This is a genomic window from Bradyrhizobium sp. USDA 4354 (genome assembly GCF_054060315.1).
In genome coordinates this window covers 7,823,890-7,936,901 of record NZ_JBSSDC010000001.1, presented here as the reverse complement: position 1 = coordinate 7,936,901, position 113,012 = coordinate 7,823,890, and the positions used below count along the sequence as shown (strand labels likewise).

Below are 113,012 nucleotides of genomic sequence, written 5' to 3'. Positions count from 1 at the left end.
CCGCGGTCTTCGCAGCATCGCTCGCCGCCTGCGCGCAATCGCCGGTCGGGCGCCAGAAGGCCGATCTCGCCGGTACCAGTCGGCAGGCCGCGGTGGAGCGCCCGCACAGGGTGGCGGCGCTGCATCCACGCCCGATCAGCCGGGCGCGCGCCCCGGACCGTGACGCAAAGCAGACGGCTTCGCATGGCGTCGCCAGCTTCTATTCGGATACGGAGACCGCGAGCGGCGAGAAGTTCGACAAGAACGAGTTGACGGCGGCGCATCCCACCCTGCCGTTCGGCACCAAGCTGCGCGTCACCGATACCTCCTCCGGCCGCTTCGTCACCGTCAGGGTCAACGATCGCGGGCCCTTTGTTCGCGGACGCGTGGTCGATATCACGCCTTCCGCGGCCGAGGCGCTCGGCATGGTCGACAAGGGCATCACCAATGTCAGGCTCGAGGTCGTGCAATAGGGCGCGACTCGTCGCGCCGATGCGGTGCGCTTAACCGGCTGTTAGCGGCTTCTCAAGCACCATAGCTGCCCACACAATTCCGGGCTTTCGGGGGAGGCGGCGCTTGAACACGATCCAGTATCTCGAAGATCAGGCCGCGCGCGCCGAGCGGCTCGCCAAACGGATCACGGATACGCTGACGATCGAGAAGCTCCTGACCTTCGCGGGCGAACGCCGCCGCGAGATCGAGGTCATCGCCGGCAAGCACCGCCGCGCTTAGCTCTGGCGAACCCTGCGGCAAGCGCATCCGAGCTTGCTTTCCTGTCTGCGCAATTGAAACCACGCCCGCTCAGCTGTGGCTCTCGACGAAGTCGCTGAGATAATCGGGGAGTTCTATGCCGTAGATGTCGCAGCGCGCCTTTATCTCACCGACGACGTCGGTCGAGATGTCCTTCATCCAGTGCTCGAGCGTGTTGAATGAGATCACCTTGATGGGATCATTGAAGCAGCCGGCGACGAACTCGCCGATGGTGGCTTCAAGATCGCTGCGCTCGATAGGGATTTCGGTCGCCTCGTCGCGGCGATCGATCACCACGAAGAGAGTCTGGTCTGCGCCGTAGGGCACGACGGGAGATGATACGCCAGCTTCAATCATGTGAGGTGCTCACGTCTGGCTTCCGATCCCTGACAACGGGAAGAACCGGAAGAATGTTCCTACGCGCGATTGTGAAGCGCCGTCAGAGGAATTCACGTAAGCGCGAGAGCTCGATGACGTGTTCGGGCGAGAGGACCTCCGTGACCAGCGGCGGCTGCGCCGCCGTGCGAATCTCGTAGAGGTGCCGGGTTGCCGCCGGCTTCTCCATGAACGCCGAGATGCACTCGTCGAGCGTGCCTTCACTCACCTGATAGGACTCTCTGTCCGGCCTTCGCTGGTTTGCAAGCGACGGCCATTTATGCAGCACCGCGAGCGCGCCGAAATCGACCTTTGAATCCCCGACCACGTCCCCCATCGCCCGCCTCACGCAGAAGACGGCCCCAGCACACGGATTCGCGTGCCGGGGCCTACACACCTATCGCTGCATCTCAATGCCACGACCACCCAACGCGGTAGCCGGGAAAAGGTTCCCGGCCGTCTCGACGCTCCTCAGCTCGCGGCGGCCGCGATCCTGTGCCCCGGGCTGGCGTGGCCCTGGCTGCTCTCGTCGCCGCGGCTGATCTCCGGCGGCAGTCCCGCGAAGCGCCGCAAGGCGCCGGCCATCTGCACCCGGCCCGACACGCCGGTGATCACCACGTCGACCATGGTGAAGGAGGAGTGGAAATGGCCGTGCGCCTTAAGCTGTTCGACCGGGACACCTGCGGCTTGCATCGCCTCGGCATAGGCGACGCCCTCGTCCCGCAACGGATCGAACTCGCAGGTGACGACGAAGGCCGGCGGCAGCCTTTCGACCTTGCCACGCAGCGGCGAGACGCGCGGGTCGGTGCGGTCGGCCGGCGAGCAATAGAGGTCCCAGAACCAGTACATCAGCGAGCGCGTCAGGAAATAGGCGGTCCCATTGTCGTTGTAGGAGGGCCGATCGAAGCTGCAGTCGGTGACCGGACAGATCAGAAGCTGGCCGGCGATTTCAGGACCGCCACGGTCGCGCGCGAGCTGGCAGGTGACCGCAGCGATGTTGCCGCCGGCGCTCCAGCCTGCCACCAGCACCGGGCCTGCCTTGCCGCCGAGCTCGGCGGCGTGCTCGGCGATCCAGCGCGTCGCTGCATAGCCGTCTTCCGCCGCGGTCGGGAAGCGATGCTCCGGCGCGTGGCGATAGCCGACGCTGACGAACATCATGCCGGTCCTGCGTACCATGTCGCGGCAGAATGGCTCGTCCGACTGCTCGTCGCCGAGCACCCAGCCGCCGCCGTGGAAATAGACCACGACCGGATGTGGTCCCGGCGTTGCCGGCTTGTAGACACGGTAGGGCAGCGGCCCGCCGGCGCCGGGCAGGGTGCCGTCGACGATCTCGCCGATCGGCCGTCCTGCCGGCCGGCTCTTGTTGAACTCGTTGACGAAGGCGCGCGCGCCTTCCGCGCCCATCGACTCGATCGGGGGCAGGTTGAGCGAGGCGAGCAGGTTGAGCACCAGCCGCACATCGGGCTGCAGGCGCACCACCTCGCCGTCATTGCATTGCGCAGCGCCATTGGGGCCGGTGAGCCTGAAGCCGAGCATGCCGCGGCTGACCACCTCGTCGCAGATGCTGCGATAGGGGCCGACGCCGCCGGTATAGGGCATCAGCCCCTGCACCTTGCCGGGCACGTTGGCGCCCGTGTACCAGGTGTTGGCGAGCCGGTGCAGCGTCAGCATCGAGCAGTCGGCCATGTGCCGGCCCCATCCGGCCTGCGCCGTCTCGGTCGGCTCCATCGCGGTGAAGCCGGCATCGCGCAGCGCGGCAAGGCGATCGACCACCCAGTCGACATGCTGCTCGATCGACACCGCCATGTTGGACAGCACCGACGGGCTGCCGGGGCCGGTGATCATGAAGAAGTTCGGGAAGCCGGCGACCGTGAGGCCGAGATAGGTCTGCGGCCCCTGCGCCCAGACATCGCTGAGCGACCTGCCGCCGCGCCCGGTGATCGGATGCACGGCCCGGATCGCGCCGGTCATCGCATCGAAGCCGGTCGCGAACACGATGACGTCGAGGTCGAAGCTGCGGCCGTTCGTGGAGATGCCGCTCGCCGTGATCGCCTTGATCGGCTCCTGGCGCAGATTGACCAGCGTGACGTTCGGCCGGTTGTAGGTGGCGTAATAATTGGTGTCGAGGCAGGGACGCTTGGCGCCGAAGGGATGGTCATGCGGCGTGAGTGCCGCGGCGGTCTCGGGATCCTTGACGGCGGCGCGGATCTTCTCGCGGATCAGGTCCTGGACGATCTTGTTGCCGTCGACGTCCACGGCCTGGTCGGCCCAGAGCTGCGTCAGGATGTGGACGAGGTCGCCGGCCGCCCAGGCCCGTTCGAACCGCTCGCGGCGCTCGGCATCGCTCAATTGCCAGCTCACGACCGTCTGCTGCGGATAGGGCACCCCGGCCATCGACTGGCGCGCCTGCTCCCGATATGCCGCGCGGTCGCCTTGCAGCAGGCTCATGCGGTCGGAGGGAGCGGGGCCATTATGCGCGGGCAGCGCGAAATTCGGGGTGCGCTGGAACACGGTGAGATGTGTGGCCTGTTCGGCGATCAGCGGGATCGACTGGATCGCTGACGAGCCCGTGCCGATCACGGCGACGCGTTTTCCCGCGAGATCGACACCGTCATGCGGCCAGCGGCCGGTGAAATAGACCTCGCCCTTGAAGTCCTTGACGCCGTCGATCTCCGGCGGCTTGGGCGCGGAGAGGCAACCGGTGGCCATGATGTAATGGCGGCAGGAGACGGGTAGCCCATTGTCGGTGGTGATGAGCCAGCGCTCGGACGCTTCGTCCCATCTGGCTTCGGTGACCTTGGTCTTGAAGCGAATGTCGCGGCGCAAACCGTAGCGGTCGGCGACGAAGCCGAGATAGCGCAAGATCTCGGGCTGGGTCGCGTATTTCTCCGACCATGTCCAGGCCGTCTCGAGCTCCGGATCGAAGGTGTAGCTGTAGTCGATGGTCTGGATGTCGCAGCGCGCGCCCGGATAGCGGTTCCAGTACCAGGTGCCGCCGACATCGTCGGCCTCTTCGAGGCCGACCGCCGAGAGCCCTGCCTTGCGCAGGCGATGGAGAAGATAGAGGCCGGCAAATCCGGCGCCGACCACGGCGACATCGACCTGCTGAGCGGTTCCGCGCTCATCGGAGGCACGTGTGGCAACCATCGCGTCAGACATGGCATTCCTCCCGTGTGTTTTGTTTTGCCGGCAAGCTATCGCCGCAGGTTCAGCTTGTCATTACAGCAAGTGCAATCCCCGGTGGTCGTTTGCGGCGGCATCGTGACCGCGCGAATGTTGCGGCACCACACGCACCGCGATGCACAATGGCCGTGATAGCCCGGGGTAATCAGACCGCATCCTTCTGTGTATGCTTGCGCTTACAAGCCACGCGTACCCTGGGCGTCATGACAGAGTTGAGTGAGCGCACCAAAGCGAACATGGACGTCGTCCTCGAGGAGACGTGCCGGCAACTGCCGTATGGCGGCGATCACGACAGCCGCAGGTTCATCGCCGAGCGCCTCATCGAGGCGGCGCAGTCCGGCCACTCCACCCTCGGCGAGCTCGGCATCGTTGCCCGCCGCGCGCTCGCGGAGCTGATGGGCAAAGGCAGCTAGGCGCGGGCGCGAGGCTTGCCTCGCCGGCGGCTCTGGACATAACCTGCCGGAATCCTTCATCGAGATCGTTCGAAGATGCGGGCCTTGCTTGCACTTGTTGCGGCTTCCGCAGTCCTGTGTTGCGCACGATCGGCCGTGGCTCAGCCGGTCGGACAATTTCCATTCGCGCTGACGCGCGAGGGACAGATGCTCGGCGCCGTCGAAGGCGAGGTCGCATCCTTCAAGGGACTGGCTTACGCGGCCCCGCCGGTCGGCGCGCTGCGCTGGCACCCGCCGCAACCGACGGCCGAAAGTTCGGAGATGCGCACCGCCTACCACTACGGCGCCCCGTGCCTTCAACCGTCGCTGCCGGAAGCGAGCGAGGATTGCCTGACGCTGAACGTGTTTCGTCCTTTCGGGGTCGACGGCCCATTGCCGGTGATGGTGTTCATCCATGGCGGCGCGTTCATCTCGGGCACCGCGAACGATCCACTGTTCGATGGTGCCAAGCTGGCGCAGGCGGGGCTCATCGTGGTCACCGTGAATTATCGCCTCGGCGCGCTCGGCTGGCTCACGCACCCGGCGCTGTCGGACGACGGCTCCGGCAATTTCGGCCTGATGGACCAGATCGCCGCGCTGCACTGGGTGCACGACAATATCGCGGCCTTCGGCGGCGATCGTGATAACGTCACGTTGTTTGGCAGCGATGCAGGCGCGACATCGATCGCGCTCCTGATGCTGTCTGCGCAAGCGCGCGATCTCTTTCAGAAGGCCATCCTGCAATCGGTGCCCGGCCGCGCGCGCCTGCGGCCGGCGCAAGAGGCGGAGGCCGTGGGCCGGCAGTTCGTGGCCGCGCTTGGGCCGAAGACCGATTTGCGTTCAGCCGAGCCGCGGCGCCTGCTGGCCGCCGAAAAACAATTGCTGGCGAAATCGCCACGCAGCTTCGCGCCGATGATGGACGGACGTCTGGTGACCGAGGACCTTGCCGCAGGCTTTGCGGCCGGACATCAAAGCGGCATTCCGCTGATCATCGGCTCGAACGACGACGAGACGGGTTTTGACAATGAGTCCGATATCAAGGAGGAACTTGCATCGTCCGGCATTGCCGGTAGTGAGCTGCGTCAGCTCTATCCCGGTCTCGCCAGGCCTTCGGATCTCGCGGCAAGGTTTTACACTGACAAGGTCTTCTCGGAGCCGGTGCGGCTGCTGGCCCGCCTGCACGCGGCAAGCGGCGCGCCGACCTTTCGCTACCGTTTCGCCCATGTGCCGGAGGCGAGGGGCGCGAATCCGGAAGTCGGCCACGGACGGGAGTTGCAGTTCATCTTCGGTGCGGAAGGCGTGCCCGGTGCAGGCATCTTGTCGCGACGCGATCGCGCGGTCGCAAGCCGCATGCGCGCCTACTGGATCAATTTCGCCAGAAGCGGCGATCCCAATGGTCCCGACCTGCCGCGCTGGGACGCGGCGGATGGCGATCGCCTGCTGCTGATCACGAACGATCGCATCGCGAGCGGAGACGATCCCCTCGCGGAGCGTCTCGATCGGCTCGCAGGTGAGGGCAGGAGATGAGCTGGATCTAAGCCGCGAGCTCGACGCGCGGCGCCGGGCTCAGCCGGTCTTCCTCCAGATAATCTATCGCGCCGTCCTTCTCGACGGCATAGAACTGCTGGCCTTCCCTGGACTTGAAGGCCGCGCGGACGACACCGCGGCGGCCCTTGTCACTGTTGACGACGTCCCCCAGCGCAAACTTCCTCATCTCACGTCTCACTCGTCTTCAGGCCGACTGCTTCGGCCACACCGGGGATTCTGAGCGGCAAATCGTTAACGACTTGCTAACCATGCTGCTTTGCCTATGCTCACCGCAGATCGTGCGGACAGCTCGCACGCGCCTGTTGTCAACGAGACGAGCCTCATGACGCGATTTCCGACCCTCTTCCTGTCGCATGGCGGCGGCCCCTGGCCCTTCATGGAGGACAGGCGGGTGCAATATGCCAAGACCGCCGAGGCGTTCGGCCGTCTGCCGCAGCTTCTGCCCGAGAGACCGAAGGCCGTGCTCGTCATCACCGGCCATTGGGAGGCCGACGCCTTTACCGTGTCGACCTCGCCGCATCCGCCGATGGTCTACGACTATTACGGTTTCCCCGAGCATACCTACCACCTCAAATATCCGGCGCCGGGCAAGCCCGAGCTCGCCGCGCAAGTGAAGGCGCTGCTCACGCATGCCGGCCTCGATTGCCGCGAAGATTCCAACCAGGGCTTTGACCATGGCACGTTCGTGCCGCTCGGCCTGATGTATCCGAACGCCGACATGCCGATCGTGCTGCTCTCGTTGAAGTCGAGCTATGACGCGGCCGAGCACGTCAAGGTGGGACAGGCGATCGCACCCTTGCGCGACGAAGGCATTCTGATCGTCGGCAGCGGGCTGACCTATCACAACATGCGTGGCTTCAACCGGCCGGAGTCGAAGCCGGTCTCGTATGATTTCGAGGCCTATCTGAACGAGGCGATCAGCAGCCCGGATGCGGCGCGCCGCAATGCGATGCTGGTCGACTGGGAGAACGCGCCCAGCGCGCGCCTTGCGCATCCGCGCGAGGACCATCTGCTGCCGCTGATGGTGGCGGCCGGTGCCGCCGGCAGCGACGTCGGACGCCGCGTCTTCGTCGACGAGGTCGCGAATGTGGCGATGGCGTCGTATGTGTTTGGATAACTTCTCTCCCTCTCCCCGCTCGCGGTGAGAGGTGAAGAAAAGCTCACCCGTACCGCAGCTTCATCACCAGGATGCCGCCGGCGAGCACCATCGTGATGGCGTTGGCGGCGACGAGCGGCGCATCGCCGGAGAGCAGGCCGTAGGCGAGCCAGAGCGCCAGGCCCAGCACCATGACCAGGAACATGCCGAGCGAGATGTCGCCGGTGGAGCGGGTCTTCCATACCTTGATGGCCTGCGGCGCGTAGGCCACGGTGGTGCAGGTGGCGGCGGCAAAGCCGATGAGCTTGATCACGAGGGGTTCCATGCCGGTTCTATAACATGGATTCGGCCATGCCTGGAGCTTCGTTCCGATTTCATCGGAGCGAAGCTCCAATTCTTGTTTTGACGCGTTTTCTTGACGCGAACCGGTGCCCACTTCGCTCGAAAACGCTACGTCCCGCGGGCCGCCATCAGCCCGCGATAGAGCGCGGCATAGTCGCCGGCGCGGTTGCGCCAGGAGACGTCGGTCGCAAGGCCGCTTCGTTGCAGCCGGCGCCAGGTCAGCTTGTCGTGGAAGACGGTGTTGGCCTTGCGCAGCGTGCCGGCGAGGGCATCGGCCGTCACGGGGCCGAACTTGAATCCGGTGGCATCGTGGCCGGACGGATCGGCCTCGCCGATATCGACGATGGTGTCTTCGAGGCCGCCGACGCGGGAGACGATCGGCACGGCGCCATAGCGCAGCGCGCAGAGCTGGGTCAGGCCGCACGGCTCGAACCGCGAAGGCACGATCAACGCGTCCGAACCGGCCTGGATCAGATGCGCCAGAATCTCGTCATAGCCGACCACGACGCCGATCCGGCCGGGGTTGGCGCGGGCCGCAGCCTGGTAGCGATCCTGCAGATCGCGGTCGCCGCTGCCGAGCAGTGCGAGCTGCATGCCTTCGCGCAAGATGGTCGGAATGGCCTCGAGCAGGAGATCGAGCCCCTTCTGCCACGATAGCCGGCTGATGACGCCGAGCAGCGGCGCTTCGTCCAAGGAATCGAGGTTGAACTGCTGCTGCAGCACCGCCTTGTTCGCGGCGCGGAACGTCAGGTCCTCGGCGCCGAAGCGGTAGGCGATGTGCGGATCCTCCTGCGGATTCCACACCGATATGTCGATGCCATTGAGAATGCCGCTCAGCACGCCCGAGCGTTCACGAAGCAGACCGCCGAGCCCCATGCCGCCTTCGTCGCTCTGGATTTCCTTCGCGTAGGTCGGCGATACCGTGGTGATGCGATCGGCGAAGCGCAGGCCGGCCTTCAAGAAGCTGATGCCGCCGAAATATTCCAGCGCCTGAACGTTGAGCGAGTCCCAGGGCAGGCCGATTGATCCGATCAACTCGGAAGCGAACTTGCCCTGATAGGCCATGTTGTGAATGGTCATCACGGTGCCCGGCCGCGGTCGGTTGTCGTAGTGCAGATAAGCCGGCGCGAGCCCCGCCTGCCAGTCATGGGCGTGCACGATGTCGGGCACGAAGGCCGGCACGAGGCCGTGGCCGATATCCGCGGCCACGCGCGACAGCGCCGCGAAGCGCACGCCGTTGTCCGGCCAGTCGATGCCCTCGGCGGTGACATAGGGGTTGCCCGGCCGCGCGTAGAGATGCGGCACGTCCAGCACGAACAGATCGAGCCCGTCATACGAGCCCGCCAGCAGCCGCCCGGGGCCGCCGAAATAATCCGGCCAGCGCCGGAGTTCCTCTGCGTCTGACACAAGGCGCATCACGTCGGGATAGCCGGGCATCAAGGTGCGCATCTCGACGCCATGCGCCTTCAGCGCAGCCGGCAGCGCACCGGCGACATCCGCAAGGCCGCCGGTCTTGACGAGGGGATAGACTTCAGAGGCGACCGCAAGGACGCGAACAGGCGTCATGTATTGAGCCTGTCGATCATCGGCTGGGTGATCAGCGAGATGCCCTGCTCGGTGGTGCGGAAGCGCTTCCCGTCGAACTCGGGATCCTCGCCGACGACGAGCCCCTCCGGAATCTCGACGCCGCGGTCGATCACGACGTTCGCCAAGCGAGCACCGCGGCCGACATTCACATAGGGCATGATCACGGCGTTCTCGACATTGGCGTAGGAGTTGATGCGCACGCCCGTGAACAACAACGAGCGGCGCAGCGAGGCGCCTGAGATGATGCAGCCGCCGGAGACCAGCGAGCTCACCGCCTGACCGCGCCGGCTCTCCTCGTCGTGGACGAATTTCGCCGGTGGCGTGATCTCCGCGTAGGACCAGATCGGCCAGGCGCGATCGAACAGGTCGAGCTCGGGCACGACGTCGGTGAGGTCGATATTGGCGGCCCAATAGGCGTCGACAGTGCCGACGTCGCGCCAATAGGCGCGGGGATCGCTCCCGGAGCGGACGCAGGAGGTCGAGTACTGGTGCGCCATCGCGCGGCCGTTCTTGACGATATAGGGGATGATGTCCTTGCCGAAATCGTGGTTGGAGTTCGGGTCTTCGGCGTCGCGCTTGAGCTGGTCGAACAGGAATTTCGCGTCGAACACGTAGATGCCCATGCTGGCGAGCGAGACGTCCGGCTTGCCGGGCATCGGCGGCGGATCTTTCGGCTTCTCCAGGAACGACTGGATCCAGCCGTTCTCGTCGATATGCATGATGCCGAAGCCCGAGGATTCCGCCCGCGGCATCTCGAGGCAGCCGACGGTAACGTCGGCGCCGCTCTCGACGTGCTGGCGCAGCATCACCTCGTAGTCCATTTTATAGATGTGGTCGCCGGCCAGCACCACGATGAAGCGGCAGGCGTGGGACTCGATGATGTCGATGTTCTGGTACACCGCGTCCGCCGTGCCGACATACCACATGGTCTCGGACACGCGCTGGCTGGCGGGGAGGATGTCAAAACTCTCGTTGCGTTCGGGGCGGAAGAAATTCCACCCCATCTGGAGATGCCGGATCAGGCTGTGCGCCTTGTACTGGGTTGCGACCGCGATACGGCGGATACCCGAGTTCACCGCATTCGACAGCGCGAAATCGATGATCCGGGATTTGCCGCCGAAATAGACTGCCGGCTTGGCGCGCCGGTCGGTCAGCTCCAGGAGCCGGCTGCCGCGTCCTCCGGCCAGGACGAACGCCAGAGCTTGGCGGGCAAGCGGCTCGGGTCTCGCGGCACTCATGTCATCCTCCCACAACTCCGGCGCTCGCGAGAAGCCTCCCGGCCGCGCACATTGGAACCGATACTAATGGCACGAATAGTAAATCGTGAAGGTGGTTGTTGGTTGCGAATGCACGGGAAGCTTAATGCTTTGCCCGGGTGATCGGGCCTCAGGCGCCGTCGTGAGGGTGTCACAGGCGGCGAGGTCGTCAACCCTCGCCGGGCACCGGTTGATCAATCGGAGGCATGCGTCTTGTGCGGTGCACGCAAATTCCAGGCTTTGACTTGGCGCAAGGATGCACGATCATGACGCTGCGATCCTTTTCCAAGCGAAAGGTCAGACAGGGAGTAAGACGATGAGGATCTGGAAAACGGCAATTGCCTGTTCGCTGGCCGGCGTGGTGATCGCCGGCCACATCGAGCAGGCGGCGGCAGCCCCGCTGCCGACCAACGTCGCGACGATGAAGGCTGCGGCCGGCGACAACGTCGCGCAGGTGCATTGGCGCGGCGGCGGATGGGGTTGGGGTCTTGGCGGTCTCGCGGCCGGCGCGATCATCGGCGGCGCCCTCGCGGCCGGCGCCCCTTACGGCTATTATGGCGGACCGTATTACGGCGGCTACGGCTACGGATATCCGGGCTACGGCTATGGTTATGCCCCCGCCTATTACGGCGGCTACGGCTACGCACCGGCCTATCCGCGATATTATCGACCCTATCGTCCGTACTACAGCTATGGCTACTACCGGCCGTATCGCGTCTATCACCGTCACTATTACCGCAGATATTGGTGAGGCCGCGCGGCTAGAACGAGAGCCACACGATCAGGCTCATGCATGCCAAATGCATGAGCACGATCGCGGCGAGATGCAGTGGGCCGGGGTTGAGGCGAAGCCTGCGCATCCCGCTGTCGTCGCCTAGTTCGATCCCGCGGCTGCAGCCGTGAAGCTGCGGTCGACGGCTTTGCTGACGTCGAGCTTCTTCGGCAGGATGCCGTAACGCGTCGAGCGGTTGGAGGCTTGCTGCACCTCCTTGATCACGGTCTCGTCGATCACGATCGGGCTGGTGCGCTGCGCGGCGTAGGCTGACAGCAGCACGTCTTCGGGCAGCTTCGTCAGCTCCGCCGTGTTCTTGGCATATTCGGGAAGGTGATCCAGCGACCACAGCCGCGCCTTGTTCAGCCGCTGCACCAGATCCTGCACCGCCGCGCGTTTGGTGGCGATGGCGTTGTCGGAGGCGACGATGAAGGTGATGGTCGGCGTCAGCCCTTCGCCGTCGGCGATTACACGGGCCTTGTCCTTCAACGTCGCGAACGAGACATAGGGCTCCCACACCGCCCAGGCGTCGATCGAGCCGGCGAGCAGGGCGATCTTGGCATCGACCGGGCCGAGCGGCGCGAAGGTCGCATCCTCCAGCTTGATCTGCGCCTTCTCCAGCGTGGCGTCGATCAGGAATTGGCCCCAGCCGCCGCGCGTGCCGGCAAGCCGTTTGCCCTTGAGGTCTGCAGCCGATTTGATCGGCGAATCCTGGCGCACCAGGATGGCCTGCGTCTTCGCGTCCGACCTCGTGCCGCCGATCGCCTTGATCGGCGCGCCCGCTGCATAGACCGAGAGGAACGAGAGATCGCCGGTGTAGCCGACGTCGAGCGCGCCGGCGTTGAGTGCCTCCAGGATCGGTGCGGCCGCAGGGAATTCCGACCATTCGATCTTGTAGGGCAGGTCCTTCGCATAGCCGGAGATCTCGAGCAGCGATCGGTTGCCGCCCTTCTGGTCGCCGACGCGCAGCACGACCGTATCCGCGGCAAACGCTGCGGCCGTCGTCGACAAGGTGACGGCGGCGGCGAACAGCGACAATGCGAGCCGGCGTGTGATGGAATGATCGGGGGAGTTGATGTTCATATGATTTGTCTTGCTTCTGTCTTGTTGCTTTGCTCACGACGCGCGGGTGAGCGATGCGTCGAGACGATGAAGTCTATGACCGTGCAACACGCAGTCAATGAAATGGCCATTCGTATTGCAGATGCGTCAGGCAATGACGTTTCAGCGAACCGCCGCTTTCGAGAACGTGCGGCGTGTACAGCCGAAGATGCGCAAAAATGGAGCAGGAGAGCAGAGTCGCATTGGCCTCCGCCACCGATGCATCGCCGAAAATCCTTTCATCGTCGCTGCGCGCGGCGATGGAGAGAATGACTTCTCTGCGCGCAACATTCGAAATTCCATTTCATTGACGATGCGGCGAGTGAGCCGCATCATTCGCCCATCGCATCAGCGCGGCGCACCGGGCGCCGCCGGAAGGATTTCTCTCAACGCAGCTCCGCACGGAACTTGCGCAACGCGAACCGTTGCGCACATGGCGGAGCCGTGCCAGCGCAGGAGTGGGGACGGATGAACAACGACGACAAGCATGGCGGATCGAGGCTCGACCGGCGCCATCTGCTCCAGGCGGGATTGGCTGCGGCCTTCGCGGCGCCGCTCGGCGCGCTGGGTGCGCAGGCCTTTGCGCCGCGCGGGATCGCGCCCGGGATCGATTTCTCCGAGTTTCCGCTGTGCCGCACGGCCTCGGATGCACCTGCGCTCACCGGCGCGCCGCGCAAGCTGAAGCTCTCGTGGAACGCCGGCGCCGTCTGTCTCGCGCCGGTGCCGGTCGCGATCGAGCACGGTTTCTTCCAGAAGCACAATCTCGACGTCGAGCTCGTCAACTATTCCGGCTCGACCGACCAACTGCTCGAGGCGATCGCGACGGGCAAGAGCGATGCCGGTCTCGGCATGGCGCTGCGCTGGCTGAAGCCGCTGGAGCAAGGCTTTGACGTCAAGATCGCCGCCGGCACCCATGGCGGCTGCATGCGCGTGCTGTCGCGCACCGATTCCGGCGTTGCCAAGCTCGCCGATCTCAAGGGCAAGATCGTCGCGGTCGGCGATCTCGCCGGTCCCGACAAGAACTTCTTCTCGATCCAGCTCGCCAAGCTCGGCATCGATCCGGTCAAGGACGTCGACTGGCGCGCCTATCCCGGCAATCTGCTCAACGTCGCCGTCGAGAAGGGCGAGGTGCAGGCGTTCCTCTCGTCAGACCCGCTCGCTTATCTCTGGCTGAAGGACACGCAATACAAGGAGGTCGCCTCCAATCTCGACGGCGAATACCGCGAGAAGAGCTGCTGCATCCTGGGTCTGCGCGGCAGCCTGGTGCGCGAAGAGCCGCAGGTCGCGCGCGCCATCACCCAAGCGCTGCTCGATGCAGCGATGTTCACCTCGCAGAACTCTACGGTCGCGGCAAAATCGTTCCAGCCTTACGCGCCGAAGGCGGCGACGCTCGCCGATATCGAGGGCATGGTGCGCTACCACACCCACCACCATCATCCCGTCGGCGATGTGCTCAAGCGCGAGCTCAAGGCCTATGCCGACGATCTGAAGAGCGTGCAGGTGTTCAAGCAGAGCACCGACACCGCCAAGTTCGCGGAGCGCATCTATGTCGACGTATTCGCTGTCTGACGGCCTCGCCTCCGGCGCGCCGCGCAGCTCGCGCGCGCCGCTGCTCGCGACCTGGATTCGGGAATCCGGCGTCGGCGTTCTCGCGAGCGTCGCCTGGATCGCCTTCGGCCTGTCCTGCCTGTGGTGGGCGGACGTCGGCGACTGGTCGCGCACGCATTCGCTCGGCATTGCTGCTTTCGTCATCGCGGCCGTGGCGCTGTTCGGGACCGTCGGGGTCGACTATCTCGGCTCGGCGGGGAAGGCGTTGCACAAGCGTGCGCCCTGGCTGGTCGCGCTCGGCGCCTTCCTGACCGTATGGGAGGTCGCGACCGCAAAATTCGCCTGGCTGCCGCTGCCGTTCTTTCCACCGCCGCAGGCGATCATCGAGGTCTATACCGACGATCTGCCGAAGCTGCTCGACAGCGTCTTCGCCTCGGTCAAGCTGCAACTTGGCGGCTATCTGATCGGCGCCACGATCGGCTTCCTGACCGGCGTCTCGATCGGCTGGTCGCGCGCGGTCGGCTATTGGGTGCATCCGGTGCTGCGCTTCATCGGTCCGCTGCCGGCGACCGCCTGGCTGCCGATCGCCTTCTTCACCTTCCCGTCGAGCTGGAGCGCCTCGACCTTCCTGATCGCGCTGGCGACCGGCTTCCCAGTCACCGTGCTGACCTGGTCGGGCGTCGCGAGCGTCAGCAACGCCTATTACGACGTTGCGCGCACGCTCGGTGCCAAGCCTTCGTTCTTGGTGCTGAAGGTCGCGATCCCCGCCGCATTGCCGCACGTCTTCGTCGGCCTGTTCATGGGGCTCGGCTCGTCCTTCGCCGTGCTCGTCGTCGCCGAGATGATCGGTGTCAAGGCGGGACTCGGCTGGTACCTGCAATGGGCGCAGAGCTGGGCCGCCTACGCCAACATGTACGCGGCGCTGATCGTGATGTCGCTGCTCTGCTCCGGCGCGATCACGCTGCTGTTTGCGATCCGCGACCGCCTGCTGGTCTGGCAGAAGGGGACCGTCAAATGGTAGCCGCAGCTCTTGCCGATGCGGTCACGTATCCGGCCGCGGGCGCCGCGCTCGATATCGAGCAGGTCAGCCACGCCTTCGACATCGACGGCACTGAGCTGCCGGTGCTGAGCGACGTCAGCATTTCGGTCGAGCCCGGCGAGTTCGTCGCGCTGCTCGGTCCGTCCGGCTGCGGCAAGTCGACCCTGCTGCGGCTCGTTGCCGGCCTCGACAAGCCGAAGGCGGGGAGGCTGCGGGAGGACGAAGAGCGCATCAGGAGCCCGCATCCCTCGCGCGTTGTCGTGTTCCAGGATCCGACCCTGTTTCCCTGGCGGTCGGTCTGGGACAACGTCGCCCTGGGCCTCGAGGCCCAGGGCATCCTCAAGAGCCAGCGTCATCGCGTCGATGCCGCGCTCGATCTCGTCGGGCTGTCGTCCTTCCGCAATGCCTATCCGCATCAGCTTTCCGGCGGCATGGCGCAGCGCGTCGCACTCGCCCGCGCGCTGGTCAACGATCCCAAGATCCTGATCCTCGACGAGCCCCTGGGGAAGCTGGACTCGCTGACCCGCATCACCATGCAGGCCGAGCTCGTCTCACTCTGGCAGCGCAAGGGCTTTACCACGCTGCTGGTGACGCATGATGCCGAGGAGGCGCTGGTGCTCGCCAACCGCGTCATCGTCTTCAGCGATCGTCCTGCGCGCGTGAAGGCCGACATTCGCGTCGACCGTCCGTATCCGCGCCATCGCGGCGATCCGTATCTGGCCGACCTGCGCCGCCAGATCCTTGGCCTGTTGGGGTTGGATGCGACATGGTGACTTCCGTAGCCCAGGGCCGCACAGCTCGCAGCGAGCCGGACTACATCGCCCGCGCCGAGACGCTTGCGACAAGCTTTGCCACGCGTGCGGCCGAGCACGACCGCGCCGGCAGCTTTCCTTTCGAGAATTTTCGTGAGCTGTCCGAGGCGGGCCTGCTATCGCTGACGGTGCCGGCGGCTCATGGCGGTGGCGGAGCGGGCGCGCGATACGCAGCGCGCGTCGTTGGCATCATCGGCAAGGCCGATCCGTCGACCGCGCTGGTGCTGTCGATGCATTACATCAATCATCTCGTCATGGCGCGCAGCCCGACCTGGCCGGCGCGGCTGTCGCGCAAGCTCGCGCGCGAGAGCGTCGAAGGCCTTGCGCTCATCAACGCGCTGCGCGTTGAACCCGAGCTCGGCTCGCCGGCGCGCGGCGGCCTGCCGGCGACGATCGCGCGGCGTACCGAGACCGGCTGGCGCCTCTCCGGCCACAAGATCTATTCGACGGGCTCGCCGATCCTGAAATGGTACCTGGTCTGGGCGCGCACCGACGAATCCGAGCCGCGCGTCGGCCAGTTCCTGGTGCCGGCAGGTCTGCCGGGCACCCGCATCGTCGAGACCTGGGATCATCATGGCCTGCGCGCCAGCGGCAGCCATGACGTCATCTTCGACGATGTCGTGATCCCGCTGGATGCGGAGGTCGATGTGCGCAAGCCGGCGGACTGGCGCACGCTCGACGTCACGCAGGCGACCGTCCACACCGTTTTCGTCGCCGCGATCTATGACGGCGTTGCCCGCGCGGCGCGCGACTGGCTGATCGCGTTCCTGAAGCAGCGCGTGCCCGCCAGCCTCGGTGCGCCGCTCGCGACCTTGGCCCGTGCGCAGGAGATCCTCGGCGCCATCGAGGCGCGGCTTGCGGTCAATGCGCGGCTGATCGACGCGTTCGCCCGCGACTTCGACGATGGCGTCGATCTCTCCGCCGGTGAGTCCAACGTCATCAAGCTGACGGTCACCAACAACGCCGTCGCCATCGTTGAGGATGCGCTGTCGCTGACGGGCAACCACGGGCTCAGCCGCACCAATCCGCTGGAGCGGCATTATCGCGACGTGCTGTGCGGCCGCGTGCACACGCCGCAGGACGATTCCACCCGCATCGGCCTCGGCCGCGCCGCGCTCGGCCTCTAGAGATCAACAGGGAGACGATCATGTCGATCGAGTTCATCGGCTTCATCAGCAACAACAATTCGTCCGAGGCCATCGTCCGCGAGGGGCCGGTCCTCAATCCCACCCACATCGAGACGGTGGCGAAGGCGCATGAGAATGCCGGCTTCGATCGGGCGCTGCTGGCGTTCCATTCGACGTCGCCGGATGCGCTCCAGGTCGCCCAGCACGTGCTCAACCATACTGAGCGCCTCAACGTGCTGATTGCGCAGCGGCCCGGCTTCACCGCGCCGACGCTGCTGGCGCGGCAGTTCGCCGTGCTCGACCAGTTGTCCGGCGGCCGCGTCGCGCTCCATGTCATCACCGGCGGCAACGCCACCGAGCTCCGGCAGGACGGCAACACGCTCGACGACAAGGACGAGCGCTATGCCCGCACCTCCGAGTTCCTCGATGTGCTCAAGCTGGAATGGACCAGCGACAAGCCGTTTAGCTACAAGGGCAGGTACTACCAGGTCGAGAACGCCTTCTCGCAGGTGAAGCCGTATCGTCCCGAAGGCATCCGGATCTATTTCGGCGGCGCCTCGGACGCGGCGATCGACGTCGCCGGCAAGCACGCCGACACCTTTGCGCTGTGGGGCGAATCCTATGCGCAGGTGCGCGATGTCACCTCGCGCGTCCATAACGCTGCGGTAAGGCAGGGGCGGCCGACGCCGCGCTTCAGTCTCTCGGTGCGGCCGATCATTGCGGCCACAGAGAAGCAGGCCTGGGAGAAAGCAGAGGAGATCCTTGCGCGTGCCACTGCGCTGCAGGACAAGACGGGGTATCGCAAGCCGGCCGACGGCCATGCCACGGCCGGCGCGCGGCGCCTGCTCGCGCTCGCCGACCAGGGCAGCCGCATCGACAAGCGGCTCTGGACCGAGATCGCAAAACTCACCGGCGCCAACAGCAACACCACGGCGCTGGTCGGAACGCCCGAGCAGGTGGCGGAGGTCTTCGGCGATTATTACGACCTCGGCATCAGCCATTTCCTCATCCGCGGCTTCGATCCGCTGATCGACGCGATCGAATACGGTCGCGAGCTGATCCCGCTGACGCGCGAGCTGGTTGCCAAGCGCCAGGCCGTTCGCGGCGAGGCCGCGGAATGATCCGCCTCATGCTGGCCGGCGCGCTGCTGTAGCAAGCTATACTCCCGTGTCCCGGACGCGCTGCAACGCGTTTGCGTTGCTGCGCAGAGCCGGGACCCACGCCGCACGAACTGCACCTTCGGATACATGGGCCCCGGACGCAGCGCACCGCTGAAGAAGCGCTGCGCTGCGTCCGGGGCACGAGATTTCGCGAAATCTTCAAGCATCCGTGATTCAGGAAGAGCGCTTTCAGCCCAATCGCCTTTTGCAAACATTCCTTCTGCATTTTCTGCGCTCGACAACACCTTCATTGCTATTTGCATCCCCTCCCTTGCGGCCGCACACCTGCCGTCAAAAATCAATCCGACGACCACATCGGGAGACCGGCCATGGGCCTGCAAGAAACAAAAATCGAATCGCTTCCCTTCGTCACCGCTGAACTCAACTATCTCGCACCGACATCAGGCAAGCCGCGCACCTACGCCTTCGATCCGCCGCCGGGCGAGCCGAAAAGCACGTCGCTGCCCGAGCCGCATCAGGTCCCGATCTTCGATGCGCGGCTGATCGCGCAGAATTTCTCGCTCGATCGCGAGGGCTTTGCGCTGGTGCGTCATCCGACCCAGGTGAAGGACTTCTACAATGACGAGGAGGTGAGGACGGTCTACTATCCCGCCGTGGAGGCTTTCCTGCGCGCGACGCTGAAGGCCGACCGGGTCTTCATCTTCGACCACACCGTGCGCAAGCGTGTCGAGGGTGCGCCTGATATCCGCGACGGCGGCCCGCGTCAGCCGGCGACGCGCGTTCATGTCGATCAGACCGCGGTCTCCGGCGCCAACCGCGTGCGTGAGCATCTGCCTGACCAGGCCGAGGAGCTGCTGAAGGGCCGTGTGCAGGTGATCAATCTGTGGCGGCCGATCCGCGGGCCGTTGCGCGATTCACCGCTCGCAATGGCGGACGGCACGACGGTGGCGCCCGATGATCTCGTCGCCTCCGACCTGATCTATCCCAACCGCCGCGGCGAGACCTATTCGGTGAAATACAATCCGAACCACCGCTGGTTCTATTTCCCCGAGATGACGCCGGACGAGGCGCTGCTGCTGAAGTGCTACGATTCCGCAACCGACGGCCGCACCCGCTTCGGGCCGCATACCGCGTTCGTCGATCCGACCACGCCGGCCGACGCGGCGCCCCGCGAAAGCATCGAGGTTCGCACGCTGGTGTTCCACAGACAGTAACAAAGTGTGATGACCCTGCCGGGCACTGCCGCGTCAATGATCGCGGTCCTTTCATCCGCGGCCGCATCGTCGATCTCTCGGTGCCCGCCGCCCGCGCGCCTGGCATGATGAGCGCAGACGTGGTGCGGGTCTCGGTGGATTAGGCCTCTGAGCGCGCTATAGTGCCGTCCAAAGCAAGGGGGCGCTATGGCTGGGATCAGGGTTGGACTCGTCGGCTGCGGCTTCGTGTCGGAGCTGCACATGTATGCGTTCCGGCGCGTCTATGGGGTGGACGTCGAGGTCGCGGCGGTCGCCGCGCGCGGCGACCACGTCGTTGAATTCGCTGATCGACATAGCATCCCGCGCGTCTATCGCGGCTTCGCCGATCTGATCGCGGACGCCGATCTCGACGTCATCGACATCTGCACCCCGCCCAATCTTCATGCCGGAATGATCGTCGGCGCGATGCAGGCCGGCAAGCACGTCATCTGCGAAAAGCCGTTCGCCGGCTATTTCGGCCGGGAAGGTGACACCCAGCCGATCGGCAAGCACGTGCCGAAGGCGCTGATGTATGAGCGCGTGATCGAAGAGATGGACGCGACGCGCGCCGCGATCGAGCGCACCGGAAAACTCTTCATGTACGCCGAGGACTGGATCTACGCGCCGGCGGTGACCAAGACCGAGGAGATCATCAGGGCGACGAAAGACAAGATCCTGTTCATGAAGGGTGAGGAGAGCCATTCCGGCTCGCACGCCGCGCATGCCGCGCAATGGGCGATGACCGGCGGCGGCTCGCTGATCAGGATGGGATGCCATCCGCTTTCGGCCGTGCTGTATCTGAAGCAGGTCGAAGCCAAGGCGCGCGGCGAGACCATCCGCGTCGCCAGCGTCACTTGTGACGTCGGCAATGTTACCGCTGGACTGAAGCCTGAAGAGCGCGCCTACATCAAGGCCAACCCCGTCGACGTCGAGGACTGGGGCACGCTGACGGCGACGTTCTCGGACGGCACCAAGGCCACCGTGTTCTCCGGCGACATGATCATGGGCGGCGTGCGCAATTCGATCGAGACCTATACGAGCGGCGGCTCGCTGCTCGCCAACATCACGCCGAACACGCATCTGACGAGCTATCAGACCAGCGAGGAGAAGCTCGCGAGCGTCTACATCACGGAGAAAGTCGACCGCAAGACCGGCTGGCAATATGTCTGCCTCGAGGAGGAATGGACGCGCGGCTACTTGCAGGAGATCCAGGACTTCATGGAATGCGTCGCAACCGGGCGCCAGCCGCTGTCGGACCTCTCGCTGGCCTATGAGACGATCAAGGTGAACTACGCGGGGTACTGGGCGGCGGAGGAGGGACGAAGGGTGGTGTTGTAATATCACCGCTTGCACGCTGCGAACCCTTCTCCCCTTGTGGGAGAAGGTGGCATAGGCGGCCTTCGGTCGCCGTTCCTAAGTACGCCGAAGCGTAGCTTCGGCTATGGCGCCGGATGAGGGGTTTCTCTCCGCGGGTTCAAATGTGAGAGAACGCTCGCCGAGAGAAACCCCTCACCCGTCTCGCCGCTACGCGGCGAGCCACCCTCTCCCACAAGGGGAGAGGGTGCACCGCTCGTGTAGCATGACTTGCCCCTCACGCCCCGTAGGTCGAGCCCTTCGGCAGCGGGAACACCGGGTCCTGCGTGCGGATGTTGGTCGGCCACACCACCGAGATGTGCTCGCCGGCGTTCTGCATCACCACCGGCGTCGAGCGTTCGTTCTGGCCGGAGAGCGGGGTGCCCGGCGGGAAGAATTTCACGCCATAGCCCTGGATGGTGCCGCCGGCGGGGATGTCGACGTCGAGCGCCGCCTTGCGAATGGCTTCGGGCTCGAAGCTGCCGTACTTCTCCTTGGCGACCGGCAGCACGTTGTTGAGCAGCACCCAGGTCTGGTTGAAGCCCATCGAGCAGTGCGGCGGCACGTCGGTGGCGCCGGTCTTGGCCTGGTAACGCGCGACCATGGTCTTGATCAGCTCGCCCATGCCGGGCGCGAGCTTGGCGGGATCGAGCAACTGCGCCGGCACCGGGTCGATGTTGCAGAAATTGTCGATATCGGCACCGAAAGTCGCACGCAGCTTGTCGAGCTGACTGTAGCCGGCGCCGGCCCCGAACAGCATCTTGAAGCGCAGGCCGCTCTCGCGCGCCTGGCGCAGGAACAAGGTGATATCAGGGTTGTAACCGGCATGCGAGATCACGTCGGCCTTGGCGCGCTTGATCTTGGTCACGAGCACCGACAGGTCCGGCGCCGAGGCCGAATAGCCCTCGCGCAGCACGACCTGGATGCCGGCCTGCTTGGCATAGGCCTCGTCGGCAGCGGCAACGCCGACGCCATAGGGGCCGTCCTCGTGGATCAACGCGACCTTGACCTCCTTCGGGTCCATGCCGAGCTTGGCTTTCGCATGCTCGGTGATGAAGCTCGCAAAGGCCTGCCCGTATTGATCCGAATGGATCTGCGCGCGAAACACGTATTGCAGGTTCTTGTCCTTGAACACCGCGGTCGAGACCGCGGTCGTGATCCAGAGGATCTTCTTCTGCTGCTCGACCTTGGCCGCGAGCGGAACCGCATGCGAGCTCGCATAGACGCCGTTGAGGATGTCGATCTTCTCCTGGCTGATCAGGCGTTCGGCCTCGTTGATCGCAACGTCGGGCTTGCTCTGGGAATCCGCGGCGACTGGAGCAACCTTGGTCTTGCCGCCGATGCCGCCTTTCTCGTTGACGAGATCGATCGCGATCTGCGCGCCGATTGACGAGGCGACCGAGCCGCCAGCGGCGAAGGGGCCGGTGAGGTCGTAGATCAGGCCGATGCGCAATGTCTCGGCTTGCGCCTGGGCCCGTGTCCAATCGAGACTGAGTGCGGCGGCGGCAGCCGCCGATGTCTTCAGCAGCTGCCTGCGTGAAGTCGGCATCCTATCCTCCCTCAAAACCGTCTTATGATTGGTTGCTGTTGTGCTTTTTCGGGAAGTATTGGGAGCGGCAAGTGGAAAGTCAACATCGCCAAGGTCTACGAGGTGCGCCGGCCCAGAACGAATCCCGCGAAAGACAGCCTATGCCCATCACTCCGCACGGGAGCGATGGGCATGGACGCGTTGCGCCGGCTCAGCCGGGCCCTGCGCCTTGCGTTGCCGTGTACACCGCGTAGAGCGACTGGCTCGCCGCCATGAACAGGCGGTTGCGCTTGGGGCCGCCGAAGCAGACGTTGCCGCACACTTCCGGCAGGCGGATGCGGCCGAGCAGCTTGCCCTCCGGCGACCACACCGTCACGCCGCTGTAGCCGACCGCGCGGCCGGCATTGCTGGAGGCCCAGAGATTGCCGTTGACGTCGCAGCGCAGTCCATCCGGTCCGCACTTCACGCCGTCGATCACGCAATCGCTGAACTTCTTGAGGTTCGAGAGCTTGTTGTCGCTGCCGACGTCGAACACGAAGATCTCGCCCTTGCCGCCGGGACCGGTATCGCCCGGCCCTTTGCCGGTGGAGGCGATGTAGAGCTTCTTGTAGTCCGGCGAGAAGCATAGCCCGTTCGGGTCGGGCACCTGATCCTCGGTGACGACAAGGTCGAGGCGGCCCGAGGGATCGATGCGATAGCAGTTGGTCGGCAGCTCGCGCTTGCCCGGCACGAAGCCGGCCGGCTGTCCGATCCGCGGATTGAGCTTCCCGCCCGCATTGCTCGGACCGCCCGAGCCGTCGGGCTCGCCCTCGTAGAGCTGGCCGCCATAGGGCGGATCGGTGAACCAGTAGCTGCCGTCGGGATGCGCGGCGATGTCGTTCGGTGAGTTCAGCCGCTTGCCCTGATAGGAGTCCGCCAGCACGGTGGCGGTGCCGTCATGCTCGTAGCGCGTCACCCGCCGCGTCAAATGTTCGCAGGAGAGCTGGCGGCCCTGGAAGTCGAACGAGTTGCCGTTGGAATTGTTGGACGGCGTGCGGAACACGCTGACGCGGCCGTCGTCCTCGGTCCAGCGCATCTGCCGGTTGTTGGGAATGTCGCTCCAGAGCAGATAGCGGCCTTGCGCGCTCCACGCCGGACCTTCCGCCCATAGCAGTCCGGTGTATAGCCGCTTGATCGCGGTGTTGGGCTGCGCGAGATCGTTGAAGGATGGATCGACCGCAATGATGTCGGGGTCCCAGAAGTAGGTGGTCGGCGCACCATGGGGACCGAAATCGCGCGGTGGGGTGGTGATCGTCGTCGGCGGTGCGGCGGGTCCGGTCTGGGCCAGCGCGGAGCCGGCTCCCGCTATGGTGGCGCCGGCGGCTGCGGCCAGGCCCTTGACCAGTGTTCGTCGTGAGAGTGTCGCGTCAGAGTCGCGATGTTCCTCGCTCATCGTCGTAGCCTCCCAATGTGCTGCCGGCCGGTTGATCCCAGCTCGGCAACCTTAAGGCTATTCCGGTCCGCGGCGAGTTGCGAGGGGGCGGGCGAATTCTTCGCGCGGCACAAGGCGTGCCGCAGTGCCACACTTTTGATACAATTGCCGCCGGACGCGTGGTCCACCATCCTGGAGGTGTGAGCGCAGGCCCATTCTGCCCTTGCTTCGATCACGGACAGATCAGTTCAACTTCACCAACCCCTGTTCCACCAATTTCTTGAGAATAGGGGCGGCACCGCAGGATCTTGCAATCGCGTCAGGAGCGAAAACGTGGTCACCCACGAACTTTCCTTTGGTGTAGTGATTCGTACATGCCCAGAGAAATGGTGAATTGATTTTACGTTTGCGGTAGCCGAGACCGTTGCTTTTTTCCAACTGATACAGCATTTCGCCTAACCCCCAGTTCGACGACTTCGTGAATCCGTAGAGCTCAAGAGAGTCGGCAGCACTTTCTTCCCAGGAAAAAGGCGGATTGCCGCTGCGCGGGCGGCCTGCGGGAACATGTACCGTTCTCGCAGTCAATGGATCGCCATTGTGCAGATGTCTTGTGAAATCGAAGTCGGTCTCAACACCATGTAGAATTCCGATGAAATACCACGGTACGTTCGTCTTGTTGCTAAGATCTTCATATCGCTTGCGCCCAGCCAATAGCTTTTGAGTTACGCTTTCGACCTGAGCCTCCATATTCGGCGGAATTGAGCTGGTCACGAAGAGCTGAAGCATTTCGAGCAGCACGGCATTTTGTGCGGCGAGCCGCTCCGCGATGATCCTTTGCTGGTCCGCGAGTGCCTTTTGCTTCTCCGCGTCAGCCCTGGCATTTTCCGCGAGGGTCCGCTGTGCATTGGCTTCGCGTTGCTGGACATAGGCATACATCCAGCCTCCGCCGACGACGAGCACAAGAAGCGCTGCGACCGCCAAAGCAATTCCCTGCCGGCGCAGTCGTGTGCGCGCCTGCGCCTTCTCGAGCTGGTCTTCCTGATCTTTACGTTCTCGCTCGGCCTGCGCAGCCAATTGTCTTTCGGACTCGGCGATACTGTCGGCAATGAATGCTCGCTCCGGTGCCGGCAAATTGGCGTCTGGACGCGCTTGCAGCCATTCCCGGGCTCGCTGAAGTTCACGGCCGACCAACAGGCCCCTCTCATTGGCTGTGAATAGTTCGAACATCCGACCTAGCCGCTGCCGCCAGATCATGAACTCTCGGTCTTCTGCCAGCAATTTACTGAGCGGCGGCTGTCGCAGGAGCGCTTCATGTGCGACCTCGATCACTTCGACCTCGGCTCCCGCATCAGTCCGTCGATCCCTGATCAACAAGCGGCGTTCTGCAAACCGATCGATGAGCGGCAACGTCCTGGGCGGAAGATCGTCACGTTTGGCCACGCGCCGGATGAACTGCCCCGCGTCGTTGACCTGCACCAGATGAGGTATGAAGGCCTCCCGCCACAGTACCAATTGATCGTTCTCGTCCTTCGGTAGTTCACCCCTTGCGACGCCGTCGGCGAAGGCTCCCTTCACGACTGTTTCTATGACGCCCTTGAGGTGGCCGAGCCTTTCGTAATCGGCAAGATTGAGTTCGTTGTCGGCGCTGTAATTCTCGTAAAGGTGCGCAAGCGTGAAGGCGAGAAGCGGCAGCGCATCCTGGCCGGAGACGTCCCTCAGCAATTCATCGGTCAGCCTCGGATCTAGCTTGAGGGGCTTGGGCTTGAGCAGCCGTGCTGGCCCTTCAATCACCGCGCGGTATGAGCTCTCCAACATGGCTTCCAGAGGAAAAGTGTCCTTCGGAAACTCGGCGAACTTCGCCTCTGCCTGCAGGCGGGGGAGCGCGTCCGAACGCATGGCGACCAGCGTCAACGCATTTGCGGAATCAGCCTTCAGCGTCCGGGTCAGGATATCGATGAAGTGCTTGGCTTCCGCGCGGCCATCCTCCCCGAACAGCTCCTCACCTTGGTCAATGGCGAGAATGATGGTCGGTGGCAACGCGTTCGCGCCATGCAAATCAGTTTGGTGCGCGATGTCCCGCAGCGCGTCAAAAAGCTTGAGAAGACCGGCTTCGTCCGACTCGATGAATTCCTGAATAGCGGCGCGGCTGCGCGGCAGGCCACGCTTGCGGAATTCTCCGGCAAATCGTTCCTCGCTGATCTTGCTCAGGAGGGCCTGTGCCAGCCCGAAGTCGCCCGAAATAGCGGCGCGTTCCGGCCGGATCGCAGGAAGCGGCAACCAGGTCCGGTCGTCTCGATTGAGGCGCGGCAGAAGTCCAGCACGCAGAAACGAGGACTTTCCCGATCCCGATGCTCCGAGAATGACGAGCATGCGATCGACACCGACCCGCGCGATGACGCGGATTCTGTCGAGCGCGCGCACGATCTGCCCGTCTCGCCCGAAGAAGATCGCTGCATCCTGCTCATCGAAATACGCAAACCCGGGATAAGGGGGGCGTCCAGGCTGAAGTTCGAAAGTCGATGGATCGAGCCCGGCGAGCCTTAGCCCTAACGCCAGGCGCTTATATTCATGAGCACCAGCATTAAGATCGACCCATTGCTCGTCGGTCAGGTCGAGCGGCACGTCGGACTTGTCGGCCCCGATCAGAGCAATGATGATCTTCTTGCCCATCAGGCGGGCGGTGTCGATCTCCGCCCGGCACCAACGTGAGGCAAGCCATTCGTTGGAGATAAGCGCAAGCACCACCTCGCATCTCTGCGCAGCCTTTTGAAGCGCATCTTTCCAACGCTGGCCAGCCCCGATGCCACGTTCTGGGTCAAGATCGAGAAAGACATCGTCCCAGCCATTCGCCGTCAGCCAGTCCAAAACCTCCCTGGCCCGGTCAACATCGCTGCTCGAGTGACTGATAAAGATGTTGCCCATGCATCCCAGCCTTACGGTACTCGTTCCGAGCAGAGGACCTTTCCAGGTCACCCGCGCAGGCCCGGCGCCGCAGCGGAAGGTTAGTCCGGTCCGGTGTCGGTTGCGAGGGGCGGAATCGAAACCGCTGCGCGATCGTGGGTCGCAATTTCGTCACCTTCGAATGCGTTTGGATTGCAGGGCGCTGAACGGGGATAAAGCCGGAGCTCATTGTGCAAGTTGTCGTCCTGGTCATCCTGCTCGCGATCGCATTTGCGGCGGGCTATTTCACGCGGGACCACGTCTCCCGGAAAAGGCGGGCGGAGGCACGCCGCTGGCGTGAGTACACCCAGCCGGATTGGCTCTCAGCCAACGCGCCCGCCAACACCAACGAGATCACGAACGCCGGCACGGCTGCACCCGCGGTCACCGGCGAGCTCGGCCAGATGCTGAACCGGTGGGAGAACAGGGCGCGCGCCCGCCGCACCGGCACGGGATAGGCGGGTCCTCGCAAATCTGGCAGCCTGGATGGAGCGGAAGCGAAAATCCAGGACAGTGTTCCCGCATTGCGCTTCGCTCCGTGCGGGCTACGCCCTCCGTGCGGCTTACCATCGATCTATTAGGTCACGTATATTGACCATCTTTTGGCGTTGCAGTTGCGGTCGCTTCTCGTCTAGAAACGGAACGCACTGAGCCCCTGGCAACCAACCGTCAACGGTTTTGGCCGAGGATTTGTGGCTCAAAAGGGTCCGGCAATGCTGATTCGCGGCCAAATCGAGGGGATTTCGAGGGAGGTGGCTCTGGCCGCCACCACGATCCCGGCCGCCTCGCTGCCCACCCTCCTTATTGGCGGCCTTCTTCTTACTTGCCCCTGAGGGCCGGCTGGGCGCCATGCGCCTGGGCGCTCAGGGGCTGGTCGAGATCACCGGACACCTCAAGCGCCAAGGGACTGAAACGCTCTGAACGGCGCAAACGCTCAAAAGGAAATTTAGGAATGGCCACCCAGAACAAGTCCGAGAAGGACCGCGTCATCATTTTCGACACCACGCTGCGCGACGGCGAGCAGTGCCCCGGCGCCACCATGACCTTCGAGGAAAAGCTCGAGGTCGCCGAGCTGCTGGACGACATGGGTGTCGACGTCATCGAGGCGGGATTTCCGATCACCTCCGAAGGCGACTTCCAGGCGGTCAGCGAGATCGCGCGCCGCTCCAAGAATTCGGTGATCGCCGGCCTGTCGCGCGCGCATCCCGCCGACATCGACCGCTGCGCCGAGGCGGTGAAGTTTGCAAAACGCGGCCGCGTCCACACCGTGATCGCGACCTCGCCGTTGCATATGCGGGTGAAGCTGAACAAGACCCCGGAGCAGGTGATCGAGACATCGGTCGCCATGGTCGCGCGCGCCCGCAACCAGATCGACGACGTCGAATGGTCGGCGGAAGACGGCACCCGCAGCGAGATGGACTTTCTGTGCCGCATCGTCGAGGCTGTGATCAAGGCCGGCGCCACCACGGTGAACATCCCCGACACCGTCGGCTACACGGTGCCGGAGGAATACACCCATTTCATGAAGACGCTGATCGAGCGCGTGCCGAATTCCGACAAGGCCGTGTTCTCGGTGCATTGCCATAACGACCTCGGCATGGCCGTAGCGAACTCGCTGGCCGGCATCGTCGGCGGCGCGCGTCAGGTCGAGTGCACCATCAACGGCATCGGCGAGCGCGCCGGCAACGCCGCGCTCGAAGAGATCGTGATGGCGATCAACGTGCGCAACGACAAATTCCCCTACTGGAACAAGATCGACACCACGCAGCTGACCCGCGCCTCGAAGCTGGTGTCGGCGGCGACCTCGTTTCCGGTGCAGTACAACAAGGCCATCGTCGGGCGGAACGCGTTCGCGCATGAGAGCGGCATCCACCAGGACGGCGTGCTGAAGGACGCCTCGACCTACGAGATCATGCGCCCCGAGATGGTCGGCCTGAAGCAGTCCTCGCTGGTGCTCGGCAAGCACTCCGGCCGCCACGCCTTCGTGCACAAGCTGGAGGAGATGGGCTACAAGCTCGGCCCGAACCAGCTGGAAGATGCGTTCACGCGGATGAAGGCGCTGGCCGACCGCAAGAAGGACATCTACGACGAGGACATCGAGGCGCTGGTCGATGAGGAGATGGCGGCCTCGCACGACCGCATCAAGCTGACCTCGCTGACCGTGATCGCCGGCACCCACGGCCCGCAGCGCGCGACCATGAAGCTCGACGTCGACGGCCAGATCAAGATCGAGGAGGCCGAGGGCAACGGTCCGGTGGACGCGGTCTTCAACTGCATCAAGCGCCTGGTGCCGCACGAGGCCAAGCTGGAGCTGTACCAGGTCCACGCCGTCACCGAAGGCACCGACGCACAGGCGGAAGTCTCGGTGCGGCTGTCGCAGGACGGCCGTTCGATGACCGCCCGTGCGGCGGATCCGGATACGCTGGTCGCCTCGGCCAAGGCCTATCTCGGCGCGCTCAACAAGATCGTCATGAAGCGCCAGCGCGACACGGTGACGACGGCGGCGGCGAGCTGACAAGCGAAGCTTGTCATTCCGGGGCGGCTCGAAGAGCCGAACCCGGAATCTCGAGATTCCGAGTTCGATGCTCCGCATCGCCCCGGAATGACGGCGTTCACCATGAATAGCTGCCCTGCTAAGGGCCAATAGCGGGTCCGCCTCCCAGCCGCTATTGATGCCATCGGCATAAGCCACCCGCGCGCCGGGCGGCCCAAATAACATCAGGGAGAGATTATGCGCACCTTCGCGATCGCCGCGTCCATCGCGGTTCTGGCACTCGGGCTTGCCGGGCCGGCGTCGGCCCAATCACCGATCATCATCAAATTCAGCCATGTCGTCGCCACCGACACGCCGAAGGGCAAGGGGGCGGAGAAATTCAAGGAGCTCGCCGAGAAATACACCGGCGGCAAGGTCAAGGTCGAGGTCTACCCGAACTCGACGCTCTACAAGGACAAGGAAGAGCTCGAGGCGCTCCAGCTCGGCAGCGTGCAGATGCTGGCACCGTCCAACTCCAAGTTCGGGCCGCTCGGCATCCGCGAGTTCGAGGTGTTCGATCTGCCCTATATCCTGCCCGACCTGAAGACGCTGCGGAAGGTGACGGAAGGGCCGCTCGGCACGAAGCTGCTCAAGCTGCTGGATGCCAAGGGCATCACCGGCCTTGCCTATTGGGACAACGGCTTCAAGCAGATGAGCGCGAACAAGAAGCTGATCACGCCCGCCGACTACCAGGGCGTCAAGTTCCGCATCCAGTCCTCGCGCGTGCTGCAGGCCCAGTTCAAGACGCTCGGCTCGCTGCCGCAGGTGATGGCTTTCGGCGAGGTCTACCAGGCACTGCAGACCGGCGTGGTCGACGGCCAGGAGAACACCTGGTCGAACATCTATACCCAGAAGATGCACGAGGTGCAGAAGTACATCACCGAGACCAATCACGGTTACATCGGCTACGTCGTGATCGTGAACAAGAAGTTTTGGGACGATCTGCCGGCCGACATCCGCGACCAGCTCACCAAGGCGATGAAGGAAGCGACCGACTTCAGCAACGCGCAGTCGCAAAAGGAAAACGACGACGCGCTGGCCGAGATCAAGAAGAGCGGCAAGAGCGAGGTCATCAAGCTCACGGCCGAGCAGGACGAGGCGATGCGCAAGGCGATGGAGCCAGTCTACAAGGATGCCGCAGGCCGCGTCGGCCAAGCGCTGATCGACGAGTTCCTGAAGGAAGCCAAGAGCACCACGAACTGACCTCAACGGGCGATCAACGAAGGGCATCCGCGCACCGCACGGAAGCCCTTCTTGTTGCAAATCATTTCAGTTTGCATCTGAACGGACATTCACGGCAGTTACATCTCCGTAACAACGTGCTCCCTGTCCAAGTTGTAAGTTGCGCGTCAGCCTCCTCGCGCTCATCCTCACGGGCATCCTTCCAGAGGAGGTCCGGATGAAAAAGTTCACCATCGCCGCCATCGCCGTGCTCAGCATCGCCGGCTCGGGCGCGGTCTATGCCCAATATCATCGCCCGTGGATGGAGCACGTCCGCCACATGCGCATGAACCCCGAGGACCGCGCCGCCTTCGTCGACGCGCGGATTGCCGCCGTCCATGCCGGCTTGAGGCTCAACGCCGATCAGGAGAAGCTGTGGCCGCCGGTCGAGGCTGCCGTGCGGGAGTTCGCCAAGCTGCGCATCGACCGTGCCAATGCGCGGATGAATGCCGGCCCAGGTGACACGTCGAGGGATGCCGACAAGCCGGAGGATCCGGTCGCCCGCCTGCGCCAGCGCGCAGAGGACATGGGTGCGACTTCCGCGGCCCTGAAGAAGATCGCCGATGCCGCCGATCCGCTCTACAAGACCCTGGACGAGGGCCAGAAACGGCGCCTCGCCGTGCTGACCCGGCACCGCGGCCCGTTCGGCGGCGGCGAGGACGGCCCGCGCCACCACCACTTCAGGGAGCGCATGGACCGCATGATGGAACGGGGCATGGACCACTTCCACCATGACCGCCTCGACCGTGACGGCGGCGAGGGCCGGGACCGCGAGGGCCGGCTCTGAACGGGCCGGTTTTTTGAGCCATTAGCCCTGGCGAAGCCGCTGGAATCCAGCGGCTTTTCGCATTTCCGGTCCCGTGGACGAAGCCTTGGAAAACTTGCGTCCGATCGCTTGCCAGACCCGGATCGCTTTGCTAAACGACCGGCCTCGCAAGGCATTGACCGCCTTTCGGGCGCATAGCTCAGTTGGTAGAGCAGCTGACTCTTAATCAGCGGGTCCCAGGTTCGAGCCCTGGTGCGCCCACCATATAAATCAAGACCTTAGCGAGAGAAACCGTTTGAGAAGACCGAACTAAAACGGTTTTTCAAACGGTGTTTTTGGCGGTCGGTCGGCGAGTCCACTCTCGGCATTGTGATCTGCGCTACTCGTCTCGGCCGAGCCAAGGCGACTCGAATGTCGCCCGACAGAACTAGTTCCTCAATTTCATATCCGGGTCAGAGCCGTCCGAGATAGCCGGCATTTTCCCGCTTCTGCTCTATGTCATCGGCGACGCATTGAGTTTGCAAACCAGAATCAACGTTACGGAGATAGATCTCGCTTTTGAGGAATGCGATTTCATTCCAGCTTGCTCTCCTCGACGTCGATATACCATGACCTCGGCCTGCATCGTTGTAACTCCAGCGGTAACTGCGTCGTTTGAGTGCGTCCACGACGGTCATCAGGCCGCTGGATAGAGCGCGGACTTGTTGCGCTTGAGGTCGGTCTTCGCACTGTTCAGCGAGTGACAGGGGACAAACTCCTCCGCCTGCTCGGCAAAGAAGTGCGGCCGCAGGATCGGAATCTGCTCGCGAGCCTCGGTGAAGCCGCGATTCTTCATCTCGGCGATGCGTTCGGCATTATCCAGGGTATACCGTCCCAACGGAGCAGTTTGATCGATCCGCCAGATCGCACGTCGATGGTGGACATCGCCGGTGATGATCTTTGCGGTGCCCATCGCGCTGTGGGACTGACCAGCCATGAACAGGCGCACCATCGACGTCGCCATGGGTAGCTTACCCTTCCACCGCGGCGGCGCCTTTACGTCATTGATCGTTCCTATGCTGAGGATCTTCAGCCGATCCGCCGGCCAGCCGAGCATCCCGATGGCTTCGATCGAGGCGACGCCGATCGGATTGTTCGCCCAAACACCGCCGTCAACGAGATCGATGGAATCCTCGGTCGTGTGTGGGTTCAGGAAGGTCGGGGCTGCGGCAGTTGCCATCGCGGCGTCGACCGCTGAAACCTTGTAGTCGGTTTCGAGGCGCGGATGGTGGGCGGTCTTGTAGATGTAGACGCGTTCGAGCATCGGATGCCATGCCGGCACTACCAAGCGGATCCGGCTTTCGCCAACTCTCCGATCGCCGAGCACACCTACGAGCGCGTCGTGCAGCGGCTTGGAGGAATATTTCGAGGCGAACAAGTGACGCGCCCCTCGCCACCGCTGCAATGCGAAGTTCACAATGGCGCCGTGCTCCTGCCCAAAGATGGCGGGACCCTGTTCTTCGTAGAGTTTGAGGATGTCCTTCGCTGACAAGCCGAGCCCGAGCCCGATGGCAATGATGCCGCCGGTGGAGGTTCCTGCGATCAGGTCAAAATAAGACGCGATCGGCGCGTCGAGATGATCCTCAAGCTTGGCTAAGAAGGCAGCCGGGAAGACACCGCGGATACCCCCGCCGTCGATGGACAGGATTCGGTAGGCGGTCGGCATGTCGTCGTGGCTCATGTAATCCCTCCAATTCTATCTCTAAAACGCGGCCTCGGCCGACGGCCGAGCTCTTGATCGGGTCCAGAAGGATGAGCGCCTCCGCCCTTCCATTCGCCGCACGCCAGCCAGTCTTCGAAATACCAAAGCCAAAGCACGCTCCACGGCACGATCGTCCGATCAATCCGCATCCAGGGTTGCCACTCCGAAGTTCCGGGCAAGTAGAGACACAAGCGCGTCGGATTGCGATAGACGTGGGGTAGGTCGCGTCCGCCGGAGAGCATTGCGAGATCCGGCGTCTCGACGAAGATGCGCGGCGATTGGTCTTGCGCCATTTCGATGCTGACGCGGTAGACCCTGCTCAGAGGCGAGGGAGAAGTGTCGAACCTCCAGACGAAAGCGCCGGCCCGCAGCACGCCGTCGCCGGAGCTCAACGGATTGGCTCTCAGGTTCACGTACTGCTGTGCTGCTGTCAGCGGCTTCCGGCGTCCCAATCGCATTCCGTCACCGCGCGTCGCCGAAGAAGGTGTTGCCCCGGACGGGTGTTGCACCGACTGCCGTCCCCAAAATTAAGCCCGCCGGCTTCGCCACCGAGAGGTTACTGCCGGATCGGGCGGTGCTGACGCGAGCGGTGAGCGCATCCATCGCAGCATTCGCCGGCGAGCGTCCGACGATGTCGCCCAGCAGGCGGCGAACGTCGTCGAGCCCCTCCGCCGCGGCAAGGCGCTCGACGTCGGCGATCAACTTGCTGTGCCACTGGAAGAACGCGGCCGCGCGCTCCGGGTGCTTGTTCCATTTCTCGCAGAAGTTCTCGCCGACCGTGGTCTGGTTCCAGAGATACCATTGTACGCCGGCGTCAGTGACGCGGGTCTCGATCAGGTCCGGCATGCGGCGCAGCAGGTCGACGATCAGGTCGAGTTCGTGGTCATACACCAGGTTGCCTACGCAGAACTCGTACACCCGCGACGCCAGCGTCGTGATGATGATCGACAGAGGTGCCAGGCCGTCGGTGTCATCAATGAATTCGAGATCGCGGTGACGCTTCGCAATCTGCACGGTCCGGCGCAGGAGGCCCTTCAGCTTCATTGGCTCGGGATAGGGCTCCACAGAGTCCTTCGCGAGGGTGCCGCCCAGGGTCCGCCCGAAGGCGGAGCGGATGCGCGCCCGCAGCTTGGCGCGGCGCTCGAACTTCGCGCGGTACCCCATGGGGTTCGACGCCTTCCAGGACTTCAACGTCTTGTCGGGAACGAGTTCGCCGCCGAGCGGACAGCCGGGGTTGGGGATGCTGGGGGTGATGTCCAGGTGGAATTCGTTGGCGTAGTTGAGCCGCCAGCAGCGGGGCATTTCCTCCAGCAGGGGGGCGTAGTGGCCGTTCGCGCGGAGATGGTCCCCGATGCGGCCCTTAAGCATCGCGGGCGAGATGGCAATGTCGATATCCGGCACATGCGCCACGAGATCGACGTCGTACTCGGCGATACCGATCGGCTTGACGGTCGTACCGATCGCCACCGAGCCCTGGAGCCGGATGGCGATTTCGAGCAGCAGAGGGTCATCGGACCGCGACAGCCAGTCGCCGACGCCTTCATAGCGCTGCTGCGCGACCTCGCGCTGATGGGACGACGGCTCGAGATGCTGGCAAGCCTCCTCGATGAGGTCTGCCAGTTGCGACTGGCGCAGCTGCGCCCGTTCTGCTATGTAATTCATTGTTTTGACACCGGTTTTCGAATGATTGCCCCCGGTTTCATCGAAACCGGTCGCCTCTACACATGCATGCCGGCCAGTTGCGCGTTTCGGACTCCATTTTTTTGTCCGAAAGAAATTTTTGGCCGGCATAGGATGCGTGAAGCCATGGACGACATCAGCGTGCCGCCTCCCCAAGCATCGGCCTCCGCGACCGAGCACCTGACCTACGACGAGGTGGTGTCGGCGTTGGACGGGCTGACGCCGCTCGACTTTGCTCGCCTGGACGCCATCGAACGCCGCTACCTTGGTGGGACCGACTTCGCCGAGGGTGACTTGCTGCAGGAGGCGATGTGTTCAGCGCTCTTCGAAGAGAAGCGTTGCCCGCGGATCACCAGGTTCATGGCCTTCCTGGTCCAGTCGATGCGGAACATCGCCGGCCACCGCCGCATCCGCCTTGAGCAACAGGTTCCGGTGGAGGATGTGACGACCGCTGAGCGCAAGTCGAAGTTCGAGTTGAAAGCTTCGGGACCGAGCCCGGAGGACGTGGCGATCCGGGTGGAACAGGATCGGCGGGCATCGGAGGTCTGTGCTGCGCTGAACGTGCACTACGGCGCCGACGAGGAGATGAGCATGGTGCTACTCGGCTGGGATAACGACATGAGGGGCGAGGCGCTGCGGGATTTTCTTGGCGTCGACCAGGCGCGCCTGGACTACGTGATCAAGAAGATCCGGCGCATTGCCCGTCGGGAGTATCCGAAGGGATGGCAACGATGAGCAGAGATCCGACAGACCTTGAGAAATTGTCAAAGCTCGACCGGGCCATCGACGACAGCATCCTTGAAGCGTCAGAAGCCGATCTGCGCGAAGACTTCAAGGAAGCCGGCGATGATTTCGACAAGGCGGTGGCCCGCGCCGGCCGCGCTTTGGAGCAGGCGAAGGTGCGGGCCGCTCGCTTGCGTTTCAAACGGGCTCAGGATGCATCGAAGGCATACCGTGAGCAGGAGAACGTCAAGACCTTCGACCTTACGAAGTCGCGTCGTCGTCTCGATGGAATGCGATCCGGTGAGATCCCTCATTCAATGATGGCTGCGCGCAAGGGTGGCAAGCTCTCGGAGCGCGATGAGGAGAACCTGTTGAAGGATCTGGCGCAGCTTGAGGCGCTTGAAAATGAGGACAAGGAAGAAGGGCAAGAATGACCCCGGCAGAGCGCCTGCTTGTTGGACTCGGGATCGAAGAGCCCAAAGATATTGACCTGGACGCCATCGCTTGGACGCAGGGCGCAGTGGTCAATTACAGGCCGATCGACAATTGCGAAGCCACGATCGTGGGATCGAAGAAGCGCGCTGTCATTTCAGTCAATAGCCTCAGCATGCGCCAGCGTCGCCGCTTTTCCCTCGGACACGAACTTGGACATTGGCACTATGACCGCGGAAAGGTTCTTTTCTGCGGCAAGAATGACGTCTGCAATTTCAGGAATGATGCGCTCAGTCCAGAGCGGCGTGCCGACGACTTCGCCTCTGATCTGATCCTTCCGAATTTCATGGTTCTTCCGCGACTTCGAAAGATGAAGCGCCTCACTTTGGCGGCGTCCAGGGAGTTGGCGGATGAGTTCGACGTCAGTCTCACGGCCACGCTCGTGAAGATGACCGCGTTGAACCACTTCCCCATGGTCATTGTTTGCCACAACAGGCGGGAGCGCCTCTGGTACAAGACATCACCGATGATCGCGGAATGGTGGCGCCCCGTCAGGGCGCTGGACGATCAGTCGTTTGCCGCCGACATGCTGTTCAGGGGCGCCGACGAGCAGAGCTTTCCCCGAAAGAATCCGGCCGATGCCTGGTTCGATTTCAAGGGATGTGATCGGTACGAGGTGGAGGAGCAGTCGTTCCTTCTCCCGGACGACGAGATCCTGACCGTGCTCACGCTCCCCCGACGGGCGATCGCGTAGGCCTTGAATTTACCCGTTCGAGCCGACCTTCTTGTTGTGGCGATCGGCCTGATTTGGAGAGTTTGATTCGAAAGCCGCCTCACGGTTGCGATCGGCGGCTTTCTTAATTAGATGATTTGTTACTCAGCCCATCTGGCCGACGTCACATTCGGGATGGTGTTCCCCGGAAGGAGGCGCTGTCCCCGCGGCCTCCAATGCGGCCTTCGTTAGAAGGGCGCGATCAGGCTGAGGATCCCGGTCTTTCCGGCGTGCAATAGCTTCCGGCGGCCTCCCAGGGTGCTGGTTCAAAACAGCGATGGATTGTCTTGGCGGTCAGTTGGGGAATTTTCAAGATCGGCGAGAAGTCGTACGATCTCCGGCATCTGGACGAGACGGTCATTTCGATCGAGCTCAACGGTGAGCAGCAAGATATTTTGGTGGAGTTTTCCGATCACTGCTTCACCGAGGATGCTACCGAGGGCGACAAACGACCCAAGTTTGCTCCATGCTCGAGGAAGGATGGTCGCTTCTGCGAGAAGCGGTATCTGGCCTCGTTGGATATTTGGGCGCACATTGAGCAGGCTGTGAATGGGGCGGTATGGCTCGGCGAAAGCGACCGCTGTCTCGTTGTGAGATTGGCTGCGGGGGAGGGCGAAGACCCGCTTCACTATGTGATTCCATTCACGCTTGAGCGGTGGAAGGGAGACAAGCGCGCCAAGTTGAGGATGCGGGTCCGGAGCGCGTTTGTGCGCGATTCAAGCAGGCGGGTCGCAACGTTCGGTCAGGTGAAATTTGCGACCTTGGTCAATCTGACGCTGAAGGGGCAGTCGCCACGCCGCAGCTTCGATCGGAATCGAAAGAGACCGTGGTAGAAAAACGAACAGGCCCTTTCGGGCCTGTGCGACATCGTGAGATGTCTCGGGGCGAACCTCTTGACCCCTTTCGGGGCTGCCCATCTCATGAGATGGCCCTGACGTTTCCATCAGGAGGGGCTGGTTGTGCTCACGCCCTATGTCCAGCGATCTCTACGCAATCTAGTGTATCCGCAGTGGAAATTCAACGATCTTTTGGACCCTGGTTCCCTGCCCAAGTATCGCTCGCTCTGGGGTTCCATTCAACGCAAGCGATTGAAAATAATTACAAATTCAAGGCCTGTCGTCCGCCGCTCGCGCTCCCCACGCCAAGAGAATGGTCACCATATGATCCTGTGAAGGGCACAAGCCTGCCTTCGGGAACCCGTCCCTCATTGAGGAACCCCATTCACCTGAATCACAGGATTGGGCATCCGTCACACGCAACTTTTGCATGAGATGAAGCCGCATTGCACCCAAAAAGAATAGTACCGTGAAAGATCTAAGCGTATTGCGTACTTCAGAAGGCCTATTGCCGTGACTACCCGTCCGTCTTGCCGATCAGGTTGAGGTCGGCAAATTCGCGGCTCGTGAGAATGAGATCCGCGGCACGAACATTGGTTTTCAGCTGTTCCAAGCTCGTTGCGCTGGGAATGACGCGGACGGAAGGGCTCTTGGCAAGCAACCATGCCAGCGAAATCACTGCAGGTGAAATCGATCGGGCAGTCGAGATGCGCCAGAGCGGTTCAAGCTGGCCATTCAACGCAGCGAGGCGCTCAGGCTGATAGCGAAGGTCCTTGCCCCGATAGTCCGAAGGGGGCCGCCGGTGATCCGTCGGAAGCGGGCCGGCAAGCAGTCCGCGGCCGAGCGGGGAATGGCAGACAAGCTCGGTAGAAGTCCTCAGCAAGTCTGGCACAAGGGCTTCTTCGGGGGCGCGCTGGATTAAGGAGAATTCGTTTTGGACGAATGATATTGGATGGATGGTCGACGCACGATGCAGTGCTGCTGCATCCGTGGCGGACAGGCCAAGATGTAACACTTTGCCTTCCCGGACCAGATCCGACATTGTGCCGACGACTTCCTCGACCGGTACCGCCGGATCCGGCCGGTGCTGGTACAGCACATCCAAATGGTCCCGCCGCAATCGTCGCAGCGAGCCTTCCACCGCAAGGCGGATCGAATGTGGTCTGCTGTCCAGTCCGACAATCCTGCCGTCCTGAATGCGATAGCCGAATTTTGAGGCAATCTCGACGTGCGCCTGATCGGAGCCCAGTGCGTCGGCAAGCAACTCCTCATTCAGATAAGGACCATAAAGCTCCGCCGTGTCGAAATGTGTGATCCCAAGTTCAAGGGCATGCCGAACGATCTTGATGGCTCGCTCGCGCTCGATAGGCCCGTAAATGCCTGTGAGTGGCATGCATCCGAGACCGATGCGGCGCAGAGACGACGGATTGTCGGTCATGAGTTTTCAGAAAGCCGGCGATGAGGCGCGATGTGGTCAACGACGCTTTGGGCGATCACGGTGCGATTGGACGAGGTCAAAGTTAGGGCCGAGGGTACAACGCCACTTACCAGCGTCTCGATCCATCGCGCGGCGGCGTCACGAAAGTCGGGATCCTGGTCCCTGCCTTGGCCGAGCTCAATTCGACTGTCGAGAGAGGTCTTGATCAGCACATCATAGAGGGGGGTGTGCGCGTTCGCGATCTCGCTCAAGGCATCAAGGCGCCGCTTCTCGATCTTTCTGCCAGTCAACTCGAGCGCTGCTCGCAGATAGCCCAGAGCGTCAATGACCGGACGATCGACCAGAATGACGTCAAAAGACAGAGATGCCTCGGCTTCCAGACGCATGCACTCGGTCATGATCCACAACGTGCTTTCGTACGTGTGATCCCTGAGAATCGGAAATCCAAGGGCCTTCGCCCTCGTCGCGAAGTCGCCGATCCGAGTGACGCGCAAATTGAGCGGCTTTAGCTCGCGTTGCATTGCCTCGAAGAACGACGACTTGCCGGTTGAATGCGTCCCGGTAATTCCGATCTTGACGGGCAACAAGCTCACAGCAGAGATCCCTGCCGTGGGTCGAGAATGTTTGCGTCCCGGATCGCCTTGGCACGGTCGCTCCGCGACAGCGGTGAGAGCAGTTCGAGGAACAGCAGGGCCGTCAGGGTGGTGTCGTAGAGCGCCGAATGATGGCGTCGACCAGTCATGTGTGCGGCCTTGTTGGCTAGTCCGAGTTCTGCTCCTAAATTTGCCAAACCGTAGGATGCCAGCCCCGGCTTGAGCGCCTTGGCAAGTCTCAAGGTGTCGATGGCGGCTCGGGGCACCCAATCGGGCAGAGATCGCGCGAGGATTTCGACCTCAATCTTGACGTTGTGGCCGACAATAGCAACGCCCTCGATCCACGTGAGGACATCATCGGCGATATCGTCGAAAAATGGAGCATCGGCAACGTCGTCATCGGTCAGGCCGTGGATCCGCGTTGCCGTGGGCTTGATCCCGTGACCAGGCTGAACAAACCAGTGGCGCTGGTTGTCGGTCAAAGCAAAGCCTTTGAGCTCCAACATCGCCAGTTCGACGATCTCGGGCGGACTTCCGCCACTGCCTTCGACGTCGACGACCCAGAAATGGTCAGTCTCTACTTCCATCCAAGCTCCGCTCGTCCATGCCGCCCGAACCTGTGGGGATGGGCTCTATCATGAACCTGATAGTTCAAGCTGTGTTGAATGAAATAGCGCTGCTGCTCCGAGCTATTGCTCAATTCGATTCGGCGGTCATCAATTGCGACATGGTCCGTCTCCAACTTGGCGATGGCAGCAAGTTCCTTCACTTGCGTAACCTCGGGTTTGCGGTGGACCAGGGCGCACCGCGCGATCTGTTCGGGCGGACAAATATCGCAGATTTCGTGTATGCCATAGTGTCCGTTGTAGTCGGAGCTGTGGTGCACATAAGCCACCCCGCAGGACGTCTTGCGGAACAGGGGATGGCCGGCGAACGCATCGACGACGCGCTTTTCCGTCTCGGCCGGCAGGATTTTTCGACGAGCAATTTCTGGATAGATATCGGGGACGCCGGAAAGACGCAGATGTTCGCGAATCTCGGCGCGATGAAACAGGCCGGTGAAGACGGTGGCATCGGCAAGCGAAGACAGCGTAAGCGCGCGGCTGATATGCTGGTCGCTGTCATTGAGCCCCGCGATCAGAGGTCGCCAGTATAGAATCGTTTTTGTTCTGGTGGCTTGCTCATGCAAGATGCGTAGCGAGTTTTCGGCATGAACACTGTCGACGGGCTCGATCCGATCGTCCTCGATGCCCGACCAGGTGACGAGGATCGTCAGTCGTAAGTTTTGCAATCGATCCAGGCGTTCGACGTCCGGTCGGTCGATTTTCCACCGGCTGATTACCAGGACAGGATTGGTGAGCTGCCTTTGATCCAACAGCTCGAGCGTCGCGAACAGATGATCCTTCACCCCTGGCAGGAACGGGTCGGTCGCGCGGTTGAAAATTTGAATGGGCGTCGTGTGCGGCCGAAACGCCCAATGGCCGACCAGAAGGTCGACCGCCTCACCGTCGTTCAGTACCAGATGAGGCTGCTTCATCTCAAAGTTCTGGAACAGATGACGCACGCAGTAGCCGCAGTCGAGTGGGCAGCCCACCACGTGGTTCAGGCTGAGGCCGGACTTCCGGTATTCGACCACGTTTTTGAGGGACGGCGGCAGGTCGGATGGCGCGGGTCGTATGATTGGCACGGGCAATAGCGGGTTCTATCATAAAACGAAGGAATCTATCTAATGTAGTTCCGGTTGTAGCGTGCGCAATGCGCCAGAGAGGAATTTTTCGCAGATGACGCGACCGGATCACGAAGGTCTCGCCCTTCGCACCTGCAACAAAGCACAGGCAGCAATACGCCAACAATAGGGCGGAAAGTCGTGGTATCCGAATCGCGCGATAGGCGGCAATATGCCCGGGTTTCACCTAGGGATTGCGCTCGAATTGTGTGCGTCGCGTCAAGACCGAGACGGCGTTTTCAGGCCGTCAAAGACATGGTGGATTTTTTTGAAGATGTTGGCAGGCGATTTCAGCTGCACCACGGCCTGGTTTCCCATCGTCGCCCTCGAGGGGCCCAGCGGAATTGGGAAGTCCACGCTGCTTCACTTGATCTCGGACCGTCTGCTCCGGGAGAATATTGCGTTCGATAGGTGTAGCAACAACGACAGCGGCCGTTGGAGCACAGTCATTCGAGACTTGGCCAACGCGCCCGCGCGACCTCTGACGCTGGCCCTGGCAACGGCCGCAGCTCGCGCTGAGCTAAGAGAGAGCGCGCAGCGCCCGCAGCTTTGCGATCGCTTTGTCGTCTCGACATTGGTCTATCAACGTTTCGCCGGCCTTCCCTTCGACTATCTGTATGCCGCTAATCGACCTCTGTTGGCTGGGGCGGTGACTTTCGTTCTGCAGCTCGATGCACCGGCATTGGATGCGAGGCGTTGCAGTCGGCCTCGCAAGTCCGATTGGTTCAAAGACCGGCTCCAAATTGACGAGGAGATTGCGCTATACGATGAAGCGGCTGCGGTGCTGACCGCGAATGGCCACGACGTGCGAGCGGTCGATGCATCGGTCGACGAAACGACGATCGCCCAGCAGCTTGCTGACGAGATCGCACCCGTCTTTCAGCGGGCCGGCGCATCATGACGCCGGGGCCGGCGATCGAGAGCGGGTGCGATCTCGTCCTCGTGAACTCGCCTCTGAAGGATTACGATCAGTCGACGCGCCGCAACGATTTCACGCTGCCAACGCTCGGGCTCGCCTATATTGCGACTTATGCCAACTATAAGGGCTTCTCGGTCCGCGTCCTTGATGCTGAAGCCAGAGGCCTCGGCCTCTCCGAGGTTGCCGCGCTACTCAACAAAGCAAGCCCACGCTGGATCGGACTAAACCTGCTGGCGCCGACCTACGCGAACAGTGTCCGCCTTCTGCAACTGCTCGACCCTTCAATATCGGTGATGCTGGGCGGTCATCAGGCCAAGGCCATGCCGCGCGGAATCCTCGAAGATTTACGCATTCCTCGCATCGATGCGCTTGTGCTCGGGGAGGCCGAGACGCGGGTGCCTTTATTGCTCACGGATATGAAGTCCCGCCAGGAGCTCCCAGGCGTTTATTGGCGCCAAGACGGAAAGCCGGTGATGCCCGCGGTGCGCAGCAAGAACCGGCTTTTGCTGGCGCCGGATGTCGACGCAATGCCGTTATTGGACAGAAGCCACCTCGACCAGGATCCATACTCCGACGGAGGCGTTCTGGAGTCCGCAATGGTCGCTTCGCGGGGCTGCCCGTTCGACTGTTCATTCTGTGGCGCGGCCATAAGCAGCAACCCAGACGTCACCGTGCGGATGCGCAAGCCGGATGGCATTATGACGGAAATTCTCGATCTCAAGGCGCGGTACGGGGTGCAAAGGGTGCGGTTCGTCGATGATCTGTTCCTGGCGAACCAGCGGTTGATGCGCGCGACGCTCAATGCCTTTGTTGACGCGCGCCTGGACATGAAGTGGGACGCAACCGGCCGGATCAACGTCCTTGCGGGGGCAAGAGCTGAGCTGTTCGATCTGATGGTGACCGCGGGCTGCCGCGAAGTCGCCCTGGGCATCGAGAGCGGAAGCGATCGGGTATTGGGCCACGTGGATAAGAAGATCACAGTCGCCCAGATCGTGCGTGCCGTGACAAGACTTTGCCAGGTCGGGATCGATGTTAAAGGTTATTTCATCCTTGGCCTGCCTACTGAGACGCGCGACGAGCATCAGGAGACACTGACGCTGATCAGGCGGCTGTGGGACCTGACCGCAGGGATGCCGGGTCGTTTCCGCTGCAGTGTCTTCGAATACCGGCCTTATCCGGGGACACCGGACTGGCAGCGGCTGCTTGATGCGGGTCACTTGCCGGAGGCCATGTTGGATTATTCGGACCGGATGGATGATGCGGAGTGTCCGCCGGATCGGGATGAGTTCAACTTTTCGACCGGTTTGCAATTCGGCGAGGTGCCGGTCGATATCATTCGCCACAATCTGGCGATGATCATGCGGGAGCAGCGATTGCGATGAAGCGGGCGACGATTTTGTTCTTGGGACCATGCCGAAAGTTCGATCCGGCGACGTCGAAGCCCTTTCCTGCATTTTCTCCGAGTTCTCGGTCAGGCAAGTTTTTGCGAAGCGCAATCGAGGCGAGCGCCGCGTCCGGCGAGGTCACCCTGCGCTTTGACAACGTCATACCCCGCGCTCTCTTCGACAAGGAGGGCAGGGAGCGCTACCCGAGTTGTGGTGAACTGGTCGAAGAACTCGAGGCGCATGCCTTGTGGCGGCTGGGCAGTTCTGACGTGGTGATCGGATTGAGTTCGATCGTCGGAGAAGCCCTTCACAGGGTCCAGAGCGCGCGTTTCGAAGCCGGCCGTCGCGCCGGACCGACATTGGTACGGCTGGAGCATCCGTCCTTCATGATGCGCCGGCCCGTCCATGAGCGAACGGACTACGTCCGAAGGTTGGGGGAATGCATTCACGTGGCGGTGGACGCTGCGGTGGCTCCGGAACGAAGGTCTATGGCAGCTCTTGAAGCCTAAGCAGATTTCGAGCTTAGGTAGATGTTCGATAGCGATGGAGTGAGAATTCTCAATGATGCCGAAATGCAGTCGGCGATCGGCAGATCGCTTGCAAGACATTCAACGGCGTCTTACTAAGATCTCCAGCAAGCTTGGGTGGATTGCCGATGCCGCTTTGGATATTGGTAGCGATTGCGAACCTTTATATCGGGGCTCGGTAGCAAATTGGGATCCGCTTAACAGCCAATCGCGGTTACTCGGCCGCCTCTGTGACTTCAAACCTAGTATTGCCGGCGGCGTCTTCGAACCGCCATCAACGGCGAACGGTCTGCATCTGCGGACGGTCATTTAGCTTGGGCAGGATCAACTAACCGCTGAGTTTAGAGCTTACGTCGCCCAGCCATTCAAGGGTTGTGGCAATCCTGGCGCAGTGCCATACAGCGCCTACGTCGGAATGGTTGCAGCTTCAACGTGTGGATTAAATGTCGAAGCATCAAGGCTTTCTTCGGCTGCTCCAATAGCTCTGAAACGCTGGCCCCTTCGAATTCGGCGGCTTCGAAGGGCGGCTTATCAGGAGCGGTACCGGCGCCGGAATATCTGGTCCGATCACGATCGCTTCGCCTGGCGCCAAGGTTGGAATGAACATCGCCGCATCGCGGTCGAGATCGCCACAGGCCTTTTCTACAGTGTCGCGGTCGTGGTCGTTGGTCAGACGATGGACGATCAGTGTCCCAAGCTGGCTCAGCACGTCGGCGGGGACATCACGCGGCCGTTGAGTCGCCAGTACGCAACTAAGACCATATTTGCGGCCCTCTTTCGCAATCAGGCCGAACGCGTCGAGATAGACGCTGCCATACTCGTCACCAACGGTGCGGCCAAGGAACTGATGCGCCTCATCGAGAAAAGCGATCATCGGTCGATCACGGAAGACATCGCGCCGTGCACAATCGAGCAGATATCGACCGATGATGTTGAGTAGGATCTCACGCGTGTGATGTTCGAACCGGACATTCTTGAACGAAATGCGGATCAGATCATCATCGTCGCTCGTGCAGAAGTCATTTAAGATGTTGGCCAGCGATGCGCCTGCCGTGCCGAAGACGCAGGTCAGTTCAGGCGAATGGATCATGGTCCGCAACCGCGAAATCATCGACTCGCAGTAGCTGATCGATGTGTTCTCGGGCCCGCCCCAGCTTCCGGGATTCTGCTGCGAATTCGACCACACGCATTCACTCTGAACCTGGTCCGGCAGGTTCTGAATGTTGAATGTACAAAACGGCGTGTTGACCTGGGCGCGATAGTGGTCGATCGCCGTGAAAAAGGGTGCGCGAGGCCTATTCGTTTTCTCCACAAGCCCTGCCGCCGTCACCGTCACGCCGGCGATCGCAGCGCCCGCAGCCGCGTTCACCAGCTTGAGGCTCTTGATCGCGTCACGGAGCCTCGGCCCCTGGCTCTGTCCGGACGGACGCACCAACGTAAAAAGATCATTTTCGGTCATTGCCTGATAGGGGAAATAGACAATCTGGGCAGTGCCTTCGGCATGATTGAATGTGTAGTGCTTCGAGATGGCGGGAATGTCGGCGAACTCACCGGTCGGATCGAATAGAATGGCCCGGCCGCCCGCGGCCCTGATCTCTTGAAGTAGGGTGGCGATGGTCCAGCTCTTGCCGCCGCCGGTCGCGCCTAGCACGCCGCAATGCCGGCCGAATAGCTTCTCGGCGGATAGCCGGATCGGAACGCCGCCGCCCGCATCGAGCGTGCCGAGCTCCAGCGCGACGTCAGCCGGTTCGTTCGTAGTGTTCGAGATGAGGCCGCCGAACGCGTTCGCACTCGCGAGATAGACACCGTCTCCGACACGCGGATGGGTCTTCAAGCCACGCTGAACGCGCTGGCCTGCCGCATCGATCGTTGCCAGGAGCTGGATGCGGCCGATCGGGTGCGGCTCGGGAGGCGTGCCAAGGCTCGGCTCGAGACTGAGACGCTCAACGTCGGGTACTCGGACCTCAAGGATGCGACCAAGCAACTTATATTGTTCACAGTCGATGAACACAAACTCGCCGACCGCCCCTCGCGAAAGGCGCCGTCGTTCCGGCCGCGCTGTCGCTTGTGGCAGGTTCGCCTGTACGAGCGACGCGCCGACATAGGTCACCGTACCGATATAGCGGTCGGGATCGACGAGGCTGGGCGCATTCATGGCTTCGCTCCGCCGGGGCCTGCGGTCGCGTCCCGGAGAGCCTTGATACGCGTGGCATGGCGCTCGCGTTCCGTCTCGGCTACGAGATCGGGAAGCGCGAGGGCAAAATCCTCGAAGCGCCCGTTCAGCAGCATCACCCGCTCGTCCCCCGTCTGCACCAGGCGGATTAGCTTGCGGTGAAATTCATTCTTCGTGGCATCGCTGTCGACCTTCAACGGATTTGCATCGATAAGCGCCGGATCGACGAACACTGGATCGCAGACCACAAGTCGGAAGCTCATATTACTCTCCAGAGCCGCAAGCACCGGCTGGGCAAGATGGCTGTCGTTGAAGCTGAAGCCGGCCACCAAAAGCGTTGTGTCGGGCTCGCGCAGTGCTGTCTGGAAGGCCGACATCATGTCGAGATAAGGCGGCTCGAACGCCTCCTGATATTTGCTATCGCGCGGATAAATCAGGACCGGCTGTCCCTCGTCGCCGCGCGAACGGATAATCTCCGTCGCTGTACGTCGCCAATCAATAGAGCCATGGAGCTTATAGAGTTGCACGACGCTGTCGAGATAGTCAGGTGCCTCCTTCGCATTGTCACGGCGAACGACATCGAGCCCGAAATGCGATCGATCGTAGACCGGTGGCGCCGCATGCGAAAAGCCGTCGATCACAACAAAACGCTGTAGCCGCGCCGCATATTCAAAAGCCAGATCGTAGTTTGTCGTGAACAGCTTGGTGCGGGGCTTGCGCACGCCGCGCCGTGCCAGTTTGCGCAGGATCCCCTGATGCGCGACCAGGTCCGTCTCCGCATCCACGAAATCCACTCGAGCCAGGATCGCGACCTCGGCCCTAGCGATGAACTCAGCGACTAGTTTTCCGTTCGCATCCGTGTCGCCATAGAGCGCCACATAGAGTTTGCATTGCGTCAGCAGCTTTTCGATGTCCGCGATTTTCTTGCCATTCGGGATAATCCCCAGCACCTTGTCGAAGGCTGCGGTACCCATGGCAGCCTTCGCCGCGGCCAGGAGATCGACCAGCCCTGGGGCGGATTTTACCTTCAGCTTCGATCCCGCGCCATTCGCAACGCAGAACGACGACCCAGCTCCGGTCAGCAGCAGAAGGTTCGTCGCGTTCAGCCCACTGAGCAGGAAACCTTCAATCGCGCGCACCGCGCCTCGTTCCTTAACTTCGCCTGTGGTCGCGTCGATTTCGTCGCCATAGCGCCTCCACGTCTTCGCCGCCTCAAACAGCCGGATGTTTTCCTTTGCAGGCCCGCGCCCATCCCAAAATGCCATTTCTATGCACCTAAAATATCTGAGAGCTGCTCTCTCGACGACGTGGTGCTTCGTAAGGCGGTCAACAGACATGGCCCACGCACGAAATGTGCATCGATACTAATTGCGTGCCGCGACCAGCTCAATTCCCACCCGCTCAGGATATCACAACAACACGTACAAATTGAGCAAGCAGACCCGAAAGCGCGCGAATAGCCGCGCGAATATCGCCACCAGCGATCGCCTGCTCGACGGCGGCATCCAGGCCATCGTCCTGTTGGTTCGGCTTTGAGACCGAGGACAAGTCTGTTCCGGGCTGACCGTCGATGGGGTATGTTCTTATTTTGTTCTCATGGAGTCAAGCCGTCGTTTCAAGCCGCCCTGGACGTTGGTCCGGGAAAATTCTGAATGCTATGTGGTCAGGGACGCCAACGGCGTGACCCTCGCGTGGCTCTATTGCCGCGATGACGCACAGCGCTACAGCTTTGGCGTCGGCAAGCTCTCGTCGGATGAGGCGCGTCGGATCGGCAAGGCAATCGCGCGCATTCCCGAATTCCTGATGCCGCGCCGAGGCTTTTATCCGCGTGGGGATGTCCCGCGCTGGCGTGCCGACCGGCCCTATCACGTGGTCTTGGAGGACCGCTATATCCGCGAGCACTGGGATGAGATCTATGCTCTCTGCAAGCTCAACAGCTTGCCCTTCAACGCAACGGGTGAGGTCATCAAGAACGACGGCGTGTGGAGGGTCTATGAGTTTACCTGGCAGATGGATGCGATCTTGTTCTGGGACCGTTTCGAAGGTCGATGGCTGCGCGGAACGGAATTTCATTATCCCGAGCGACCAGAGAACCTGCCGGTACTCAAGCCGCTTGAGAACTGGCCAAAATCCAATCCCCGCGATCTGCGGTAATCGCGGGTACCCAACGCCGTGAACAAACGCCGAGCCTTTATATTGATGCTGCTGCTGCTGTTATCGAGCGCGGCTCTGGCCGACAATTTTGTCGGTCAGGCCAGCGTCATTGACGGCGACACGCTGGAAATTCGGGGAATGCGGATCCGCCTTTGGGGAGTGGATGCTCCGGAAAGCACTCAGCAATGTCGCGGTGAGGACAGTTTGCAGTACCGCTGTGGTTCGAAGGCTGCGAACGATCTCGACGCTTACATTGCCCGGCGCCCCGTCAATTGCGTCCCTCTCAGTCTCGACCAATATGGCCGCACGGTCGCGACCTGTTCCGTCGCGGGCGGAGATCTTGCGGAATAGCTTGTGCACAACGGTCTCGCGCTGGATTGGCCGCAATACTCGAAGGGCAGATATCACGAATCTCAGCGCGAGGCTGAGCGCGCCGGCCGAGGACTCTGGAAGGGCAGCTACGTCGCGCCGTGGTTCTATCGCGCATGCATCCGTGCGGGCGGAAAGCCGTCCGACTGCTCGGACGATGCAAATGCCCATCCTTGATGGAATGCAATGCGAGGCGTCAATCCACAATGTGCGATGGCCGATCTCCGCGGTTTTGCGGACGGCGCTAGTCTGGCGCAGTTGAGGCGACTCACGCTACTTCATCATTCCTAACCACCTTGCTACACAATGGGAATGAAATGGTTGCAGCCAATCGTGAACTGCCGGCCTCTGGTTACGCGCTTGAAGTGGACGGCCGACTCAAAACCGAATTTGCAACCAGGGACGGCGCCAGGGCAGGTGGTGAAGAACTGAAGAAACGTTTTCCCATGCTCCAGATCTGTATCTATGACGCGCAGACGAATGCGCGTGAGGAAATCTAGATCTCAAGTCTTGGCGGATTCTGCTGCTGAGCGCGTGCGGCCAGTGCTGCAACGGGCTCTCGTGAACCGAGCCGCTTTGCGTCTCAGCCGCCGTCGGCTTCGATCCCTCGCGCAAAGGGATGCGGAGCTCCTCGCCGGGGGCACTCGGGAAAGGGGCTCGCCTGCGGCGATCGCTATCACTGCCCCATTCCCGGGTGCCGCTATTGAACCGGTCTCGTCGCTGCACTCGGTCCCGCGTGCCGCCTTCGGCGTCGCTATGCTCACGCTCCTGCGGGTGCCATTTCTCTTAAGGCGATGCGCCCCCTGGCGCACGCCCGATCAGGGCCTGCGGCCCTGAGGCAGATTGCGAAGAGGTGAGAGTAAGAGTGCAGGCTGGGTTTTTCCGTGACGGGTTACAAGCTGCGAGAGAGGCTCGCGGTGCCCGTCGCGGAGACCCGCGATGTCAAACCCTAATGTTTGCGCGCGCGCCGGCCAGGACCGGGCGAATCTCTATAACGAAATCACCGACGGGATCATTGCCGAGCTTGAAGCCGGACGCGTCCCCTGGGTTCAGCCCTGGGGTACTGCCGCGGCGAAAGCGCCGCTGGCGATGCCGAAAAACGCGTCGACCAACCGGCAATACAGTGGGGTGAACATCCTCATCCTCTGGGGAGCCGTGAGCGAACGCGGATTTACAGGTCAAAGTTGGCTCACTTTCCGTCAGGCCCTCTCGCTCGGCGGCCACGTTCGCAAGGGAGAGCGCGGCACCACAGTCGTCTACGCTGATCGTTTCGTGCCGAATGACGAAAAGCGACGCGCCGCCGAGACCGGCGAAGACGCGCAGGCGATTCCATTCCTCAAACGATTTACGGTGTTCAATATCGATCAGTGCGAGCAACTACCCGACGGCATTGCCGCCGCTGCGCCGCCACCGCCGGCTGGCCTCATCGAACCCACGGTCGACGCCCTGATCAAGGCCAGCGGAATTCCATTTCGGATCGGTGGAGATCGCGCATTTTATGCAACAACCGAAGACTATGTTCAGGTCCCGCCGCCGCAGGCCTATTTCGAACCGATCAACTGGCACCGCACGGCGCTGCATGAACTCGGTCATGCGACCGGGCATCCCTCGCGCCTTAACCGCGACCAGAGCGGATCCTACGGTACGAAAAAATATGCCTTCGAAGAGCTGGTCGCCGAATTGAGTTCCGCATTCAGCTGCGCATCGCTCGGGATCGTCCCGACCGTGTGCCATGCCGACTATATCGGCTCCTGGCTTGAAGTCCTGCGCGAAGACAATCGGGCCATCGTGCGTGCCGCCTCACAGGCGAGCAAGGCCGCAGACTATTTGCTCAGTTTTGTTCCCGAGTTCATTGAGCCTGCGTCGCTGGATTCGGTTGTCGCCGATCACGAGGCGGCGTGATGGTTGGCCTCGTGGCCGCGCGCGAGTGAGAGGAGGGGAGGCTGTTCGCGACGGGTTGGAAGCCGAGAGAGAGTCTCACGGCCGCCCGTCGTGGAGAGCCGAAATGACGAAAACCGTACAGAAGATCACGCTGTCGCCTTCCCGGGACATTCCCTTCAACAAGCTCGTGCTCAGTCAGTCGAACGTTCGTCGCGTCAAGGCCGGTGTATCGATCGAGCAGCTAGCCGAGAGCATCGCGCAGCGTACGCTTCTGCAAAGTCTGAGTGTTAGGGCCGTCGTTGATGCAGATGGCAACGAGACCGGCATGTTCGAGGTGCCGGCGGGCGGCAGGCGCTATCGCGCTCTCGAACTCCTGGTGAAACAGAAACGCATGTCAAAGACGCAGGCGGTGCCGTGCGTCGTTCGCGAAGGGGGCATTGCGGAGGACGATTCGGTGGCGGAGAACGATGAGCGGGTGGGTCTGCATCCGCTCGATCAGTTTCGGGCCTTCCAGACACTCCGCGATCTCGGCATGACCGAGGAAGACATCGCCGCCCGGCACTTCATGAACCCGGCAATCGTGAAGCAGCGGCTGCGGCTGGCGTCGGTGTCGCCGAAGCTGCATGAGGTCTATGCCGAAGACGGCATGACGCTCGAACAGCTCATGGCGTTCTCGGTCACGGCCGATCACGCCCGCCAGGAGCAAGTCTGGGAGAACGTCAGCCGTTCCGGTTATGACGAGCCTTACCAGATCCGCCGGCTGCTCACTGAGAACACCGTGCGCGGGTCCGATCGCCGAGCCCAATTCGTGGGCCTTGATGCCTATCAGCACGCGGGTGGCGGCGTTCTGCGGGATCTGTTCGAGCACGACGACGGCGGCTGGCTTCAGGACGTCGTGTTGCTCGACCGCCTCGTAACCGAAAAGCTCAAAACTGAAGCTGAGACGATTGCGGCCGAAGGCTGGAAGTGGATCTCCGTCGCCGTAGAGTTCCCCTACGGTCACGCCCAAGGCCTACGAGAAATCGAAGGCAGACCCGTCGATCTCTCGCCTGAGGAGCAGGCCACCATCGATGCGCTGAACGCCGAGCAGGCCAAGCTCGAAACCGATTACCAGGATGCCGACGAGCTGCCCGAAGAGGTCGATCAGCGTCTCGGCGAAATCGAGACGGCACTGGCGGCATTCGAAGACCGGCCGATGCTTTACGATCCGGCGGAGATCGCCCGAGCGGGTGTCTTCATCAGCATCGATTCAGAAGGACGCCTCTCCGTGGACCGGGGTTACGTCCGGCCGGAGGACGAGGTGCCAACAGCTGATCCTGACGTCGGGCAGGGCGCCGACGCGTCGTCGACCGAAGGTCAAGAAAGGGGCTCTTCCGTGCAGGGCACGGTGATCGCAGTCGCGGGTGGCGGCCCTGATACCGAAGAGGATGATGAGGACGCGGCCAGGCCTCTGCCGGATCGGCTTATCACCGAGCTGACGGCGCATCGGACGCTTGCCTTGCGCGATGCCCTGGCAGAAAATCCAGCCGTCGCGTTCCAGGCGGTGCTGCATAACTTCGTGCTGACGGCCTTTTACCGGTTCGCGTCATCCGGGAGCTGTCTTGAGATCGGCCTTCGCACACCGAACTTTCCCGCCCAAGCTCCGGGGCTGAGGGAAAGCGTCTCGGCCAAAGCAGTCGAGGCGCGGCATGAGGCCTGGAAGGCGCGGTTGCCGAAGAGCGAGAACGATCTCTGGGATGCGCTGACGGCTCTCGATGGCGGTGCACAGGCATCGCTGTTCGCCCACTGTGCATCATTTGCGGCCAACGCCGTCTATGAGCCGGCCAACCGCTACAACCAAGGCCGTGTCTCCGCGCAGGGTGTCCGCACGCGTCTTGACCAGGCTGATGTGCTGGCGCGCGCGATGGGGCTCGACATGGTGCAGGCTGGCTGGCGGCCGACCGTCGACAACTATCTCGGCCGGGTCACCAAGCCGCGCATTCTGGAAGCGGTGCGGGAAGCCAAGGGCGAGCCGTCGGTCCAACTGATCGACCATCTGAAGAAGGCCGACATGGCCAAGGAGGCCGAGCGTCTTCTGGATGGCTCGGGTTGGTTGCCGGAGCCGCTGCGTCTCGTCGATCCCGATGCGGCGCCCGGGGGTCAGGAGGGCGAAGCGGGCCCGCTGCCTGAATTCCTCGCCGGCGAGGAGGAAACCGAAAACGTCAGCGATGATGATCCGCGACAACTCGATGCGGCTGAGTGACATCATGCGGCGGGACGGCTGAGGCCGTCCTGCGATTATTCGGGGACCGGTGCACAGCGCCGGTCCCCATTTTTATGGGCGAGGGCTCAGAGGGAGAGGCAGACCGGGAAGGGTTTGAGCCGTCGGGATCAGAGGAGAGCGCCTGATGGTTCGACCCGTTCCTGCTCTCCGAAAGAAATCCTGCCATGACCGAATCTCTCGTCGGCGGTGCCGCCACGCCGCTCTCCATGCGTGCCGCTGCAAATCTCACCTCTGCCGCTGTCAGGGCCGCGCGACAGGTCCTGACCGAGCTCGAACGCGGCCGTCGCATCGATGCCGCTGTTCTGCGTAGCGCCATGGAGGCTGCCTTCGGCGCCTCGGACGCGTCTGGTGCCTGGAACTGGAAGACCGCCTATGACGTCTGCGAGGCTGCAACCGTTCTGTTCCTTCGCAAGTTCGGTCCGGCCATGCGGGCGAGGGCTGGCTCGACGGCTGCCATGCTGCCGATGCTGGCGAAAGTCGCCAGCTGTTTGCCAACGCATACGCGGCGTTCCGAGGACAGCCAGGCACTTCAGCAATTCTCGACGCCCATTCCGCTCGGACTGGTCGCATGCACTGCAGCGGGCATTACTCCTGCCGATCGCGTTCTGGAGCCTTCCGCGGGGACGGGCTTGCTCGCTGTCTTTGCAGAGCTCGCCGGGGGTGCCTTGGTGTTGAACGAGTTGGCCCATACCCGGGCGGGGTTGCTCGACCATCTATTCGCGGGCGTTAACGTCACGCGGTTCGATGCTGCTCAGATCGATGACCACCTCGATGTGAGTGTCGCACCGAGCGTCGTCCTGATGAACCCGCCGTTCTCTGCGCTGGCCAATGTCGATCGACAGATGGCGGATGCGGCTCTCCGCCACGTCGCTTCGGCGCTCGCGCGTCTTTGCGACGGTGGACGCCTCGTCGCTATCGCCGGCGCAAGCTTCGCGCCGGACAATCCGGCGTGGCGAGATGCCTTCGTTCGCCTCCAGGAACGCGGACGGGTGGCGTTTTCTGCGGCGATCGACGGCGCCGTCTACGCCAAGCATGGCACTCAGACGGATACGAGGCTGCTTGTGATCGACAAGCTGCCCGCTGCCGATGCGACGGCTTTTCCTCCCTCGCCGGGCATGGCGGCCGACGTTGCTACCTTGCTCGATTGGATGACCAAGCATGTGCCTCCAAGGCTGCCCGTCGCCACGTCATCGGAGATTGCTGTTATCGGGCGGCCAGCGATGTCGCGATCGGCCAGCGCCGTTGCACCGCGCCCATCGCCCACCTCGCGATACGCCGCGCCAGTAGGCGCAGAACTGATCTACGAGACGGTCGACTGGTCGCCGCCGGAAGGCACCCGCCTCACCGATGCGCTTTATGAGGAGTACGGATTGCAGTCGATCCGTATTCCCGGATCGTGCGCGCACCCGACCAAGCTCGTGCAGTCCGCGGCGATGGCGTCCGTTGCGCCACCGAAGCCGTCCTACCGGCCGCACCTGCCGGCCAATGTCGTGGCCGACGGAATTCTGTCGGATGCGCAGCTCGAGAGCGTCATCTATGCCGGCGAAGCGCATTCCGAGTTCTTGGCAGGCTCTTGGACGGTCGACGCCACCTTTGACGTTGTGGCCGCCGCGCGCGACGATGCAGAGAATGCCGCTCGCTTCCGCCGCGGCTGGTTTTTGGGTGATGGCACCGGCGCGGGCAAGGGACGGCAGGTCGCCGGGATTCTGCTCGACAACTGGCTCAAGGGCCGCCGCCGTGCCGTCTGGATCAGCAAATCCGACAAGCTGATCGAAGATGCGCAGCGCGACTGGTCTGCGTTAGGTATGGAGCGATTGCTAGTTACGCCACTGTCGCGGTTTCGCCAAGGCACGCCGATCCGGCTTTCGGATGGCATCCTATTTACCACCTATGCCACGCTACGGACCGACGAGCGTGGCGAAAAGCTTTCGCGTGTCAGGCAGATCGTCGAATGGTTGGGCTCCGACTTCGAGGGAGTGATCATCTTCGACGAGAGCCACGCCATGCAGAATGCAGTCGGGGGCAAGGGCGAACGCGGTGAACAGGCGGCCTCTCAGCAGGGCCGTGCGGGCCTGCGGCTCCAGCACGCGCTGCCGAATGCCCGCGTAGTTTATGTGTCGGCGACAGGCGCTACCACGGTCCACAACCTCGCTTATGCCCAACGCCTCGGCCTTTGGGGCGGCGTCGACTTTCCGTTCGTCACCCGCGCCGAGTTCGTCGAAGCGATCGAGGAGGGCGGCGTCGCGGCCATGGAGGTGCTGGCGCGCGACCTCAAGGCGCTCGGACTCTACGCGGCCCGCTCGCTGTCTTACGAGGGCGTCGAGTACGACTTGGTGGAGCACCGACTCACGCCGGAGCAGGTTCGCATCTACGACGCTTATGCCGATGCGTTCGGCATCATTCACAACAATCTCGACGCCGCGATGCGGGCTGCCAACATCACCGGCGAGAGGGGGACGCTGAACGGTCAGGCCAAATCCGCCGCCCGTTCGGCCTTTGAGAGCGCGAAGCAGCGCTTCTTCGGCCACCTCCTGACCTCGATGAAGACGCCGTCACTGATCCGGTCGATCGAGGGCGATCTCGACGCCGGCCATGCCGCCGTGATCCAGATCGTTTCGACAGGCGAAGCGCTGATGGAGCGCCGGCTCGCCGAGATCCCGACTGAAGACTGGGGCGACGTCCAGGTCGACATCACCCCGCGTGAGTATGTGCTCGACTATCTCGCCAATTCCTTCCCGGTCCAGCTCTACGAGCCCTTTACCGACTCGGAGGGCAACCTCTGCTCCCGGCCTGTCTATCGCGACGGCCAGCCGGTCGAGAGCCGGGATGCCGTCGCACGACGCGACCGCCTCATCGAGAAGCTTGCGTCGCTACCACCGGTACCTGGGGCACTGGATCAGGTCATCCAGCGCTTCGGCACCGAACTGGTCGCCGAGGTGACGGGCCGCTCGCGCCGCATCGTTCGCAAGAGCGACCGGCTGGTGGTCGAAAATCGAGCCGGTTCAGCCAACCTCGCCGAGACCTCGGCTTTCATGGACGACGTCAAGCGCATCCTCGTGTTCTCCGACGCCGGGGGGACGGGGAGGAGCTACCATGCCGAACTGTCGGCCCGGAATCGCCGTTTGCGGGTCCACTACCTGCTCGAGCCCGGCTGGAAGGCCGATGCCGCGATCCAGGGCCTCGGCCGCACAAACCGGACCAATCAAGCGCAGCCACCATTGTTTCGTCCGATTGCGACAGATGTGAAGGCCGAAAAGCGCTTTCTCAGCACCATTGCCCGCCGGCTCGACACGTTGGGAGCCATTACGCGCGGCCAACGTCAGACCGGAGGACAGGGCTTGTTCCGGCCCGAGGATAATCTCGAAAGCCAGTACGGACGTGATGCGTTGCGTCAGCTCTACGCGCTGCTCGCGCGAGGCAAGGTCGACGGCTGCTCGCTTGGGAGGTTCGAGGATGCGACCGGTCTGAAGCTCATGGATGCCAATGGGCTCAGGGATGACCTGCCGCCGATCACGACCTTTCTGAACAGGTTATTGGCGCTCACCATCGACCTACAGAATGTGCTGTTCACCGCCTTCGAGCAGCTCTTGACCGCTCGGATCGAAGGCGCGGTTGGATCCGGCACCTACGATGTCGGACTGGAAACGCTCCGCGCTGAAAGCTTTGTCGTCACTGACCGGCGGACGATCTACGCCCATCCGGGCACTGGCGCCGAGACCCGGCTGCTCACGATCACGCAGCGCCGGCGCAACCATCCTGTGGGTCTGGATGATGCTCTTGCTCGTCTTTCCGATCGTCAGGCCGTCCTGCTGGTCAATGAGCGCTCGGGACGAGCCGCCGTGCAGGTCCCCGCGGTGAGCGTCATGCTCGATGACGGCGAGATCGAGCGGCGCGTCCGCCTGGTCCGGCCGATGGAGCAGCATACGGTTCCCCTAAACATGATGGCGGAGAGCCACTGGATCGAAGCGGATCGTGAACGTTTTGCTGCGGCCTGGCTGGCGGAGCTTGCCGAGGTGCCCAAGTTCACGCAAAGCACGATCCACGTCGTGGCGGGCCTGCTGCTTCCGATCTGGAAGCGGCTGCCGAACGAGTCCACCCGCGTCTATCGGCTCCAAACCGATGTGGGCGAACGCATCATCGGACGCAAGGTCTCTGCTGCCTGGGTCGCAAGCGTCCTTGCGACGGACGCGCCTTCGCTGATGCCGGACGCTGCCTTTGCCGCACTGATGGAGGGACGAACCGTCCTCGAACTCGCGGAGGGACTTCAGCTTCGCCGCGTCCGGGTGATGGGTGCATATCGCATCGAGCTGTCGGGCTTCAACGACACGATGCGCGATCGCCTCCGGGCTTACGGCCTGTTTGGGGAGATCATTTCTTGGAAGCTGCGCATGTTCGTGCCGACGGACACAAGTGGCGTCGAGATCCTGTCGAAGGTGCTCGACAGCTATCCGGTGGCGCGCATCAGTGAGCGGGAGGCGGCGTGATGTCCCGCGATGGCTCCGAGCTGGCACGCCGCCTCGCGCGCGAGGCGGAGGCGGTGTGCCGATACTATCTCTCCAATGGCAAGCGCGCGGGGCGGTACTGGCTAGTCGGCGACGTCCACAACACGCCGGGCCGCTCGTTGTTCGTGCGGCTGCAGGAATCGCCGAAGGGTCCCGCTGGCAAGTGGACCGATGCCGCGACCGGGGAACATGGCGATCTCCTCGACATCATCCGCAAAAGTCTGGCGTTGCGAGACTTTCGCGAGGTCGCCGAGGAGGCGAGGCGGTTTCTAAAGCTGCCTCGTTTGGAGCCGCAACTCGTTCCGAAACCCGTTCATCGAGTAATGCCAGCCGGATCGCAAGAGGCCGCTCGTCGCCTCTTTGCTATTTCCGGCCCGATCGAGGGGACGGTGGTTGAAACGTATCTACATCGTCGTGGAATTGCCGACGTCCACCATGGTGGCAGCTTGCGCTTCCACCCGCGCTGCTACTATCGATCGGACGAGCATGCTCCGACCGAAACCTGGCCGGCGATGATAGGCTCTGTCACGGACCTCGAGGGACGGATCACAGGCGTGCATCGCACCTGGCTAGATCCACACGGCTTTGATCGTGTGCGGCTCGGCAAGGCCCCGATCGACACGCCACGACGGGCCATGGGCGACCTGCTTGGTAACGCCGTTCGCTTAGGCGTGGTGAACGAAGTGCTCGCTGCGGGCGAGGGGATCGAGACCATGCTGTCGCTGCGTTGCGCACTGCCGACGTTGCCGATGGCGGCCGCGCTTTCGGCTAATCACCTCGCAGCCATGTTGCTGCCGTCTGGCCTGCGTCGGCTCTATATCGCTCGCGATGGCGACGCCGCCGGAGATGCCGTACAGGCGATTCTCACCCAGCGCGCGGAAGAGGTCGGCGTTGAAGCGATCCCGCTGTCGCCTCGGCTGGGGGACTTCAACGAAGATCTGCACATCTTCGGCCTTGAGGCCCTCCGGGCAGCGTTGCGGCTTCAACTCGTACCGGAGGACGTCGCGCGCTTCCTGCATCCTCCGGCGCTAGCCGCGGAATAGCCGCGCCTTCGATCGGCGTCGACAGATCGATCGCGGCGAGGCCAATGCCGGAGAAGGACGCGACCTGGCCTTCTAGAGGGCGATCGGACGGCAAGCGGTTCGGGCCGGCAATGGCTGCGTCCGGCTATTTTCCGCCGCGCGCCGGCGATGGGCAGACACATCATTTATCTGGCCGGCGCGCTTTGCATCGCGAAGCAAAATAGCCGGCCTCCGCCATCCTCCGCTGCCGCTTCGGCCCTCCGCATCCGCTCCGGGTTCTGGCCCGCTCCGCCCGCCGTCTGAGTGATCGCCACGAAGGCCGCGATGGTCGCGGCCGATCCGGCAAAGGATCGCCTCCATGACCGACCACAATGGCATCGAACCACCGCACGCCGCATCTGCCACCGAACACGTTCTCACCGAATTGCAACTCTTCGGTTACCGCCCGTTCGACGACCAGCCTGATCCACGACCGCTCCCCGAGGGCAAGATCATCACCGGCGCTGTTGCCGACATCTTCGACGCCCTAGTCGCCACGTTGAGCGACACGCGGCTCGAGCCGGACCTCGACGATCTGCTCTGGTCGACTGTCAACCTGTTCCATCGTGCCGTCGATCGCATCGGTCGCGAACTCGACGACAACGAACAGGCGCAACAGAAGAGCCAGCGCGAGCAGGACGGTTCCGAAGTTCGATCCGTCGAACTCGAACGCATCACGGCGGAAGGCATCACGCTGATTGAGCGCCGCAACTGCCTGGAGCTCTTCCGTGATCAGGCCATAGAGCGCTTCGAGTCCCACACCGGTTCATTCTGGCGCCCTCGATCGGGATCGCTGGTGAACCATCGTACGCTGACCGCAGCGATGATCGACTCCCGCGACTTCATCGCGGCCAAGCGCCGCGCCGAGACCGAGGTCATGCTGCCCGCTGGGCCGAAGATCGCGCTCACCGGCGGGCTCGACTTCAACGACCACCACCTCATCTGGGATCGTCTCGACAAGGTTCATGCCAAGCATCCCGACATGGTCCTGCTCCATGGCGGCTCACCGAAGGGGGCCGAATTGATCGCCTCCAAATGGGCGACTACCCGTAAGGTGCCTCAGATCGCCTTCAAGCCCGATTGGACGAAACATGCCAAGGCAGCACCGTTCAAGCGCAACGACGCCATGCTCGAACTCCTGCCGATCGGCGTCATGCACTTCCCGGGCACGGGAATCCAGGACAACCTCGCCGACAAGGCGAAGCGCCTCGGCATCCCCGTATGGAGGTTCGGCGGCGCGTGAGCGCCGTCTTCCAGCCTCTAAAGGATGAAGCGGATTTGCATGCGCCGCAACTCCGCCTCCTTTCGGTTTCATATCCAGAGTTGCACCGTGGTGGTGGTGGAAGGCGCAACTGGTACATCTATGCACATGGAGCCACCACCATGCTCGCTATTGGGCTTGTTCTCAACACACTCGGCATCGGCCTATTCTGCTGGGCAATTTTCGCGCTCGCAGTGTATGCCCTGCCGTTTTTCGTCGCACTGAGTATCGGGATGACGGCGTTTCAGAGCGGCGCCGGCCTCGTTGGCGCCCTGCTCATCGCAACGGCCGGCGGTGCGCTGACGCTCGTCCTCGGCCAGGTCGCCGTCGCTATTACCCGGTCCTTGGCCTTGCGCATCGCGATCGCGACGGCATTCGCTGTTCCCGCCGCCGCCACCGGCTATCACATGGTGTTCGCCCTGTCCCAGATCGGGGTGCCTTCGCTGGCTCGGCGTGAGGTCTTCGCTTGGCTCGGCGCGGTTTGCATTGGCGTTACGTCATGGACGCGCTTGGTGGTTTTGGCGAAGCCCCGCCCGTTCGAGCCGGGCGGGCCGATAGAGAACCGGTCCTAACCAACTCTTGCGGCCGCATGGACCGAACGATGTGCGTTTTCCGCTTTCATCGTCGAACAGGCTCACGTAGATCGGCGCGTTGAACGGGGGATGGTCGAAGCTTGAGCGCGGGAGAGGCAGTCCTCTTCGGAGCTCGTCGACTAAGAAGCCGGCATTTCGGTTGGCCCACGCAGCCGCGACGGAGCGGTGTTACTCGATCCGTTCTTGGGAGACGATACCGCCCTTTGCACCGGATTGTTTCTCTTTCCGCGCTGGATCGTTTCGACCTCTTGTTCATCAAAACCAAGATAGCCACGCTTCTCCGTAAGATGGGGTTCAGCGCGCGGACGCACGTGGCCTCGTTGATGGCTTGATCTGGCCGAAGACCGGCTTCGCCTCGATCGTCTGAGCCGCAACGCCGTTGATGCGACTTTCTTCCCCTGGGCTTCGCCCATTCCTCGCGAGACAAGAAAGTCGCCACAACGACGTCCTCCGCTGCGCTTCGGCCCGAGCGGGTGCGTCGCCGATCGTCCTCGGCCCTAGATCGCCATCGAGGCCGCGGTGGTCGCGGGCTCGAAACACAACAGGAGAAGTGACATGGCTAACGTCGGTTCTTTCAAGAAGGTCGGTAACGAATTCCAGGGCGAGATCGTGACCCTGAGCCTGAAGGCCAAGGGCGTCCGCATCGTCGCCGAGACCAACCGATCCAACGACAACGCTCCCAGCCACCGCATCTACGTGGGCCGAGCCGAGATCGGAGCAGCTTGGTCGAAACGCTCCGAAGAGGGCCGCGACTACCTCTCGCTCAAGCTCGATGACCCCTCGTTCAACGCGCCGATCTACGCGAACCTGTTCGACGACGACGGCGGTGAAGGCTACACCCTGCTCTGGTCGCGGCCGCGCAAGAGCGGCGAGTAAAAGCGCTCCATCAAGCCCCGCCCGACCAAATCGGGCGGGGCTTCTTAGAAGCCCGCCCTCAGTCCTTGCTTCGCGCGTCGAGCCGTGCAGCTGCGATACCGCATTTGACCTAGTCGCAAACGCCCTAGGGGCCGTCCCGAAGGGGCATAGTGTGCGATTTGCAACTCATTCACCGCCGCTTGCTCGGTTTTGGCCGTTCATCTCGCGCCTCTTCATCTGGGAGGACTAGATCGACATGACTAACGCCCAACGTGCTGGCGAGCTCAAATAGAGTGACTACAGTTGGATTGCGACGGCCACGCTCCAGGTCACTGATATACTGCTGGGTGAATCCGGACGCTTCGGCGAATTTCTCCTGCGTGAAGCGCTTCTGCTTCCGCAGTCTTGCGAAATTCCGACCGACCAACTTGCGCATGTCCATCGGCGCAAATTGCGGCTTTACATACTATGAGGTTTATCTCCTATAGTATGTATTTCGACCTGGCTGCTGGCTGGTTAGTCCGCAATGAGGCTAAAATAAGCCGTGCGGACGATCTCGGCCAACCAGGAGATTAGAATCATTCGCTGTTTGTTGGAATGCTTATGACAAAACCGCAACTAGATCCTGACGTCGCGGATGTCGCGCCGAATGAGCCGGCGCTGACGACCTATGACGAACAGCATGCCGTCACGTACATTCGCCTTCTGCAGGCAGAAGGTGAGGGTGCGGACTGGCGCGAAGTGGCTCGAGTGGTCTTGCATATGGACCCCGAGCGAGAGCCGGACCGTGCGCGGAGCGCATATCTGAGTCATCTTGCCCGCGCCAAATGGGTGACGGAGCAGGGCCGCATATTACGTGGCACGGGCTCAAAATAGAAGAAGATCGCCGGCTGGCGGCTTGCAGGCAGAACTATTTTCTTTTGCTGACGGGTGGTTATTCCGGCGCACCACGTGGTGCCAAACTAGGGGCTTCCTACAACCGCTTCGTTCATACCTATTGCGCCGCAATCGTTGTTAGCTGCGTGCAATGGGGCGGAAGCAATGCCTGAATTCGACTGGCGGTCGCCGGAATCCTACAAGAGCCTACAAGACGCGGAAGTCACCGACATCGCCTGGGAATGTCTTCGCCGTAACGCGGACTATCGGCGTGAGTACGAAGTGATGATTGCCAACAGTCCGAACGGCGAAGTGACTGACGAATTCAGGAGGAAATGGGGTATCTGCTTTCGCCCATGACCCGCAGAGGTCGTTCGACGAGCAGACGATCTTTTGGGCGCCTGAGGTTCTAGCGGCGGTCGTTCCGGTCAAGGTTGCCGGGGCTGCTGATCGCAGTTCAGGGTCTCAACCGCTGCTTGACCTTGCAGGAGGTCAGGTGCGGCGCGCCGCCGACGGCTGGCATGCCGTGCTGCGCATCCGTGCGGTAGATCACCGTGTCTGGTCCAAGGACCCGCTGGTGCTCGGTGCGTCATATGCAGCCGAATTGCCGTTTGATGGCGATTTCGACGCGCGTGCGTATGCAGCCCGCCGGCTGTGGCGCGCGATGAATGAACGCGCGCCAGGTCCTGCCTTTCACCAATTATCTAAACAGCGGCGCGAACGTCTGAGCGCCGCGATCCGTGCGCTCGATGCGCATAGCGCCGGCGGCAGTTATCGCGTTATTGCCGAAGCGCTCTTCGGCAAGAAGCGCATCCCCGATCGCGCCTGGAAGACGCATGATCTGCGCAATCGAACAATCCGCCTGGTGCAAGGTGGTCTCGCGTTGATGCGCGGTGGTTACCGCAAGCTTCTGCGGCCTGGGCGCAGGGACGGATAGCCCTTGCGCTTAGGGGTATCGAAAATCGTCCCCTCAAACTTCGGCATCCCCCTCCGAGATCTTGCTTCTCCATGATGACCGCGCACACGCCGGCCTAGCCAGACGTAGTGCGATGTCCTCCTGGAGTTCTCAAATGCCCGATCCGATGGCCGGTCTACCACCGCGATTCCTGCGTACACCAGAGGCCGCGCGCTATCTTGGCCTGTCCGGTCGCACGCTCGAGAAGCATCGGACATACGGCACAGGGCCGACTTATCGGAAGATCGGTGGTCGCGTCGTCTACGCCGTCGATGACCTGAAAGCGTGGGCCGACCGCGGCGCCAAGACATCGACCTCCGATCCCGGCAAGGGAACGGTGCTGCCGGCCAAGAAGCATCCCGCGCTGCGCCCTTATGCAGGCCAGGAACGTCGCTGATCACTAAGAAAGGACAGCGATCATGCGGCGCAGACACCATTCCGAGCGCGACCAGCTTGAGCTCTTTCGGGCGCTACCCGGTGATCTTGCGCCCCGCGACGCGCAGGATCTGATGGCATATCCTTTCTTCTCGCTCGCAAAGACCAAGCGGATCGTGCCGATCGATTTCCGTGCCGGCGCGATCGCAATTCGTGTCGAAGCCGTGCCAGAGCACGGCATGGCGACCATCTGGGATGCAGACGTTCTGATCTGGGCCGCGTCCCAGATCGTCGAAGCCCGTGACGCCGGCTTGAAGACTTCGCGTTTGATGGCTGCAACGCCTTACGAGATTTTGATGTTCGTGGGCCGCGGCACCAGCGCACGTGACTATGACCGCCTGAAGGCTGGTCTTGACAGACTTCAGTCAACGACCGTGCTGACGTCGATCCGTCAGCCGACAGAAAGACGGCGACACCGCTTCTCCTGGATCAACGAATGGAAAGAGACGGTCGACGCAAATGGACGTCCATTTGGGCTCGAGCTGATTCTGCCTGATTGGTTCTACGCGGGCGTCATCGATGACGCGCTCGTGCTGACGATCGATCGCGCCTATTTCGAGCTCACGGGCGGGCTTGAGCGGTGGCTCTACCGGCTCGTGCGCAAGCACGGCGGCCGCCAGGATGGCGGCTGGAGCTTTGACCTTGTGCATCTCCATGCCAAGTCCGGCATCATCTCGCCGCTCAAGCATTTTGCTTACGACGTCCGTCAGATCGTCCAGCGCCAGACATTGCCCGGCTATCAGCTCGTGCTCACGCGAGACCGGGACGGGAGCGAGCGACTGAACTTCACCCCTCAGCCTGTTGACCCCTTAACGGCACGCCTGCGTCGGCGCGGTCTCATTCCAAATTCGGAGGACAACCTGTGAATCAGCTCGTGCTATCGGGGACCGCAACCCTCGTGCTATCGGGGACCCGATCCTCGTGCTATCGGGGACCGGAATCGAACTTAATAGCTTGTTTCTTCGCGCTTTCCAGCCGCTCTAACTTTACTAACCAGAAATCCTTCGGATTTCTTCTAACGGACCAGGCCGAAAGCCGCGTTGGTGGCGCTCGGCGGCGGCTGTCCGATAGGCCTGCCTACCTTTGCAGGCCATGCACACTCTCCACCGAGCCCCAAGCTCACGGCTGCCAGCTCCAACGTCAGGGAGCCGCCGCATGAGCGATCTCACGGAAGTGGAAGTGTTGTGGCTCGAGAAGCGCATCGAAAACCGCATTCGGTTCGGTCGTATCGTCAACGAACGGAAGCTCGATCGCCACCGGCGCGTCCTGTCATTCGCGCCCGGCAACATCTTTGCCTTTGTCCGTTGGACCTCAAACGACTTTGGGACGATCATTTCGCGGATCGACATCTTGCGTGCGGTCGCACCGGGACAGCGCTGCTCAACCGTTCCTTATGTGACACCCGGCGGTGAGATTCTGCTGCGGCTGTCAGGCTGGCCGAAGGTCGAGCGCGTGCTGCAGATGATCGATGCCATTGAGGCGCTCGGGATCGATCCGGCTGACGTCGCGCCTGATCACTGGCATCACGTTCACAACCGTCTCTCCGTCAACGAAAACCCGCGGCCGTATACGAAAGCGCGCCATCAGGCTTGGCTTCATCGCCAAAAGGTGATGCGATGACGGGCCGCCTCATGATGCTGGCCGTAACGATTGGGATCGCTGCTGCGCTCATCGCGACGATCGTCCTGGGGCCGCTTCCGCTTTACATCTGGAATGCATCCCCGAGCGTGCCGATCGGTCTCTACCGCCTCCTACCGGCGGACCAATTCCAAGTCACTGAATTGGTCGCCGTGCAGCCGCCGGAGCCGCTCGCGACCTTCCTCGACCTTAACGGCTATTTGCCCATTGGCGTCACCATGCTGAAGCGCGTGCTCGCCCTTCCGGGGCAGAGTGTTTGCAGGAGCGGCCTCACGATTTCGGTCGACAACGTCGCGGTGGGCGAGGCGCGGGATCGCGACGGACGCGGCCGGCCGCTGCCGAAATGGCAGGGCTGCCGCGTCGTCGGCGACGGCGAGCTGTTTCTGATGAACTGGCAGTCGGACGACTCTCTTGATGGCCGGTATTTTGGATTTCTTCCGGCATCTAGCGTGATCGGCCGTGCGATGCCGGTGTGGACGTGGGAGAGTGATCGTGCGTATTCGACGTGTTCTCCTCGCCATTCCCTTGTTCGATCGATTGCGGGATCATTCCTCCGCCTCGATCGATGTCGGCAAGGTTGGCGCGAGCCCGATCGGGTGCTTGGGGCGGTCGGGCACGCGCGTTTGTGCTGTCGTGCCGCTGATGCTTCTTCTGACCGCGTTCGACTTTGCTACTTTGGCCCAGAGCGGATCAGCCGCCCAGCCGACGATTAGTCAGACCGCTCACTCATTTGCCGGCTTCATCAATGAAGCCTCGCAACGCTTTGCGATTGCGCCGAACTGGATCCGATCGGTCCAAAGTATCGAGAGTGCTGGTGACGTGCGCGCCAGATCGCCAAAGGGCGCAATGGGCCTGATGCAAATCATGCCGGCGACCTGGGCGGAACTTCGCGAGCGCTACGATCTCGGGAACGACCCCTACGACCCGCACGACAACATTCTGGCCGGCACGGCTTACTTGCGCGAACTGCTCGATCGGTATGGCTCGCCTGGCGTGTTTGCCGCGTACAACGCGGGACCGGCTCGCTATGAAGAGCATCTCGCAGGCGGCTCTCTGCCAGAGGAGACGCGAGCATACGTCGCAAAGCTTGCAAATCTGCTTGCCATCGAACTGCCGCCGAGGTGGACGTCCAGCGGACAGTCATCAGCAGCTGCGACGCTATTCGTCACGCGATCCGGTCTCCTGAAAACGCGCGATCGGTTGCTGGCTCTCATGCCTTCGAGTGGTGTCACGGCTGCAATCCCGGCACCCGATGTTTCGCCCATGGTTCCACGACCTCTTGGCGTGTTCGTCCCTCGATCGGACTCGGGAGCATGGCAATGACCAAGTGTGCTGGTTCGCAACCTGATTTCGTGTGGGCGATGCCTTCGGCCCGCGCTCTACTCGTCGCTTCGCTCCTCACCGAGCCACCCTTCGGGTGTCTCGGCCCTTCGGGTAACGATCGCTATCGCAAACGCTCGGAAACAGTGGGGGCTTCGCAAGTCAACTGCCAGGTCGCGGCGACTCTTTCGGGAACCGGCGACCGGGAGACCACGACAGCAGGACGGCGAGATAAAAGAGGCTCGCCGGTCGAACCGCAAGCCATTGGCATGGCTTGGCTTCTGGCGTGCCGGTCGGTCGGAGCGCGTGCTGCGCCTTGCATTTTTAAGAATGCAATCAAAGGCGTTTTCGGCACCGTGCGTGCTTTTGATCATTGGGAGGCCCTGCCGTGAGCGTGGGCGACAGCGATCTGCGTATTCGGCCCGGGCGCATCCGCAGTACACGCGCGCCGAAGCAGAAGAGCTTTATCAACCAGGTGCTGCGGGCAGCGAAGAAGGCAGGACACACCTCGGGACAGACCTTGTCCGGCAGGCGTTCGGCGGCCTATGGGCGCTCGACGTTTGGCCGCGGGCGCCTCGCCTTTAGCCGCGCCAGATTGTTCAGCCCAACGCGGCGCGTCGTGGTGAAAGCGCGCGTGGTTCGTCAGAAGGGACGAGCCTTCCGTTCAGCGCCGCTGACCGCCCACCTCTCATATCTGAAGCGCGACGGCGTGACCCGGAGTGGTGGGCGGGCCGAGATGTTTGATGCCCGCAGCGACGGCGCCGATAGCGCGGCTTTCGCAGAACGCTGCAAGGACGACCGTCATCATTTCAGGTTCATTGTCTCGCCGGAGGACGCCGGCGACATGACCGACCTGAAGGCCTTCACCCGCGACCTCGCCAAGCAGATGGAAACCGACTTTGGAACGCGACTCGACTGGGTGGCTGTCGATCATTGGAATACCGACAATCCTCATGTCCATCTTCTCGTTCGGGGCGTGGATGAGGACGGGGCGGATCTCGTGATCTCCCGCGACTACATCAGTCAGGGCCTGCGCTCACGCGCGGAGGAATTGGTCGCCATCGAACTGGGTCCAAAACCGGAGCACGAAGTTCGTAATTCGCTGGAGAGGGAAGTCACGGCGGAACGATGGACGCGGCTCGATCGGGAAATCCGGCTGGCAGCCGATGAGACCGGCTGTATCGATCTTCGCGTAGAGAATCCCGGGAAGTCCGACCCCGAGATCAGGCGCCTGATGGTCGGTCGCCTTCAACACCTGGAGAAGATGGGCCTTGCCGCATCCGCCTCATCAGGGGAGTGGATGGTAGGGATCGAGGCCGAACGCAGCTTGCGCGACCTCGGCATGCGTGGCGACATCATCAAAACGATGCACCGTGCCTTCACGGAGCGTGGGGAAGCGCGCGGCGTTTCCGATTATGTCATCGAAGGTGGACAGCCGACGTCCCAGATCATCGGACGGCTGGTCGACCGGGGATTGCATGACGAACTGACCGGCGAGGCCTACGCCCTGATCGACGGAACGGACGGACGTGCTCACCACGTGCGCTTCCGAGGGGTCGAGGCCTTCGAACAGGCGCCACCGGTCGGCGGCATTGTCGAAGTGCGACGCTTCGGTCAAGCCGACGATCCGCGGCCGACCATGGTGCTCGCGACCCGCTCCGATCTCGATCTTGCCGAGCAAGTCACCGCGAAGGGCGCGACCTGGCTCGACCACAGGCTGGTCGAACGCGATCCCATGCCGCTTGCGATGGGTGGGTTCGGCCGCGAGACCCGCAACGCCATGGAAGCGCGCGCCGAGCATCTGGTTCAGGAAGGTCTGGCGCGACGGCAGGGCCAACGCGTCATTCTGCAGCGCGACCTCCTGAACACGTTGCGCCGACGCGAACTGGACGAGGTGGCCGCAAAAGTCTCGGCCAGCACGGGTCTGCCTCATGTGCACGCCGCCTCCGGGGAGCATGTGGCGGGCACGCTTCGCCAGCGTCTGACGCTCAGTTCGGGACGCTTCGCCATGATCGACAATGGGCTCGGCTTCCAGCTCGTGCCCTGGTCGCGCGAACTCGAAAGGAAGCTCGGCCAACACGTCACCGGCGTCGCGAAGGGCGGCGGTGGCATCGAATGGGGCTTTGGTCGCAAGCGCGACCTCGGCCTCTAGCGATATCTCCAATTCAGTTGCGGAAGGGCGCTCGGGATGTCCGGAACCAAAATCCTCTGGGGACAGGTGATCGTCGTCGGCCTGATCGTTTTGCTGGCCATTTGGGGAGCAACCGAGTGGACGGCTTGGCGGCTCGCCTGGCAACCGGAGCTTGGGCGACCCTGGTTCGAACTGTTGGGCTTCAAGATCTATTACCCGCCAGTCTTCTTTTGGTGGTGGTTCGTCTTTGATGCCTATGCCCCGCAGGTCTTTGTCGAGGGGGCCTTCATTGCGGCGTCGGGGACCTTCGTTTCCATTGCGGTGGCGATCGGCATGTCGGTGTGGCGCGCGCGTGAAGCCAAGAATGTCGAAACCTATGGTTCGGCGCGCTGGGCCGATGCGAAAGAGGTTCGAGCGGCCGGTCTTCTCGGCCCGGATGGTGTGGTGCTCGGCAAGCTCGACCGCGACTACCTCCGCCATGACGGACCGGAGCACGTGCTGTGTTTCGCGCCCACCCGGTCCGGCAAAGGCGTTGGTCTCGTCGTTCCCTCTCTTCTTGCATGGCCGGGTTCGGCCATCGTTCACGACATCAAGGGCGAGAACTGGCAACTGACCGCGGGCTTCCGCTCGCGGCATGGCCGCGTCCTGTTGTTCGACCCCACCAACCCAAAATCATCAGCCTACAATCCGCTGCTCGAGGTCCGGCGCGGGGAATGGGAGGTTCGCGACGTCCAGAACGTCGCCGACGTCCTGGTCGACCCCGAAGGCTCCCTCGACAAGCGGAACCATTGGGAGAAGACCAGTCATTCGCTCCTGGTCGGCGCCATCCTCCACGTTCTCTATGCCGAGGCAGACAAGACTTTGGCCGGTGTCGCAGCTTTCCTATCCGATCCAAAGCGGCCAATCGAGGCAACCTTGAAGGCGATGATGACCACCGCGCATCTTGGCGGGCAGGGGGCTCATCCCGTGGTCGCCTCGACCGCGCGCGAACTCCTCAACAAATCCGAGAATGAACGCTCCGGCGTCCTGTCCACCGCGATGTCGTTCCTCGGGCTCTACCGCGATCCCGTCGTGGCCCAGGTGACCTGTCGCTGCGACTGGAGGATTGCCGATCTGATCGCGGATAGCCGCCCGACGACGCTTTACCTGGTGGTGCCGCCTTCCGATATCTCGCGGACCAAACCATTGATCCGTCTGGTGCTGAACCAGATTGGTCGTCGCCTGACCGAGGATCTGCACGCCCGCGACCGCCGGCATCGCGTTCTGATGATGCTCGACGAGTTCCCCGCACTTGGGCGGCTTGATTTCTTCGAGTCCGCGCTCGCCTTCATGGCGGGGTACGGCATCAAGAGTTTCTTGATCGCGCAGTCGCTCAATCAGATCGAAAAGGCCTACGGGCCGAACAATGCGATACTCGACAATTGTCACGTCCGCGTCAGCTTTGCGACCAACGACGAGCGGACCGCCAAACGGGTGTCCGACGCGCTGGGCACGGCGACGGAGATGAGGGCGATGAAGAACTATGCCGGTCACAGGTTGAACCCCTGGCTGGGGCACCTGATGGTCTCGCGCCAGGAGACGGCAAGGCCGCTGCTGACCCCGGGCGAAGTCATGCAGCTTCCGCCGATGGACGAGATCGTAATGGTGGCAGGCACGCCGCCGATCCGGGCGAAGAAGGTCCGCTACCACGAGGATCGACGATTCACGGAGCGGGTTCTGCCGCCGCCCGATCCGGCGAGGGCTGGCCGATCATCGCGAACGGACGGATGGTCAGCGCTCGGAACGCTGAAGCCGACGCAGCCGCCAACCGATAGGGGGCAAGGAGAGGAAGACACGGCGAACAGCGGTCTGCGCCGCGAGCCCGAACTCCCTGATCACGTGGCAATCGTCAAGGAGACGACCGAGCCGACACCGGCAGAGGAATTTGCCGCCGTTCTTGGCGATGACGAGGATGCGGTCCGCCAGTCTCGGCTTATGCGTCAGCAGATGCGCGGTGTCGCCCGTCAAGTTGCCATGGACCCGAATGACGGTATGGAGCTCTGAGGCGATATGCGCGACCGGATGAACGTCTATTTCCCGCCAGAACTGCTGAAGCAGATCTCGGAGCTCGCCGATCGCAAGAAGCTTTCCCGGTCTGCAATCGTGGAAGCAGCTGTCGCTTCGTTTCTATCGCCGGACGGAGCGGACAGGCGGGAGGCGGCCCTCACCCGTCGCCTCGACCGGCTGTCGCGTCAGATGCAGAGGCTTGAGCGTGACGTTGGTTTAACGGCCGAGACCTTGGCGCTCTTCATCCGTTTCTGGCTGACGATCACACCGCCACTACCCAACGACGCACAGGCGGCCGCGCAGGCAAAGGGCCGGGAGCGGTTTGAAGGATTTGTCGATGCGCTCGGGCGTCGTTTGCAGAAGGGGCAAAGCTTTCTGCGCGAGATTCCTGAAGATATCCGCCCTCAGGAGCCGGCCGAAGAAACCTGATTGAACTGCAGCAATACCGTTTCGCCGGTCCCTTCTTTTTCTTCGCTAGCCTACGACCGCAGCGATTTAGCTGAACCGGCAAGAGCTGGTCGCGCTATCGGCCCGAAAGAGCTGACAGCAAGAGGGGCCGGCATGCAAATCTCAAAAGGATGGTGTCGAATTGCGCGGGTTTTTCTCCCTTTTGCTGCTGGATGCTATCTTTCGTACCTGTTTCGAACGATCAACGCTCTGATCGCCAGCCATATCAGCTCGGACATCGGGCTTGGGACTGCCGACCTTGGCTTGCTTACCTCGGTCTATTTTCTAGTTTTCGCGGCGGCTCAGATCCCCGTCGGCATCTTGTTGGACCGATTCGGTCCGCGTCGCGTCCAAAGTGCTCTGCTCTTGCTCGCAGCAGTGGGCGCCGGACTGTTCGCAGTATCGACCGGCTTCCTGTCACTTTTGATCGCGCGTGCAATGATCGGGCTTGGCGTGGCGGCGGCGCTCACGGCAGCTCTGAAATCCATTATCCTTTGGTTCCCCAGGGAGCGCGTTCCCTTGCTGAACGGCTACATGGTCATGCTGGGATCGCTAGGAGCGGTGACTGCTACGGTCCCCGTCGAACACCTGCTCGCCTGGATGGGCTGGCGGCAACTCTTTGAGATCCTGGCGGCCGCCACCGGTGCGACGGCCATTCTCATCTACGTCGTAGTGCCTGAACGAGGCATCGCCCTGTCAACAGCGTCCACCAGCCTGAGCTCTGTTTTCAGCGATCAACGGTTCTGGCGAATAGCCCCGTTATCGGCGACTTGCATTGGATCATCCTGGTCTCTGCAAGGTTTGTGGGCGTCGCCGTGGTTAATAGACGTAGAAGGGTTTGATCGCGCAAGTCTCGTCAGACAGCTTTTTATGATGTCTGTCGTACTGAGCGGCGGTGCCTGGTTGCTCGGTATGGCCGTCCATCACATCAAACGCAGGGGAATCGGAGCGGAGGTGATATTAGCGATGGTTGCAGTGCTATTCATCGCAGCCGAGTCAGTCTTGATCCTGCGAGCGCCTCTGCCTTCCATCTTGCCCTGGTCCGTTGTCGCAATTGTCGGAACGGCAATCGTGGTCAGTTTCGCGGTGATAGCGGATTACTTTCCGCCGGAGCTTGCTGGTCGTGCCAACGGCGCTTTGAACGTCTTGCACTTTGGTTGGGCATTCTGGCACAATACGCGACAGGCCTGATCCATTGAGCAATGGTCTGCGAATGATGGCCATAGGACCGTCCAAGCCTATCAGGTCGCGTTCGGCCTCAACGTAGCGCTGCAGATCGCAACGTTGGTCTGGTTCGCGCTGCCTTGGCGCAGAGTCTTCGCTTCATGGATGAGTTCAACTCTCCGCTTGACGCCAGCCAATGTTTCCAATGGTATCGATTCGGTTGGCTTGTACGAGAATTCGCCCATCCTGGTGCCCGCGGACGACGACGCGGAGTGGTGAGCGATATCTCATAGCGACCGGTACGATTGAGTAGGCGTCCAATATCAGTTCTCAGTCTTCCTTTTTGTACGCCAGTCTACGACCAGCGAAAGCGCTTGTTGCGCCAAGTCAACAGGTGCTTTTTCTAATCATCCCCATCTGAGGGCCCTTTGCGGGCGCCCTCACTGGGTGGGGACGACAGTGGCAATCCATTCCATTCAATCGGAAGCAAGTTCGCGCGGTGCGCGAATGCTGCGCAGCGCGCTTGGCTCTGCGATTGCCGGCTACCTCGAAGATAAAGCGATCATCGAAGTGATGCTCAACCCAGATGGGCGGCTGTGGATCGACAGGCTGTCGAGTGGCCTGATTGACACTGGCGAGACGCTGTCCCCGGCAGACGGCGAGCGCATCGTGCGCCTGGTGGCGCATCACGTAGGCGCCGAGGTGCATGCCGGCGCGCCACGAGTTTCGGCCGAACTGCCTGGGTCCGGAGAGCGCTTCGAGGGTCTCTTGCCTCCGGTCGTGGCAGCTCCGGCCTTCGCAATCCGCAAGCCCGCTGTCGCCCTGATTACGCTCGACGACTACGTCGCCAAAGAAATCATGACCTCGGAGCAGGCCGAGATCCTAAAGAATGCGGTCGCCGCACGGAAGAACATCCTCGTCGCCGGTGGAACGTCGACCGGCAAGACGACTCTGACAAATGCGCTCCTGGCCGAAGTGGCAAAGACTGCCGATCGGGTCGTGCTGATCGAAGATACGCGCGAACTTCAGTGCACAGCGCCCAATCTCGTGGCTTTGCGGACCAAAGATGGTGTGGCCACGCTATCGGATCTCGTTCGCTCTTCGCTGCGATTGCGTCCTGACCGCATTCCGGTCGGCGAAGTCCGAGGTGCGGAGGCACTCGATCTGCTCAAGGCTTGGGGTACAGGTCATCCCGGCGGCATCGGCACTATTCATGCGGGCACCGCGCTCGGTGCGCTGCGGCGGCTCGAGCAACTGATCCAGGAAGCCGTCATCACAGTTCCGCGCGCCTTGATCGCCGAGACCATCAACCTCGTTGCTGTGCTCGCGGGGCGGGGCGCTGACCGTCGCCTCGCTGAACTCGCCCTCGTCACCGGGCTCGGGGCCGCCGGCGACTACAACTTTTCATCAGCAGGAGACTGACATGCGTCCGCAATTTCGCTTTCGTCGAGATGCCGCTTCACTAGCCATGTCCGGGATGGTTCTTTTGGCGTCGGCGCCGGCATGGGCTGCCGGCTCGAACATGCCGTGGGAACAGCCGCTCAATCAGATATTGCAGTCGGTCGAGGGGCCGGTCGCCAAGATCATCGCCGTCATCATCATCGTCGTGACTGGGCTCACGCTCGCGTTCGGGGACTCGTCAGGTGGTTTCCGTAGGCTGATCCAGATCGTGTTCGGTCTGTCGATCGCATTTGCCGCCTCGAGCTTCTTCCTGTCGTTCTTCTCCTTCGGCGGCGGCGTGGTGATCTGATGGATAATCAGGTGGCAGGCTTTGTCGTGCCCGTTCATCGCGCGCTCACTGAGCCAATCCTGATGGGCGGCGCGCCCCGGTCGGTTGCGATCGTAAACGGTACGCTCGCGGCGGCCCTGGGGCTCGGACTTCGGCTCTGGATTGCGGGTCTTGTCCTCTGGTTCATCGGCCACATGGCCGCCGTCTGGGCCGCCAAGCGCGATCCCGCCTTCGTCGATGTGGTGCGTCGACATCTGCGCATTCCCAGTCATCTCAACCTCTGAGTTTTTCGTCATGTTGAACCTTGCCGAATATCGCCATTCCAGCGCGCGCCTCGCCGACTTCCTGCCTTGGGCAGCCCTAGTCGACGAAGGAATCATCCTGAACAAGGACGGCTCGTTCCAGCGGACAGCAAAGTTCCGCGGACCCGACCTGGATAGCGCAGTGCCGGCTGAACTCGTCGCCGTCGCGGGTCGCTTGAATAACGCCTTGCGTCGCCTGGGATCAGGCTGGGCCGTATTCGTCGAGGCGCAGCGTCACTTTGCGGGGGCGTATCCACCTGCCTCCTTTCCGGACGTCGCTTCCGCGCTGGTCGACGCGGAACGCAGGGCTCAGTTTGAGGAGGCGGGTGCTCATTACGAGTCCAGCTACTTCTTGACCTTCCTCTATCTGCCTCCGGAGGAGGGAGCGGCTAGGGCGGAGCGATTGCTCTATGAAGGTCGCGACCGCACCGTTGGAGCAGATGCCCGGGAGGTCCTGCGCGGGTTTGTCGACCAGACCAACCGCGTGCTCGGTCTCCTTGAAGGGTTCATGCCCGAATGCGCCTGGCTCGATGATCAGGACACGCTGACTTACCTCCACTCGACGATCTCGACCAAACGTCATCGGGTTCGAGTGCCCGAGATTCCCATATACATCGACGCGCTGTTGGCCGACCAGCCGCTGACCGGCGGGCTGGAGCCGATGCTGGGCTTAGCCAACTTGCGGGTTCTGACGATTGTCGGCTTTCCGGGCTCGACGACCCCGGGAATCCTGGACGACCTGAATCGCCTGCCATTCTCGTATCGTTGGTCGACCCGGGCGATCATGCTCGACAAGATCGACGCCACCAAGCTTCTGACCAAGATTCGGCGGCAGTGGTTCGCCAAGCGAAAGTCTATTGGTGCCATTCTCAACGAGGTCATGACCAACGAGGCGTCGACGTTGCTCGATACCGACGCCCACAACAAGGCGCTTGATGCCGACACGGCGTTGCAGGAACTGGGGTCGGATCAGATCGGACAAGCCTTTGTTACGGCGACCATTACGGTCTGGGACCGCGATCCCAATGCAGCCGACGAAAAGCTCCGCCTGGTCGAGAAGATCATTCAGGGCCGCGATTTCACCTGCATGACGGAGACGGTGAACGCCGTCACAGCCTGGCTCGGCAGCCTGCCTGGGCATGTCTATGCGAATGTGCGTCAGCCGCCGGTGTCTACCCTCAACCTCGCTCATATGATTCCGATGTCGGCCGTGTGGGCCGGCGAGGCGAGGGATCTGCACTTCAAGGGTCCGCCGCTTCTGTTCGGCAAGACCGACGGATCGACCCCATTCCGATTTTCGCTCCACGTCGGTGACGTGGGCCATACTCTTGTGGTGGGACCGACGGGTGCCGGCAAGTCAGTCCTGCTCGCCCTGATGGCGCTACAGTTCCGCCGTTACCCGAATTCTCAGGTCTTTGCGTTCGATTTTGGCGGTTCAATTCGTGCGGCCGCCCTCGCCATGGGTGGCGACTGGCACGATCTCGGGGGCGCATTGTCTGACGCGGACGAAAACCCCGTCGCCCTGCAGCCGTTGGCCTGGATCGATGATCCTTCCGAGCGCGGGTGGGCGACGGAATGGATCGGCGGAGTCCTGGCGCGAGAAAAGGTCGAGATCACCCCTGAGGTCAAGGATCATCTTTGGTCGGCGCTGACGTCTCTCGCCTCGGCGCCGAGGGAGGAGCGCACTCTGACGGGCCTGTCAGTCCTGCTCCAATCGAACTCTCTGAAACGGGCTTTGCAGCCTTACTGCCTGGGTGGCCCGTCCGGGCGGCTACTCGATGCCGAATTCGAGCGCCTCGGCGAAGCCTCGGTCCAGGCCTTTGAGACCGAAGGCTTGCTCGGAACGAGCGCCGCTCCGGCCGTGCTGGCGTATCTCTTCCATCGGATCGGGGATCGTCTCGAGGGCCGGCCGACACTCCTTATTGTCGATGAAGGTTGGCTTGCTCTCGACGACGAGGATTTTGCCGGCCAGCTCCGGGAATGGTTGAAGACGCTTCGGAAGAAGAACGCGTCCGTTATCTTCGCCACCCAGTCGCTTTCTGACATCGATGGATCTGCGATCGCGCCGGCGATCATCGAAAGCTGCCCGACGCGCCTGTTGCTGCCGAACGAACGGGCGATCGAACCACAGATCACTGCCATCTACCGCCGCTTCGGTCTCAACGACCGCCAGATCGAGCTTCTGAGCCGGGCAACGCCAAAGCGCGACTACTACTGCCAAACCCGTCGGGGAAACCGGATGTTCGAACTTGGTCTTGGAGAAGTTGCGCTCGCATTCACCGCAGCCTCTTCCAAGACAGACCAGGCTGTCATCGCACAGCTCCTCGCCGAACATGGGCCCGATGGCTTCGTGCCGGCATGGCTCCAGCACCGCGGCGTCGCCTGGGCCCTAGACCTGATTCCCAATCTCGTCAATCTGGAGAAATCGCTATGAGGCGTCTTGGCCTATTGGCGGCTGCTGGTGCCCTCGCGCTGATGCTCGATGTCACGGTGCCGGCGCGAGCGCAATGGATCGTCTTCGATCCCAACAACTACGTCCAGAACGTCCTGACCGCCGCGCGAGAGCTCCAGCAGATCAACAATCAGATCACCTCGTTGCAGAACGAGGCGCAGATGCTGATCAATCAGGCCAGGAATCTGGCAAGCCTGCCGTACTCGTCGCTACAGCAACTGCAATCATCGATCCAGCGGACCCAGCAATTGCTGGCCCAGGCCCAGCGCATCACCTATGACGTGCAGCAGATTGATCGCGCGTTCTCGACCAGCTACGCGCCAGCGACCAGCAGCCAATCGAACCAGTTACTGATCTCCAACGCTCAATCGCGATGGCAGAATTCCTATGCCGCAACGCAAGACGCGCTTCGCGTCCAGGCCGGCATTGTTGGCAACCTCGACACCAATCGCATCCAGACGTCCGCGCTCGTAACGTCTAGCCAAGGCGCAAGCGGCGCTCTGCAAGCAACACAAGCTGGCAATCAGATTCTCGCGCTGAACGCGCAGCAGCTGGCCGACCTCACCGCTGTCGTGACGGCGCAGGGCAGGGCGCAGAGCCTCGAAGCGGCTCAGCGCGCCTCGGCCCAGGATCAGGGACGAGAGCAGCTCAGGCGATTCCTGACGCCAGGACAGGGCTATCAATCCTCCAATGCGCAGATGTTCCACTGATGGCCGACGTAAAGGCATTCAAGGCGCTGTCGCTACTCACGACAATCCTAGTGGCCGTCGCCGCCTGCACGATTCAGCTGCGTGGCGGGGACGATTCTTCGCCGGCGCTGAAGGCGGAGCAGACGACCGATGCAACCAGCTCAGACCTTGCACACTGCCGCGGCGTCACTCCGGAGGAAACGGCGGGCTATCGCCATTGCCAGCAAGTTTGGGCCGAAAATCGGCGTCGCTTCTTTGGCAAGAAGGACGGTGTCGCAGCTTCCGGCCACGATGAGGCGGCCGGTTTGATGCCCCTCCCAAAGGATCAGGGCCGGATCCCGCAAAGATATCCGCAACCGGCGACACCTGAGGTGAGCAAGCCATGACTGGTACGGGGATCATTGACCAGTTCCTGGAAACGTTCACGCGTTATATCGATAACGGATTCGGATTGCTGGGGAGCGATGTCGGATATCTCGCAACGACCCTTGCGGCGATCGACATCACGCTCGCCGCCTTGTTCTGGAGCTGGGGAACTGACGAGGACATTATAGCGCGCCTCGTCAAGAAGACGCTCTTCGTGGGGGTCTTCGCCTACCTTATCGGCAACTGGAACAGCCTGGCACGTATCGTCTTCGAGAGCTTTGCCAGTCTTGGACTGAAAGCATCGGGTGCAAGCCTGTCCGCATCCGATTTCCTGAGACCTGGAAAGATCGCGCAAGTCGGACTCGACGCCGGCCGACCGCTGCTCGACTCGATCTCCAACCTGATGGGCTACATCAGCTTCTTCGAGAATTTCGTCCAGATTGTCGTTCTCCTGTTCGCTTGGGTCGTGGTGTTGCTCGCCTTCTTCATTCTGGCGATCCAGCTCTTTGTCACACTGATCGAGTTCAAGCTCACGACGTTGGCCGGCTTCGTGCTCATTCCCTTTGGCTTGTTTGGCAAGACCGCCTTCGCAGCAGAGCGAGTCCTGGGCAATGTCATATCCTCCGGAATCAAGGTCTTGGTCCTGGCCGTCATCGTCGGGATAGGATCGACCCTGTTCTCGCAGTTCACCGCTGGCTTTGGTGGCAATCAGCCAACCATCGAAGACGCGATGACACTGGTGCTTGCGGCACTTTCCTTGCTGGGCGTGGGCATCTTCGGTCCAGGAATCGCCAACGGCCTGGTGTCCGGCGGACCGCAGCTCGGCGCCGGTTCGGCGATTGGAACGGGCCTTGCCGCTGGCGGTATTGTTGCGGCCGGCGCAGGCCTCGCCGTCGGCGGTGCCGGTATCGCTGGTGGCGCGATTGCTGGCGCGGCGCGCGGCGGGGGTGCCGTCTTGAGTGGAGCGTCCGCCGCCTATCGAAGCGGAGGCATTGCTGGCGTTACGGAGGCGGGTAGCTCGGCTGCAATGAGCCCGTTGCGTCGCGCAGCGGCTGCACTCGGCGGAAGCGGGAACGCCGGCGCGCAGGCCGCGAGCACTTCGGCAGAAGGGCGGCCCGACTGGGCGCGCCGCCTGAAGCGTGCTCAGACCATTCGGCATGGTGCCTCGGCCGCTGGCCACGCCATCCGCTCGGGCGATCATGGTGGCAGCGGCTCCTCCGTCGACTTGTCCGAAGGAGAGCGCTGAGACGAACCACTGCACCTCCGCCGCACAGCAGCGCCTCGACGCTTCCACGCACGACTCGAACCTATCACTTGATCTCAGGGGCAACTTTCGATGTTCAAACGACCTTCCGTTCATTACGGGCGCATGCCCGAACCGGTCACGCCGTATCAAAAGGCTGCACAGGTCTGGGACGAACGCATTGGATCCGCGCGCGTGCAGGCCAAGAACTGGCGCCTGATGGCGTTCGGTTGCTTGATGCTATCTGCGGGTCTCGCAGGTGGACTTGTCTGGCAGTCGAGCCAGGGCTCGATTACGCCCTGGGTGGTCGAAGTCGACCGTCTCGGTCAGGCCCAAAGAGTTGCGCCGGCCAACATCGGCTATCAACCCACTGACGCGCAGATCGCCTACCATCTGGCGCGCTTTATCGAGGATGTCAGAGGCCTGCCTGCCGACGGTATCGTTCTGCGCCAAAACTGGCTTCGGGCCTATGATTTTACGACCGATCGCGGCGCCGCTGCGCTCAACGACTACGCGCGCAACAAGGACCCCTTTGCCAAGCTGGGTAAGGCGCAAATCTCGGTCGACGTCTCGAGCGTCATTCGCGCGTCGTCGGAAAGCTTTCGGGTCGCGTGGACCGAGCGCGCCTACGACAACGGGTCGTTGAGCTCGACCGAGCGCTGGACAGCGATTCTCACCATCGTGATCGAGACGCCGCGCGATGCCGAACGCCTGCGCAAGAATCCCCTCGGCGTCTACGTCCGCGCCATCAACTGGTCAAAGGAGTTGAGTCAGTGACCAACACGCCGTCTGACGTTCATTCGAAACGTTCCCTCCAGCAAAGCAGGCTCAATTCAGCTTGGCCCGAGTTCGTGACCTCAAGGCGAGCACTTCTGTCCGCTCTTCTGCTTTGTTCGTCTGCGCTCGGTGGATGCGCGACCTACATTCCGCCGGAGATCAGCTATGACGCTGAAGTTCCTCCGTTACCGGCGACGCCAGTAGCTCTCGACGACAGATCGCGACCGCTTCACGTTCCACCCCTCTGGAAGCCGGCTCTCGGCGGCAGGTCGAGAGGTAAGGAAGACGCTGAACCCGTGAACCGGGTTGAGACCGCAAACAGCGCAGCCCGGGTCGAACCGCGCAGGCGGGGGTATTTCAACGCGGCGCAAATCTACGCCTACAGTCCCGGGGCGCTCTATCAGATTTACGCCGCACCAGGGCAGATCACGGATATCGCGCTCGAGGAGGGAGAACTGTTGACGGGAGCAGGGCCGATCGCAGCTGGAGATACCGTACGCTGGGTCGTGGGCGATACCGAGAGCGGGAGCGGCGACACACGGCGCGTCCATATCCTGGTCAAGCCGACCCGAGCTTCGATCGAGACCAACCTGGTGGTCAATACTGACCGACGCACCTACCTGATCGAGCTCCGCTCCCGCGAACGGCCCTATATGCCGTCTGTTGCCTGGTACTATCCAGAAACTGCACGGGAACGATCGCGTTCGGTCGCTCTGAAACCCGTTCTGCCGGATCCGACGCAACGTATCTCCCGCTACGCCATCGAAGGGGACAGCCCTCCTTGGCGGCCGCTCGCCGCATATGACGATGGCCGCAAGGTCTATGTCGAATTCCCGCAAGGCATCGTGCAGGGCGAGATGCCTCCGCTCTTCGTCATCGGCCCAGACGGCAAGTCCGAGCTCGTCAACTACCGCGCTTACGGCAACGTATTGATCGTCGATCGGCTGTTTGCTGCCGCCGAACTCCGGCTCGGCGGTGAGCACCAGCCGAGGGTCCGAATCGTCAGGACCGATGGGAGGCCGTCGTCATGAATACTCGGACTGAGAACGATCATGAGCAAGCAGCTCCGCCGGAGACGCAAGGGGAGCGGTCCGAAGGCTTCCGATTGAGAGCGGAGCATCCGCGCGTGACGCGGTTGTCGCGGAAGGTCTTGGCCGGCGGGAGCGCGGTTGCCCTGCTTGTCATCGGCGGAGCTGTGCTGTGGTCGCTACAGAGCAATCGCTCCCGTAATGAGGCGACGGATGAGCTTTACAGTACCGACCACCACAATGTTGCGGACGGTATTACGGCGCTGCCGAAGGATTATGCTGCCGTTCCGCGCCAGCCGATCCCGCAGCTTGGTCCGCCGCTCCCTGGCGACCTCGGTCGACCGATCCTTGCCGCTCAAGGCCAGACGCCGACGATCGGTGCTGATCCAGACCAGCAGCGGCGGGACCAAGAGACCGAAGCTGCCCGTATCAGCCATCTGTTCGCTTCGACCAATGGACGAGAAGTGCGTCCGTCCGCCGCTGCGGCGGTTGGAGGCGACCGCGTCGTGTCGGCGACCGCAACGAGCACCGGCGACGATGGATCTGGGCAGAACGGCCAAGACCGGAAGCTTGCTTTCGTTAATGCTTCTGTGGATCGTCGCACGGTAAGCCCTGACCGTGTTACCAAGCTCGCTTCACCCTACATCGTGCAAGCTGGAACGGTGATTCCAGCAGCGCTGATCACCGGAATCCGGTCGGACCTGCCAGGCCAAGTGACCGCGCAGGTAACCGAGAATGTTTTTGACACGCCGACCGGTCGCTTTTTGCTTGTGCCTCAGGGAGCGCGTCTGATTGGGATCTACGATAGCCAGGTCACTTTCGGCCAGTCCCGGGTCCTGCTCGTCTGGACGCGGCTGATCATGCCGAATGGACGTTCCATCGTTCTCGAGCGGCAGCCTGGCGCTGACACCGCCGGCTATGCAGGCCTCGAAGATCAGGTCGACAATCACTGGGGTGAGCTATTCAGGGCTGCGGCAGTATCGACGTTTCTGGCGGTCGGGACCGAACTGGGTGCCGGCTCGGACACCAACAGCAACGACAGCGCAATCATCCAGGCATTGCGACACGGCGCCTCGGACTCACTAAACCAGGCCGGGCAGCAGGTCGTTCGGCGCAGTCTCAGCATCCAGCCTACTCTGACCGTGCGACCTGGCTTCCCGGTTCGTGTTCTTATCAATCATGACCTCATACTTACGCCGTATAGAGGGTGACAACATGCCAAAACTCAAAATAGGAGAGCTTCCAGACGACAAGCCCGTCAAAGTGAGTACGGAGCTGCCTGCGGCCGTGCATCGTGATCTCATTGCATATGCAGAAGCGCTTACGCGTCAGGGTGGTCAAGTGGTCGATCCGATCAAACTCATCGCCCCCATGTTGACGCGCTTTATGGCCACGGATCGAGGATTTTCTAAACTGAAACGTCAAGGCCACGTACCGGCCGCTGGCGAAGGACAGTGATGCTCAAGGTTTCCTCGAAGCTGTTGGTCGACGCTAAATAGTTGCGTGCATCAACCTAGGCGCTGCCGAGTTGGCGCTAAGAGCTGAGATATCGTGTCGGAAAGTGTGTTCCCGCGTCTACACGAAACAACTCTTACCAGGTTTTCTCGATTTTCAAACGCGAGAGCGCTGGGCGTCGACGTGCGGTTATTTGGTCACCTTCAGGCGCGTTACACTGCTTCGGCCATCGACGCTGACAGGCACGTCACCCTCGATCGTGGCCCGACGTACGACGCGATGCTGGTCTCCGTAATCGTTGACCGCGTAATGCTGTGTTGCGCGGTTATCCCATATCGCAATATCGCCCTCTAACCAGTTCCAGCGCACAGTGTTTTCGGGCGCTGTGATGTGAGACTGGAGCAGGTCGAACAGCTTTTGTCCGTCGTATTTGGGGACCCCAACAAAGTGCTTCACCAAGGCGCCGAGCACTAGCGACCGCTCGCCTGTTTCGGGATGGACTCGTACGACGGGATGCTCGGTCTCAAAAACCGTTCTGGTGAACACCTCGTCAAAGTGTTTCTTGTCGACCTCGCGGACACGCGCGATCCCGGCGTAATCGAAGACGTTGCTGTGAACGGCCCATAGGGCCTCGGCAAGCCGTTGTAGCGGCGGCGGCAAACCAAGATAAGCGGCAGCTGTGTTCGACCACACAGTGTCGCCTCCGAACGTTGGCATTACAACGGCCCGCAGGACCAAAATCTTAGGATATGCGTCGGCGAAGGTTCCATCCGCATGCCAAACGTCGGCCCGACCACCGCCGCGAGTGGAGTCGAGTTCGAGAAGCGACGCCGTCCCCTTAGTAGCACCGAGCATCGGATGTGGCACTAGCTTTCCGAGACGAGCGGCAAAGCGCTCCTGCTCGGCGTCATCGAGATGTCCTTGATTGCGGAAGAAGATCACCTTGTGCTCGAGCAATAAGCTGTTGATCGCGGCGATCGCGTGATCCGGTAGATCGCCTGATAGCTTGATATTTTTGAGTTCGGCACCAATGCGCGCTGCACGTTTCACGACATCGGTGCTCGGAATCACGCCACCGATCAAAGCGTTTGCACTCATCTTGCTTCTCCAAGCCCTTGCAGTTCTTCCTCGCCCCTTGGAGCGAATGATCTTCAGCAAGCATCGTGCCAAGCGAAAGACAAACATGTACTCGACAATGGGCAGCGAACGCCTGGACCGATTTGTTTTAAGCAATGGCCATCCCAGGCGGCGCCGGGAAAGCCACAAAAGTCTCAACGCTTACTATGCGCGTTGTACTGGACCCGACACGAGATTGTGCCTCTGTCAGAAGACGGACAAGTGTCTACACAGTGCGGCAAGCCCGAGCTGACTGTTCCGTTCGTGAATTTCGCGAGGTAGATGATAGCCCGGCCGCTTGAGTCTGTGAGAGCTTTAAGATCGCTCTATGTCGAGCGGCGCTGTTGGCGGGTCATGCACATTGTCGTCTCAGTCCTGAACCAAGATAAGAGCTGCAACTTCCTGGTCCCGTGCCAGTTTGCTCGCCGCTGGGCCGGTGGCGATACCAATGCGATCAGGCGCGGGGCGGTTTTGGCTCATCTTGCGTTTGCCTTCGACCATGGTGATCGGGATGCGCACGCCGACGATTTCACGCAACTGGGCGGCGATGAAATCCGCGGGAGCATCGCTGACGGCCCAGGGCGTCGCACGTGACGTCTCATGGATATTCGTCAGACGCGTCACAATCTCAAGCAGGCGAGTGGGTTCCTCAAAGAACTCAATCGGCCCATGGGCGTGGACCGCGATGTAATTCCATGTCGGCACCACATGTTCAGCTTGTCGCTTGCTGGGAAACCAGGATGGCGTCACATAAGCCTCTGCGCCAGTAAAGATCGCCAGAGCTTCTCCGATCGGGGCCGTGCGCCATTGCGCATTGCCCTTCGCCAGGTGCCCGTACAGCGCACCGTGTTCACCTTCGCTCTCATCGAGGAAGAGCGGAAGAGGCGTCGCAAGTGGCCCATCTGATGTCGCTGTGACCAGGTTGGCCATCGGGCGCAGCGGATTGTTGCTCGAATGTTCTCGATGTCGTCGTCTCGAAAGTGGAGTGGTATGTACATGAAGGCTCTCCGCTGGTGGTCATCGAGATAAACCCAAGTCAATAGCTAGAAAACTACCAGTTTCAGTCGTTCGCGCGGATTCTGTCACCGCGTATTTGATCAACGAGAACGTGCTTCGCGAGTTTGACGCACGTGGCAACGCGAACGTGCGCAAGTGGCTTGCAACACGCTCCTGGATCAAAGCGCGCTCATACTGCGCGAGCGCGCCGCAGCTGGAACATGAATTTGCCCGAGCGCGCTGTGGTGTCCAGGTTCTCGGTCACGAAGCGGAACGCCACCCGATGTCCTTGAGCGAGGTCACGATCGCGAGCAGGTGCGGCAGCGAGCGAACGCGCCAAGCCGGTGCGGTGATCCTTCGCACCCGAGGCGTGATCCTCGAACAGGTGACGCGGATCAACGCCGTCGTACTTGTAGTGCATCGCGCGGCAAGTCCGTGTTCTGTCGGTCGGGGTCCGGCGACACGCGCATGTAGCCAACCAACATAGGCGGATACCCATCGGAAATAGGTTTCCGTATGGTAGCCCGTGGCGACAGAGTTTTCCGCATATCACCAGGCATTTAGCTTAGGGCGCTACTACAAGATTCGGTAGATGGCTAAAGCCAACTTGAGGCCCTAGGATTCGGGCGCCTTCCCCGCCGATCATCATCGACGAACAGAAGTGAACGCAAGCGCACGTGGAGCCGGTGACCGCAGCGCCTGCGGCACCTTCCGCCCTTCCATCGCTTAGAGAGTGAAGTGCCACCGTGTCCGAACAACCCCTGCCGATGCTGCCGATGTGGCGCGTCGATCACATTGAGCCCTCGCCCGAGATGTTGGCGCTACGCGCCAACGGTCCGATCCACCGCGTGCGTTTCCCGTCCGGCCACGAAGGCTGGTGGGTGACAGGCTACGACGAGGCCAAGGCGGCGCTGTCCGACGCGGCGTTCCGGCCGGCGGGAATGCCGCCGGCGGCGTTCACCCCGGATTCGGTGATTCTCGGTTCGCCGGGGTGGCTGGTCTCGCACGAGGGGGGTGAGCATGTCCGGTTACGCACGCTCGTGGCGCCGGCCTTCAGCAGGAGCAGGGTGAAGCTGCTGGCGCCGCATGTCGAGGCGATCGCTGCGCAGTTGTTCGAGAACCTGGCGGCCCAGCGCCAGCCCGCCGACTTGCGGCGCCACCTCTCGTTTCCGCTTCCGGCTATGGTCATCAGCGCCCTGATGGGCGTGCTCTACGAGGATCACGCCTTTTTCGCTCGGCTGTCCGACGAGGTGATGACGCACCAGCATGAAAGCGGCCCGCGCAGCGCGTCGCGCTTGGCCTGGGAAGAACTGCGCGCCTACATTCGCGATAAGATGCGGGACAAGCGCCGGGATCCGGGCGACAACCTGCTGACGGATCTGCTCGCGGCGGTCGACCAGGGCAAGGCGACCGAGGAAGAAGCGATCGGCCTGGCGGCGGGGATGCTGGTGGCGGGGCACGAGAGCACCGTCGCGCAGATCGAATGCGGCCTGCTGGCCATGTTCCGCCATCCGCAACAGCGCGAACGCCTGGTCGGCGATCCATCCCTGGTGGACAAGGCGGTGGAGGAAATCCTCCGCATGTACCCGCCGGGCGCGGGCTGGGACGGCATCATGCGCTATCCGAGGACCGACGTGACCATCGCGGGCGTGCATATTCCCGCGGAGAGCAAGGTGCTGGTCGGCCTGCCGGCAACGTCGTTCGATCCGCGCCATTTCGACGAGCCGGAAATCTTCGACATCGGACGCCAGGAAAAGCCGCACCTCGCGTTCTCCTACGGGCCGCACTCCTGCATCGGCGGGGAGCTGGCCAGGCTGGAACTCAAGGCGGTGTTCGGTTCGATCTTCCAGCGCTTTCCCGCGCTGCGCCTGGCCGTCGCGCCCGAACAATTGAAGTTGCGCAAGGAGATCATCACTGGCGGGTTCGAGGAGTTCCCGGTTTTCTGGTGATGTGCGGACGCCGCTGGGGGACGCGATCGTGTCCGCGGTTTGCCGGCGCACCTGCCGTGCACCGGTCAGATCAGCCAGCCAACAGGTAACGAGGATGGACGTGCAAGAAACCACGGCAGCATGCCGGGACGCCTTCGCCGAACTGGCGTCGCCGGCGTGGATCCACGACCCGTATCCGTTCATGCGGTGGTTGCGCGAGCACGACCCGGTGCATCGCGCGGCGTCGGGCCTCTTTCTGTTGAGCCGCCACGCCGACATCTACTGGGCTCTCAAGGCCACGGGCGATGCGTTTCGGGGACCGGCGCCGGGCGAACTGGCGCGCTATTTTCCGCATGCGGCGACCAGCGTGTCGCTCAATCTGCTGGCCTCCACGCTAGCGATGAAGGACCCACCGACGCATACGCGTCTGCGCCGGTTGATCTCGCGCGATTTCACCATACGCCAGATCGACAACCTGCGGCCGAGCATCGCGCGCATCGTCGAAGCGCGGCTGGACGGCATGGCGCCCGCGCTGGAGCGCGGGGAGGCCGTGGACCTGCATCGGGAATTCGCTCTGGCCTTGCCCATACTGGTCTTCGCCGAACTGTTTGGCATGCCCCAGGACGATATGTTCGGGCTCGCCGCCGGCATCGGCGCCATTCTGGAAGGCCTGAGCCCGCACGCCAGCGATCCCCGGCTGGCCGCGGCGGACGCGGCCAGTGCCGGAGTGAAGGCCTACTTCGGCCGTCTCATACAGCGCAAGCGCACGGATCCCTGCCACGACATCGTGTCGATGCTGGTCGGCGCACACGACGATGATGCCGACACGCTGTCAGATGCGGAGTTGATCAGCATGTTGTGGGGCATGCTGCTGGGTGGATTCGCCACCACTGCTGCGGCCATCGACCATGCGGTCCTGGCGATGCTGGCCTATCCCGAACAGCGGCACTGGCTGCAGGGAGACGCCATGGGGGTGAAGGCATTCGTCGAAGAAGTCCTGCGCTGCGACGCGCCTGCCCTGTTCAGCTCCATTCCGCGTATCGCCCAGCGCGACATCGAATTAGGCGGCGTGGTGATCCCGAAGAACGCGGACGTGCGCGTGCTGATCGCGTCCGGCAATCGCGACCCTGACGCCTTCGCCGATCCCGACCGCTTTGATCCCGAGCGGTTCTACGGCACCAGTCCCGGCATGTCGACCGACGGGAAGATCATGCTGAGCTTCGGCCACGGCATCCACTTCTGCCTCGGTGCGCAACTGGCCCGGGTGCAGTTGGCCGAAAGTTTGCCGCGGATTCATGCGCGCTTCCCCACGCTGGCATTGGCCGAGCTGCCGACCCGGGAGCCCTCCGCGTTCCTTAGGACGTTCCGCGCGGTGCCGGTGCGGCTGCGTGCGCAGGGGGCTGAGATGCGCGTCGTGGTCGACCAGGATCTGTGCGGAACCAGCGGACAGTGCGTGCTGACGCTACCGGGTACTTTTCGCCAGCGCGAACCGGACGGCGTGGCCGAAGTGTGCGGGGCGACAGTCCCGCAGGCGCTGCACGCCGCCGTGCGGCTCGCAGCCAGCCAGTGCCCGGTCGCCGCCATTCGGGTCATCAGAAGCGAAGCTGGCGGTGACGAGCGCGCCAGCGCCGACAGTGCGCCTTCTCCGGCGGAGGCGGAGCGGCATGCCGCGAGAGACCAACGCAATCCAGGAGGACACCATGGGACGGTTTGAAGGCAAGGTGGCCGTGGTGACCGGCGCCGGCGCCGGGATCGGCAAGGCATGCGCCCTCGCCATCGCGCGCGAGGGCGGCAGAGTGGTGGTCGCCGACATCGATGGCTCGGCGGCCATGGCCTGCACCGCGCAAATCGCGGCCGAGGCGGGCCGCGCGCTGGCCCTGGCCATCGACATCGCCGAGGCGCAGGCGGTGGCAGCGCTGTTCGAGACGGCGGAGCGGCACTTCAATGCGGTCGACCTCCTGGTGAACAACGCGGGCGCCATGCATCTGACTCCGCGCGACCGCGCGATCCTCGACCTGGACCTGGCGGTCTGGGATCAGACCATGGCAACCAATCTGCGCGGCACGTTGCTCTGCTGCCGGCAGGCCATCCCACGGATGATCGCCCGCGGCGGTGGCGCGATCGTCAACATGTCGTCGTGCCAGGGGCTCAGCGGTGATACCGCACTGACGTCATACGCCACGTCGAAGGCGGCGATGAACATGCTATCGGCCTCGCTCGCCACCCAGTACGGTCATGCGCAGATCCGCTGCAACGCGGTTGCGCCGGGTCTCATCATGACCGAGCGTCTCCTCGCCAAGCTGGACGAGTGCATGCAACGGCATCTGCGCCGGCACCAGCTCCTGCCGCGCGTCGGCCGCCCGGAGGACGTGGCCGCGCTGGTGGCGTTCCTGCTCTCCGACGATGCTGCGTTCATCACCGGCCAGGTCGTGTGCATCGACGGCGGCATGCTGGCGCATGTGCCGACGTACGCCGACGGTGGCAACAGCCGCGCCGCCCGGCCTTCCGGCGAGTCCGCCGAAGCTGCCGCGTCCCCGCGCTGCTGATGGACATGCTGCTCAACCCGCTGAACCGTCGGAATCGGCTGCGGCACGACATCCCGATCGTGCCCGGCGCTTTCCCCTTGGTCGGGCATCTTCCCGCCATCGTCTGCGACCTGCCGCGCCTGCTGCGGCACGCGGAACGGAGGCTGGGCAGCCACTTCTGGCTGGACTTCGGCCCTGCCGGACACATGATGACCTGTCTGGATCCGGATGCGATCGCACTGCTCCGGCACAAGGACGTGTCCTCGGCGCTGATCGAAGATATCGCGCCCGAATTGTTTGGCGGAACGTTGGTCGCCCAGGACGGCGGCGCGCACCGGCAGGCGCGCGGTGCGATCCAGGCGGCGTTCCTGCCCACGGGGCTGACCCAGGCCGGCATCGGCGAGCTGTTCGCGCCCGTCATCCGGGCGCGGGTGCAGAGGTGGCGCGACCGGGGCGACGTAACCATCCTGCGCGAAACCGGCGATCTGATGCTCAAGCTCATCTTCAGCCTCATGGGAATCCCCGCGCAGGACCTGCCGGAATGGCGTCGCAGGTACCGGCAACTGCTGCAGTTGATCGTCGCGCCCCCGGTCGACCTGCCCGGACTGCCCTTGCGGCGCGGTCGCGCCGCCCGCGACTGGATCGATGCGCGGTTGCGCGAGTTCGTTCGCGACGCGCGCGAACATGCCGCGCGCACCGGGTTGATCAACGACATGGTGAGCGCCTTCGATCGCAGCGACGATGCGCTCTCCGATGAGGTCCTGGTCGCCAATATCCGCTTGCTGCTGCTTGGTGGTCACGACACCACCGCCTCAACGATGGCCTGGATGGTGATCGAGCTGGCGCAGCAGCCTGGGCTGTGGGACGCTCTGGTCGAGGAGGCGCAACGCGTGGGCGCGGTGCCGACCCGGCACGCGGACTTGGCGCAGTGTCCGGTCGCCGAGGCGCTGTTCCGCGAGACGCTGCGCATGCATCCGCCGACGCCGCTCCTGGTGCGTCGCGCAGTGCGTGAATTGCGACTCGCCCAACGGCGCATTCCCGCGGGCACCGATCTGTGCATCCCGCTGCTGCATTTCTCGACCTCGGCGCTGCTGCACGAGGCGCCTCATCAGTTTCGCCCGGCGCGGTGGCTGGAACGCACCGAGCCGATCCGGCCGGTGGACATTCTGCAGTTCGGTACCGGCCCACACGTCTGCATCGGCTACCACCTGGCATGGCTGGAACTGGTGCAGTTCTGCATCGCCTTGGCGCTGACCATGCACGAGGGCGGGGCGCGGCCGCGGTTGCTGAGCGGTGTCGAAAAAGGCCGGCGCTATTACCCGACCGCACATCCGTCCATGACTATCCGCATCGGATTCTCATGAGCTGGCATCGCATTCCCGTGTGGCGAGGCAGCGGCGCCGGCGACGCGCGGCATTGCTGCACTCGGCGCGCGCGCACGGTGCGACGCAGACAACACCGCGGCGGCTCGCCTGTCAGGGACAAGGACATGAACAACATGCAGACCGGTTCTACGCCACAGGATGACAGAACTGGTGATTCCGCGCTCGGCGGATTGGGCGCGCAGGCGCGCGGGGCATCCGGCGCGCCCCTGCCCGAGATCTGGATGCAGGAGGGCGCAAAGCGGGTCGAACAGGTGCTGGCGCGTCTTCTCTGCGCCGAACATGACGGTGAGACCGAGCTGATGGCGGCGATGCGCTACGCCACCTTGCACGGCGGGAAGCGCACCCGCGCCTTGCTCTGTTTGGCTGCCGGCGCACTGGCCGACACGCCGGCGCACATGCTCGACGACGTCGGCGCCGCCATCGAGATGATGCACGCCTGTACGCTGGTTCACGACGATCTGCCCGCGATGGACGACGACGTGCTTCGCCGCGGCCTTCCAACCGTGCACGTCAAGTTCGGCGAAGCTACTGCGATCCTGGTCGGCGATGCGCTGCAGGCGCACGCCTTCCTGACCCTGGCGAGCCTGGATCCGCCGGGCGACAACCGTATCGCGCTCGTGCGCGAACTGGCGCAGGCGGTGTCCGCCAAGGGTGCTGCAGGCGGGCAGGCCATGGATCTGTCGCTGGTTGGAAAGCACGTCGAGCTGGACAGGGTCGTGGCGATGCACCGGATGAAGAGCGGAGCGCTAGTGCGCGCGTCCGTTCGCATGGGCGCGCTATGCGCTGTCGCGGAGAATGCCGCGCACGCTGCGCTGTACTGTGCGCTCGATCACTACAGCGCCTGTTTCGGCCTGGCGTTGCAGGTGATCGACGACATTCTCGACGTGACAGCGGATACCGCGACGCTGGGCAAGACCCCCGGCAAGGACGCGGCGGCGCAGAAGCCGACCTGCGCGTCGATCATGGGACTGCAGGCAGCACGCCAGTTCGCGCTGGATCTGTTGCGCGATGCCGGGGAGGCCATCGCGCCGCTGGGGCCACGTGCTGAACGGTTGGCGCAACTCCTACAGCGGGCCAACGCGTATCTGTTCAAGCACGCGCCATGCGCATGAGCGCGCCCGTCCGCATGGAGACGCCCCCGTGCCGCAGCGATCGACCGGCGACAGAGGTACATACTGCACTTTGTCCGAGTCGCGGTGCCGATCGCAGCGGTTGCCCGCCGCGGCGCACGCGGCGCCCTGCGCGCAAGCCTACGCGGCGGACCGGCGCCAGCATCGGGGACCTCGCCGCGCCGGAGCAGTGCGGCCGTCCGGCGCTGCCTATGCGACGAGCTTGCGGCGGCATGCGCGGTGTCTGCCCGATCCCGGTTCTCGTCAACGGTCTGCAAAAGGAACATCCCGCGTGAACGCGCTGTCCGAACAGATCCTTTCCGAATTGCGCCGCCTGCTAGGCGAAATGACCGATGGCGGCAGCGTCGGTCCGTCCGTCTACGACACGGCGCGAGCGCTGCGCTTCCACGGCAACGTCACCGGTCGGCAGGACACATACGCGTGGCTCATCGCGCAGCAACAGGCCGACGGCGGATGGGGAAGCGCGGACTTCCCGCTGTTCCGCCACGCGCCCACGTGGGCAGCGTTACTGGCATTGCAGCGTGCCGATCCTCTTCCCGGTGCTGCCGACGCAGTCCAAGCGGCAACCCGGTTCCTCCAGCGCCAGCCCGATCCCTACGCGCATGCGGTGCCGGAAGACGCGCCGATCGGCGCGGAGCTGATCCTGCCGCAGCTTTGCGGTGAGGCCGCATCCTTGCTAGGTGGCGTAGCGTTTCCGCGCCATCCAGCGCTGTTGCCGTTGCGGCAAGCGTGCCTGGACAAGCTGGCGGCGGTGGCGATGTTGCCGAGCGGCCATCCGTTGCTGCACTCCTGGGAAGCCTGGGGGACGTCGCCGGCGACCGCATGCCCGGATGACGAGGGCAGCATCGGCATCAGTCCGGCGGCCACCGCCGCCTGGCGTGCGCACGCCGTGACGCGGGGAAGCACGCCGCAGGCCGGGCGCGCCGAAACGTATCTCCGGATGGCATCGCGGGCGACGCGCAGCGGCATCGAAGGCGTCATTCCCAACGTCTGGCCAATCAATGTGTTCGAGCCATGCTGGTCGCTGTACACCCTGCATCTGGCAGGGCTGTTCGCGCATCCCGCGTTCGCCGAGCCGGTCCGCGTGATTGTCGCGCAGCTCGACGCCCGCCTGGGCGTGCGCGGTCTGGGCCCGGCCTTGCATTTTGCGGCTGATGCGGACGACACCGCCGTTGCGTTGTGCGTCCTGCACCTTGCAGGCCGCGACCCGTCGGTCGATGCGTTGCGCCATTTTGAAATCGGCGAGCTGTTCGTCACCTTCCCCGGCGAGCGCAATGCCTCGGTGTCGACCAACATCCACGCCCTGCATGCGTTGCGACTGTTGGGAAAGCCCGCCGCCGGCACCAGCGCCTACGTCGAGGCCAATCGCAACCCGCACGGTCTATGGGACAACGAAAAATGGCACGTTTCGTGGCTGTATCCCACCGCGCATGCGGTCGCTGCGCTGGCGCAAGGCAAGCCCCAGTGGCGGGACGAGCGCGCGCTGGCGGCGCTGCTGCAGGCGCAGCACGGCGACGGCGGCTGGGGCGCCGGTCGCGCGTCCACATTCGAGGAAACCGCCTATGCGTTGTTCGCGTTACGCGTGATGGACGAGAGCGAAGAGACCACAGGGCGCCGGCGCATCGCGCAGGTGGTGGCGCGTGCGCTGGAGTGGATGCTCGCCCGCCATGCGGCGCATGCATTGCCGAAAGCGCCGTTGTGGATCGGCAAGGAACTGTATTGCCCCACTCGGGTCGTGCGCGTGGCCGAACTCGCCGGGTTGTGGCTGGCGCTTCGTTGGGGGCGGCGCGTCCTGGCCGAGGGAGCAGGAGCGGCGCCATGATCCAGCCAGAACGCGCGCTGCATCAGGTGCTGGAGTGGGGGCGTTCCCTGACCGGGTTCGCTGACGAGCATGCCGTGGAAGCGGTCAGCGGCGGCCAGTACATTCTGCAGCGTATCCGCCCGAGCCTGCGTGACATCAGCGCCCGCACCGGTCGCGATCCGCAGGACGAAACACTGATCTTGGCGTTCTATCGCGAACTGGCGCTGCTGTTCTGGCTCGACGATTGCAACGACCATGGCCTGATCGTGCCGGAGCAGCTCGCCGCGGTGGAGCAGGCGCTGGGGCAGGGCGAGCCGTGCGCGCTCCCCGGATTCGAGGGCTGCTCTGTGCTGCGCGCTTCGCTGGCCGCGCTCGCCTACGATCGTCGCGACTATGCTCAGCTTCTCGACGATACCCGGCGCTACTGCGCGGCGCTGCGCGCCGGACACGCGCAGGCGGCAGGGCGGGAACGCTGGTCCTACGCCGAGTACCTGCACAACGGCATCGATTCGATAGCCTACGCGAACGTGTTCTGTTGCCTGTCGTTGCTGTGGGGGCTGGACATGGCGACCTTGCGCGCGCGTCCGGCGTTTCGCCACGTCCTGCGGCTCATCTCCGCGATAGGGCGCCTGCAGAACGATCTGCACGGACGCGACAAGGACACGTCGGCCGGCGAGGCCGACAACGCGGCGATCCTGCTGCTGCAGCGCTATCCAGCTATGCCTGTGGTGGAGTTCCTCAACGACGAGCTGGCCGGCTATACGCGCATGCTGCACCGGGTGATGGCGGAAGAGCGCTTTCCGGCGCCGTGGGGATCGTTGATCGAGGCCATGGCGGCCATCTGCGCGCGGTACTACCGGACCTCGGCCATCCGGTACCGCAGCGACTCTGCGGGGAGAGGCCAGCGTTCGCCGGCCTGAACGCGCGGGAGGCGGCGGCCTGCGCGCTGCCGCGGTCCGGTCCGACGCAACGCCCTCGCCCGATGCGACGGACGGAGCGAGCATCCAAGGACGACCATCTGGACATCGTGCTGGATCGGCGACGCGATTCGAAACGTTTGACCTTTGCCTTCGGAGGGCAACGCTCTATCCAGCAACACAAAAAACCGCTGCAAAATCAATAGTACAGCTTTGATCGCGCTTCTGCAACCGGCTGCAAGGGCAGCTAGGGTGTGACAGGAGAGTGACAGGACTTCATCGCTTTTGACGAAGAGTCACCCAAGGTTGGGAGTTGCCAGCTTCAAGGTGATTGAAGTGTTCAATCCAACGCTTGATAAAGCTCTCGCGTCTTGCGGCATCGGGAATTTTCGCTTCCGCCATTTTTCTGAATGCCGCGATATCAGCCTGCGTGGGGGGAGGCAATCGGAAGCGCAACGGTGCGATGTGGTCTTCGTACGTCTTGCGTTCGAAAATCACGTAGGGCGCCTGCGTCACGTATGATGGCCCAAGCACGAAGTATTCAAGAGGAACACCCAAAGCGCGGCTGGCAAGAACTAGCCGATTGAAAGGGACGCGGTTCGTTCCTTTGAAATAATTGTAAACATGTGTCTCCCTCACACCCATGCTTTCCGCTAGTTCCGCTACCGTAATGCCGGCCTGACGTTGGGCTTCCTGAAGGTATCGGCCTGTCACTTTTGCTTCGCGTCCCACGGGAGGAGGGCCATGCCTTGCCATTTTGTTCTCCCACATTTCGCGCGGCTTGTAAGCACGATCAAATGCGGATCATCGGCATTCGATCCGCACGACTCTATCGGGACGAAAGTTCTTGTCACTCAAGTCTGACTTTATTGAACACGCGGGCTTTAGAGGAATGCGCCGAGCAGTGTGCCGTAGTTCCGTTTGAAATCTCCGTTGAGCTTCGCAATCTTGGCCAGTTCCGAGAGTTCAGGGTCGTTCTGCATAAACTGGCTCCATTCACCAGCACCCTATGAACCACTGTATTGCCCGACGGAGCAACTAAAATTCGGCTTATCAAAAGTTTAACAGAATGGCCCGCGCGACGTACAACGTTGTCCCGGAACGGTAGAGGGCATGGGGGTCGGCAAACCAGAGGACTGCACAACTACGTTTGTTTGAGCTGGGGCCGCGTTGTCGATGGCAGTCGCCGTCGTGCGCGCACTGTCCAATTGAGCGCGACAATTTACGTAAGCGTCGCTCCCAGGCCGCGCGCCATAGCTCTGGCATTTCTGATCGTCTCTGGCATTGCGTTCCGCAATTAAGTCATCGGTAACCTTGCCATCGCGCATGATGACGACGTCGTCGACGTGTTCCACTGCGACGGCAACGTCGCTGCTCGCCGCAGCGCCAAGTTATGCAAATCCAAGACCTTCCGGCCGTTGCAAATCTGTCAGAAAAACATACAAAACATACAGTTGTGGAAGCGATTTGCCTATCGTCTGAGTAAGCCAATCCCCAAGGTGGGATCTGGACGGCAGCCGCCGCCCACATCAAAGTGCGTGAACGCGGTATTTTGGCGCGCAAAGCGCCCCGAGGCATCAAGCTGTTCAGCTGTTGGGTATGCAGCAGGACATCTTCACCGCCGAAATGCGCGGCCTTCATCGCGCGCCATGGCTCGGCGATGACAGCAGCCGCCGATGAGCTGTTAATCGCGCACCCACCCAACCGGGTAGTTTTTGTCGGCAAACGTCTCGTGGCCAGTCTCGTCGATAAAGAACAGCAGACAGTTTGGTCCAACCTGCAATCGCGCAGCGACTTTCTGACTTACCATGAACCACCTTAACCCGCCGATCTCAGGCGCGGGACCCGAGCGAGCGATTCCGAGTCGACTGGGCTCAATAGCAACTGCACTGGTGGCATTCGTTCGCGCGGAGCGATGGCAGACAGCCTGCGATCAAATCACATATCAGCTGGCGTCTGTGCCCCAGCTGTACCCCGAGATTTCCAGGGCACATGCGGCGGGAGATGGTCAAATAAGTTATTGATTCTATTGCGTTAATGGTGGGCGCACAAGGGATCGAACCTTGGACCTCTCCCGTGTGAAGGGAACGCTCTCCCGCTGAGCTATGCGCCCGGGACCATCATGCAGGCGGCCGGACTTTCGGCCGGCCGGCACACTCGGAGCCCGCGATTTAGAAGTGCCGGCCGAAGGTGTCAAGTTTTCAGGCGGCACGGGGGCGGAAAACCTTGCCTTGGCCACGCAATCGGTCGGGAAGCCGGGTTTCGGACCTCTCACGCGCCCTGCTGGCGGGCGCGGGAGGCGTGGGCCTGGAGCGCGCGGATGCGTTCGGCGAGCGTTCCGCCGCCTTCGGGCAGGGGGCTTGCTGCCGCGCCCTTGCTCGCGGCGTCGTTGGCCGGGCGCGGTGCCGGCTTCGGCGGCTGGCCGGCCTCGGCCGCGAGCAGCGCCTCGATCGGCGAGTTCGGACCTTCGAGCTGCATTGCAAGCTTCGCCACCTCTGCGGCGATGTCGTTGATGCGCTCGCGCAGAAGCGCGTTCTCCATGCGCTCGGTCGCCCAGGAGCTCTCCGCCTGCTGCTGGATCGTGTTGATGTCGCGCTGGAGCTTGGCGCGCTCGTCGCGGGCGGTGCGGAGCTGCTCCTCCAGCGTGGCCTTTTCCGCGCGCAGCTGCTCCATGGCAGCCGACGACTTGCCGCCGCTCAAGGCGGCGATTTCGACGCGCAGCTCCTTGATGGTGCGCTCATTGCTCTCGTTGGCCTGGCGCAGCTGGTTGTTCTCATAGTCGCGCTCGGCGAGCAGCTTGCCCTGCGTGGCAAGGCGCCCTTCGAGGTCGGCAACGCGGCCCGACAGCATCTCGGCCTCCTTGACCTGCACGAGCAGCTGGCGATCGAGCTCGGTGACGCGCTGGCTCAGATTCTCGACCCGGCCGCGAGCCTCGCTGAGCTGGCGCGAGGCGGTCTCGGATTCGGTCCGCTCCTGTGCGAGGCGCGCCTGCGTCGCGGCAAATTCCTTCTCGGCATCGCCGACGCGGTTCTTCAATTCCTCGATCTGCGCGCGCACCGCGACCAGCTCGACCTGGCGGCTCTCCGCCATCATCGAGCGGTCGGAGAGTTCAGAGTTGATCTTGGCGAGCTCGGCCTGCTTGTCGGCCAGCGCGATCTCTGCGGCGCGCAAGGCTTCGGTCTTGGCGTTGAACTCCTCTTCGGTGGCGCGGAGCTGCTCCTTCACCGCCTTCTCGCGCGCCTCCAGCGCGAAGATCGTGGCGTTCTTTTCGCCCAGCTCGATCTTCATGCGATTGATGGCGTCGCTCTTCTTGCCGAGCTCGGCAAGCTGGCTCGTGGTCTTGTTCTTGAGCTGCTCGACGCTCATCTCGAGCCGCCGCGCCGACATGGCGAATTCGGCGCGGAGCTGGTCCTTGTCGGCCTGGATCTCGGCCATCGACAGCGGGGTGGCGGCCTCTAACCGGCGCGTGGTCAGGCGCACCGCGCGGTTATGCACCAGCGGCACGATCGCGAGCCCGCACAGCATCGAGAGCAGGAAACCGATCGCCAGGTACATGATCGGTTCGACCATGGGCCAGAACTCCCAAGCTTAAGGAAAAATTCACCACGACAATGCCATGGCGGGCCGGCGAAAAGCCAGCCCCGCTCTGTCGTTAACCTTGATCGGTGGGCAGTGGGGAGGGCGACGGCCTAGAACGGGTTCCAGGTCGCCCGCGGGGTGTATTTGAGATAGCCGATATTGGCGCCCAGGCGCAGGCCGAGCCCGGAGCGGATCGGCACCAGCACGATGTTGTTGGCGGTGAGCGCCGTCATGCCGAAGCCGCCGATGATGTAGGCCGAGCCGTCGATGCCGCCGAAGCGCTGGTAGATCGCATTGGTGGCGGGCAGGTTGTAGACCAGCGTCATGGTGCGGGCGCCGTCGCCGCCCCAGTCGAAGCCGAGCGAGGGGCCCTGCCAGTAGACGCGCAAGTCGCCGGCGTTCTTGGTGTAGAGCGTGCCTTCGCCGTAGCGGAGGCCCGCGACGAAGGCGCCGGAGCCTTCCTCACCCAGGATGTAGCCGTTGGGCAGGCCCCATTGGCTGACCGCCTTCTCGATGATCGAGGCAAGCCCGCGCGAGACATTGCCGAAGAAGCGGTGGCCGGCCGTGACGAGCTCGTCCGGCCCATAGGTATTGGGCGTCGGGGTCCGCTGCGGCGGCGGCAGGTTAGGCGGCGGCGCCTGCTGGGCGGAGGCCGGCACGATCCAGCCGATCATCGCGGCAAGCGCGAGCGCAGCAAGGCGTGATGCGAAAGTCATAAAAGAACCCCTGGTACCGAATCCGATCGCTTCCTTAACCTGACGCCAACAGGCGCGGCTCTAGGTTGCGCCGGATGTCCCCTCGACTCCGATGTTATCCGCAGCAACTATGACGGCACAACGGCAGGAAGATAGCCCTTTGCGCCCCGGAATTGCCTTGATCGCCCGCCTCGTCTACCTGCTGGCGGGCATTTGGTTCGCCTGCCCAGAGTTGCCGGTCGAGGCCGCCACCACCGAGCGGATCGTCGTCAACCGCTTCACCGGCGTCGCCATTGAGGGCTTCGACCCCGTCGCTTATTTCGTCGCTGGCACGGCGGTGCAGGGGACGGCGGAGTTCGAGGCGAATCTCTGGGGTGTTGTCTGGCGCTTCCGGAACGAGGGCAACCGCGCCTCCTTCCTGGCCCATCCCGAGATCTACGGACCGCAATTCGGCGGCTATGATCCGGCCGATATCGCCCGCGGCGTCACCATCGCCGGCAATCCCCATTTCTTCGCGATCGTGGCGCAGCGGCTCTATCTGTTCAGCCGGGAAGCCAATCGCGACGCCTTCGTCGCCGATCCCGGGCGCTTCCTCTATGAGGTCGGCAAGCGCTGGCCGGCCTTGCAGGACAAGCTCGGTCAGTAGCAACCTACCGCCTGCGGGTCGCCCCAGGCGATGAATTCCGGGATGATGAAGCCGCTGTCGCGCCGCTGGCCGAAGCTGAGCTCGCCGCCCTTGCCGTCGGTCACCTTGCCGCCAGCCGCGGTCACGACCGCGCAGCCGGCTCCGACGTCCCATTCCGAAGTCGGCCCGAAGCGGGGATAGATGTCGGCGCTGCCTTCCGCGATCCGGCCGAATTTCACCGCCGAGCCACAGGTCTTTCTCACCGCGCCGGGCCTGGTGTCGATGAACGCCTCGCTTTTGGGATCGCCATGCGAGCGGCTCACCGCCGCGATCCAGGGCTCCCCCCGCGTCGGCAGCTTGCGGGTGTGGATCGGCTCGGCGGTAACGAGGGTTGCCCCGTTGAATTTGAGCCTCTCGGCGCCACGGCCGACGATGCCGCGCCACAGCAGTCCGAGCGCGGGCGCGCTGACGATGCCGAGCAAGGGAACGCCCCGGGTCACGAGCGCGAGATTGACGGTGAACTCGTCACGGCCGGCGACGAACTCCTTGGTGCCGTCGAGCGGATCGATCAGGAAGAAGCTGCCCCGAAACGGCGGGGAGGCGAGCTGGGTCCGCTCTTCCGACAGCGTCGGAACGTCGCCCGCCAGCTGCGCGAGGCCGTCGGCGATGATGCGGTCGGCGGCAAGGTCGGCCTCGGTGACCGGCGAGCCGTCCTGCTTGCCGTCGATCCGCATGGCGGCGCGGTTGACGGCGAGGATCGCTTCGCCCGCCTTCACCACCAGCGCGGTGACGGGCTCCATCAATCCGGATGCGGCGTCGGCGTCGATGATCCTCACCTGCATGCCTCATTCATCGGCAAGTCTCGCCCTCTCGGTTGATTCGTCCGCAGCTCTTATGGCCGCTTCGAACCTATCGCAAGCTAGCTGCCGCGGGCTTGCGAATGTTAGAACCCGCAGCATCCGTCAAGCATGCGTGATTCGCGGCGTCCAGCGCCGTGCAATTCCAGGAACCCTCCAGGACCCCATTATATGTCTGACGCCTCGTCGCCCGCGACCGCTACTGCTCCCGATATGCTCGAACTCGCAGCGCTCCTGTGCTCGCGGGTCTGCCACGATCTCATCAGCCCCGTCGGCGCCATCGTCAACGGGCTCGAAGTGCTCGACGACGATCCCAAGCCGGAGGATCGCGAGTTCGCGCTCGACCTGATTCGCAAGAGCGCCAAGACCGCCTCCGCCCGGCTTCAGTTCTGCCGTCTCGCCTTCGGCGCGGCCGGTTCCTCCGGCGCCCAGATCGATCTCGGCGATGCCCAGACCATGGCGCGCGGCCATATCGAGGACGGCAAGTGCTCGATCACCTGGAATCTTCCGCGGCTCCTGCTGCCCAAGAATCGCGTCAAGCTGCTGCTCAACATGCTGGTCGTCGCCCAGCATACGATCCCGCGCGGCGGCATGCTGACGGTCGATCCGATCGGCGAGGGCGAGACGATGAGCTTTCGCATCACCGCGACCGGGCACAATGCGCGCCTGCCGCAGAACATCTCCGAGCTCCTGAGCGGCGAGCGCGGGCCTGCCGCGGATGCGCATGCAATCCAGCCTTACTACACGCGGCTGCTCGCGCAGTCCTGCGGACTCACGGTGACGCTCGCGCCCGAAGGCGAAGCCATCATCGTTAGCGCTTCGTAAACATACGCGTCGCGCTCGGCTTCTTAATCGAATCTTTACGAGGCGCTTCGGTTTGTCCGGAGCGCCTTATCTCTTTGTTGGTTCCGTTCTTTTGCACATACTCAACCAATATTAAACGCTTTGCGGTGAAGCTGGCCCCATTCCGAAATGGCGCATCACGCCTCGTGCGCGCCCTTCCTGTATGAAGGCCAGTTTTCATGGATGATCTGTTGCGGGAGTTTCTGACGGAGACCAGCGAGAGCCTGGACACCGTGGACAATCAGCTGGTGAAGTTCGAGCAGGAGCCGAACAACGCCAAGATCCTGGATAACATCTTCCGCCTGGTCCACACCATCAAAGGCACCTGCGGCTTCCTCGGCCTGCCGCGGCTGGAAGCGCTGGCGCATGCCGGCGAGACCTTGATGGGCAAATTCCGTGACGGCATGCCGGTGACCGGGCAGGCGGTGACGGTGATCCTGTCCTCGATCGACCGCATCAAGGAGATTCTGGCCGGCCTCGAGGCGACCGAAGCCGAGCCTGAAGGCAACGACCGCGATCTCATCGACAAGCTGGAAGCGATGGTCGAGCAGGGCATGGCCGCGATGTCAGGCTCGGCGCAGCCGATGCCGGCTGGCACCGCTCCCGTTGCCGACGCGCCGCCGCTGGCGCCGGAAGCCTCTGTTGCCGCCGCGCCGGCAAAGGAGATGACCTCGGGCTTGCTGGTCGAGCAGACCCTGGAGCGTCCCTTGCGCCCGGGCGAAGTCTCGCTCGACGAGCTCGAGCGCGCCTTCCGCGAGACCGCGATCGAAGCGCCGATCCCCGCGCCCGTTGCCAAGGCTGAAGTCAAGGCCGAGCCCGGCCCCCAAGCGCCGGTCGCAAAGGAAGCCGCAAAACCCGCCAAGCCCGCGCCGAAGAAGTCGATGGCCGACGAGACGGCGAGCGAGGGCGACCGCATCGCCAACCAGTCGATCCGCGTCAACGTGGATACGCTGGAGCACCTGATGACCATGGTCTCCGAGCTGGTCTTGACCCGCAACCAGCTCCTGGAGATCTCCCGCCGCAACGAGGACACCGAGTTCAAGGTGCCCTTGCAGCGCCTCTCCAACGTCACCGCCGAGCTGCAGGAAGGCGTCATGAAGACGCGCATGCAGCCGATCGGCAATGCCTGGCAGAAGCTGCCCCGCATCGTCCGCGACCTCTCCAGCGAACTCGGCAAGCAGATCGAACTCGAGATGCACGGCGCCGACACCGAGCTCGACCGCCAGGTGCTCGATTTGATCAAGGATCCGCTCACCCACATGGTGCGCAACTCCGCCGATCATGGCCTGGAGACCCCCGCCGAGCGCGTAGCCAGCGGCAAGGGCGAGCAGGGCACCATTCGGCTCTCCGCCTATCACGAGGGCGGCCACATCATCATCTGCATCGCCGACAACGGCAGAGGCCTCAACACCGAGAAGATCAAGGCCAAGGCGCTCTCGAGCGGTCTCGTCACCGAGGCTGAGCTCGAGAAGATGAGCGAAGCGCAAGTCCACAAGTTCATCTTCGCGCCGGGCTTCTCCACCGCGGCCGCCATCACCTCGGTGTCGGGGCGCGGCGTCGGCATGGACGTGGTGCGCACCAATATCGACCAGATCGGCGGCACCATCGACATCAAGTCGGTGGCCGGCGAGGGAAGCTCGGTCACCATCAAGATCCCGCTGACCTTGGCCATCGTCTCGGCCCTGATCGTGGAGGCCGCCGGCGACCGTTTTGCCATTCCGCAGCTCTCGGTGGTCGAGCTGGTCCGCGCCCGCGCCAACAGCGAGCACCGCATCGAGCGCATCAAGGACACCGCGGTCCTCCGTCTGCGCAACAAGCTCTTGCCGCTGATCCACCTCAAGAAGCTGCTCAAGATCGACGACGGCGCGGCGTCCGATCCCGAGAACGGCTTCATCGTGGTGACCCAGGTCGGCAGCCAGACCTTCGGCATCGTCGTCGACGGCGTGTTCCACACCGAAGAGATCGTGGTCAAGCCGATGTCGACCAAGCTGCGTCACATCGACATGTTCTCCGGCAACACCATTCTGGGCGATGGCGCGGTGATCATGATCATCGATCCCAACGGCATTGCCAAAGCGCTCGGCGCCGCCGGCTCCTCGGCCCATGACATGGGCGACGAAGCCGCCGGCCACCACATCGGCTCGGGCGAGCAGACCACCTCGCTGCTGGTGTTCCGCGCCGGCTCGTCGCAGCCCAAGGCGGTCCCGCTTGGCCTCGTCACGCGCCTGGAAGAGCTGCCGGCCGACAAGATCGAGTTCTCGAACGGCCGCTACATGGTGCAGTACCGCGAGCAGCTGATGCCGCTGGTGGCCATGGAGGGCGTCACCATTGCCAGCCAAGGCGTCCAGCCGATCCTGGTGTTCGCCGACGACGGCCGCTCCATGGGCCTCGTCGTCGACGAGATCATCGACATCGTCGAGGAGCGGCTCAACATCGAGGTCGGCGGCTCTTCCTCCGGCATTCTGGGCTCGGCCGTGATCAAGGGCCAGGCCACCGAGGTGATCGACGTCGGCCACTTCCTGCCGATGGCGTTCGCCGACTGGTTCACCCGCAAGGAGATGAAGCCGTCGCTGCACTCGCAGTCGGTGCTGCTGGTCGACGACTCAGCCTTCTTCCGCAACATGCTGGCGCCGGTGCTGAAAGCCGCCGGCTACCGCGTCCGCACCGCGCCGACCGCGCAGGAGGGCTTAGCTGCGCTGCGCGCCCAGAGCTTCGACGTGATCCTGACCGACATCGAGATGCCCGACATGAACGGGTTCGAGTTCGCGGAAGTGATCCGCTCCGACAACAACCTCGCTGCGACGCCGATCATCGGCCTCTCGGCGCTGGTGTCGCCGGCGGCGATCGAGCGCGGCCGCCAGGCCGGCTTCCACGACTATGTCGCCAAGTTCGACCGTCCCGGTCTGATCGCGGCGCTGAAGGAGCAGACCGCAGGCGCCGCCGGCGCCTCCGAGCTGAGCCGGGCGGCGGCGTAGAGCATGATCCGGACCCGAAGGGCCGCGTTAGCGCAAAGTGCGAAGCGGTTTTCCGACAAGATCATGCTCAGACAAAAGTCCGGGATCAGGAGGCACACATGAGCAGCAAGACCCAATCCAGCGAAGGCGCCATGGTCGAATACGTCACCGCGATGATCGGCGGCCAGCTGTTCGGCCTGCCGATCTCCCGCGTCCAGGACGTGTTCATGCCCGAGCGCGTCACCCGCGTGCCCTTGTCCTCGCGCGAGATCGCGGGCGTCTTGAACCTGCGCGGCCGCATCGTCACCGTGGTCGACATGCGCTCCCGTCTCGGCCTGCCCAGGGACGAGGACGGCAAAACGGCGATGGCGGTCGGTGTCGACCTGCGCGGCGAATCCTATGGCCTCCTGATCGACCAGATCGGCGAGGTGCTGCGCCTGCCCGAGGACGGCAAGGAGGAGAACCCCGTCAACCTCGACCCTCGCATGGCCAAGCTCGCCGGCGGCGTCCACCGCCTCGACGGCCAGCTCATGGTCGTCCTCGACGTCGATCGCGTCCTCGAGCTCGCGCCCGAAATGATGGCGGCCTGATACGGCGGCGCTGCCGCCGGCGGACCTGCAATTGGAAGTGTCCCCGCAAAGGGGAGGAAGCAGAGGTTCACATGCGAACTTGTCTCGTCGTTGATGATTCCAGCGTCATCCGCAAGGTTGCGCGCCGGATCCTGGAGGGTCTCGACTTCCAGATCCTCGAAGCCGAGGACGGTGAGAAGGCGCTGGAGGCCTGCAAGCGCGGCCTGCCGGATGCAGTGCTGCTCGACTGGAACATGCCGGTCATGGACGGCTACGAGTTCCTCGGCCATCTCCGGCGCATGCCCGGCGGCGACCAGCCGAAGGTCGTGTTCTGCACCACCGAGAACGATGTCGCGCACATTGCACGCGCGCTGCACGCCGGCGCCAACGAGTACATCATGAAGCCGTTCGACAAGGACATCGTGACGGCGAAGTTCCAGGAAGTCGGCCTGATCTGAGCGATCGCCCGGAGGCTGAACGGATCCTTCGGCGCTTGTTTTCAACTGAACCGTTTCAGTCTGAGTTGGTGAGTAATGAGTGTTGCGTTCGCAGGTAATTCGACTACGAGCCCGTCGCGCGAAGCCGGACCACTGCGGGTGATGATCGTCGACGATTCCGTCGTCATCCGCGGTCTGATCTCGCGCTGGATCGGCGCCGAGCACGACATGGAGGTCGCGGCTTCGCTGCGCACCGGGCTCGAGGCGGTCAACCAGCTGGAACGCATCAACCCTGATGTCGCCGTGCTCGACATCGAGATGCCCGAGCTCGATGGCCTCTCGGCGCTGCCGCAGCTGCTGGCGAAGAAGCGCGATCTCGTCATCATCATGGCCTCGACGCTGACCCGCCGTAACGCGGAGGTCAGCTTCAAGGCGCTGTCGCTCGGCGCGGCCGATTACATCCCCAAGCCGGAGTCGACGCGCGAAGCGTCGGCCGCGGACATTTTTCACCACGACCTGATCCAGAAGATCCGCCATCTCGGCGCGCGGCTGCGTCGCAAGCCCGCGGTTGCGAGTCCGCCGCTGGCGCCCGCGAGCCCGGCTCCCGCCGCGCGCGGTCCAGTTGCACGGCCTGCCGCGCCTGCACCCGGCCCAGCCATGCATGCTCCTTCGGCGGGGGCGCTGTCGATGCGTCCGTTCTCGACCCAGGCGCCGAAGGTGCTGCTGATCGGCTCCTCGACCGGCGGTCCCCAGGCGCTGATGTCGCTCGTCACCGAGCTCGGCCCGGTGATCGACCGCTTCCCGGTGCTGATTACCCAGCACATGCCGCCGACCTTCACCACCATTCTTGCCGAACATCTGGCGCGGTCGAGCCGCCGCCCGGCGGCCGAGGCGGTCGACGGCGAGCCGGTGAAGTCGGGACGGATTTATCTCGCGCCCGGCGGTAAGCACATGCGCGTCGCGCGCAGCGGCGCGGACGTGACGATCGCGCTCGACGACGGCCCCGCCGTCAATTTCTGCAAGCCCGCGGTCGATCCGCTCTTCACCTCCGCCATCGACGTCTGGCATGGCGCCATCCTCTCCGTGATCCTGACGGGCATGGGCTCGGACGGCATGCGCGGCGGCAAGGAAATCGTTGCGGCCGGCGGCAGCGTGATTGCGCAGGACGAAGCCTCCAGCGTGGTATGGGGCATGCCGGGCGCGGCTGCCAATGCCGGCATCTGCGCGGCGATCCTGCCGCTCAACCAGATCGGCGCCAGGGTCAACCGCCTGTTCGCGGGAGACCGCTCGTGACGCCCGCGGACTACGACTATCTGCGCAAGTTCCTGAAGGAGCGCTCCGGTCTCGACCTCTCCGCCGACAAGCAATATCTGGTTGAGAGCCGGCTGCTGCCGCTCGCCCGCAAGGCAAGCCTTCCCGGCATCCCAGATCTCGTGCTGAAGATCAGGAACGGCGACGGCCGACTTGCGACCGACGTGGTCGAAGCGATGACCACCAACGAGACCTTCTTCTACCGCGACAGGATTCCGTTCGATCATTTGCGCGACACCATCCTGCCAGGCCTGATCCAGGCGCGCACGGCACGCAAGAGCTTGCGCATCTGGTCGGCGGCCTCGTCGACCGGACAGGAGCCCTATTCGATCGCAATGTGCGTGAAGGAGAAGGGGACAGCCTTGGCCGGCTGGCGCATCGAGATCGTCGCCACCGACCTGTCGCAGGAGGTGCTGGAGAAATCCAAGGCCGGCGTCTACAGCCAGTTCGAGGTGCAGCGCGGCCTGCCGATCCAGCACCTGATGAAGTACTTCACGCAGTCCGGCGAGCTCTGGCAACTCAACGCCGACATTCGCGCGATGGTGCAGTTCCGCCAGCTCAATCTGCTGCAGGACTTCTCGCATCTCGGCACGTTCGACGTGATCTTCTGTCGCAACGTGCTGATCTATTTCGATCAGGATACCAAGGCCGTGATCTTCGAGCGCCTGGCGAAGGCAATGGAAGCTGACGGCACGCTGCTGCTCGGGGCTGCCGAGTCCGTCGTCGGCATCACCGACGCGTTCCGTCCCATCACGGAGCGCCGCGGTCTCTACCAGCTCAACCCCGCGCGCTCCGGCCGGCCGATGGGCGGATTGATGCCGCAGCCGTTGAAGGTCGCTGCGGCGAGGTGAGTTACCTCGCCCCGCTTGCGGGGAGAGGCATAGGCCGCCTTCGGCGGCCGTTCCTGAAGAACGCCAAAGCAGAGCTTCGGCTATGTTGCATCGAAGATGCAATCCGGGTGAGGGGGACTCTCCGCGAGTCAATCTGTCACCATTTTTGCGGAAGCAGCCCCTCACCCCAACCCTCTCCCCGTAAGAACGGGGAGAGGGAGATAACTTCACAAAATCGCATGCGGCAGAAACCGAGAGCGGTTGCCCGTGATCGGGCTCTCGTCCTCGCGGATCGACAGGCCGCAGGGTTCGTGGTTCACCAGCCAGCTTCCGATCACCGGATAGAAGCCGGAAAAGTTCGGCAGCGGTGCCAGCGCCTGGCGCACGAAACCTTCGGCGCCGTAGGGACCTGCCTGCTCGTCGAGCGGCATGCCGCCGGACACCAGCGTCACATTGGCGCCCTCGCGCGACAGCAGCGGTTTGCGGACATAGGACGTCCCGAGCTCCGCGACGCGCGGATCGTCCTCGAAAAAGGCCGGCAGCAGGTTGGGATGGTTCGGAAACATCTCCCATAGCAGCGGCAGGATGCCCTTGTTGGAGATCACCGCCTTCCACGGCGGCTCGATCCAGCGGGTCGGTGCGTCCTTGAGCTTGGCACCGAAGGCATCGTGGAACATCCACTCCCAGGGATAGAGCTTGAAGGCGAGCGCGATGTCACCATCGTCGAGATCGACGAAGCCGCCAGGCTCGTCGCGCCAGCCGATCTCTTCGATGTCGAGCAGCCTGGTCGAGAGCCCGGCCTGGCGCGCGGTGTCTTCGAGATAAGCGAGCGTGCCGGCGTCTTCCTCGTTGCCGGTGATGCCGGTGAGATGGACGTGGCGGCCGCTAGCGATCTCCTTCCACGCCGCGATCAGCCGCTCATGGATGGAGTTGAACTGATCGGCTCGCGACGGGATGACGCGGCGTTCGATCGCCTGTTCGAGCCAGGTCCATTGAAACACCGCGGCCTCGAAGATCGAGGTCGGCGTGTCCGCGTTGTATTCGAGCAGCTTCGCCGGCGACTTGCCGTCGAATTTCAGATCGAGCCGGCCGTAGAGGCTGCGGTCGTCGCGCTCCCAGCTCTCGGCGATCAGGCCCCAGAACGCTTCCGGTATCTTCAGGCGCCGCAGATGCCGCTCGTCGCCGATGACGCGGCCGGCAAGCTCCAGGCACATCGCGTCGATCTCGCCGGTCGGCGTCTCGATGCCGCGCTCGATCTCGTCGAGCGTGAAGCCGTAATAGGCGCGCTCGTCCCAATAGCGCTCGCCGTCGATGGTGTGGAAGACGAAACCGCATTTCGCCGCGGTCTCTCGCCAGTCGTCGCGCTCGAGGCAGGTGATGCGCTGCATGTTATTTCCTGCGCATGATCTCCGCGCAAACGCGTTTCGCATTTGTCGCGAGGGAAAACCGGCGGCCACTTTTCGGGATCATGCGCTAGCTGCCGCCCGAGAAGCCATGGCCAAAGGAGCCGAAGCCGCCACGGCTCACGCTGCTGTGGCCGGAATCAGACGACGAGGTGCCCGACGAGGAATGGCTCGAGGAATCGCTGCTGAAAAAGCTCGATCGCGACGACCAGCGCGAGCTGCTGCCGCCTGACGAACTGCTGCTGCTGCTGCTGGTGCAGGTCGTGGTCGTCTGCCCCGGCACGGCGCCGGGAGTGGGCTCGCAGGTCTGCCGCGGCATCAGCGTGTAGGCGGTGGTGCCGACCGCGATCGTGCCCATCACCAGCAGCGCGACATGGCCGGAGCGCTTCACCGGCGATCGCGCGGGCGGTGGCTCGGCCACCGGCCGGCGCTTGCCGAACTCCTTCTTGGCGGGCTTGTCGGCCATGTCAGTAGATCATGCTGGCGGCGTTGAGCAGCCCCGCGGCGAGCGAGGACAGGCCGAGCCAGATCGCCGGCGCAAGCTCGCCGGCGGAGATCCGCGCCGACAGATTGGGCACCGGAACTTTTATGAGGAAGAACACGATGACCTGCACGACCAGGGCGATCGTTGCCCAGATCATGCAGTCCAGCACGTTGGCTGAATGCGCGATGGCGCTGACCAGCGGTGCCACGAAGCCGAGCAGGCTGAGCCCGAGCGCGATCGCCGCGGCGGGCTCGTTATCCCGGATGAGCTGGAACTCGTTATGCGCGGTTATGCGGGTGTAGACGAACAGATACGCCACGATCGCGATGAGCCCGGTGCAGAAATAGACCAGGAAGGCGGGCAGGCCGGCGAGTGATTGCAGGATCATCGTTCCCCCATCGTGCAGCGACCATTCGTCGGCGGGAGAAGCATAGCGGTTCAACGGCAGGACGGCGACGAAACCGCGTTGGTGTCCCCAAAAACGAAAACCCCGCCATTTGCGGCGGGGTCCAGGCTGGAAGGAGCGAGCCTGACTAGGCTCGCGACGTAAACCCAGAAGATCAGGCGGGGATGCGCTCGTCGGCCTCGTGCGGCTCGCGCAGCACGTAGCCGCGGCCCCACACGGTCTCGATGAAGTTGCGGCCCTCGGACGCGTTGGCGAGCTTCTTGCGCAGCTTGCAGATGAAGACGTCGATGATCTTCAGCTCGGGCTCGTCCATGCCGCCATAGAGATGATTGAGGAACATTTCCTTGGTGAGGGTCGTGCCCTTGCGCAAGCTGAGCAGCTCCAGCATCTGATATTCCTTGCCGGTCAGATGCACGCGCTGGCCGCCGACTTCCACCGTCTTGGTGTCGAGGTTGACGACGAGGTCGCCGGTCTGGATGACCGACTGGGCATGGCCCTTGGAGCGGCGCACGATCGCGTGGATGCGGGCCACCAGCTCGTCCTTGTGGAAGGGCTTGGTCATGTAGTCGTCGGCGCCGACGCCGAGGCCCTTGACCTTGTCCTCGATGCCGGCGAGGCCGGAGAGGATCAGAATCGGTGTCTTGATCTTGGAGACCCGGAGCTGCTTGAGCACGTCGTAGCCGGACATGTCGGGCAGGTTGAGATCGAGGAGAATAATGTCGTAATCGTATAGTTTACCGAGATCGACGCCTTCTTCCCCCAAATCGGTCGTGTAGACGTTGAAGCTCTCCGACTTCAGCATCAGCTCGATCGACTGCGCGACGGCGCTGTCATCTTCAATCAGCAAAACGCGCATGCCAGTTCCCCATAGTCGCCGCTCCTGGGCGTCAGGTCGGCCGCATTCGCGGCACTCAACAAAACGCCTTTGAACAACTGATTCGGATCCTGACAACAGATGGTTAACAAACTCTGATTCTGGAACGCAAGTCCCCCGGTGCAATTTTTGTCGAATCGCCCTAAGGTCTTGCGTACGAAGCAGCTTTTGTCACCCGATTCCGTTCAAGCTCCACTTTAAGAGACGGGCCTAACCGACTCCCGCGACTCAGCCTTCTTCTGAAGGGGAGTCACGCTCAGTCTCAAAGACAGTGACGCAATGATTAATGATGCGGGTAAACACGAAGTTAAGCGCCGTTCAGAAATATGGCGAAACTTAAGAGTTTCACCGTGAAGTCCCGGGGATCGCGAGGGCGACCCCGGGGATCGCAAGGGCGACCCTGCGAATCGCAAGGGCGACCCCGGGGATCACCAAGGCGCGCCCCTTAATGAAGGCTCACCGATGAAGGCTCTTGCCGAACAGATCGGCGACATCGACGGCATCAACATTTACGGCCGCGTGGTCGGCGTCCGCGGCCTGATGGTCGAGGTGGCCGGTCCGATTCACGCGATGTCGGTCGGCGCGCGCCTTGTGATCGAGACCGGCGCCAACCGCACCATTCCCTGCGAGGTGATCGGCTTCTCCGGCAACAATGCCGTCGTGATGCCGTTCGCCGGCCTCGACGGCGTGCGCCGCGGCTGCAAGGCGCTCATTGCCAATGCCGCCAATCAGGTGCGGCCGTCCGCAGCCTGGCTCGGCCGCGTCGTCAACGCGCTGGGCGAGCCGATCGACGGCAAGGGCCCGCTGCCGCAAGGCGCCTCGCCGATGCCGTTCCGCAATGCGCCGCCGCCGGCGCATTCGCGCAAACGCGTCGGTACGCCGCTCGATCTCGGCGTGCGCGCGATGAACACGTTTCTCACCTGCTGCCGCGGCCAGCGCATGGGTATCTTCGCAGGCTCCGGCGTCGGCAAATCGGTGCTGCTGTCGATGCTCGCGCGCAACGTCGATGCCGCGGTCAGCGTCATCGGGCTGATCGGCGAACGCGGCCGCGAGGTTCAGGAATTCTTGCAGGACGATCTCGGCGAGGAGGGCCTGGCGCGCTCCGTCGTGGTGGTCGCGACCTCCGACGAGCCGGCGCTGATGCGCCGCCAGGCGGCGTATCTGACGCTCGCGGTCGCCGAATATTTTCGCGACGAGAACAAGGACGTGCTCTGCCTGATGGACTCGGTGACGCGCTTTGCCATGGCCCAGCGCGAGATCGGTCTGTCGGCCGGCGAGCCGCCGACGGCCAAGGGCTACACGCCGACCGTCTTCACCGAGCTGCCGAAGCTGCTCGAGCGTGCCGGCCCGGGCCTGGGCGAGGGCGCCATCACCGCCATCTTCACGGTGCTGGTCGACGGCGACGACCACAACGAGCCGATCGCCGATGCCGTCCGCGGCATCCTCGACGGCCATATCGTGATGCAGCGCTCGATCGCCGAGCGCGGCCGCTACCCCGCGATCAACATCCTCAAATCCGTCTCGCGCACGATGCCGAAATCGGCCGATCCGCAGTTCTGGCCCGTCATCCAGCGGGCGCGCCAGGTGATGGCGACTTATGCCGATATGGAGGAATTGATCCGTCTCGGCGCCTACCGGGCCGGCTCCAGCCCCGAGGTCGACGAGGCGATCCGCCTGCACGAGCCGCTGGAGGCCTTCCTGCGCCAGCGCAAGGACGAAAATGCATCACTCGCGGACGGCTATCGGCAGTTGGCACAAATCCTCGGCAATTTGGAAACGGAACGCTAACTTTGTCAGGTCATCATCCGATCCCACAGAGTAGCAGAGCCGGTCTTGGCCCTGACAGGGCCTATGGGGAGACCGGTGCCGTCCCACGTGCAGCGGGGGGACTTCTGGGGAGTACGAGTCGATGAAGTCACGAGATACCCTCATCCGCCTGAAGAAGTTTCAGGTCGACGAGAAGCGCCGCCGGGTCACCCAGATCGAGACCATGATCGCCGACTTCCAGCGGATGTCGGTCGATCTCGAACGCGAGATCCAGACCGAGCAGGAGCGCGCCGGGATCAACGATCCCTCGCACTTCGCCTATCCGACCTATGCCAAAGCCGCGATCCAGCGCCGCGAGAACCTGACCCGTTCGGCCGACGAGCTCAAGGGTCAGCTCGACGAAGCCAAGGCCGCGCTGGCCGAGGCCTTCGAGGAGCTGAAGAAGGTCGAGCTCCTCGACGAGCGCGACCAGGCCCGCGAGCGCGCCGAAGAAAACGCCCGTGAGCAGGCTGACCTCGACAGCATCGGCCTGATGCGTGCCCGCATCGGCGCCGTCGCCTGAGCCGTCAGCAGCCAGACCATCCAGGAATTTGCCAAACCCGGACCCGCAAGGTCCGGGTTTTCGTATCTGCTGTCCACAGTGTGGCGCCGCGCCCCTTGGTGGTCGGCTTTGCCGCGCGCTATGGTAGCGGGAATGAATGCTGTGCCAGCGACGGCGGCGCCCACCTCTTCCTTGGGAGAGGTCGGCGCGGAGCGCCGGGTGAGGGGTGACGGTCTCCCGTTAGCCCTGCACCCCCTCACCCGATTTGCTGCGCAAATCGACCTCTCCCCGTCGGGAGAGGTGAAGGGAAGCAACGGGGCCGCGTTTCAGGGGGCTGAATGCTGACGCCAGCAGAGCTGGTCGGGTTGATCGAGGCGGTGGCGAAGGGCGATCAGGCCGCGTTCGAGCGCCTCTACGCCGCCACGCGCGCGAAACTCTATGGCGTCGTGCTCCGTATCTTGCGTCGGCAGGATCTCGCAGAGGAGGTCATTCAGGAGACCTACGTCAAGATCTGGAACGGCGCCGGCCAGTTCAATCCGGCGCTGTCGTCGCCGATCACGTGGATGGCCTCGATCGCGCGCAACCGTGCGATCGACATCGTGCGCAAGAAGTCGGAAGCCTCCATCGAGGAAGAGCCTCAGGCGATGGAGGTTGCGGCCGAGAGTCCCGATCCGCTGGCGCGCCGCGAGATGACCGAGGAGCTGAAGCGGCTCCTGGAATGTATCGGCCGGCTCGAGCCGGACCGTCAGAGGCTCGTGCTTCTCGCCTATTACAACGGCTGGAGCCGCGAGCAATTGGCGGAGAAATTCGCCGCGCCCGTCAACACGGTGAAGACGTGGCTCCGGCGCAGCATGTTGGATATCCGGGAGTGCCTCGGGCTTTAGAGAATGACGAGAGTGGCAAGAACCAGTGCGGCAACGGCAGTCCACCTCTCCCTTCGGGAGAGGTGAAGGGACGTGATGGCCTACACGGAGGACCATATCGCGCTCGCCGCGGAATACGCGCTCGGCACGCTCGACGCCGATGAGCGCGCGCAGGTCGAGACCATGAT

The 113,012-nt window shown here is 63.1% G+C and carries 104 protein-coding genes, 2 tRNA genes and 5 pseudogenes (2 of these 111 only partly in view); 78 read left to right on the top strand and 33 right to left on the bottom strand.

Going from position 1 to position 113,012, the window contains the following annotated elements; all coding sequences use genetic code 11:
- A protein-coding gene (locus ACVIIV_RS36845) for a septal ring lytic transglycosylase RlpA family protein (protein WP_456748577.1) crosses the window boundary here: on the top strand, positions 1-452 show its 3' portion. The gene continues 67 nt to the left of window position 1, outside the view; 452 of the gene's 519 nt are visible here — the last part of the coding sequence; its start codon lies off the left edge, out of view; it ends in the stop codon at positions 450-452.
- A gap of 103 nt (positions 453-555) precedes the next feature.
- Positions 556-711 carry a hypothetical protein gene (locus tag ACVIIV_RS36840; protein WP_164934324.1) on the top strand — a complete coding sequence of 52 codons (156 nt, stop codon included), beginning with the start codon at positions 556-558 and terminating at the stop codon, positions 709-711.
- Positions 712-780: 69 nt separating this feature from the next.
- Here the strand turns inward: ACVIIV_RS36840 and ACVIIV_RS36835 are convergent, their stop codons facing one another.
- From ACVIIV_RS36835 to ACVIIV_RS36825, 3 genes are all read right to left on the bottom strand, one after another.
- Positions 781-1,086 carry a hypothetical protein gene (locus ACVIIV_RS36835; protein WP_456748576.1) on the bottom strand — a complete coding sequence of 102 codons (306 nt, stop codon included), beginning with the start codon at positions 1,084-1,086 and terminating at the stop codon, positions 781-783.
- Between the two features lie 82 nt (positions 1,087-1,168).
- Positions 1,169-1,441: a hypothetical protein gene (locus ACVIIV_RS36830; protein ID WP_456748575.1), complete on the bottom strand. Its 273-nt coding sequence runs from the start codon at positions 1,439-1,441 to the stop codon at positions 1,169-1,171.
- A gap of 134 nt (positions 1,442-1,575) precedes the next feature.
- Entirely contained in the window at positions 1,576-4,263 is a 2,688-nt protein-coding gene (locus ACVIIV_RS36825; protein ID WP_456748574.1) for a flavin-containing monooxygenase, read from the bottom strand.
- Positions 4,264-4,490: 227 nt separating this feature from the next.
- On the opposite strand from ACVIIV_RS36825, the gene ACVIIV_RS36820 reads away from it, so the two are divergent.
- The gene (locus ACVIIV_RS36820) at positions 4,491-4,700 is read left to right on the top strand and encodes a hypothetical protein (RefSeq protein WP_456748573.1); all 210 of its coding nucleotides are present in this window, start codon (positions 4,491-4,493) and stop codon (positions 4,698-4,700) included.
- Positions 4,701-4,775: 75 nt separating this feature from the next.
- The gene (locus ACVIIV_RS36815) at positions 4,776-6,245 is read left to right on the top strand and encodes a carboxylesterase/lipase family protein (RefSeq protein ID WP_456748572.1); all 1,470 of its coding nucleotides are present in this window, start codon (positions 4,776-4,778) and stop codon (positions 6,243-6,245) included.
- A 7-nt stretch (positions 6,246-6,252) separates the two neighbouring features.
- Here the strand turns inward: ACVIIV_RS36815 and ACVIIV_RS36810 are convergent, their stop codons facing one another.
- Complete coding sequence (locus tag ACVIIV_RS36810) at positions 6,253-6,432, bottom strand: hypothetical protein (protein ID WP_027572935.1); 180 nt, start codon at positions 6,430-6,432, stop codon at positions 6,253-6,255.
- Between the two features lie 156 nt (positions 6,433-6,588).
- Here ACVIIV_RS36810 and ACVIIV_RS36805 point away from each other — a divergent pair, with 156 nt between their 5' ends.
- Positions 6,589-7,383, top strand: coding sequence for a DODA-type extradiol aromatic ring-opening family dioxygenase (locus ACVIIV_RS36805; protein ID WP_456748571.1), 795 nt, complete (start codon positions 6,589-6,591; stop codon positions 7,381-7,383).
- A gap of 43 nt (positions 7,384-7,426) precedes the next feature.
- Here ACVIIV_RS36805 and ACVIIV_RS36800 read toward each other — a convergent pair whose 3' ends face one another.
- From ACVIIV_RS36800 to glgC, 3 genes are all read right to left on the bottom strand, one after another.
- Positions 7,427-7,687: a SemiSWEET transporter gene (locus ACVIIV_RS36800; RefSeq protein ID WP_456748570.1), complete on the bottom strand. Its 261-nt coding sequence runs from the start codon at positions 7,685-7,687 to the stop codon at positions 7,427-7,429.
- 125 nt (positions 7,688-7,812) lie between these two features.
- A complete protein-coding gene (gene glgA, locus ACVIIV_RS36795) occupies positions 7,813-9,270 on the bottom strand; it encodes a glycogen synthase GlgA (protein WP_456748569.1) in 1,458 nt (485 codons plus the stop codon).
- A complete protein-coding gene (gene glgC / locus ACVIIV_RS36790; protein ID WP_456748568.1) occupies positions 9,267-10,529 on the bottom strand; it encodes a glucose-1-phosphate adenylyltransferase in 1,263 nt (420 codons plus the stop codon). The genes glgA and glgC overlap by 4 nt, the downstream gene beginning before the upstream one ends.
- A gap of 334 nt (positions 10,530-10,863) precedes the next feature.
- On the opposite strand from glgC, the gene ACVIIV_RS36785 reads away from it, so the two are divergent.
- Positions 10,864-11,298, top strand: coding sequence for a hypothetical protein (locus ACVIIV_RS36785; protein ID WP_456748567.1), 435 nt, complete (start codon positions 10,864-10,866; stop codon positions 11,296-11,298).
- 123 nt (positions 11,299-11,421) lie between these two features.
- Here ACVIIV_RS36785 and ACVIIV_RS36780 read toward each other — a convergent pair whose 3' ends face one another.
- Positions 11,422-12,402, bottom strand: coding sequence for an ABC transporter substrate-binding protein (locus ACVIIV_RS36780; protein ID WP_456748566.1), 981 nt, complete (start codon positions 12,400-12,402; stop codon positions 11,422-11,424).
- 486 nt (positions 12,403-12,888) lie between these two features.
- On the opposite strand from ACVIIV_RS36780, the gene ACVIIV_RS36775 reads away from it, so the two are divergent.
- The 8 genes and pseudogenes from ACVIIV_RS36775 (at position 12,889) to ACVIIV_RS36740 (ending at position 20,637) form a co-directional block, all read left to right on the top strand.
- Positions 12,889-13,989, top strand: coding sequence for an ABC transporter substrate-binding protein (locus ACVIIV_RS36775; protein WP_456748565.1), 1,101 nt, complete (start codon positions 12,889-12,891; stop codon positions 13,987-13,989).
- Positions 13,967-14,989: an ABC transporter permease gene (locus ACVIIV_RS36770; RefSeq protein WP_456748564.1), complete on the top strand. Its 1,023-nt coding sequence runs from the start codon at positions 13,967-13,969 to the stop codon at positions 14,987-14,989. The genes ACVIIV_RS36775 and ACVIIV_RS36770 overlap by 23 nt, the downstream gene beginning before the upstream one ends.
- Positions 14,983-15,780, top strand: a complete 798-nt coding sequence (locus ACVIIV_RS36765) for an ABC transporter ATP-binding protein (protein WP_456748563.1) — start codon at positions 14,983-14,985, stop codon at positions 15,778-15,780. Before ACVIIV_RS36770 ends, ACVIIV_RS36765 begins: the two co-directional genes overlap by 7 nt.
- Entirely contained in the window at positions 15,774-16,946 is a 1,173-nt protein-coding gene (locus ACVIIV_RS36760) for an acyl-CoA dehydrogenase family protein (RefSeq protein ID WP_456748562.1), read from the top strand. The genes ACVIIV_RS36765 and ACVIIV_RS36760 overlap by 7 nt, the downstream gene beginning before the upstream one ends.
- 20 nt (positions 16,947-16,966) lie before the next feature.
- Positions 16,967-18,067, top strand: coding sequence for an LLM class flavin-dependent oxidoreductase (locus ACVIIV_RS36755; protein WP_456748561.1), 1,101 nt, complete (start codon positions 16,967-16,969; stop codon positions 18,065-18,067).
- 368 nt (positions 18,068-18,435) lie between these two features.
- Positions 18,436-19,281, top strand: coding sequence for a CmcJ/NvfI family oxidoreductase (locus ACVIIV_RS36750; RefSeq protein WP_456748560.1), 846 nt, complete (start codon positions 18,436-18,438; stop codon positions 19,279-19,281).
- 26 nt (positions 19,282-19,307) lie between these two features.
- Positions 19,308-19,424: pseudogene (locus ACVIIV_RS36745) on the top strand (RlpA-like double-psi beta-barrel domain-containing protein); the annotation flags it as partial.
- Between the two features lie 43 nt (positions 19,425-19,467).
- Complete coding sequence (locus tag ACVIIV_RS36740) at positions 19,468-20,637, top strand: Gfo/Idh/MocA family oxidoreductase (RefSeq protein WP_456748559.1); 1,170 nt, start codon at positions 19,468-19,470, stop codon at positions 20,635-20,637.
- Positions 20,638-20,890: 253 nt separating this feature from the next.
- Here the strand turns inward: ACVIIV_RS36740 and ACVIIV_RS36735 are convergent, their stop codons facing one another.
- The 3 genes from ACVIIV_RS36735 to ACVIIV_RS36725 all read right to left on the bottom strand — a co-directional run bounded on the left by ACVIIV_RS36735 (position 20,891) and on the right by ACVIIV_RS36725 (position 26,513).
- Positions 20,891-22,201, bottom strand: a complete 1,311-nt coding sequence (locus ACVIIV_RS36735) for an ABC transporter substrate-binding protein (RefSeq protein WP_456748558.1) — start codon at positions 22,199-22,201, stop codon at positions 20,891-20,893.
- Between the two features lie 190 nt (positions 22,202-22,391).
- Positions 22,392-23,612 carry an SMP-30/gluconolactonase/LRE family protein gene (locus tag ACVIIV_RS36730; protein ID WP_456748557.1) on the bottom strand — a complete coding sequence of 407 codons (1,221 nt, stop codon included), beginning with the start codon at positions 23,610-23,612 and terminating at the stop codon, positions 22,392-22,394.
- A gap of 222 nt (positions 23,613-23,834) precedes the next feature.
- Positions 23,835-26,513 carry an nSTAND1 domain-containing NTPase gene (locus ACVIIV_RS36725; RefSeq protein WP_456748556.1) on the bottom strand — a complete coding sequence of 893 codons (2,679 nt, stop codon included), beginning with the start codon at positions 26,511-26,513 and terminating at the stop codon, positions 23,835-23,837.
- 206 nt (positions 26,514-26,719) lie between these two features.
- Here ACVIIV_RS36725 and ACVIIV_RS36720 point away from each other — a divergent pair, with 206 nt between their 5' ends.
- The 5 genes from ACVIIV_RS36720 to ACVIIV_RS36700 all read left to right on the top strand — a co-directional run bounded on the left by ACVIIV_RS36720 (position 26,720) and on the right by ACVIIV_RS36700 (position 31,315).
- Positions 26,720-26,989, top strand: coding sequence for a hypothetical protein (locus tag ACVIIV_RS36720; RefSeq protein WP_456748920.1), 270 nt, complete (start codon positions 26,720-26,722; stop codon positions 26,987-26,989).
- Between the two features lie 494 nt (positions 26,990-27,483).
- Positions 27,484-29,046 carry a 2-isopropylmalate synthase gene (locus ACVIIV_RS36715; RefSeq protein WP_456748555.1) on the top strand — a complete coding sequence of 521 codons (1,563 nt, stop codon included), beginning with the start codon at positions 27,484-27,486 and terminating at the stop codon, positions 29,044-29,046.
- 216 nt (positions 29,047-29,262) lie between these two features.
- Positions 29,263-30,267 (top strand): TRAP transporter substrate-binding protein, encoded by a 1,005-nt coding sequence (locus ACVIIV_RS36710; protein WP_456748554.1) that lies wholly within the window; start codon positions 29,263-29,265, stop codon positions 30,265-30,267.
- 196 nt (positions 30,268-30,463) lie between these two features.
- On the top strand, positions 30,464-31,072 hold the full coding sequence (locus tag ACVIIV_RS36705; protein ID WP_456748553.1) for a Spy/CpxP family protein refolding chaperone: 609 nt from the start codon (positions 30,464-30,466) through the stop codon (positions 31,070-31,072).
- Positions 31,073-31,239: 167 nt separating this feature from the next.
- Positions 31,240-31,315, top strand: a tRNA-Lys gene (locus tag ACVIIV_RS36700).
- Positions 31,316-31,727: 412 nt separating this feature from the next.
- On the opposite strand, the gene ACVIIV_RS36695 is transcribed toward ACVIIV_RS36700, so the two are convergent.
- Positions 31,728-32,771, bottom strand: coding sequence for a CBASS cGAMP-activated phospholipase (locus ACVIIV_RS36695; protein WP_456748552.1), 1,044 nt, complete (start codon positions 32,769-32,771; stop codon positions 31,728-31,730).
- A gap of 483 nt (positions 32,772-33,254) precedes the next feature.
- A complete protein-coding gene (locus ACVIIV_RS36690; RefSeq protein WP_456748551.1) occupies positions 33,255-34,454 on the bottom strand; it encodes a nucleotidyltransferase domain-containing protein in 1,200 nt (399 codons plus the stop codon).
- A 144-nt stretch (positions 34,455-34,598) separates the two neighbouring features.
- On the opposite strand from ACVIIV_RS36690, the gene ACVIIV_RS36685 reads away from it, so the two are divergent.
- The 4 genes from ACVIIV_RS36685 (at position 34,599) to ACVIIV_RS36670 (ending at position 37,232) form a co-directional block, all read left to right on the top strand.
- The gene (locus tag ACVIIV_RS36685) at positions 34,599-35,207 is read left to right on the top strand and encodes a hypothetical protein (protein ID WP_456748550.1); all 609 of its coding nucleotides are present in this window, start codon (positions 34,599-34,601) and stop codon (positions 35,205-35,207) included.
- Positions 35,204-35,629, top strand: coding sequence for a hypothetical protein (locus tag ACVIIV_RS36680; RefSeq protein WP_456748549.1), 426 nt, complete (start codon positions 35,204-35,206; stop codon positions 35,627-35,629). The genes ACVIIV_RS36685 and ACVIIV_RS36680 overlap by 4 nt, the downstream gene beginning before the upstream one ends.
- Positions 35,626-36,381 (top strand): ImmA/IrrE family metallo-endopeptidase, encoded by a 756-nt coding sequence (locus ACVIIV_RS36675; protein ID WP_456748548.1) that lies wholly within the window; start codon positions 35,626-35,628, stop codon positions 36,379-36,381. The genes ACVIIV_RS36680 and ACVIIV_RS36675 overlap by 4 nt, the downstream gene beginning before the upstream one ends.
- Positions 36,382-36,686: 305 nt before the next feature.
- A complete protein-coding gene (locus ACVIIV_RS36670; RefSeq protein WP_456748547.1) occupies positions 36,687-37,232 on the top strand; it encodes a hypothetical protein in 546 nt (181 codons plus the stop codon).
- A 520-nt stretch (positions 37,233-37,752) separates the two neighbouring features.
- Here the strand turns inward: ACVIIV_RS36670 and ACVIIV_RS36665 are convergent.
- Genes ACVIIV_RS36665 through ACVIIV_RS36650 form a run of 4 tightly spaced genes read right to left on the bottom strand, consistent with a single transcriptional unit; the run spans position 37,753 to position 40,953 of the window.
- On the bottom strand, positions 37,753-38,673 hold the full coding sequence (locus ACVIIV_RS36665; protein ID WP_456748546.1) for an aldo/keto reductase: 921 nt from the start codon (positions 38,671-38,673) through the stop codon (positions 37,753-37,755).
- A complete protein-coding gene (locus ACVIIV_RS36660; RefSeq protein WP_456748545.1) occupies positions 38,670-39,266 on the bottom strand; it encodes an AAA family ATPase in 597 nt (198 codons plus the stop codon). The genes ACVIIV_RS36665 and ACVIIV_RS36660 overlap by 4 nt, the downstream gene beginning before the upstream one ends.
- Positions 39,263-39,853, bottom strand: coding sequence for a 3'-5' exonuclease (locus ACVIIV_RS36655; protein ID WP_456748544.1), 591 nt, complete (start codon positions 39,851-39,853; stop codon positions 39,263-39,265). The genes ACVIIV_RS36660 and ACVIIV_RS36655 overlap by 4 nt, the downstream gene beginning before the upstream one ends.
- The gene (locus ACVIIV_RS36650) at positions 39,844-40,953 is read right to left on the bottom strand and encodes a radical SAM protein (RefSeq protein WP_456748919.1); all 1,110 of its coding nucleotides are present in this window, start codon (positions 40,951-40,953) and stop codon (positions 39,844-39,846) included. The genes ACVIIV_RS36655 and ACVIIV_RS36650 overlap by 10 nt, the downstream gene beginning before the upstream one ends.
- Before the next feature lie 313 nt (positions 40,954-41,266).
- Here ACVIIV_RS36650 and ACVIIV_RS36645 point away from each other — a divergent pair, with 313 nt between their 5' ends.
- Genes ACVIIV_RS36645 through ACVIIV_RS36635 form a run of 3 tightly spaced genes read left to right on the top strand, consistent with a single transcriptional unit; the run spans position 41,267 to position 43,805 of the window.
- Positions 41,267-41,893 (top strand): AAA family ATPase, encoded by a 627-nt coding sequence (locus tag ACVIIV_RS36645; RefSeq protein ID WP_456748543.1) that lies wholly within the window; start codon positions 41,267-41,269, stop codon positions 41,891-41,893.
- Positions 41,890-43,293 (top strand): B12-binding domain-containing radical SAM protein, encoded by a 1,404-nt coding sequence (locus tag ACVIIV_RS36640; RefSeq protein WP_456748542.1) that lies wholly within the window; start codon positions 41,890-41,892, stop codon positions 43,291-43,293. Before ACVIIV_RS36645 ends, ACVIIV_RS36640 begins: the two co-directional genes overlap by 4 nt.
- Entirely contained in the window at positions 43,290-43,805 is a 516-nt protein-coding gene (locus tag ACVIIV_RS36635) for a hypothetical protein (RefSeq protein WP_456748541.1), read from the top strand. Before ACVIIV_RS36640 ends, ACVIIV_RS36635 begins: the two co-directional genes overlap by 4 nt.
- A 472-nt stretch (positions 43,806-44,277) precedes the next feature.
- On the opposite strand, the gene ACVIIV_RS36630 is transcribed toward ACVIIV_RS36635, so the two are convergent.
- The 3 genes from ACVIIV_RS36630 to ACVIIV_RS36620 form a co-directional block, all read right to left on the bottom strand.
- Positions 44,278-45,978, bottom strand: coding sequence for an ATP-binding protein (locus tag ACVIIV_RS36630; protein ID WP_456748540.1), 1,701 nt, complete (start codon positions 45,976-45,978; stop codon positions 44,278-44,280).
- Complete coding sequence (locus tag ACVIIV_RS36625) at positions 45,975-47,261, bottom strand: SIR2 family protein (RefSeq protein ID WP_456748539.1); 1,287 nt, start codon at positions 47,259-47,261, stop codon at positions 45,975-45,977. Before ACVIIV_RS36625 ends, ACVIIV_RS36630 begins: the two co-directional genes overlap by 4 nt.
- 136 nt (positions 47,262-47,397) lie before the next feature.
- Positions 47,398-47,544 carry a hypothetical protein gene (locus tag ACVIIV_RS36620; RefSeq protein ID WP_456748538.1) on the bottom strand — a complete coding sequence of 49 codons (147 nt, stop codon included), beginning with the start codon at positions 47,542-47,544 and terminating at the stop codon, positions 47,398-47,400.
- Between the two features lie 132 nt (positions 47,545-47,676).
- On the opposite strand from ACVIIV_RS36620, the gene ACVIIV_RS36615 reads away from it, so the two are divergent.
- The 10 genes from ACVIIV_RS36615 (at position 47,677) to ACVIIV_RS36570 (ending at position 60,956) form a co-directional block, all read left to right on the top strand.
- Positions 47,677-48,150, top strand: coding sequence for a hypothetical protein (locus ACVIIV_RS36615; protein ID WP_456748537.1), 474 nt, complete (start codon positions 47,677-47,679; stop codon positions 48,148-48,150).
- A 45-nt stretch (positions 48,151-48,195) separates the two neighbouring features.
- Complete coding sequence (locus ACVIIV_RS36610; RefSeq protein WP_456748536.1) at positions 48,196-48,501, top strand: thermonuclease family protein; 306 nt, start codon at positions 48,196-48,198, stop codon at positions 48,499-48,501.
- A gap of 335 nt (positions 48,502-48,836) precedes the next feature.
- The gene (locus ACVIIV_RS36605) at positions 48,837-49,019 is read left to right on the top strand and encodes a hypothetical protein (RefSeq protein WP_456748535.1); all 183 of its coding nucleotides are present in this window, start codon (positions 48,837-48,839) and stop codon (positions 49,017-49,019) included.
- Positions 49,020-49,458: 439 nt separating this feature from the next.
- Positions 49,459-50,421 carry an ArdC family protein gene (locus ACVIIV_RS36600; protein WP_456748534.1) on the top strand — a complete coding sequence of 321 codons (963 nt, stop codon included), beginning with the start codon at positions 49,459-49,461 and terminating at the stop codon, positions 50,419-50,421.
- A 103-nt stretch (positions 50,422-50,524) separates the two neighbouring features.
- Positions 50,525-52,642: a ParB/RepB/Spo0J family partition protein gene (locus ACVIIV_RS36595; protein ID WP_456748533.1), complete on the top strand. Its 2,118-nt coding sequence runs from the start codon at positions 50,525-50,527 to the stop codon at positions 52,640-52,642.
- Between the two features lie 185 nt (positions 52,643-52,827).
- A complete protein-coding gene (locus ACVIIV_RS36590; protein ID WP_456748532.1) occupies positions 52,828-57,147 on the top strand; it encodes a strawberry notch-like NTP hydrolase domain-containing protein in 4,320 nt (1,439 codons plus the stop codon).
- Positions 57,147-58,208, top strand: coding sequence for a DUF7146 domain-containing protein (locus ACVIIV_RS36585; RefSeq protein WP_456748531.1), 1,062 nt, complete (start codon positions 57,147-57,149; stop codon positions 58,206-58,208). The genes ACVIIV_RS36590 and ACVIIV_RS36585 overlap by 1 nt, the downstream gene beginning before the upstream one ends.
- Before the next feature lie 337 nt (positions 58,209-58,545).
- Positions 58,546-59,469 carry a DUF2493 domain-containing protein gene (locus ACVIIV_RS36580; RefSeq protein WP_456748530.1) on the top strand — a complete coding sequence of 308 codons (924 nt, stop codon included), beginning with the start codon at positions 58,546-58,548 and terminating at the stop codon, positions 59,467-59,469.
- Positions 59,466-60,059 (top strand): hypothetical protein, encoded by a 594-nt coding sequence (locus ACVIIV_RS36575; protein WP_456748529.1) that lies wholly within the window; start codon positions 59,466-59,468, stop codon positions 60,057-60,059. The genes ACVIIV_RS36580 and ACVIIV_RS36575 overlap by 4 nt, the downstream gene beginning before the upstream one ends.
- A 576-nt stretch (positions 60,060-60,635) precedes the next feature.
- Positions 60,636-60,956, top strand: a complete 321-nt coding sequence (locus tag ACVIIV_RS36570) for a DUF736 domain-containing protein (protein WP_456748528.1) — start codon at positions 60,636-60,638, stop codon at positions 60,954-60,956.
- Positions 60,957-61,125: 169 nt separating this feature from the next.
- On the opposite strand, the gene ACVIIV_RS36565 is transcribed toward ACVIIV_RS36570, so the two are convergent.
- The gene (locus tag ACVIIV_RS36565; RefSeq protein ID WP_456748918.1) at positions 61,126-61,371 is read right to left on the bottom strand and encodes a helix-turn-helix domain-containing protein; all 246 of its coding nucleotides are present in this window, start codon (positions 61,369-61,371) and stop codon (positions 61,126-61,128) included.
- Between the two features lie 167 nt (positions 61,372-61,538).
- On the opposite strand from ACVIIV_RS36565, the gene ACVIIV_RS36560 reads away from it, so the two are divergent.
- The 23 genes and pseudogenes from ACVIIV_RS36560 (at position 61,539) to ACVIIV_RS36450 (ending at position 81,991) form a co-directional block, all read left to right on the top strand.
- On the top strand, positions 61,539-61,811 hold the full coding sequence (locus ACVIIV_RS36560; protein ID WP_456748527.1) for a DUF2285 domain-containing protein: 273 nt from the start codon (positions 61,539-61,541) through the stop codon (positions 61,809-61,811).
- Positions 61,812-61,976: 165 nt separating this feature from the next.
- Positions 61,977-62,171, top strand: coding sequence for a transcriptional regulator domain-containing protein (locus ACVIIV_RS36555; RefSeq protein ID WP_271525174.1), 195 nt, complete (start codon positions 61,977-61,979; stop codon positions 62,169-62,171).
- 136 nt (positions 62,172-62,307) lie between these two features.
- Positions 62,308-62,748 (top strand): DUF2285 domain-containing protein, encoded by a 441-nt coding sequence (locus tag ACVIIV_RS36550; protein WP_456748526.1) that lies wholly within the window; start codon positions 62,308-62,310, stop codon positions 62,746-62,748.
- Between the two features lie 133 nt (positions 62,749-62,881).
- Positions 62,882-63,163, top strand: a complete 282-nt coding sequence (locus ACVIIV_RS36545) for a helix-turn-helix transcriptional regulator (RefSeq protein ID WP_008561544.1) — start codon at positions 62,882-62,884, stop codon at positions 63,161-63,163.
- Positions 63,164-63,185: 22 nt separating this feature from the next.
- On the top strand, positions 63,186-64,067 hold the full coding sequence (locus tag ACVIIV_RS36540) for a replication initiator protein A (protein WP_456748525.1): 882 nt from the start codon (positions 63,186-63,188) through the stop codon (positions 64,065-64,067).
- Between the two features lie 289 nt (positions 64,068-64,356).
- Positions 64,357-64,821 (top strand): DUF2840 domain-containing protein, encoded by a 465-nt coding sequence (locus tag ACVIIV_RS36535; protein ID WP_456748524.1) that lies wholly within the window; start codon positions 64,357-64,359, stop codon positions 64,819-64,821.
- Positions 64,818-65,324: pseudogene (locus tag ACVIIV_RS36530) on the top strand (S26 family signal peptidase); the annotation flags it as partial. The gene ACVIIV_RS36535 and the pseudogene ACVIIV_RS36530, both read left to right, overlap by 4 nt.
- A gap of 7 nt (positions 65,325-65,331) precedes the next feature.
- Complete coding sequence (locus tag ACVIIV_RS36525) at positions 65,332-66,162, top strand: lytic transglycosylase domain-containing protein (RefSeq protein WP_456748523.1); 831 nt, start codon at positions 65,332-65,334, stop codon at positions 66,160-66,162.
- Positions 66,163-66,547: 385 nt separating this feature from the next.
- Positions 66,548-68,311, top strand: a complete 1,764-nt coding sequence (locus tag ACVIIV_RS36520; protein WP_456748522.1) for a relaxase/mobilization nuclease domain-containing protein — start codon at positions 66,548-66,550, stop codon at positions 68,309-68,311.
- Between the two features lie 36 nt (positions 68,312-68,347).
- Positions 68,348-70,333 (top strand): conjugal transfer protein TraG, encoded by a 1,986-nt coding sequence (locus ACVIIV_RS36515; protein WP_456748521.1) that lies wholly within the window; start codon positions 68,348-68,350, stop codon positions 70,331-70,333.
- 6 nt (positions 70,334-70,339) lie between these two features.
- A complete protein-coding gene (locus ACVIIV_RS36510; RefSeq protein ID WP_456748520.1) occupies positions 70,340-70,765 on the top strand; it encodes a ribbon-helix-helix domain-containing protein in 426 nt (141 codons plus the stop codon).
- A gap of 132 nt (positions 70,766-70,897) precedes the next feature.
- A pseudogene (locus ACVIIV_RS36505) lies at positions 70,898-72,226 on the top strand (MFS transporter).
- 228 nt (positions 72,227-72,454) lie between these two features.
- The gene (gene trbB / locus ACVIIV_RS36500; protein WP_456748917.1) at positions 72,455-73,369 is read left to right on the top strand and encodes a P-type conjugative transfer ATPase TrbB; all 915 of its coding nucleotides are present in this window, start codon (positions 72,455-72,457) and stop codon (positions 73,367-73,369) included.
- 55 nt (positions 73,370-73,424) lie between these two features.
- On the top strand, positions 73,425-73,697 hold the full coding sequence (locus tag ACVIIV_RS36495; RefSeq protein WP_244486413.1) for a TrbC/VirB2 family protein: 273 nt from the start codon (positions 73,425-73,427) through the stop codon (positions 73,695-73,697).
- Positions 73,697-73,960, top strand: a complete 264-nt coding sequence (locus tag ACVIIV_RS36490; protein WP_456748519.1) for a VirB3 family type IV secretion system protein — start codon at positions 73,697-73,699, stop codon at positions 73,958-73,960. Before ACVIIV_RS36495 ends, ACVIIV_RS36490 begins: the two co-directional genes overlap by 1 nt.
- A 10-nt stretch (positions 73,961-73,970) precedes the next feature.
- Entirely contained in the window at positions 73,971-76,412 is a 2,442-nt protein-coding gene (gene trbE, locus ACVIIV_RS36485) for a conjugal transfer protein TrbE (protein WP_456748518.1), read from the top strand.
- Positions 76,409-77,140 carry a P-type conjugative transfer protein TrbJ gene (gene trbJ, locus ACVIIV_RS36480; protein ID WP_456748517.1) on the top strand — a complete coding sequence of 244 codons (732 nt, stop codon included), beginning with the start codon at positions 76,409-76,411 and terminating at the stop codon, positions 77,138-77,140. Before trbE ends, trbJ begins: the two co-directional genes overlap by 4 nt.
- Positions 77,140-77,505, top strand: coding sequence for a putative entry exclusion protein TrbK-alt (trbK-alt, locus tag ACVIIV_RS36475; protein WP_456748516.1), 366 nt, complete (start codon positions 77,140-77,142; stop codon positions 77,503-77,505). Before trbJ ends, trbK-alt begins: the two co-directional genes overlap by 1 nt.
- Positions 77,502-78,731 carry a P-type conjugative transfer protein TrbL gene (trbL, locus tag ACVIIV_RS36470; protein ID WP_456748515.1) on the top strand — a complete coding sequence of 410 codons (1,230 nt, stop codon included), beginning with the start codon at positions 77,502-77,504 and terminating at the stop codon, positions 78,729-78,731. The genes trbK-alt and trbL overlap by 4 nt, the downstream gene beginning before the upstream one ends.
- A gap of 90 nt (positions 78,732-78,821) precedes the next feature.
- Positions 78,822-79,505 (top strand): conjugal transfer protein TrbF, encoded by a 684-nt coding sequence (gene trbF / locus ACVIIV_RS36465; RefSeq protein WP_456748514.1) that lies wholly within the window; start codon positions 78,822-78,824, stop codon positions 79,503-79,505.
- The gene (gene trbG / locus ACVIIV_RS36460) at positions 79,502-80,536 is read left to right on the top strand and encodes a P-type conjugative transfer protein TrbG (RefSeq protein WP_456748513.1); all 1,035 of its coding nucleotides are present in this window, start codon (positions 79,502-79,504) and stop codon (positions 80,534-80,536) included. The genes trbF and trbG overlap by 4 nt, the downstream gene beginning before the upstream one ends.
- A complete protein-coding gene (locus ACVIIV_RS36455) occupies positions 80,533-81,744 on the top strand; it encodes a TrbI/VirB10 family protein (RefSeq protein ID WP_456748512.1) in 1,212 nt (403 codons plus the stop codon). The genes trbG and ACVIIV_RS36455 overlap by 4 nt, the downstream gene beginning before the upstream one ends.
- A 4-nt stretch (positions 81,745-81,748) precedes the next feature.
- The gene (locus tag ACVIIV_RS36450) at positions 81,749-81,991 is read left to right on the top strand and encodes a DUF2274 domain-containing protein (protein WP_456748511.1); all 243 of its coding nucleotides are present in this window, start codon (positions 81,749-81,751) and stop codon (positions 81,989-81,991) included.
- A 186-nt stretch (positions 81,992-82,177) separates the two neighbouring features.
- Here ACVIIV_RS36450 and ACVIIV_RS36445 read toward each other — a convergent pair whose 3' ends face one another.
- From ACVIIV_RS36445 to ACVIIV_RS36435, 3 genes and pseudogenes are all read right to left on the bottom strand, one after another.
- Positions 82,178-83,086 carry a TauD/TfdA dioxygenase family protein gene (locus ACVIIV_RS36445; RefSeq protein WP_456748510.1) on the bottom strand — a complete coding sequence of 303 codons (909 nt, stop codon included), beginning with the start codon at positions 83,084-83,086 and terminating at the stop codon, positions 82,178-82,180.
- 387 nt (positions 83,087-83,473) lie between these two features.
- Positions 83,474-84,102: pseudogene (locus tag ACVIIV_RS36440) on the bottom strand (FMN-binding negative transcriptional regulator).
- Between the two features lie 188 nt (positions 84,103-84,290).
- A complete protein-coding gene (locus ACVIIV_RS36435; RefSeq protein WP_456748509.1) occupies positions 84,291-84,521 on the bottom strand; it encodes a hypothetical protein in 231 nt (76 codons plus the stop codon).
- A gap of 325 nt (positions 84,522-84,846) precedes the next feature.
- Here ACVIIV_RS36435 and ACVIIV_RS36430 point away from each other — a divergent pair, with 325 nt between their 5' ends.
- The 8 genes and pseudogenes from ACVIIV_RS36430 to ACVIIV_RS36395 all read left to right on the top strand — a co-directional run bounded on the left by ACVIIV_RS36430 (position 84,847) and on the right by ACVIIV_RS36395 (position 93,789).
- A complete protein-coding gene (locus ACVIIV_RS36430) occupies positions 84,847-86,049 on the top strand; it encodes a cytochrome P450 (RefSeq protein ID WP_456748508.1) in 1,203 nt (400 codons plus the stop codon).
- A gap of 94 nt (positions 86,050-86,143) precedes the next feature.
- Positions 86,144-87,427: pseudogene (locus ACVIIV_RS36425) on the top strand (cytochrome P450); the annotation flags it as partial.
- A gap of 6 nt (positions 87,428-87,433) precedes the next feature.
- Positions 87,434-87,742, top strand: coding sequence for a ferredoxin (locus ACVIIV_RS36420; RefSeq protein WP_235885947.1), 309 nt, complete (start codon positions 87,434-87,436; stop codon positions 87,740-87,742).
- Positions 87,729-88,574 (top strand): SDR family oxidoreductase, encoded by an 846-nt coding sequence (locus ACVIIV_RS36415; RefSeq protein WP_456748507.1) that lies wholly within the window; start codon positions 87,729-87,731, stop codon positions 88,572-88,574. Before ACVIIV_RS36420 ends, ACVIIV_RS36415 begins: the two co-directional genes overlap by 14 nt.
- On the top strand, positions 88,574-89,917 hold the full coding sequence (locus ACVIIV_RS36410; protein ID WP_456748506.1) for a cytochrome P450: 1,344 nt from the start codon (positions 88,574-88,576) through the stop codon (positions 89,915-89,917). The genes ACVIIV_RS36415 and ACVIIV_RS36410 overlap by 1 nt, the downstream gene beginning before the upstream one ends.
- 134 nt (positions 89,918-90,051) lie before the next feature.
- Positions 90,052-91,050 carry a polyprenyl synthetase family protein gene (locus ACVIIV_RS36405; protein ID WP_456748916.1) on the top strand — a complete coding sequence of 333 codons (999 nt, stop codon included), beginning with the start codon at positions 90,052-90,054 and terminating at the stop codon, positions 91,048-91,050.
- Between the two features lie 289 nt (positions 91,051-91,339).
- A complete protein-coding gene (locus ACVIIV_RS36400) occupies positions 91,340-92,890 on the top strand; it encodes a hypothetical protein (RefSeq protein ID WP_456748505.1) in 1,551 nt (516 codons plus the stop codon).
- The gene (locus ACVIIV_RS36395; protein WP_456748504.1) at positions 92,887-93,789 is read left to right on the top strand and encodes a terpene synthase family protein; all 903 of its coding nucleotides are present in this window, start codon (positions 92,887-92,889) and stop codon (positions 93,787-93,789) included. Before ACVIIV_RS36400 ends, ACVIIV_RS36395 begins: the two co-directional genes overlap by 4 nt.
- A 273-nt stretch (positions 93,790-94,062) precedes the next feature.
- Here ACVIIV_RS36395 and ACVIIV_RS36390 read toward each other — a convergent pair whose 3' ends face one another.
- The 4 genes from ACVIIV_RS36390 to ACVIIV_RS36375 form a co-directional block, all read right to left on the bottom strand.
- Positions 94,063-94,542 carry a helix-turn-helix domain-containing protein gene (locus tag ACVIIV_RS36390; RefSeq protein ID WP_456748503.1) on the bottom strand — a complete coding sequence of 160 codons (480 nt, stop codon included), beginning with the start codon at positions 94,540-94,542 and terminating at the stop codon, positions 94,063-94,065.
- 1,282 nt (positions 94,543-95,824) lie between these two features.
- Positions 95,825-95,899 (bottom strand) — tRNA-Val (locus tag ACVIIV_RS36385).
- 158 nt (positions 95,900-96,057) lie between these two features.
- Positions 96,058-97,356, bottom strand: a complete 1,299-nt coding sequence (locus tag ACVIIV_RS36380; protein ID WP_456748502.1) for a hypothetical protein — start codon at positions 97,354-97,356, stop codon at positions 96,058-96,060.
- Positions 97,357-97,475: 119 nt separating this feature from the next.
- On the bottom strand, positions 97,476-98,081 hold the full coding sequence (locus ACVIIV_RS36375; protein ID WP_456748501.1) for a DUF1134 domain-containing protein: 606 nt from the start codon (positions 98,079-98,081) through the stop codon (positions 97,476-97,478).
- 139 nt (positions 98,082-98,220) lie between these two features.
- Here ACVIIV_RS36375 and ACVIIV_RS36370 point away from each other — a divergent pair, with 139 nt between their 5' ends.
- Positions 98,221-98,706 carry a YHS domain-containing (seleno)protein gene (locus ACVIIV_RS36370; protein WP_456748500.1) on the top strand — a complete coding sequence of 162 codons (486 nt, stop codon included), beginning with the start codon at positions 98,221-98,223 and terminating at the stop codon, positions 98,704-98,706.
- Here ACVIIV_RS36370 and ACVIIV_RS36365 read toward each other — a convergent pair.
- A complete protein-coding gene (locus ACVIIV_RS36365) occupies positions 98,700-99,527 on the bottom strand; it encodes a 3'(2'),5'-bisphosphate nucleotidase CysQ family protein (RefSeq protein WP_456748499.1) in 828 nt (275 codons plus the stop codon). The two genes, ACVIIV_RS36370 and ACVIIV_RS36365, sit on opposite strands and share 7 nt — an antisense overlap.
- A gap of 186 nt (positions 99,528-99,713) precedes the next feature.
- Between ACVIIV_RS36365 and chpT the strand changes: the two genes are divergently transcribed.
- From chpT to ACVIIV_RS36335, 6 genes are all read left to right on the top strand, one after another.
- Positions 99,714-100,367, top strand: coding sequence for a histidine phosphotransferase ChpT (chpT, locus tag ACVIIV_RS36360; RefSeq protein WP_162500141.1), 654 nt, complete (start codon positions 99,714-99,716; stop codon positions 100,365-100,367).
- 197 nt (positions 100,368-100,564) lie between these two features.
- Entirely contained in the window at positions 100,565-103,360 is a 2,796-nt protein-coding gene (locus ACVIIV_RS36355; protein WP_456748498.1) for a hybrid sensor histidine kinase/response regulator, read from the top strand.
- Positions 103,361-103,458: 98 nt separating this feature from the next.
- Positions 103,459-103,929, top strand: coding sequence for a chemotaxis protein CheW (locus ACVIIV_RS36350; protein WP_456748497.1), 471 nt, complete (start codon positions 103,459-103,461; stop codon positions 103,927-103,929).
- A gap of 71 nt (positions 103,930-104,000) precedes the next feature.
- Positions 104,001-104,366: a response regulator gene (locus ACVIIV_RS36345; protein ID WP_007600538.1), complete on the top strand. Its 366-nt coding sequence runs from the start codon at positions 104,001-104,003 to the stop codon at positions 104,364-104,366.
- 75 nt (positions 104,367-104,441) lie between these two features.
- Entirely contained in the window at positions 104,442-105,638 is a 1,197-nt protein-coding gene (locus tag ACVIIV_RS36340; RefSeq protein ID WP_456748496.1) for a protein-glutamate methylesterase/protein-glutamine glutaminase, read from the top strand.
- Entirely contained in the window at positions 105,635-106,507 is an 873-nt protein-coding gene (locus ACVIIV_RS36335; RefSeq protein WP_456748495.1) for a CheR family methyltransferase, read from the top strand. The genes ACVIIV_RS36340 and ACVIIV_RS36335 overlap by 4 nt, the downstream gene beginning before the upstream one ends.
- Before the next feature lie 206 nt (positions 106,508-106,713).
- On the opposite strand, the gene ACVIIV_RS36330 is transcribed toward ACVIIV_RS36335, so the two are convergent.
- From ACVIIV_RS36330 to ctrA, 4 genes are all read right to left on the bottom strand, one after another.
- Positions 106,714-107,874 (bottom strand): glutathionylspermidine synthase family protein, encoded by a 1,161-nt coding sequence (locus ACVIIV_RS36330; protein WP_456748494.1) that lies wholly within the window; start codon positions 107,872-107,874, stop codon positions 106,714-106,716.
- 85 nt (positions 107,875-107,959) lie between these two features.
- On the bottom strand, positions 107,960-108,355 hold the full coding sequence (locus ACVIIV_RS36325) for a hypothetical protein (RefSeq protein ID WP_456748493.1): 396 nt from the start codon (positions 108,353-108,355) through the stop codon (positions 107,960-107,962).
- A gap of 1 nt (position 108,356) precedes the next feature.
- On the bottom strand, positions 108,357-108,761 hold the full coding sequence (locus tag ACVIIV_RS36320; RefSeq protein ID WP_456748492.1) for a DUF350 domain-containing protein: 405 nt from the start codon (positions 108,759-108,761) through the stop codon (positions 108,357-108,359).
- Positions 108,762-108,933: 172 nt separating this feature from the next.
- Positions 108,934-109,635, bottom strand: a complete 702-nt coding sequence (ctrA, locus tag ACVIIV_RS36315) for a response regulator transcription factor CtrA (protein WP_016848562.1) — start codon at positions 109,633-109,635, stop codon at positions 108,934-108,936.
- A gap of 480 nt (positions 109,636-110,115) precedes the next feature.
- Here ctrA and fliI point away from each other — a divergent pair, with 480 nt between their 5' ends.
- The 4 genes from fliI to ACVIIV_RS36295 all read left to right on the top strand — a co-directional run.
- Positions 110,116-111,441: a flagellar protein export ATPase FliI gene (gene fliI, locus ACVIIV_RS36310; protein ID WP_456748491.1), complete on the top strand. Its 1,326-nt coding sequence runs from the start codon at positions 110,116-110,118 to the stop codon at positions 111,439-111,441.
- Positions 111,442-111,562: 121 nt separating this feature from the next.
- Positions 111,563-111,982 (top strand): flagellar export protein FliJ, encoded by a 420-nt coding sequence (fliJ, locus tag ACVIIV_RS36305; RefSeq protein ID WP_011084990.1) that lies wholly within the window; start codon positions 111,563-111,565, stop codon positions 111,980-111,982.
- 317 nt (positions 111,983-112,299) lie between these two features.
- Positions 112,300-112,845 carry a sigma-70 family RNA polymerase sigma factor gene (locus tag ACVIIV_RS36300; RefSeq protein ID WP_456748490.1) on the top strand — a complete coding sequence of 182 codons (546 nt, stop codon included), beginning with the start codon at positions 112,300-112,302 and terminating at the stop codon, positions 112,843-112,845.
- Positions 112,846-112,920: 75 nt separating this feature from the next.
- On the top strand, positions 112,921-113,012 hold the start of the coding sequence (locus ACVIIV_RS36295) for an anti-sigma factor (RefSeq protein ID WP_456748915.1). It continues 961 nt past the right edge of the window; 92 of the gene's 1,053 nt are visible here — the first part of the coding sequence; its start codon is at positions 112,921-112,923; its stop codon lies beyond the right edge, outside the window.

What these genes read in the sequence shown, in the direction of transcription:
- ACVIIV_RS36835 (WP_456748576.1), bottom strand. Translation starts at nt 1,086, where the DNA reads ATGATTGAAGCTGGCGTATCATCTCCCGTCGTGCCCTACGGCGCAGAC.
- ACVIIV_RS36830 (WP_456748575.1), bottom strand. Translation starts at nt 1,441, where the DNA reads ATGGGGGACGTGGTCGGGGATTCAAAGGTCGATTTCGGCGCGCTCGCG.
- ACVIIV_RS36825 (WP_456748574.1), bottom strand. Translation starts at nt 4,263, where the DNA reads ATGTCTGACGCGATGGTTGCCACACGTGCCTCCGATGAGCGCGGAACC.
- ACVIIV_RS36820 (WP_456748573.1), top strand. Translation starts at nt 4,491, where the DNA reads ATGACAGAGTTGAGTGAGCGCACCAAAGCGAACATGGACGTCGTCCTC.
- ACVIIV_RS36815 (WP_456748572.1), top strand. Translation starts at nt 4,776, where the DNA reads ATGCGGGCCTTGCTTGCACTTGTTGCGGCTTCCGCAGTCCTGTGTTGC.
- ACVIIV_RS36810 (WP_027572935.1), bottom strand. Translation starts at nt 6,432, where the DNA reads ATGAGGAAGTTTGCGCTGGGGGACGTCGTCAACAGTGACAAGGGCCGC.
- ACVIIV_RS36805 (WP_456748571.1), top strand. Translation starts at nt 6,589, where the DNA reads ATGACGCGATTTCCGACCCTCTTCCTGTCGCATGGCGGCGGCCCCTGG.
- ACVIIV_RS36800 (WP_456748570.1), bottom strand. Translation starts at nt 7,687, where the DNA reads ATGGAACCCCTCGTGATCAAGCTCATCGGCTTTGCCGCCGCCACCTGC.
- glgA (WP_456748569.1), bottom strand. Translation starts at nt 9,270, where the DNA reads ATGACGCCTGTTCGCGTCCTTGCGGTCGCCTCTGAAGTCTATCCCCTC.
- glgC (WP_456748568.1), bottom strand. Translation starts at nt 10,529, where the DNA reads ATGAGTGCCGCGAGACCCGAGCCGCTTGCCCGCCAAGCTCTGGCGTTC.
- ACVIIV_RS36785 (WP_456748567.1), top strand. Translation starts at nt 10,864, where the DNA reads ATGAGGATCTGGAAAACGGCAATTGCCTGTTCGCTGGCCGGCGTGGTG.
- ACVIIV_RS36780 (WP_456748566.1), bottom strand. Translation starts at nt 12,402, where the DNA reads ATGAACATCAACTCCCCCGATCATTCCATCACACGCCGGCTCGCATTG.
- ACVIIV_RS36775 (WP_456748565.1), top strand. Translation starts at nt 12,889, where the DNA reads ATGAACAACGACGACAAGCATGGCGGATCGAGGCTCGACCGGCGCCAT.
- ACVIIV_RS36770 (WP_456748564.1), top strand. Translation starts at nt 13,967, where the DNA reads ATGTCGACGTATTCGCTGTCTGACGGCCTCGCCTCCGGCGCGCCGCGC.
- ACVIIV_RS36765 (WP_456748563.1), top strand. Translation starts at nt 14,983, where the DNA reads ATGGTAGCCGCAGCTCTTGCCGATGCGGTCACGTATCCGGCCGCGGGC.
- ACVIIV_RS36760 (WP_456748562.1), top strand. Translation starts at nt 15,774, where the DNA reads ATGGTGACTTCCGTAGCCCAGGGCCGCACAGCTCGCAGCGAGCCGGAC.
- ACVIIV_RS36755 (WP_456748561.1), top strand. Translation starts at nt 16,967, where the DNA reads ATGTCGATCGAGTTCATCGGCTTCATCAGCAACAACAATTCGTCCGAG.
- ACVIIV_RS36750 (WP_456748560.1), top strand. Translation starts at nt 18,436, where the DNA reads ATGGGCCTGCAAGAAACAAAAATCGAATCGCTTCCCTTCGTCACCGCT.
- ACVIIV_RS36740 (WP_456748559.1), top strand. Translation starts at nt 19,468, where the DNA reads ATGGCTGGGATCAGGGTTGGACTCGTCGGCTGCGGCTTCGTGTCGGAG.
- ACVIIV_RS36735 (WP_456748558.1), bottom strand. Translation starts at nt 22,201, where the DNA reads ATGCCGACTTCACGCAGGCAGCTGCTGAAGACATCGGCGGCTGCCGCC.
- ACVIIV_RS36730 (WP_456748557.1), bottom strand. Translation starts at nt 23,612, where the DNA reads ATGAGCGAGGAACATCGCGACTCTGACGCGACACTCTCACGACGAACA.
- ACVIIV_RS36725 (WP_456748556.1), bottom strand. Translation starts at nt 26,513, where the DNA reads ATGGGCAACATCTTTATCAGTCACTCGAGCAGCGATGTTGACCGGGCC.
- ACVIIV_RS36715 (WP_456748555.1), top strand. Translation starts at nt 27,484, where the DNA reads ATGGCCACCCAGAACAAGTCCGAGAAGGACCGCGTCATCATTTTCGAC.
- ACVIIV_RS36710 (WP_456748554.1), top strand. Translation starts at nt 29,263, where the DNA reads ATGCGCACCTTCGCGATCGCCGCGTCCATCGCGGTTCTGGCACTCGGG.
- ACVIIV_RS36705 (WP_456748553.1), top strand. Translation starts at nt 30,464, where the DNA reads ATGAAAAAGTTCACCATCGCCGCCATCGCCGTGCTCAGCATCGCCGGC.
- ACVIIV_RS36695 (WP_456748552.1), bottom strand. Translation starts at nt 32,771, where the DNA reads ATGAGCCACGACGACATGCCGACCGCCTACCGAATCCTGTCCATCGAC.
- ACVIIV_RS36690 (WP_456748551.1), bottom strand. Translation starts at nt 34,454, where the DNA reads ATGAATTACATAGCAGAACGGGCGCAGCTGCGCCAGTCGCAACTGGCA.
- ACVIIV_RS36685 (WP_456748550.1), top strand. Translation starts at nt 34,599, where the DNA reads ATGGACGACATCAGCGTGCCGCCTCCCCAAGCATCGGCCTCCGCGACC.
- ACVIIV_RS36680 (WP_456748549.1), top strand. Translation starts at nt 35,204, where the DNA reads ATGAGCAGAGATCCGACAGACCTTGAGAAATTGTCAAAGCTCGACCGG.
- ACVIIV_RS36675 (WP_456748548.1), top strand. Translation starts at nt 35,626, where the DNA reads ATGACCCCGGCAGAGCGCCTGCTTGTTGGACTCGGGATCGAAGAGCCC.
- ACVIIV_RS36665 (WP_456748546.1), bottom strand. Translation starts at nt 38,673, where the DNA reads ATGACCGACAATCCGTCGTCTCTGCGCCGCATCGGTCTCGGATGCATG.
- ACVIIV_RS36655 (WP_456748544.1), bottom strand. Translation starts at nt 39,853, where the DNA reads ATGGAAGTAGAGACTGACCATTTCTGGGTCGTCGACGTCGAAGGCAGT.
- ACVIIV_RS36645 (WP_456748543.1), top strand. Translation starts at nt 41,267, where the DNA reads ATGTTGGCAGGCGATTTCAGCTGCACCACGGCCTGGTTTCCCATCGTC.
- ACVIIV_RS36640 (WP_456748542.1), top strand. Translation starts at nt 41,890, where the DNA reads ATGACGCCGGGGCCGGCGATCGAGAGCGGGTGCGATCTCGTCCTCGTG.
- ACVIIV_RS36635 (WP_456748541.1), top strand. Translation starts at nt 43,290, where the DNA reads ATGAAGCGGGCGACGATTTTGTTCTTGGGACCATGCCGAAAGTTCGAT.
- ACVIIV_RS36630 (WP_456748540.1), bottom strand. Translation starts at nt 45,978, where the DNA reads ATGAATGCGCCCAGCCTCGTCGATCCCGACCGCTATATCGGTACGGTG.
- ACVIIV_RS36625 (WP_456748539.1), bottom strand. Translation starts at nt 47,261, where the DNA reads ATGGCATTTTGGGATGGGCGCGGGCCTGCAAAGGAAAACATCCGGCTG.
- ACVIIV_RS36610 (WP_456748536.1), top strand. Translation starts at nt 48,196, where the DNA reads ATGCTGCTGCTGCTGTTATCGAGCGCGGCTCTGGCCGACAATTTTGTC.
- ACVIIV_RS36605 (WP_456748535.1), top strand. Translation starts at nt 48,837, where the DNA reads ATGGTTGCAGCCAATCGTGAACTGCCGGCCTCTGGTTACGCGCTTGAA.
- ACVIIV_RS36600 (WP_456748534.1), top strand. Translation starts at nt 49,459, where the DNA reads ATGTCAAACCCTAATGTTTGCGCGCGCGCCGGCCAGGACCGGGCGAAT.
- ACVIIV_RS36595 (WP_456748533.1), top strand. Translation starts at nt 50,525, where the DNA reads ATGACGAAAACCGTACAGAAGATCACGCTGTCGCCTTCCCGGGACATT.
- ACVIIV_RS36590 (WP_456748532.1), top strand. Translation starts at nt 52,828, where the DNA reads ATGACCGAATCTCTCGTCGGCGGTGCCGCCACGCCGCTCTCCATGCGT.
- ACVIIV_RS36585 (WP_456748531.1), top strand. Translation starts at nt 57,147, where the DNA reads ATGTCCCGCGATGGCTCCGAGCTGGCACGCCGCCTCGCGCGCGAGGCG.
- ACVIIV_RS36580 (WP_456748530.1), top strand. Translation starts at nt 58,546, where the DNA reads ATGACCGACCACAATGGCATCGAACCACCGCACGCCGCATCTGCCACC.
- ACVIIV_RS36570 (WP_456748528.1), top strand. Translation starts at nt 60,636, where the DNA reads ATGGCTAACGTCGGTTCTTTCAAGAAGGTCGGTAACGAATTCCAGGGC.
- ACVIIV_RS36565 (WP_456748918.1), bottom strand. Translation starts at nt 61,371, where the DNA reads ATGCGCAAGTTGGTCGGTCGGAATTTCGCAAGACTGCGGAAGCAGAAG.
- ACVIIV_RS36560 (WP_456748527.1), top strand. Translation starts at nt 61,539, where the DNA reads ATGACAAAACCGCAACTAGATCCTGACGTCGCGGATGTCGCGCCGAAT.
- ACVIIV_RS36555 (WP_271525174.1), top strand. Translation starts at nt 61,977, where the DNA reads ATGCCTGAATTCGACTGGCGGTCGCCGGAATCCTACAAGAGCCTACAA.
- ACVIIV_RS36545 (WP_008561544.1), top strand. Translation starts at nt 62,882, where the DNA reads ATGCCCGATCCGATGGCCGGTCTACCACCGCGATTCCTGCGTACACCA.
- ACVIIV_RS36540 (WP_456748525.1), top strand. Translation starts at nt 63,186, where the DNA reads ATGCGGCGCAGACACCATTCCGAGCGCGACCAGCTTGAGCTCTTTCGG.
- ACVIIV_RS36535 (WP_456748524.1), top strand. Translation starts at nt 64,357, where the DNA reads ATGAGCGATCTCACGGAAGTGGAAGTGTTGTGGCTCGAGAAGCGCATC.
- ACVIIV_RS36515 (WP_456748521.1), top strand. Translation starts at nt 68,348, where the DNA reads ATGTCCGGAACCAAAATCCTCTGGGGACAGGTGATCGTCGTCGGCCTG.
- ACVIIV_RS36510 (WP_456748520.1), top strand. Translation starts at nt 70,340, where the DNA reads ATGCGCGACCGGATGAACGTCTATTTCCCGCCAGAACTGCTGAAGCAG.
- trbB (WP_456748917.1), top strand. Translation starts at nt 72,455, where the DNA reads ATGCTGCGCAGCGCGCTTGGCTCTGCGATTGCCGGCTACCTCGAAGAT.
- ACVIIV_RS36495 (WP_244486413.1), top strand. Translation starts at nt 73,425, where the DNA reads ATGGTTCTTTTGGCGTCGGCGCCGGCATGGGCTGCCGGCTCGAACATG.
- ACVIIV_RS36490 (WP_456748519.1), top strand. Translation starts at nt 73,697, where the DNA reads ATGGATAATCAGGTGGCAGGCTTTGTCGTGCCCGTTCATCGCGCGCTC.
- trbE (WP_456748518.1), top strand. Translation starts at nt 73,971, where the DNA reads ATGTTGAACCTTGCCGAATATCGCCATTCCAGCGCGCGCCTCGCCGAC.
- trbJ (WP_456748517.1), top strand. Translation starts at nt 76,409, where the DNA reads ATGAGGCGTCTTGGCCTATTGGCGGCTGCTGGTGCCCTCGCGCTGATG.
- trbK-alt (WP_456748516.1), top strand. Translation starts at nt 77,140, where the DNA reads ATGGCCGACGTAAAGGCATTCAAGGCGCTGTCGCTACTCACGACAATC.
- trbL (WP_456748515.1), top strand. Translation starts at nt 77,502, where the DNA reads ATGACTGGTACGGGGATCATTGACCAGTTCCTGGAAACGTTCACGCGT.
- trbF (WP_456748514.1), top strand. Translation starts at nt 78,822, where the DNA reads ATGTTCAAACGACCTTCCGTTCATTACGGGCGCATGCCCGAACCGGTC.
- ACVIIV_RS36455 (WP_456748512.1), top strand. Translation starts at nt 80,533, where the DNA reads ATGAATACTCGGACTGAGAACGATCATGAGCAAGCAGCTCCGCCGGAG.
- ACVIIV_RS36450 (WP_456748511.1), top strand. Translation starts at nt 81,749, where the DNA reads ATGCCAAAACTCAAAATAGGAGAGCTTCCAGACGACAAGCCCGTCAAA.
- ACVIIV_RS36445 (WP_456748510.1), bottom strand. Translation starts at nt 83,086, where the DNA reads ATGAGTGCAAACGCTTTGATCGGTGGCGTGATTCCGAGCACCGATGTC.
- ACVIIV_RS36435 (WP_456748509.1), bottom strand. Translation starts at nt 84,521, where the DNA reads ATGCACTACAAGTACGACGGCGTTGATCCGCGTCACCTGTTCGAGGAT.
- ACVIIV_RS36420 (WP_235885947.1), top strand. Translation starts at nt 87,434, where the DNA reads ATGCGCGTCGTGGTCGACCAGGATCTGTGCGGAACCAGCGGACAGTGC.
- ACVIIV_RS36415 (WP_456748507.1), top strand. Translation starts at nt 87,729, where the DNA reads ATGGGACGGTTTGAAGGCAAGGTGGCCGTGGTGACCGGCGCCGGCGCC.
- ACVIIV_RS36410 (WP_456748506.1), top strand. Translation starts at nt 88,574, where the DNA reads ATGGACATGCTGCTCAACCCGCTGAACCGTCGGAATCGGCTGCGGCAC.
- ACVIIV_RS36405 (WP_456748916.1), top strand. Translation starts at nt 90,052, where the DNA reads ATGCAGACCGGTTCTACGCCACAGGATGACAGAACTGGTGATTCCGCG.
- ACVIIV_RS36395 (WP_456748504.1), top strand. Translation starts at nt 92,887, where the DNA reads ATGATCCAGCCAGAACGCGCGCTGCATCAGGTGCTGGAGTGGGGGCGT.
- ACVIIV_RS36390 (WP_456748503.1), bottom strand. Translation starts at nt 94,542, where the DNA reads ATGGCAAGGCATGGCCCTCCTCCCGTGGGACGCGAAGCAAAAGTGACA.
- ACVIIV_RS36380 (WP_456748502.1), bottom strand. Translation starts at nt 97,356, where the DNA reads ATGGTCGAACCGATCATGTACCTGGCGATCGGTTTCCTGCTCTCGATG.
- ACVIIV_RS36375 (WP_456748501.1), bottom strand. Translation starts at nt 98,081, where the DNA reads ATGACTTTCGCATCACGCCTTGCTGCGCTCGCGCTTGCCGCGATGATC.
- ACVIIV_RS36365 (WP_456748499.1), bottom strand. Translation starts at nt 99,527, where the DNA reads ATGCAGGTGAGGATCATCGACGCCGACGCCGCATCCGGATTGATGGAG.
- chpT (WP_162500141.1), top strand. Translation starts at nt 99,714, where the DNA reads ATGTCTGACGCCTCGTCGCCCGCGACCGCTACTGCTCCCGATATGCTC.
- ACVIIV_RS36355 (WP_456748498.1), top strand. Translation starts at nt 100,565, where the DNA reads ATGGATGATCTGTTGCGGGAGTTTCTGACGGAGACCAGCGAGAGCCTG.
- ACVIIV_RS36350 (WP_456748497.1), top strand. Translation starts at nt 103,459, where the DNA reads ATGAGCAGCAAGACCCAATCCAGCGAAGGCGCCATGGTCGAATACGTC.
- ACVIIV_RS36345 (WP_007600538.1), top strand. Translation starts at nt 104,001, where the DNA reads ATGCGAACTTGTCTCGTCGTTGATGATTCCAGCGTCATCCGCAAGGTT.
- ACVIIV_RS36340 (WP_456748496.1), top strand. Translation starts at nt 104,442, where the DNA reads ATGAGTGTTGCGTTCGCAGGTAATTCGACTACGAGCCCGTCGCGCGAA.
- ACVIIV_RS36330 (WP_456748494.1), bottom strand. Translation starts at nt 107,874, where the DNA reads ATGCAGCGCATCACCTGCCTCGAGCGCGACGACTGGCGAGAGACCGCG.
- ACVIIV_RS36325 (WP_456748493.1), bottom strand. Translation starts at nt 108,355, where the DNA reads ATGGCCGACAAGCCCGCCAAGAAGGAGTTCGGCAAGCGCCGGCCGGTG.
- ACVIIV_RS36320 (WP_456748492.1), bottom strand. Translation starts at nt 108,761, where the DNA reads ATGATCCTGCAATCACTCGCCGGCCTGCCCGCCTTCCTGGTCTATTTC.
- ctrA (WP_016848562.1), bottom strand. Translation starts at nt 109,635, where the DNA reads ATGCGCGTTTTGCTGATTGAAGATGACAGCGCCGTCGCGCAGTCGATC.
- fliI (WP_456748491.1), top strand. Translation starts at nt 110,116, where the DNA reads ATGAAGGCTCTTGCCGAACAGATCGGCGACATCGACGGCATCAACATT.
- fliJ (WP_011084990.1), top strand. Translation starts at nt 111,563, where the DNA reads ATGAAGTCACGAGATACCCTCATCCGCCTGAAGAAGTTTCAGGTCGAC.
- ACVIIV_RS36300 (WP_456748490.1), top strand. Translation starts at nt 112,300, where the DNA reads ATGCTGACGCCAGCAGAGCTGGTCGGGTTGATCGAGGCGGTGGCGAAG.